The sequence below is a fragment of the Floridaenema fluviatile BLCC-F154 genome (assembly GCF_041929135.1).
Lineage (GTDB): Bacteria > Cyanobacteriota > Cyanobacteriia > Cyanobacteriales > Aerosakkonemataceae > Floridanema > Floridanema fluviatile.
In genome coordinates this window covers 1-111,796 of record NZ_JBHFNS010000091.1, presented here as the reverse complement: position 1 = coordinate 111,796, position 111,796 = coordinate 1, and the positions used below count along the sequence as shown (strand labels likewise).

The following is a 111,796-nucleotide window of genomic DNA, read 5'->3' as shown; positions in this document are numbered from 1 at the left end:
GTAATTCCAAACGAATCGACAGCAACCAAAATTTTGTGCTAAAGCTGTTTGTTGCTCTTTGTTTGGATATAATCTTACCTTTAAACCTATCAACATTTCTCTGTTAATCCGGGAATTAGTAACAGTATAACCTGGGAAAATAAATGTCAAGGTCAAATTATATCGATTCGCTATGCTCAATCTGAGGTTTTGGTCACAATTCATCTCCCGGTAAGCTGCGCTGTACCGGGAGTCTTCTTGCGACATTGAGATAAATCAAGTAATTGCACCATAAAGCTAAGAAGTAAAAATACTTAATCAATCTCGATATTTAACTCAATAAAACCCACCCTCGTCGAGTGCTACACTGAAACTGTTAATGCCCACCAGACTTGAAAACCAACAGCAGAGGAAACTGGAAAGCCAGTCATTTAGCTTAACCCAGATCCCCAGTCCCCTAACTAAAAAACCCGTTTTCAAGGGCGGAGTTTTGTAGGTGGAAAATCAATCAACCCCTTTCCTAGCTGGAATAGAATCTAGCTTGAACAAGCAAGAATCTACAGCAATAATCTTACCCAAGGCAAACGAACAGCCTGAGTGAATATGACCCCATTCCCACCCCAGGAACCAAAAGTTACGATCCGTCCCCTACAACGCCGGGACTTAGAAGCGATCGGCACAATTGCACAAGCTAACGCCAATGAAAAAACGCTCCTGCAATCGGTAGAGGCAAATCACCTCTACAACAGCTTGAATGAGACAAAACAACACCTGGAACGACTCAACCAACGCTACGGACTATGGAAGTTTTTGAGCCTGTTTCCTAACCCGTTCCGGTACGAACTGTGTGCTTATGTTGCTCAGGAAGAACAACAAGTTAGGGGCATGATTCAAGTTAAACCATTTAATCGTACCCGGAGCACATGGCGAGTAGAAAGGGTATTCGTCGATCGCCAAACCCGCAGCCTAGCAGTTGGTTCCCTCCTACTCCGCCACTGCTTTGAAACCATCTGGGAAGCACGCACCTGGTTGTTAGAAGTCAACATTAACGACAAAAACAGTCTCGCCCTGTATCGGCAAAATGGATTTCAACCCTTAGCTCAGTTAACCGCTTGGGAAATCTCACCATCATTATTAGCCGAACTCCAAGAAAGAGAACCAGATTTACCTAACTTGCTTCCAGTAAGTAACGCCGACGCGCAACTGCTCTATCAATTAGATACAGCAGCAATGCCACCATTAGTGCGGCAAGTGTTCGATCGCCACGTCCAAGACTTTAAAACAGGTTTTTTCAGCGCCCTAATCGAAGGAATACGCCAATGGTTCAGCCAAACCGAAGTAGTCAGCGGTTACGTATTTGAACCACAGCGGAAAGCAGCGATCGGTTACTTCCAACTGCAACTCAGTCGCACCGGAAAAGAACCCCACAAAGCCGAAATGACAGTACACCCAGCTTACACCTGGCTGTATCCCGAACTGCTCTCCCAAATGGCACGCATCGCCCAAGACTTCCCCGCCCAACCCCTACAAGTAACCTCAGCTGACTACCAACCAGAACGCGAAGAATTTTTAGAACAAATCGGCGCACAAAGAATCGCCCATACTTTATTAATGTCTCGTTCCGTTTGGCACAAACTCCGCGAATCCAAATTTGCCCTGGAAGGACTGCAACTCTCAGAAATGTTGCAAGGCTTACAACGCTCTCGCCAACCAGTACCCGGAAGAATGTCTTGGTTAAAATCTCATCGCCAACTAGCTACCCCAGAATCAAGCCCTTCCCACTCCTCAGCCGGAGAAATGGCTACTAACTACGACAACACCGAAGGAGAGCAGGGAAGCAGGGGAGCAGGGGAACAGGGGAGTAGAGGAGATGGGGAAATGGGGAGATAGGGAGATGGGGAGATGGGGAAGTTCTTTAACTTAAAACTCAAAACTTTCTTCTGCCTTCTGCCTTCTGCTTTCTGCCTTGGAGCCTTGAAAAAGCCTTCTGTTCTCATTTAAAACTATGACCGAAAACCAAAACCTCCCCCCAGCCCCCCAGCCCCCCAGCCCACCTGCCCCCCTGCCGCAAATTTCTGCACTGGGGCTGGATATTGGGCGCAAGCGGGTTGGGGTGGCAGGGTGCGATCGCACAGGTTTAATCGCCACCGGATTAACTACCATTGAGCGCAAATCCTTTACCAACGACTTGGCACAACTTCAAGAACTAATAGCAGAACGAGAAGTCGAAATCTTAGTTGTTGGATTACCTTACTCAATGGACGGCACATTGGGCTACCAAGCCAAACAAGTGCAAAAAATCGCCCGTAGTTATGCTAAAGCCTTAAATTTGCCATTAGAGTACGTAGACGAGCGATTAACCTCATTTCAAGCCGAAGAACTGCTGAAAGCCGAGAATCGATCGCCCTCCAGAAATAAAAATTTAATAGATCGCAAAGCAGCAGCAATAATTCTGCAACAATGGTTGGACGAACGTCGAAAACGACAACAACACGCCCCTGCTTTGGAGCCTAACCATGTCTGAAAATAGAGAAAACGGATATTCTCAAGAAGAAGATATCGTCAGCTTGATCGATCAAGAAGGACGGGAACTAGCTTGCTACGTAGAGGAATATATTGAGCTAGATGAGGAAGAATATCTGGTGTTGCTACCAGTGGATGCCTCAGTCGATATTTTTATCGGCGATCCAGAATCGGAGGAATTATCAGTAGTTCAAGATGAAACAACTGTTGAAAAAATTTTCCCGATCGCTCAAGCTGTCCTAGCAGAGAAAAATCTCAAGCTCAAACGCACCCCCTTTGTCCTTACCGTAGAAGGCGAACTACCCCCCGTTGACGAAGAAAACCTTCTCACATTGGAAATTCAAGACGAAGACGCTAACCCAATGCAACCTCCTGTAGAACCAGAGGAACTGCAATTACTAGCTAGCTTCTACGATGAAGAACAAGAATACAGCATCTACACTCCTTTAGCTCCTTTAGTTTTCTTTGGTCGTTTTAACGAAGATGGCAAAGTAGAGTTACTCGCTGATGAAGAATTTGAGCGAGTTCAACCTCTGCTAGAAGACCAATTGTTTAACCAAATGGAATAAAACTTTAGGTGATTAGTCAATAAGTCATTTATGATTTGGTTCGTATCCTCACAGGGGCTTGCCCCCGAAATTAGTAAATAAGTGGCTAAATACTAATCACCAATGTTGTTTTTCAAATTGGATACTAATCCCAGATGAGCACTGTGCAACGCTTCTCTAAAACTTTCTTCTATCTGGCACTATTCCCCGCTGTGCTGGTGTTCTGTGCTTGGCAAGGTTGGTCTTGGTGGAGTTGGGCAACATCACCACCTGTACCTCAGTTATCTCCTAGTGAAGCACTAGACACGGACAAAACACTGCAAATTCGCATTCCTCCAGGTTCTACTAGCAAACAAATAGGTAGTTATTTAGAATCAGCAGGGTTAATTCGTTCTAGTAATGCTTGGGATCTTTGGGCACGTTGGTTAAATAGCCAAAATCAAGGTGTGTTTAAAGCCGGGACTTATCAGCTTTCTCCCACTCAGTCTTTAAAAGAAATTGCCGCACAAATTAGTCAGGGTAGTGTGGTACAAATTAGCTTTACGATCCCGGAAGGTCGAAATCTCAAGCAAATGGCTGCTTACTTTGAATCTCAAGGCTTTTTCACTGCTCAAGAATTTCTCGCCGCTAGTAAACAAATTCCTCGCGATCGATTTCCTTGGCTACCCAGCAATTTACCTCATCTGGAAGGCTTTTTGTACCCGGACACTTACCAAATAGCCAGCGGGGGTATCACTCCCCAAGCAATTATCAAAATTATGCTCCAACGCTTTGAGGAAGTAGCCCTGCCAATTTACCAACAAAATCCCCAACAAACTCAGCTGAATCTTCTCCAATGGGTGACTCTTGCCAGTATCGTAGAAAAAGAGGCGGTAATTCCGGCAGAACGTCGCCGCATTGCAGGTGTGTTTACTCAACGCTTGCAAAAAGGTATGCGGCTGGAAGCCGATCCGACGGTAGAGTATGGATTAAATATCCAACAAACCGCCGATCAACCTCTGACTTTTAAGCAAGTTAGAACACCTTCTCCTTATAATACTTATTTGAATCGTGGTTTACCGCCAACCCCGATCGCTAGTCCAGGCAAAGCTAGTTTACAAGCTACCCTGAATCCAGAAAAAACTGATTATCTGTTTTTTGTGGCTCGTTACGATGGTACTCATGTCTTCAGTCGCACCTTAGCCGAACATCAAGCAGCTGTGGCAGCGATTCGCAAACAACGAGTACAACAAAATCAAGGGGCAACTACTAAACCAAATTAGTTGTTAATTTGGTAGTAGGAAAGTGAGGCTGATGAGTTTTGGCTCATGCTAAACTCATGACTCAACACTCTAGGATTAGCCCTCTACTGATGACCAATTACCAAATAAATTCTTATGTCTTGGGGCGCACTGTTACAGCCAGACTTAATTCTAGAAGCAACTATTCTTCGTCTCACACCAGAAATTCTTGAGCATTACCAAATTAAGGGTTTGGTGTTAGATGTAGATGAAACTTTAGTACCTGTAAAAGCTGCTCATGCTTCTGAGGAATTACTACATTGGGTCGCAGAAATTCGTCAAGTAGCGCAACTTTGGTTAGTGAGTAACAACTTAAGTGAATCCAGAATTGCTAGAATTGCTCAAGCTTTAAATTTGCCCTACATTTTTGGCGCTAGCAAGCCTTCTCGCCGCAAACTCCGTAGGGCTGTTAGTCAAATGAATTTGCCGATCGAACAAGTGGCAATGGTGGGCGATCGCTTATTTACCGATGTCCTCGCAGGTAATCGTTTGGGAATGTTCACTATTTTAGTCGAACCGATCGTCCCTACCGGAGAAGCAATTCAATCTTACCCAATTCACACTCTCGAAGTCTGGCTGTCCCAAATTCTCGGCGCAACTATCCCAGCTAGAAAACGGCATATTAAATGAGGCAGAGGGGCAGAGGGGCAGAGGGGCAGAGGGGCAGAGGGGCAGAGGGGCAGAGGGGCAGAGGGGCAGAGGGGCAGAGGGGCAGAGGGGAAAAAATATGTTTATTCACTAATAGCCTAAAATCTAAAATCTAAAATTGCTTGATTTTATGAATCAAACTATAGTTGTTAAAATTGGCACTTCTAGCTTAACTAATCCCACTACTGGTAACTTAGCTCTCTCTACAATTGCTGGTTTAGTTGAAGTTCTTAGCCGTCTCCGGGCTGCGGGAAATAATGTAGTTTTAGTATCATCAGGGGCAGTAGGTGTGGGTTGTGCTCGCTTGGGGTTACAGGAACGCCCGCGAAATATAGCGGTGAAACAAGCTGTAGCCGCTGTAGGACAAGGTAGATTAATGCGAGTTTATGACGATCTATTTACTTCTCTGCAACAGCCGATCGCTCAAGTATTACTCACTCGCAGCGATCTAGTCCAACGCAGTCGCTATGTCAATGCTCACAACACTTTTCAAGCTTTATTAAAACTGGGTGTAATCCCGATCGTCAATGAAAATGATACTGTCGCCATTGAAGAGTTAAAATTTGGCGATAATGACACTCTCTCCGCCAGAGTTGCTAGTTTATTAGAGGCAGATTGGCTATTTTTACTCACAGATGTCGATCGACTTTATTCCGCAGATCCTCGCAGTAACCCCGATGCCCAACCGATTACTTTAGTCACTCGCATCGATCAATTAGCAGAATTAGAAGTGCAAACAGGCGATCGTGGTTCTCAATGGGGTACTGGTGGCATGATCACGAAAATTGCCGCCGCCCGGATCGCTACTGCTGCTGGCGTTTGCACTGTAATTACAGAAGGCAGAAACCCTGGAAACATTGAAAAAATCTTAGCCGGAGAACCATTAGGCACTCGCTTTGAACCACAACCGCAACACAGCAACGCTCGGAAACGTTGGATTGCTCACGGTTTAGTTCCGGCTGGGAAAATTTACTTGGATCGGGGGGCGGTAAGTGCGATCGCCCAAGCCGGAAAATCTCTCTTAGCTGCCGGAATTACCCAAGTAGAAGGCGAATTTCACACCTCTGATGCCGTCCAACTGTGCGACGCTTCCGGTCAAGAAATAGCCAGAGGAATTGTCAACTATAGTAGTAGTGAACTCAAAAAAATTCAAGGCCGTCAATCAGCCGAAATCAAGATAATTTTAGGCTATGCAGGTGCAGAAACCGTAGTTCACCGAGATAACTTGGTACTCAGCAGATGAACTAAATTTCTGGAGTACCAAACAATTTTTAATTATAATGACGACCCTCAGATTCGCACTTTCTAGTCCAGCAGCGTTCTAATAATTCAATTCTGTATAAGTGCCAGAATTTATAAGGATTTAATACTAATTTAGTTTTAGAACTAAACAACGGCTGGTTGAGAAAACGCCAGACGGGAAATTTAATTTTAGGTGGATGGTTAGACATAGCAGTTAGAACCAAAGAATTCAAGTAGTGATAGCTTGCGGACACTCTAAATTTTTTGCGTCACTTCTGAGCTTGTTATTATTACTGTCGCAAACATCTCAATCACTTGTCTTGGTGAAGATTGCTGAACATGAGGAAGAAATTTTGCATAAGTTATGTAATTTCCCGTAAATACTACTCTGTTAGTGTTACCTAATTTTCTCTATTACGGAATTCTGAACCTAGAGGGAGATTGTATCACAACCTGCAAATTACTGAAAGATTTTTGCAAATATAATTAATAGTTTCGCAATGAAAATTTAAATATTACCTGAAACATTTAAGTAAGCACTGATTTCCCGGTAACGAGGGAAAGGGAAAAGAAATTGTAAAATACTGGATGTATAAGCAATCCCAATCCCCAATCCCCAGTCCCCGATCGCCTGTGATTACTTCCGTTCGGGATGTTCCGACTCTGGAGAAGTAGGATTCATGCGATTAATAACCGCAATCATCTGATAAAGTCTTCCCAAATCCCGTTGATTAAAATACATTGCCAGACGAGGTAAATCAAAGGTTTCGTCGCCTGTCTCTTGGGGGAAAGCGGGAGTTTTTTCAATTCGTCCTTTTACCAGAATGTCTGAGAAATTCTCATTTAACCATTCCACATCCGAATTCTGGAGTTCGGACTTCAGGCGAATTACAAATTGTTCCCCAACGTAACGACTAGAATGATAAACCCGATAGAAACTGGTAATTGCTTCACAAGCTACATCTAAATCGTCGGTAATTGTGTAGACGCTGCGATCTTCTGGATTAACTAATCCACGTTTGACTAGATGCTTTTCCACATAAGCATCCCAGTCTGTCCAGTAATCACCACCTGGGCGATCGATCAAAACTAATGGCACCGGGCCATATCTCCCAGTTTGGCAAAGAGTCAGACACTCAAAAGCTTCATCTTGAGTGCCAAAACCGCCCGGAAAAACCCCGATCGCATCACTTTCACGTAACAAAAACAGCTTGCGCGTGAAAAAATACTTAAAGTGAATTAACTTGGGATCTCCATCGATAAACTGATTTGCTGACTGTTCAAAAGGCAGCTGAATATTTAAACCAAAGGAATTGTCTTTCCCAGCGCCTTCATTTCCCGCCTGCATAATTCCACCGCCGCCACCAGTCATGAGCATGAATCCTAACTCAGTGACCCGACGACCAAAGTCCACAGCCATTTGGTATTCTGGAGTATCTGATGCCAAACGAGCCGAACCAAAAAAGGTAACTTTGCGAATATGTCGGTAGGGATAAAAGGTTTGGAAGCCTCGCTCCATATCTAATAAAGAAGCAGTTAAGATCTTCCAATCCAGGCGATCGGTCTCACTAGCACCCATTCGTAATAAGGTAGCCAATGATTGCTCAATCCATTTCTTATACTTATGCGTGGGTAGTCGCTCGATTAACTCTGCCAACTCTTTTGGCAAAGATTCATTTGTATTGAACGAGGATGTAAAGGTCATAATTTATTCCGCTCTGGCGGGTACTATATTGTAGCGAGTTTCCCGTGCCGAAAGTAACTTTTGGTCACGAGAAATCTGCACAACTTCACCCCAGATAATGTTAAAAGCGTCTTAAATCTTAGCGATCGAAGACGCTAATCAAACCAGCGGGAAACGAAGCGGCTTTCCCAGTCTCCTAATTCAAGTACTATTCAGCTTATTTGGAGCTTTTTACACCTAACTAGTCCAACACAGCAGAAAAATATAAACCATTCAAGATCCTTGAACAGTTTATTCTCTAGACTTTCGGAAATTTCACCCAGAGAACTTAAAATCCTGCGGCAGATTGCTAGAGGTTTAGAGATATTTTTCCAAAGTATTGGCTAAAGTAGTCTTCGGAACCGCACCAACTACCATATCCACTCGCTCACCACCTTTAAAAATCATGAGCGTCGGAATACTACGAATCCCATACTTACTAGCAGTATTAGGATTCTCATCAGTATTCACCTTAACGACTTTCACTTGCCCCTCGAACTGCACGGCGATTTCATCAACCACGGGTGCGACCATACGGCAAGGTCCACACCAAGGAGCCCAAAAGTCAACTAAAACCGGAACATCACTATTAATTACTTCTGTTTCAAAAGAAGAGTCTGTAACTTGTAAGGCTGCTGACATGCCCTAAATTCCTTACCTAATATTGTCTGATTTCCTTCGGCATTCTACCACACCGAAAAGCTATAGTTCTCTCATCCACAGGTAGATAAACTCTGAGTGGCTAGGAAAATCAAAACTTCCTGAATGTAAAAAATTACTACTGCAAAAAAGGAACCGCCCGAACATTAGTCCGGGCGGAGTGTGGTGTGAGGAGTGAACGGAAACATGCGTCTCCGCTTTCTCTATTGTAGGTCACAGAATCAGTTTTAGGGTGGGTTAGCAAGGGAGACCGAAAAATTTCCTCACTTTAATTTTCCTGAGCAAAACTACTTACCCATCCCCAATTGTTGAGCTTTTTGATATACCTTACCCTCGGTTAACAAAGAGGGAGCAATTACCACCTCAACTTGCTGCATTTCTTTCATGTTTTTCGCTCCTAAAGTACCCATACTGGTCTGTAAGGCTCCTAATAGGTTGTGAGTCCCATCATCAAGAGCAGCTGGCCCACGCAGAATTTGTTTTAAAGTACCTGTAGAACCGACGCGAATTCGAGTCCCACGAGGTAAAACCGGGCTAGGAGTAGCCATACCCCAGTGATAACCACGTCCAGGAGCTTCTTTAGCCCTCGCAAAAGGAGAACCAATCATCACCCCATCCGCGCCGCAAGCAATACACTTACAAATATCACCGCCAGTAATTAAACCACCATCAGCAATCACTGGCACATAATTGCCCGTTTCCCGAAAATAATCATCTCTAGCAGCAGCACAGTCAGCTACAGCAGTTGCTTGGGGTACACCAACACCTAACACCCCTCTAGAAGTACAGGCAGCACCAGGGCCAATCCCTACTAATATTGCAGCTGCGCCCGCTGTCATTAAATTGTGGGCAACGTTGTAAGTGACGCAATTCCCTAAAATTACCGGAATTGGCATCTCTTGGCAGAACTGCGCTAAATCTAAAGGTGTGACTGACTCTGGGGATAGGTGAGCAGTTGAAACTACCGTAGCTTGAACAAAAAATAAATCTGCTCCCGCTTTGGCAACTACTGAACTATATTTGCTCGCTCCCGCAGGAGTGGCGCTAACTGCCGCAATACCACCTTTTTGTTTAATTTCTTGGATGCGTCGCTCAATTAGCTCTGGTTTAATTGGTGTGGCATAAAGTTCCTGCATCAGAGGGACAAACTCTTCTTTACCCACTGATGCAATTCGATCTAAAATTGGCTCTGGATTTTCATAGCGAGTTTGGATTCCCTCTAGGTTAAGAACACCCAAAGCTCCCAACTGCGATAATTCTACTGCCATGCGTACATCAACTACACCATCCATCGCACTGGCAATGATGGGAATTTCTCGTTCAATGCCGCCGATTTGCCAGCGAGTGTCTGCCAAACTGGGGTCTAAAGTTCTAGGCCCTGGCACTAGTGCGATTTCATCAATACCGTATGCTCGGCGAGCAGCTTTACCTCGCCCAATTTGAATGTCCACGCTCGTACTCGTTCCCAAGATGTTATTTAAGCTAGGTTATCAAATTTTTGGGCAGGGGGGCAGGGGAGCAGGGGGGGGCAGGGGGGCAGGGGGGCAGGGGGGCAGGGGGGCAGGGGAGCAGGGGGGCAGGGGGGCAGGGGGAATTTTACTTGGGACCTTCTGCTTTGTGCCTTTTTCCTTTCCAGTTTGAATACTAAAAAATAAGTGAAGAAAGATATAACGAATTCAATTATGGGAGATCATTTTGCCAAAATGACGAAAATATAGGAGTAAAAATCATGAGTAATGACAAAAAAAGATTGTTAATTGTGGGTGGGGTTGCTGGGGGGGCTTCTTGTGCTGCTAGGGCGCGTCGTCTTTCGGAGAGTGCAGAAATAATTATTTTTGAACGGGGGCCTTTTGTTTCTTTTGCTAATTGTGGATTGCCTTATTATGTGGGTGATGTGATTACTGATGAGAAAAAATTATTAATTGCTAATGCTGGCTTATTTCAAGAACGATTTAATATTGATGTGCGGTTGGAAAATGAAGTTTTATCGATTAACCGGGAAACTTCCCAAGTTGAGGTGAAAAATCGCCAAACTGGAGAGGTTTATCAAGAATATTATGATGCTTTAGTATTAGCTCCGGGTGCGTCACCTATTCGTCCTCATCTTCCGGGAATTGATTTGCCGGGAATTTTTGCGTTAAGAACTATTCCTGATAGTCGTCGGATTCGGGAATGGATTGATGAACATCAGGTTAAAAAAGCGGTGGTGGTTGGTGGTGGTTTTATTGGTTTGGAAATGACCGAAAATTTGGTACATCGGGGAATTTCTGTGACTTTGTTGGAGGCGCAATCTCAAGTGATGTTACCTTTTGATGCGGAAATGACGACTCCGATTAATAATTCTCTGGTTTCTCATGGGGTAATTTTGCGTTTGGGTGATAGTGTGGTTGGTTTTGAATCGCATTCTGAGGGGGGTATTGCGGTTAAAACTAAGTCTGGAGAGGTTCATCAAGCAGATTTAGTAATTTTGGGTATTGGGGTGCGTCCAGAGTCTACTTTGGCTAAGGATGCTGGGTTGGAATTGGGAAGTAAAGGTGGGATTAAAGTTGATGAAAAGATGCAGACTAGTGACCCAAAAATTTGGGCGGTGGGAGATGTGGTTGAAGTGCAAGATTTTGTGACTAAGGAATGGTTGTTAATTCCTTTGGCGGGGCCGGCAAATCGTCAGGGTAGAGTGGCTGCGGATGTGATTTTTGGGAGAGATAGTTCTTTTCGGGGGGTGCAAGGAACTTCGGTTTGTGGAATTTTTGGTTTGACGGTTGCTTGTACTGGGGTGAATGAAAAGAGTTTGCAAAGGTTGGGTTGGGAGTATGGCAAGGTTTATTTACATCCTGGTCATCATGTTGGTTATTATCCTAATGCGAAACCGATCGATATTAAACTACTTTTCTCTCCTGAAGATGGGCGAATTTTTGGGGCGCAAGCTGTGGGGGAAGTAGGTGTAGAAAAGCGGATTGATGTGATGGCAATGGCGTTACAAAATGGGGCGACGGTGTTTGATTTGGAAGAGGCGGAACTTTGTTATGCGCCACAGTTTGGGGCGGCGAAAGACCCGGTGAATATGGCGGGGATGATTGCGGCGAATGCGCTGCGAGGTGATGCGCCTTTGGCACATTGGCAAGAGTTAAATGAGTTGGATGGTTTGTTGTTAGATGTGCGTGAGGTGGGTGAGTTTGAGGCGGGTCATGTGGAGGGGGCGAAAAATATTCCTTTGTCTGTGTTGCGCGATCGCATGAGTGAAATTCCCTCTGACCAAACTATTTTGGTATATTGTCAGGTGGGACAACGTGGTTATTATGCGACTCGTGCTTTGCGTTTAAATGGGTTTGATGCGAGTAATCTTAGTGGGGGGTTTAAGACTTATCAGGCGGTGAAAAATTCTGGTGACTAAATAAATAAAGATCCCCGACTTTTTGAAGAAGTCGGGGATCTTTATTTATTAAAATTGTCGTCTAGAGAAGATTAGGGTGGCGATCGCTAATAGCACTACTATATAAACTAATCCATAAAGAAAGTTGAGAAATAAAGCTTGGCTATCAGGTAGTAAAGTTAAACCGTAAACTGCTTGATTTTTTAAATCTAACCGTGACAAATCAGGCAATACTAAATATATTCCCCTTGTAATTGTTTCTAGTGTTGGGTTTTTTGCTAATTGACCTAATTTAACGATGTCTGGGCTGAGATGTCCCATTAAATAAACGGCTAAAGTTAATAAAGTTGCTAGTAAAGAACTAGTAAATACGCCTAAAAGAATGGCTACCGCAGTGATTAAAGATAATTCTAACCACAGGAAAAAAATTGATGTCAGAATGCTTACGAAGGAAAAGTTGACTTTACTCACTAACAGCACTAGGAAATAAATTGCTGACATTAAAATCAACAATACAGCTAAAATTGCTGATAAACCGATATGTTTCCCAATAATAAATTCTGCCGAACTAACTGGTTTAGAAATTAATACTAGAACTGTGCGTTTTTCAATTTCTTTATTGACTAAACCTGTGCCGATAAAAATAGCTACAATTAAACCAATAATTCCGATTGCTGCTAAACCAAGATCTAAGAGAATTTTGTCTTGTGTGCCAGCAGCAACTTGGGGTAAAAATCCGGCACTTCCGATTATTAAAATTGCAAAGATTCCTACTAAGTAGAGTACGCGATCGCGAATTACTTCCCGGAATACATGAGAAGCAATTACCAAGATTCTACCAAGAGTCATATCGAATTTAGTTGGTTGGTGTTCTTCAATGTTCATAACCTTGGGGAACTTTTAACCCGATTTTGTCCGATAATTTGTTTACTTACAGATTGGCATTCAAGATTAGCAATTTTTACAGGTTTTGCTGTAACTTTTCTCTCTGGAGTTGTTGCTACCCTAGTATTATTACCTCTCCTGACTCGCCTCAAGTTAGTGTTAGCTGGGGTAGGTTGTCGAGTTTCTGAGTTAACTTGACAGACCTGTTTTAGCAAATAACCTTGAGGATCGTAACTAGGTCCTTGCCATTCTGCTATCATCACCAAATTATATCCTGTTTTTTGAGTATTAACTTCTGTACTAAATTTCCAAAACTTATTCTCTGGAATTCCAGAAATTTCTTTTTTTGCTTCCTTTAGCAGTTTTTCTATTTCATTAGTATTATTTAACCAAGTTTCTGCTACCTGCCAAGGTTTACCATCTATTTGACTTTTTAGTTGTCTTTCCATAAAATTTAAAACTTTCTCCCCTTCGGTAATAGGACGGGAAAAAGGTTGAATTTTCACAATGAAATCACTCTGGGTAAAATTATCAGCTAATAGACTAGGATATTGCTGTACCCAATCTTGAATAATCAAACTAAGATTTATCCAGCAACTAACAATTAAGTGGATAAAAACCCAAATTAATAGTTGAAAACGTTGCTGATTTTTGAGATTTTTAAGTTTCTTGTCTGCTGCTAAAAAACTGGGCCAAGCGGCGATAATTGCTGATAACGGGGGCATTAATAACCAAATCAAAGGAGCAATATTTTGCCATAAACTCGCGACGAATAAACAAATTAAACCTACCAACATCCAAGTGCTTAGAGAAACCCCTACAGTAATTAGGGGATTTTTCAATGTAAAAAAAGCAAAAATAGCTACTACTACAAAATATATCAAAATTGAGAATAGGTTGAATCTTAAATCTTCAGCGAGCAGCCCAATAGAAAAGGCAATTATCCAAAATAAAATCCCCAAGCCGATGATTATTTTCCAGCCTAATTTGCCAAAGGATTTAATAAAAATAATTAGGGCGGAAATTTTTTCAATAATTTGAATAATCTTATTCATTTGTCCGTAATTTGATGAGTTTAAGTTGCTGCTAAAATCAAAGCGGAAATGAGAATATTGCTGCTAAAGTTAGCCCAAAATGCAGCTTTAAACTTTACCTTATTTAAGGTACTTTCTCTGTCTTTTTGGTAACGACTCTTTTTATTTTCGGTTTCTTCGGTTTCTTTGCTACTTACTAAATGTTTAATTTCTGCATCTTGTTCGACTAGGAAGTTGAGTAAGAAATCTAAGCCAATTAGTTCTACAGTTAAGTCAAGCGCCATGATAAAGATCCTAATTCCTAAAAAGTAAAAGCTGTTTTGTAAAAAGGAGAAGTTGTTTGGGGAGACGAAGCGATCGAAAAATATATAGCGAATTAGTTGAGTCTGTAAAAATCCGGGGGTAAGTGCTTCAATTACGAAAAAGCATAACCAACCGATAAATGTTGATAACAGATTTAGGATTGCTGAATATGCTGTGGCGGTTTTGCGACTAATATTTAAGAGTCTTTGCAAAACTACACTTTCTATCGCAATTGATATGAGCAGGAGTAAGGTTTGAAAAACTACTGCTCGTAAAGGCAAGACTACCCATAAATCTTCTATCATTATGATGATACTGAAAAAGATAATAGTTGATCGAAAAACTGATGACTCAGGACTATTAACGATATATTAAGTATTTGCGACAATTGCGATGAGAATCAACCACAATGACGAGAGTAGGAATCGGTATTCGCACAGCGCAGATGCGTGCGGAACGAATTACAGGACAAATTCATGTTTACGACGGTGCGGGAAAAGGCAAGTCTAGAGCAGCTTTAGGGGTAGTTTTGCGTTCTATTGGCTTAGGAATTAATTCTGGGGCGCAAAATCGGGTGTTGCTGCTGCGGTTTTTGAAAGGACCCGGACGGCAGTATGATGAAGACGGAGCTATAGCGGCTTTACAGCAAGGTTTTCCTCATTTGATCGATCAAGTGCGGACGGGGAGGGCGGAGTATTTTGCTAAAGAGGAGATTACTCGCTTTGACAAAATGGAAGCCCAACGGGGATGGGATGTTGCTAAGGGCGCGATCGCATCTGGTTTATATTCTGTCATTGTTTTGGATGAACTGAATCCAGTGCTTGATTTAGGTTTGCTTCCAGTAGAGGAAGTAATCAATACTTTAAAGAATAAACCAGAAGAAGTGGAAATTATTGCTACTGGGAGAGCGGCACCTGAAGCATTACTGGATATTGCTGACTTACATTCGGAAATGAAACCTCACGATCACCCGATTTCTCAGGAAAAAGGGATCGAGGGAATTGAAATTTATACAGGTGCGGGTAAGGGAAAATCTACTAGTGCGTTAGGTAAAGCATTACAAGCTATCGGGAGAGGTATTAGTCAAGATAAGTCTCACCGAGTATTAATTATGCAATGGCTTAAAGGTGGCAGCGGTTATACTGAGGATGCGGCGATCGCTGCTTTACAACAAAGTTATCCTTCTTTGGTAGATCATCATCGTTGTGGTGGCGATGCGATCGTCTGGCGAGGACAACAGCGGGAAATAGATTATGTGGAAGCAGAAAGAGGGTGGGAAATTGCCCGCAGTGCGATCGCATCAGGACTTTATAAAACGATCATTCTCGACGAACTTAATCCCACCGTTGATTTAGAATTATTGCCTCAAGAGCCGATCGTACAAGCATTACTCAGAAAACCCCGTGATACAGAAGTTATTATCACAGGTCGCTGCTTAAATCCTCCGGCATATTTCGATCTCGCTAGCGTTCACTCGGAAATGATTTGCCATAAACATTATGCCGATCGAGGCGTGGAACTCAAGCGAGGAGTAGACTTTTAGCGCAGGGGTGCAGGGGTGCAGGGGTGCAGGGGTGCAGGGGTGCAGGGGTGCAGGGGTGCAGGGGTGCAGTTTTGAGTTAAAGATTCCCCTTGTCCCCAGTCTCCAGTCCCTATCTTTCAATGTCTAACTTTTTCCTTTGACCCTTCAGTATCCAAGCAAAACTGCCCAAACCAAAAGCTAACAAACTGGTAGCTATACCTGGTTCAGGAATGGAAGCGACATCATCTTTTTTGGGTGTAATTGACTCCACTAAAACTACCAAATCTTGGAAATCGCTATCAGAATTACCAGAGCTACCTCGCAGTAAATCTTCAAAAGCAATAATAAATTCGTTACTTGTAAATCTTCCAGGCGATCTACCTGCAATTTGCAGTTCGGTTTGATTGTTGCCTTGGTAAACTACTGCTTGTTGAAAACCATTTGGATTGAGACTATTTTGAGTATAAAATGTGCCTTCTGGAGTATCTAAATAGAAACCGAAAATATTACCAAAACCTGTGTATTTTTTGATGATAGGATCTGGCTCATTTCCGGGAGCAAAACCAATGGTAGAAACAGTAACATCACCGTTACCCAAGAAGTTTACAGTCGTACCATCGGAAACATCATTAATTCCAGCAAATAATTCTGCTTTGATGCCGCTTGGATTGTAAATGCCAAACTTGTTAAGAGAAGCATTGCCAGCTATCTCAAACATGAAAGTAGCGACAGAACCGCTACTAGCAGTATTCGTAAACAGATTAAAACCTGTTTGATCGTTTACTGTATCAATTTTTGGGCCGCTTACTGTCAGTTCATCCAAAAGATTTTGTAAGGATAAACCATCAGAAGAAGTTCCAAAAGAAACTGCTGTTGCGACTTCACCAGAAGCGAATACTGCACCCAAGGCTAGTATTCCCACTGTAGTAGATGTGAAAAACCTGTTCATAAGTTCCTCTGCTTGTTTAAGCATGGTTTGTCAGCTGAAAACTTTGGATCTCTACCAAATTTCGGGGAGAGCAAATTGAACATATATAGATTCAAAAAACAACCGTCTTGTTTCGGATTTCCTAAACCGGGATTTTACTTAATTGTTGCCAGTCGCACATAATCTAAAGTCGGCTTGCTTCGGTGTATATACGTAGTTTTAGCACAGTCTTCCCAGTTTGGAGTTAAGCTATCCGTGTAATTAACAGCTTCCTAGTGGTGCAACTTTACGATTTCTTTAAAAAACTCTACTATTTTAATCCAGTTTTGTAAAGATTAGATAAAGTTAAGATATTTGTCTGGGAGTTTAATGTAACTTATCACACATAAGATTACTGGAGTAAATTTTTCACTATGGCGGAAGCAAAGCCAAAGCAGGAATCAAGTATTTTGTGGAGACGTTTGGTAGAACAAACTGAATATGCTCTCAAGTGCGGCGCGTTACAAAGTATTCCCACTAATTATGAGTTTGTGGAACAAGGGGGAGTTCGTTTTTTGGTACGAATTTTAACTAATTTGGTACGGAAAGATGCCGCTAAATCTTCTGAGAAAAAGGATAAAAATTTTAATCCTTTTTTACCTTACGAGGAAGATTTATTTGTGGCGGATATTTCCCAGACTCATGTATGTTTGCTGAATAAGTTTAATGTGGTGGAGCATCATTTATTAATAGTTACCCGTGATTTCGTGGAACAGGAAAGCTGGCTAGATTTGGCAGATTTTCAGGCGATGTGGTTAGTTTTAGCAGAAATTGATGGGTTGGCTTTTTATAATTCTGGAAGAGTTGCGGGAGCTAGTCAACGACACAAGCATTTGCAGTTAGTTGCTTTGCCTTTGGTTGATGATGAGATAGATTTTCCGATCGCACCTCTCCTAAAAACTGCTAAATTCGAGGCAGGTGTAGGAATCATCCCTGATTTACCTTTTGTTCATGCCATAGCTAAGTTCGATCCCTCTGGGATTAACTCGCCCGATCTGGCTGCGGAAATGACGCTAAAATGCTATTTGAATTTACAGAAAGCTGTAGGTTTATTAAATGATGTGGAAGAAATTTCCGATCGCCCAAACGGTGCGTACAATTTATTAGCAACTAGAGAATGGATGATGATTGTACCGCGATCGCAAGAGTTTTTTCAAGGTATTTCCATTAATTCTTTAGGCTTTGCTGGCGCTTTATTAGTGAAAAATCAAGAACAAAAACAACTGCTTGTAGAAACTGGCCCTTTAAACATTTTAACCGCAGTCGCTAAGCCAAGAAATTTCTGAAGGTAGAAGGGGGAGGTAGGGAGGTAGGAGGAGTTTTAGATACAGTTTTTCCTCAATCTCCCCATTTCCCCATTTCCCCATCGGTGATATTCGTTACGGAATTTAGTTAGGATGCGTTGCAATATTTAACTTGTTTAAACAATTATTCTCTGTTGTAACTTTAAAGCTTAGGAGTGCCATGTTTAAAGGTAAAATGTACTGCTTCCGAGCCGAGTGGAAGAGTTCCAAAAACTTCGATCGGCAAAACCTTCCTGCTTGGTTGTGTTTGGATGCTGACTGGCAAGGGTTTAAAATTTCTACAATTCCAGAAGTGGCAGATGTAGCAGAGATTTTGGGACTTTTGCAAGTCAATGATAGTGCAGATGAATGGATTTCTCACTTAGAAAGTTTGGGTTTAAAAGGTGTTACCCAAGTTTGCTGTGAGGAAATGTTTGAGGATAAAGGATATTATTAAATTTTATCTCCTGAATTGTCCTTTGCGATCGCACCCAAACGAAATATTAATGATCTTTTTATACTCTGCCACTCATTTGGTTTTCGCTCCATACTACGTAGGCGATCGCTAAACTCATTGGCCCAAAAATCATTAAAATGGTCAGCATGATTCACTCAACTTAATAATAGTTTTTTCCGTTGAAGTGGCTTAGTATAAGTTTAACTTCACTAGCCTTGACTAGCTGTATGCTAGGCAACATTTCACTTAAGTTTTGGGTGGAGATCGATTAGAAACTTTTAATCTGAATTGATCGAATCAAAAATGGATCTGAGCAGAGTCGAACTGCTGTCTAAATTGGTTATTTATACCAAATCCGGGTCAGCTATCCCCTTTATGATTGGGCGATTGAAATACGTGCTACGCACACGCTACGCGAACGCTACTACACAAACAAAGTCCGCCTACGCGGACTAAAGAATAGCGGGGGTATTTAAACCGGATTTGGTATTACTTACCGATCGTTCACAGGCTTAGCCAATCTCATCCTCTTGGCAGGAACCATCACTTATCCCAGGTGGTAGGATACACTGCTTTCGCCAATTTGTCGAAACCGTTGCAGACCCGATAATCATTGTGTATCTTATCAAAAAATTTGGCAGTGGGGAAGACCCTACTGAATTCGGTATGGTTTTTACACCAAGGTTTCTCAACATAGTAACTGGGGAAAATGTGGAGACTGCTACCATTATTTTTCGGTTCTCACCATAAACAAAAATTATTAGCTGAGGCATCATAAAAATGTGAATCAAAACGCTAAATAAACAAGCAACAGTTAAGTAAAAAAGGAGACGCAGTTATGGCTATTATTAGATGGAGTCCTTTTAGTGAAGTTGAAACTCTCCGCCGCCAATTAGATAGAATGTTTGACGACTTTGCTGGAATCACCACTACAGAAAACGCTATTTGGAAACCAGCAGTTGAGTTGCAAGATAACGGCGATAACTTAACACTAAAAGCTGAAATTCCCGGAGTAGAAGCCAAAGATTTAGACATCAGCGTTTTGCGCGATGCAGTCGTTCTTCGTGGTGAACATCGCTACGAAAATAAAACCGAAAACAAAGGTTTCTTCCGTTCTGAATTCCGCTATGGCAAATTTGAAAGAGTTGTTGGTTTGCCTGTAGCTGTCCAGAATGATCGAGTTGAAGCTCATTTCGCCAATGGTATTCTTACTCTGACTTTGCCAAAGGTAGAAGAAGCAAAAAACCGCGTGTTCAAAGTGAATTTGGGTGGCAACGAAGAGACAACCAATACTGAAACAAATACTACTGAAAGCAAGTAATAAGTTGTTTCCATTTGGTAAATTATTGACTCAATAAGTAATTAATAACATCTCTGTAATCCTCCGCGTCGGATTACAGAGGTTTTCTTTGTTATGTAGGGTGCGTATAGCCCTACTTCTGCATCAATTGTATGGTCACAACGCACAGGAATACCCACACCACCGCGAAGATTTACGGACTCTGCTATTTTGTCAATTGTTCCTGGTAAATTATCAGTTGTGGCTTGGTTTTTGGTACTGCGTCCGGTAAGATAAATAGTTTGTATGGTTAGTTGGTTTGCGATCGCTCTTTTTCCCTCCCCATTCTATTCTCACTAAAAAACTTTCCCAAAACCGATTAATCGATGAAATTTTCTGGCAAACTTAGATCTGGTTAACTTTATTCCTGGTTGGTAAAACCAAAAATCTGTTGATTATTTGAGGTTAAGAGGAAAACTTTGGGTATAGAACTACGCAGTTACGTATATTTAGATCGATTGCAACCACAACACGCCGCATATATTGGAACAGTGGCGCTAGGATTTTTACCATTACCAGGAGACGCATCACTTTGGATTGAAATTTCACCCGGAATTGAAATTAATCGGATTACTGATGTTGCTTTAAAATCCGCTTCAGTACGTCCGGGAGTACAAGTAGTAGAAAGACTTTATGGACTTTTAGAAATCCATTCTAGCAAACAAGGTGAAACCAAAGCAGCGGGAAGAGCGATTTTAGACATTTTAGGAGTAAAACGCGAAGAAGGTTTAAAACCGCGAGTAGTTTCCAGTCAAATTATCCGCAACATTGACGCACATCAAACCCAATTAATTAACCGGACTCGAAGAGGACAATTACTATTAGCAGGACAAACCCTTTATGTGTTAGAAGTTGAACCCGCAGCTTATGCAGCATTAGCAGCAAACGAAGCCGAAAAATCCGCTGCAATTAATATTTTAGAAATTAACGCAGTCGGTAGTTTTGGACGCTTATATTTAGGTGGAGCAGAACAGGATATTTTAGCCGCAGCTGATGGAGCATTAACAGCAATTGAAAATGTTAGAGGTCGAGAAAATCCTAGTGCGCGGAAAGAATAAAGGAGCATTTAAACATGGCAAATATAGAACATTTGAATTTAATTAAAGCCAACAAATTGAAATGGATTGAGTGGCGAAAAGACAACCCCCAAATTGAACCAGATCTCAGCGATGCTTTACTTTCTGGATTGAACTTATTAGATGCTGATTTACAATCAGTTAACCTTAATAAAGCAGACCTAAGTAATAGTTTACTGCCAGCAGTTAACCTCAGCAACGCTAATTTAAGCAGTGCTAATCTCCACTCAGCTTTACTAGTTAAAGCAAATTTGAATCAGGCAAATCTCAGTTTAGCAAATCTCAGTGCAGCTAACCTGAAAGAAGCAGATTTAATTGATGCTAATTTAATCGGTGCTAACTTGAGCAAAGCTAATTTTAAAAGTGCCGATTTAAGTAATACTAACTTAATTGGAGCAGATTTAAGTGAGGCAAATTTAAAAGCAGTTGATTTAAGCGGTGCAAAACTGATCAGAGCTAATCTCAGATATGCAAATTTGAGAACGGCTAATTTAATTAATTCTGACTTCAGCAAAGCTAGTCTTTATGAAGCAGAATTAATTGATGCTTACCTCTACAAAGCTAATTTTCAGGAAGCAAACTTAAATCAAGCTCACTTAATTGGTGCTTACCTTTTTCGCGCAAATATGAGTTTTTGTGAACTGAACAATGTTGATTTAAGATGGACTAATTTGAGCAAAGTTAACTTTACTGGTGCTAATTTGCGAGGCGCAAATTTAAGAGGTGCTAACCTTGAGAAAGCAATTCTAATTGGGGCTAATCTTGAAGGTGCAATTATGCCAGATGGTTCAGTTCATCAATAAGTTTTTTAAGATTTAAAACCACAGATGAAACACAGATAAACACAGATGGGTTTGTTAATCTTTTTGGACAATTAGATGAGTTGGTTTGTAGGTGCGAATAAAATTAGTGACTATTTCTCGTTCTTCAATTGTTGGAGTTCCTAAACATCCAGCGGTTCCAGTTTGAGAATTGTTTTTGAATGTTGAAGGATCGAAATGAACTCCAAAACCGCCTCTTTCAGTGGGAAAAGTAGGAGTAACTGGCGACCAAACTCCGCCGAATTCTCCAGATTTAGCCTCCACAATTCCGGGGTTATCAAAAGTATAAATCCCAAAAGGTATGGGAGTTTGAGATCCGGGGATTGGCGAAGGAGTTTGTTTGCCAATTCTCCCAGAAACAGTTCTTACTCTGTCAATTATTTTACCAGTATCATCAATCAATTCAGTTCGGTAAACTTTCAAACCTCCCGCAATTATCACATCAGTTTGAGTAGCAATAATTTTCGCTCCTCTGATTGAATAAAAGTTTTCATTACTATCAGTATCATCTTGAGGAATTTGCGAAAGATACTCAGAAGCTACCCAACGATTAACACCAATTGCTACCCAGTTTCTTCCCCCAGCGGCTACAGATTCGCCAGTAATTTCTACCTCTGTCCCATTGATGAGGCTGTCAATAATTTCTCCATTTGGAGTAGAGCGAACGTTTAAACGATCTCCTTGAGTTCTGACAACAGCATTGTAGTTCATGAATAATTACTCTCTGTCTTACAAACGATAACGACTTTTCTGATTTTTACAGATTTTTTTAATCTTTAACCGCAGATGAAAGTTACTTGGAACCTTTGTTGGCGATATCTAATGAATTTTTGCTCAATTTTCGGTAAACTTTCCAGTATAAAGAACTTATGAGCAGTTACTATGAGTAAAAAATCTCCTCGTTTTTACGCCTTAATTTCCATTGCAGCCGCTTTAGTTACCATTGCTTTAAAAGCTGGTGCATATTTCCTCACAGGCTCAATAGGATTGTTATCTGATGCAGCCGAATCATGTGTTAATTTGGTTGCCGCTTTAGTGGCTTTATGGGCAGTAAGTTATGCGGCTAAACCACCAGATGAAAAACACGCTTACGGGCATTTTAAAGCCGAATATTTTTCTAGTGGTGTGGAAGGTGCGTTAATTTTAGTTGCTGCAATTACGATCGCTGTAGCAGCATTGGATCGTCTTTTGCATCCCCAAGAATTAGAAGAAATAGGAATAGGATTAGCATTATCTTTGGTAGCATCTGTTATTAATGGAATAGTTGCTGTTGTATTATTACGTGCCGGAAAACGCTTGCGTTCGATTACTCTCAAAGCCGATGGACATCACTTATTAACTGATGTTTGGACTTCTGTCGGTGTTGTAATAGCTTTGATTGCTGTACCTTTAACAGGTTGGTTAATTCTCGATCCGCTAATTGCTTTGGTGGTAGCTATCAATATTGTCTGGGCGGGAATGAAGCTTTTACGCGAAACTGGATCTGGACTTTTAGATGCTGGTTTGCCTAAAGAGGAACAACAAATTATTCGGAATATTCTCACTAATTACAATAATCAAAATATTCAGTTTCATGCTTTGCGAACTAGAGTTGCTGGGGCACGTCGGTTTGTTTCTTTTCATGTTTTAGTTCCGGGAGAATGGACGGTAAAGCGAGGTCATGCTTTGTGTGAGGAAATTGAGTTAACTATCATTAATGCGCTTCCGGGAACTTATGTTTTTACTCATTTAGAACCTTTGGAAGATCCAAGTTCTTGGAACGACCAAAATTTAGATCGAACTGTAGGGAATTAGAGAAAATAACTAGTGTGGCTTTCCGAACAAAAGTTAATAGTTTTAGGTGTGAATTTACTCATTGTTGGTTGGGTAAGTTATCAGCATAAAATAGAAGAGAGGAATTACAATTTTTTGAACCGCAGAGGCGCAGAGAACGCAGAGAGAAGAAATGGAGGGGTTGATTAAGTCTTTAAGAAGTATCTAAATTAAATTTTATATAAGATTTGATAGTGAAGTGGGAAAATAAGGTATTTATATTACAAAGATTGATTGGTTTAGAAAACACTGAAATTTGGGTGTTAAAATGCAAACATTATTTACGCTTTTTAGTAAAGAACGTGGCGAACTGGAAACGGAGATTGATAAAGCAACCAGCATGAAACAAGTAGTTCAGCTGGTACAAACCAAAATTGATAATTTGGAAAAAAATTACATTGGCGAACTTAGCGTTTCTCAGGTGCGCTTGGTGAAGTTTTTTCTGGATACGTTGCGTCAGTCTATTGGTACTCTTTCAACTGCTGATGAGGCGACTTTGATTCAGCAAAATATTCAGCAAATTATCGATCGCACCAAAAAAACTTCTCCCAATAAGCTATTACTAAAAGTACTCCAAATACCGATCGGTGTCGGAATTTTCACTTCTCTATTTTCCTTAATTGATGATACTCCAGGTGTGTGGATGCCAATTTTGCTGGTAACAGTGCTTGCGGGGTTGGAAGTGGCGATACAATTTGATAAAAGCAGTAATCAAGATAATGTTGATTTAAGTCAATCTTTGGCAGCTTTACAACCAAGTATTCAGGTAGATAGTAAGTTTTTCTTGGATAATTTGGCGGATATTTTGAGTACGATCGATCGCGCCGTAGCCCAAGTTTCCATAACGAATCAACCCGTTGGTACTGGTGGTATCCAAGAAATGCCAGAAATGTTAGATTTCTTGCAAAAATTATGGGGTGCATCATTTTTAGGTAATCCTTATATGGCGTTAGAAATTAGCAAAATGGTGCCGCAAATTTTGATGGATCAAGGAATTTTAGTTCAGAATTATAAACTAAACGATCCGCAAAGTCCGCGAGAATATTTTGACTTTGAACCGAGTATCGATCGCAATTCCAAAGAATACGTCACCTTAACTCCCGCTTTGTTGAAAGGCGATAAATTACTCCGGCGAGGTAGAGTCATTGAACCAATAAACAAAGTAGCAGAAAACTAACTTTTACTCTAGGTTTTTACTCAAATGAATACACAAGTGACAGAAACAATTGGATTTGATTTAGGACATGGCGAAACAGCCTTAGCTAAGGCTAAAGTAGACAGCATCGAAACTCCAGATATGCTGGAAGTTAACAACAAAAAAATTCAAATAACCGCTATAGGTTGGCATCCAGAATTAGGCGTATTAGTGGGAGATCAGGCTTTAATTCAGGCTGGTGTCGATCGCTTACAAATTGGCTTCAAAGAAAAACCCAACAACTCGCCTAACTATCGCAAAACCATGCGTAGCTTTGTCGAAGCTTACTACACTTTGCTAAAAGAAAGCAAACAAATTGAAGGCGGAGTAAATAGCCAATTTTATGTCGGTTGTCCTTCAGGTTGGTCGCCAACTGAACGGCAAGAATACCAAAGTTTACTAAAAGAATCAGGCATACCTTTAATCTCAGTTGTGCCTGAATCTCGTGCAGCTTTCATGCAAGCAAAAGAAGGCGGAAAGTTAGGATTTAACGAACTAAAATCAACAGTTTTAATCGTTGATATTGGTTCCTCAACTACCGACTTTACCTTAGTTAAAAGCTTGTATGAAATGCCCTTAGATTTCGGACAAAATACTTTAGGCGCATCCTTAATCGACAGAGCAATTTTAGCCCGAACTTTAGCCGAACATCAAGAAGGAGAATTCTTAAAAGAAGTATTTGAAGAATATCCTCACCACAGATATCGCTGTGAAATTCAATGTCGTAAAGTCAAAGAAGATTACTTTTCCAACGAACAGCTATATGCTAGTTCTGGCGCATTTGCTAGAGGTTTTGAATTCATCACTCCGCAAATTCACTTTATCCCCCAAGTGAATAAAGAGATTATGGCGGAAATCATCAATCAACCTTTGCCAGAATTGAATAATAAAAGTTGGGCGCAAGCTTTTCGGGAATCGGTAATAGAAGCGAAACAAGAGTTAGCAAATCAGGGAATTATTCCGAAAGTTGTGTTAATGACTGGTGGCGCTTCACGGATGAAATTTACTCGCGATATTTGCGCGGAAATCTTCCCCGAACCTGACACAAATGTTCGCCCAGATCCTGAACCTGAAAGATGTATTGCGCTGGGTTTGTCTCGTGTGGGAAGATGGGATTTACGCGCCGCTGGATTTAAAGAAGAACTCAACCAATTATGTGAATCTCCAACACTTAAAGAGTTGATTTCTAAACATATTCCTGATTTAATTACTTTGTTAAATCAACCTTTGGCTGATGCTTTAATTGAAAATGCAGTTAAACCAGTTTTAAAAGAATGGCAAAGTAACAAAATTCGTACTTTGGCAGATTTACAAAAGGAAATGGAAAAACGGGCGGAACAATGGTTAAAAAGCGATCGCGCCCAGCAAATCATCAACACTCAATGTATCACTTGGTTTAATCGCAAAATTCAACCCGACTTAGCCACAGAAACCGATCCCATTTGTCAAAGATATCAAATCTCTAAAAGCAGCTTACGCTTTGAAGAAGGAATCGATCCAGCCATAGTTAATCCAAACCTTAACCTGGGCGACGATATCTTAGCAGTTGTAGTCAGCTTTATCATCAACTTAATTATTGCTGGAGGTACGATCGGCAGTCTGCTAACCTTAATATTAACCGGACACTTTATTTTACCCATTTTGTTAGTTTACGGTGCAGCAGTTTTAGGCGAAGGAGTGCGGTTAAATCGGGAAAGATTGGAAGAAATTCTCAGAACAAAATTAGATATTCCTGGTTGGATTCGTTTCTTTGCCGTTGGTGAGAAAAAGATTGACCAAATGTGTAAGGAAATGAAACCCGATTTATCGGAAAACTTGCGAAAGAAAATGTTGGAAAATCAAGGCGCTTTTGATGATTTGATTAACAAAGTTGTGCAACAGTTGAAAAAAGCTTTGTATGCCAAAGCAGAAGAAGCAGTGATTTTGATTCAATAGTTTTTCAAAAATGTAGTTTTCCCAAAAATGAATGTAGAGACGTTGTATGCAACGTCTCTACATTCATTTTTGGGAGAAGATTTATGGGGGGAGAGCGATCGAACTTTTTCTAGATTAAACTAAGAATAACAACATCAAAGGAGTTCATCCAATGCCCCCCGTAAATTATATAGAAATCCTCAAATTAGCAAGACAGCTTTCACCAGAAGAACAACTACAATTAGCAAACGACTTACTTTCAGTAGCACGTCATCGGGTAATGGCTAAACCGACACGCAATTTTATGGAATTAGAAGGGTTAGGGAAAGAAGTTTGGAATGGTATTGATGCACAAGAATATGTTAATAACGAACGCGATTCATGGAATGGTTAATCCAACTGCAAGGACAAGTAGTGGGATTGGATAGTGCGCCACTGATTTACTTTATCGAGCAAAATCCAAATTATGTGGAAATGATGCGGTTTTTCTTTAGAGCTTTAAATCGTGGTGAATTTAGAGTTATCACATCTGTAGTTACTTCAACAGAAGTGTTAGTTTATCCATTGCGACAAGGAAATGAAGCATTAGCTCAACAATACCGTGATTTCCTGTTTAATCAGCCAGGTATAACTACATTGGAAGTTTTTCCCGATATTGCTGAAATTGCGGCACAATTACGGGCAGATTATAACTTACGAATAGCTGATGCAATTCAAATGTCTACAGCTATTCGTGAGGGTGCTGCTTTTTTTCTCACAAATGATGCTCGTTTGCCATCTTTACCGGGGTTAACTGTTTTAGTTTTGGATCAGTTGAGAGGTTGAAGGGATTGAATTTTATTTTTATCTTTAAGCATCATATCGACGTTTACCCATCTCTTTTTGCTGGATTTGAATTTGCTCACGGTTTTTGTCTAAGTACTCCTTTAAGTCTTCTAACGCTACCTGGACAGTTTCTCCGTTTTTGAGATAAACAGTAAACATTTTGTATTCTCGCGTTGGATTGACTAGCATCAATTCATTCAATATCTCATGAGGTGTTGCCGTTTTTAGTTGATAGTGTTTATCTTCATATTGCTCAATTAGGGTTACTAGCAAATCAAACAATTCCGCTTGCTCATCTGTCAGTTCTTCACCTAAATCCATGAGCTTTTCTACTACTTTAACAAGGCGTTTATGCTCATCTTCTGTATGAATAACTCTTGGCAAGGTTTCAGCCAACAATTTAGCATACAGTTCTTTGTTAATTATGCTAGCCATCTATTTCCCTCTCAAATCTTTTACTAGTATCCACATCCCGCCTGGAAATCAATTTCCAGGCTAATAGCGAAACTCCTCTGAAGAGGACTAAATTTTCCCAGAATTTATATCTAAATTCCAGTCCATTTTAATGGACTTTAGCTATTAGCCCGGAAATTGATTTCCGGGCGGGTGAGTGGGGAAGAGTAAGATCTCTTTTATTGATCATTTTTACTACAGGTAAGTCAGTGTAGAGTAAATCCCTAAACAGAATTAAATGAAAGATAACAGAAGAGAAGTAAATAAGCCTTCAAAATTGCTAAAGATAACTGATGATAGAGAAATATATAAGATAATTTTATTGATTTTATTAGTTCTGCGCGTTAGAACTCTGTTTTGGACGGGCATACTTAGCTAGGAGAATTGAGTTTTACCAAAATTATGGCTGGTTTCCTTCACAAAGTAATCTTATCAACTGCTTTGACGCTAGCAGGTGGTATTTATATTATTAATCTATCTCCAGCAATAGCAAGAGATCCATCGCTGCAACAGTTTGTAGCTCAAGTTAGTGTAGTGGACGCAATCCGTTCTCTTGATGGCAAAGCATATATTAGGGCAGCTGATGGGCAAGGATTGGGTATTGTTTCTAGTGACCAGTACGCTGCTGAATCAATTTGCAACAAATACGGAAATTTCGGTAGTCCCTACTCTGGTACAAGTGTGCTGAATCGATATGCAGAATATGGTAGCCCTTATTCCAATATAAGTGCTTTTAATCCTCGTGCCCAAAAGCCTCCAGTTGTAATCTTTGAAGGAGGTGCAATCTTTTTAAGTAAAAATCCTAAACTCGCTAATCGAATAGATCCTGAGATTTTCTTTGGTGTTCTATGTAGATAACAACAAATTTGATTGCTGTTCTCTTCGAGAATTGCCACAAAAGTTTTAGCAATACCTTTTTTATCATTCTGTGCAGCGTATTGCTTGAGATATTCATTTAATTTTGGCACTCCGCAATCGAAAGCATCTTTATCGAAACTGCTATCTAGCGGACGAAAAATCCATTCCACTGCTTCTCACTTTTCGTATTTATCTTGATATTTCTGCATTGCCGATTTTAATCTTTCCGAAGGTTCAGGGGGATTTTCTAAAAGCGATAAAAAAAGATCTCTGTCTCGATCGGACAAAACCAGCGTTTCATGAGTAGCAATATCTTTATTAGCAGCTGCTAAGGACTGAGAAAGTACATAAGAACTTAAACTCATTCCCATCAAAGCAGCTGCTTTTTCCAGAGTCTTTTTTTGTTCTTGATTTAGTTTTAGATCGATTCTGCTTTCTTCGACATTTTGGTTGATAGACATAAGCGATTACTAATGCGCTATGAGACACTATGATTCTGAAATATTATCCAGTAAATGTCCACATAATTGGTAAGAAAAAGGGCGGGCAAGATGCCCACCCTACAAGAGATTTTATTCACTCACGCAAGAGGCAACAATTTGCGCTTGCTGCCACAATTTAAACAAAAAGAATTCAGTTCGATCGCTCATCGTGACGACAAAAACACCTTCATCACACTCAGAACTTGCCGAAACCCAGCTGCCGCGCAAACTAATTTCGACATAATCGACATCGCAAGCACTTACAGAGATAATTTCAGAATCTTCGCGTCTTGCCTCAATTTCCAGACGTTCAATCCCTGGCAAATCAGCAGGTAGCAAGAACGAAGCAGTGCTTGGTTCAACGCAAATATGCCAACCAGCGCGGAGGGACAGAATCACCCGTGTCGTCACCCAATCTTCTAGAGATTGTGCCAGACGCTCTAAATTAAAGCCATTTTCGGTGTAAGTGAGTTTCAGCATTATCGGGTTTCTCCCGCTTTTATTCCAGATTTTCTTGCTGTTCGCGCCAGAACTGTTCGGCAAAAGAGACTGCTGGGTGCATCGGCGCTTTCGGTTGACTTCGCAATAGCATTCCCGCTTGTAAAGGAGTGCGATCGCCCTTTCGAGAATTACACCTTTCGCACGCAGTAACTACGTTATCCCAGCTGTGTTTTCCGCCCTTCGATCGGGGAATCACATGATCCAGCGTCAGATTCTTCGTGCTACCGCAGTATTGGCAGCTATGATGATCTCGCCGCAAAACCTCACGCCGATTCACCGGAGGCACTTTCCACAATCGTTCATTGCTGGTAACAGTCAGACGAATCTGCTGTGGAACATGAAACACTTGGGAAGGCGATCGAATCTGCACAGTCTTACACTTAATCAGATCCAGCGGTTCCGCCTTACCAGTCACCAGCAAAACAACTGCACGCTTAATATTGACTCGACTCATCGGCAAGTAGTTCTGGGAAAAAACCACCACCGACTGTCCTAACACATCTATTGGATTGCGTATCTGCGGTTGCGAAGCTATCGTCACGATTCAACTCCTTATTTAAAAACCCCCGCCTCTTTTTAGTTAGAAGCGGGGGTCAGAAGGTTTCTTAGTTCTTCTTGTTTATGCAGGTACAGTTATTCTGTGCCTGTACCTCCCGCTTCGTTTCGGTAAATTTGCTTCTAGATTAAATAAATGACTGACGAAATTAATAAATTCGCCATCTTTTGACCAATCTCGTTCTCCAAAAATATAGATTCCCCGCAACAGATAATCCACCCCTATACCAATTCCAGCACACCACGAGGCTCGGTTGCCACCGTCGAAGCGTGGGGAAGAAGGCATTTGAGTGGATAGAGTGTGTTGGTAAATCACTGGAGTAGTTGTTGAAAGCTGTATCTTAGAAATCTTACTTTTTAAATACTACACTTGTATTATAGATTTGTCCACCCTTTTTTGGAGAAAAGATCATGCAAGCTGTAACTCGTACCTCTACCACCGATATGGACGTTACCAGCATCCGTTTAGAGAGAGAATTAAAGGATCGACTGAAAGACCTAGCTGGCAATCAGGGATATCAAGCACTGATTCGGGAAATTCTCTGGAATTACGTTCAACAAAAATCAGGTTCGTACAAACCCCAATTTTCCAAATTGGATATCAGGGCAAGTATACCCGCCACAGCGCAAAGAGAAGAACGCTGCGTACTTACAGGACAGTTTATTCAACCCCAAGAACCCATGTTATTAGGACTCACGCGCCAAGGCGAATTGGTGCCACTCAGCGTCGAAAGTTTGGCAGCAGGTTAAACACGCATCCCACCGGGGAACCAAATCCCCGGTTTACAAAAATAATTAAATTAATATAAGTGCCTAGTTATGAGTCTGTACATTTCGATCCCCCTAAATCCCCCTTAGTAAGGGGGACTTTGAAAGGAGTTTGAATCTGGTTCCCCCCTTAGTAAGGGGGACTTTGAAAGGAGTTTGAATCCTGGTTCCCCCCTTGGTAAGGGGGACTTTGAAAGGAGTTTGAATCTGGTTCCCCCCTTGGTAAGGGGGACTTTGAAAGGAGTTTGAATCTGGTTCCCCCCTTTGGTAATTTGAATCTGGTTCCCCCCTTGGTAAGGGGGGTTAGGGGGGATCTAATCTGCGTTACATTAAATTGGATTAAAAGTGCCTTTTCAGTCCTCTTCAGAGGACTTAAGCTATTAGCCAGGGACTTGAGTCCCTGGCGGGATGGAAGAGTTTCGACACAGGAAGAACCACGATGCAACTAATTAAGCGAACCACCCTTCATTATCAAGAAGGAACTTCCGACAAAGTTTATGAAGTCGATCTTTGTTTGGTTGGGAGCGATCGATACGTGGTAAACTTCCGCTACGGTCGTCGAGGCGCAAACCTCAAAGAAGGAGTTAAAACCGAGCAACCAGTAACTTTAGCCCAAGCTGAAAAAGTCTTTGATAAATTAGTCAGCGAAAAGACTAAAAAAGGCTATCAAGATGTTAGCAGCACACTAGTTACTGAAACTCCCGCACCAAAAACCCTGAATCCGCCAAATCCAGACACCCAAAAACAGGCAATTTTAACCCGACTTGCTGATAGAAACGGTAATAAATGGCCTTTAGAAAGAGTAATTTGGCGTGCTGGAGAATTAAAAATTACCGAAGCAGTTCCCGAACTTTTAAAACTGATTGGCACAGGGGAACCTTTAAGAGATTATTGCATAGCTTGGGCATTGGGAAGCTGTGACGACAAAACAGCTTTACCCACCCTGAAAAACTTATACCAAAATCCCCAAACTTCCGAATTCGTGCGGCGAATTTCTTGGGAAGCAGCTTTTAAACTTTCGGAGGAAATAGAAAAGGAGAATTTGCGATCGCAAAAAATAGCCGAACTACCAACGCCATTACAAGAATTAGCTAAAAACGGTTCAGCGATCGAATTCACCAACGCCTTAACCGAATATCTAAAAACTTGCGATTACCAAGGTTTCACTGTCCTCGACACAATCTACCAAATTAATAACGAAAATGTCCGTCCCGCACTCTTAGAAATTCTGCGAACTGCACCCTTTAAACCCAATTATTTCAAACAAATTCGTCATATTTTCAAAATAGCCGAATATCGCTTAGATGCAGAAGTTTTTGGAATTATAGCTTACCGTGTTGAAAAAGAGAAGGCAAATTTTCGTAGCGATCGTAATTTAATAAATCTTCCCGAAGGCGAGCAATTGGTAAGATATGGCTACAAATACAACTCTAACACAAGACGCTGGGATAAAGTCGATCGTGATGAAGTTCTAGAAGAATTAAAAAGCTCAAATTCAAGAATTGCTTACAGTAATTTCACCCGCCAATATCTGCAACAAAGGATCTGGCGAACTCTCCGGGAATTAGGAGAAAGAGGCGATAATAATTATGTGAAAATGGCGGCAAGCATTCTCTTACAATATTCCGACAAAGATGCACAACCAGCGAAACAAACAAATTTTTCACGATGGCAAAGGTTCAACAATAATTGGCAAACCGTTACTGTTAGTAAAAGCTGGGACATCTTCGCTGGATATCTCACATTTAATCACATTCTTTATGAGAATAGCCACCGTTATGAATACAGAGAAAATAACAAAGCGTGGTTATGTAAAGAAAACTATAAACCAGGAGATGAAGAACCAAATGTGCGGGAAGAAGCTTTCCCGAAACTTTGGGAACAACAACCTACAGAATTGTTGAATTTATTATTAGAAAGTAACTGCCAACCAGTACATCAATTCGCCATCAAAGCGTTGCGCGAATGTTCTCAGTTTTGCACAGAATTAGACACAGCAACGATCGTTAAATTACTGAATAAACCTTATGAAGTTACAGCGAGATTTGCCTTTGAATTAGCCCAAAGTCTTTACAACTCTGCTGCACCTAATTTAGAATTAGTGTTAGCCTTGGCAAGTTGCGTAATTCCTGAAGCAAGAACAACAGCTTTTCGCTGGATTGAAGAAACAAGAGAACCCTTTCTCGCTGATGCTAATTTGATTGCTTCTTTAGTCACAAACTCTTTTGCTGATACTCGTCAATTCGCCCGTCAACTCCTCAATTCTTCAATTCTCAATGAGAATACAGCAAAACTTTTAATCGTTAAAATCATCACTGAAATATTAGCATTACCCAACGACGCAGGAGAAAAAGCAAAAGACATCGCGGAAACTCTCTTAACTTGTTTTACTCCGCAGTTACGCACTTTGGGAATGTCAATTATCCAAGATTTGCTGAGATATCCTGTATTAGAAGTGCAAGAATTAGGTGCAAGAATCCTCGTAAATCATGAAACTTCAGCCGAAAATTTACCACCCGGATTAATTGATTCTTTAATAGTCTCAGAATACGAATCAATTCGCGGACTTGGAATTAGAATTTTCGGGCAACTTCCCGATTCTACTTTATTAAATCAGTATTCGTTACTGATGGCAATGGCAACTCATGAATTAGCAGATATTCGTAACGCCATTCGCCCAGTTATTCGCCGCCTCGCCACAGATAATTCTGAGTTCGCTGCTAGGTTAGCAACGGAAATTATTGACATTTTAATGATATCGAAAACAAAGGAAGAAGTTTCTCAGTATCTCGTTCGTTTCTTGAAGGAAGATTTGCCAGAATGGATGACAAATATTAGCAAAGATACTGCTTTGAGATTGCTAAAAGCGAAATCTTCTGCAACTCAGGAATTAGCAGGGTATGTAATCATTGCCAATGCCGATCGATGGGCAGAAGAATTTGAGACAATGGAAATAGTTAAGCTGGCGGATAATGAAATTTTGTCTGTGAGAGAAGCGGCGAGAGAAATATTTCTGAAAAACTTGCCTCGCTTCCGGGGAAATGAAGCAGAAATGTTGTCGGGAGTGCGAATAGTTGAAAGTAAATGGGAAGATACTCAAGAGTTTGGTTTTCGCTTATTCAATACTTTCTTCACTGCGGAAGATTTGACACCCAGCGTGTTAATTACTCTCTGCGATAGCATTAAAGAAGAAGTTCGCAGTTTTGGGCGAAACTTGGTAACTCGCTATTTTCAAGAAGCTGACAGACAAGAATATTTGCTGAAATTTAGCGAACACCCAGCAGCAGATATGCAGTTATTTGTAACGAACTATTTGGAAAGTTATGCTGTTAACGATCCAGAAAAATTGGAGGAATTAACACCTTATTTTATCACAGTTTTATCTTTGGTGAATCGCGGAAGTGTAGCTAAAAAACGCATTTTTGCTTTTTTGAATGGGGAGGCGCAAAAGAGTTTGGAAGCTGCTACCGTAGTAGCAGAAATAATGACCCGACAATCTGCAACAATGGTAATAGCTGATAAAGCAGCTGCGATCGAATGTATGGTAAACATCAAACGCACTTATCCAGATTTAGAATTACCAATTTTAGTCAAAGAATTTAAAACCGCAGAGGAACGCAGATAATAAATTTCAGTTAGTTATTCCTTTCATCTTCTCCCACTTCTCTCTTCTTCTTCTTCCTTCGTGTCCTTCGTGTCTTCGTGGTTAAAAAAAGATTTAGGAGGCAGAAAAATGAATTATCGTTACACTATAGTTATTCAATGGTCTGATGAAGATCAATGTTATATTGTCAGTCTTCCAGAATGGGGAGAGTATTGTCATACTCACGGAGATAGTTATGAAGAAGCACTCAAAAATGCTCAAGAAGTGTTAGAACTTTTAGTAGATACTTACACAGAAGATGGAAAACCTCTTCCCGAACCTATACAATTTGGTAAACCGCTTCAGTTAGTTTGAAATTATCTGATTTATAACAATTCAAGGATAACAATTACTATGGAAGTAAATTACGCTTACAAAGGAAGTACTGCTGTTGTCGATAAGGGCGATCGCACTCAGATGTCATTCTCCCCCGACACCAAGCGCGAACCTACATTTTTCATCGGAGAATTGCGCCAAAACATCGCTTTTCGAGAAGCAATTAGCGCCTTACATGACGTAGTTGTTTCCGACTTGCGTTTCAAACCAAAAGATAAAACCGCATATAAAGAATGGGCGGCAAAACAGTTAGAAATTGATTGGCAAAAAGTAGCGGTACAAAAGCAAGAAATTCTGAACCGGATGCAAGAATTGCGAACAGAATTGAACAATTTGTACGATAATCACTATCAACGCCTCAAACCATACTATGACGCAAGAGAAAAATTCCGTCAATACGTATTCCGCAAACAATTAGACATTTACTTCCTCTTCGATCCAGTAATTACAGTTCACCCAGACGAAATATTTTTTGAATGTTTCAGCGTCGATGAATCAAGTTATGGGCGACTCGGCGCAAGTTACGAAGTCTTTAAAAATATCGATGAATTTGCTTGCGGAACAACTAATATTGATTACTCTCACGATTTGTACAACGAATTTCAGAAAATCCGCAATTACAAGACAACAAAATTAGAAGTCGATCCTTCAGGTTTTGAAGTTAAAACTACTAACGAAGAATCATTTAAAGAAGTCAAAATTGATTTACCAGATAGCTGGGTAAGGGGTTTTTTACAAGTAAGTTCTGCCATGTCTTTACCCGCCACAAAATTCGATTTACACCCAATGGATGTTCACAACCTTTGTTTTGTTTTGCGGCGACATAAAGAAAAACAAGGGCCAAGAGGCATGAGGTATCATTTAACACCTGGACAACCTGTGCGGGTAGTTTTTGAACCTTGGAATATTGAGGTTGTCTGTTCCCGTTCTCCCTACTTGGGAAATGACGAACAAACCATTCGCGTTTGGGGTCGTCGTCGCTTGCACATCTTGGAACGCCTGATTTCCATTGCCAAAAAGTTTACCGTTCACCTACTCGGTACGGGGATGCCTTCCTTTTATGTTGCGGATTTGGGCGATTTGTCATTTACCTTGGGTTTGTCGGGATGGACGAGTAACGATTGGGCGCAAGCGGGGAACTTTGACTTGATGGCACCTCGCGCCGAAGTGGATAACCTGACAAAACAGCAAATTTTCAACGCTTTAAAACAAAATTGGGCAGAACCTCCCGATGTGCTTGCTCGTCGATTGAACTTAGACCGTTCTGTAGTTCTCGGTGCTTTAAGTAGTTACACGCAAGCTGGTAGTGCAATTTTTGACTTAAATAAGCAAGTATATCGGGTGCGGGAATTAAGTCGGGAACCGCTACCAATGGATAAGTTACGTTTTGCTAATGAAAGAGAGGAAAAAGCGACTCGTTTTTTAAGTCAAAATGCCGTCGAAGTTACTTCTTGTACTGGCGATGCTGCTTCTTCTTTGATTTTGCAAGGTGTCGTTAAAGATAAGGGAAATATATATCATCCATCTTTGACGATCGACTCAGATCAGCGTATAATTCAAGCAGATTGTACCTGCAATTGGCACTTACAAAATAAGTTGTTCAAAGGCCCATGCGAACACATTTTGGCTTTAAGAACACATCACGATCGTCAACGCAGGTAACTTTCAAATGCGCTATACCAGTAGGCAACAACAGCCTTGCATTCTGGACAGTGGATCGCTGTCCTTGCGCTTAGTCCGCCCACGCATCACTAGCCCGCTCTTGACTGTGCCTATACTCAGGTACTATCGCTATTACGGTTTGGTTTCTGTGAAACTAATGAGCGATAGTACCTGGTATAGGCTGGAGTTGAGCGATCTAGTCCTGAGATGTTTACGAAGGGGAAACCTACTGGTAATAGCGTTTTATTTTTTGATTACAATCAGCTTGGGATATGACTGAGCAACAACCGAGAACTCGCCAAGAATTATACGATCGCATCCGCCAAACTTCCAGAGAAGAAGTAATTTTAGAAGAAATGATTCGCTTGGGATTTTGGCCCGCAGAAGGGGAAATCCCAGCAGATCCAGCTGATGAAATTCGGCGACGTGGCGAAATAGAACGAGAACTTAATGAACTTTATCGCCTAAATCGTCAAATACATAATGAAACATATCTCAAAAAACAAGTTTATTTACAACGTTTAGAAGAATCAAAGCGAAAACGTCAGGAAAATAAAGAACGCCGGGAAAGAGAAAGACAAGAAAAGGCGGAAGCTTGGCGACAAAGAAAATCACAGGAAATTGTTTATTTAGGCGATAAAGTTTCTGCTGGATTAAATGATGCTGAATACAATCAAGAAAGATTAGAAAGTTACGGTTTACCTGCTTATAATACCGCCCAAGAAATCGCCGATGCAATGGGAATTAGTATTGGAGAATTGCGCTTTCTCGCCTTTTCTCGGAAAACATCGCTAATTACTCATTATGTGCGCTTCAAAATACCGAAGAAAACTACTGGCGATCGCCTTATTTCCGCCCCCATGCCGCGCCTGAAAAAAGCCCAGCATTGGATACTTCATAATATACTCGAAAAAGTTCCTCTACACAATGCCGCACATGGCTTTCGCCAAGATTATTCTATTGTCACTAACGCCCAACCTCATATCGGCGCAGAAGTTATTATTAACTTCGATTTAAAAGACTTTTTTCCCACAGTTTCTTATCGGCGAGTTAAAGGACTTTTTCAATCATTAGGTTACTCAGATATTGCGGCGACAATCTTTGGTTTAATTTGCACAGAACCAGAAGTTACTGAAGTAGAATTAGATGGCAAAACTTACTATGTAGCACTTAGCGAAAGACATTTACCTCAAGGTGCGCCCACTAGTCCAGCGATTAGTAATATAATGTGTCGGAGGCTCGATCGTCGCCTCGAACAAATGGCACAAAAATTAGGTTTTGTTTACACTCGCTACGCCGATGACTTAACCTTTTCCACTTCCGGCGAATTTAGCCGTCATATATGTAATATTTTAAGACGTACTGAATCAATTGTTGACCACGAAGGTTTTGTCATTAATGAAGAGAAAACTCGCATCATGCGAAATACTAATCAGCAAGATGTTACCGGAGTAGTAGTTAACTCTAAACTCAACGTTGATAAAAAAACCTTAAAACGTTTTCGCGCCACTTTGTATCAAATTGAAAAAGATGGTTTAGCGGGGAAACATTGGGGACATTCAGGTAATTTGCTGGCTTCAATTCAAGGTTTTGCTAACTATGTTTCGATGATTAATCCCGAAAAAGCGGCAGAATTTCAAGCGCAAATTGAACGGATTAAAGAGAAATATGTCAGAGGTAAAAAGTAAAGATTAAATTTGGAAATCAAAAGCTGTCAGTCCACTTGTAGGGGCGGGTTTAGAAAGTAGATTTTGTTTCTCACAGATAACCTCAAAACAAAACCCGCCCGTACTGTTGTTAGCCTGCGAATTGGTTCGTAGGCGGACTAAAACGACAGGTGCAATATTTGAGTAAAAGGAATAATCAACCCGTATTTAACTCAAGTTGCTAGTTACAAGTCTGGCTCTTTCTTAGCCCCCCTTAATAAGGGGGGTTGGGGGCAATACCGCTCGGTTAAGGGTAGGGGCGAAGCATTCGGGCAACAATTTATTGCTGAAACCCTAAATTTTCTGTCCGAATGCTTCGCCCCTACAAACCACAAATTTGCTTAACCGAGCAGTATTGGGGTTGGGGGGATCTAAACGTAGTAATCACAGCCTTAGATCCCCCCTAATACCAAATCCAGGTCAGCTATCCCCTTTATGATTGGGCGATTGAAATACGTGCTACGCACACGCTACGCGAACGCTACTACACAAACAAAGTCCGCGGCTCGACTGAGCTTCGCCGAACGTCCTACGCGGACTAAAGAATAGCGGGGGTAAGCTGTTACGCATTTAAATCACTTATTAACGAGTAGGGTGCGTCAGACGGTAAAGCCTATATAGAAAGGAAAATATCTAAATCTGACGCACCCTACAATATGACTTTTAAATGTGTAACAGCTTATTTAAACCGGATTTGGTATTAGCTGGAAAGAAAGGCACTGAAGCGCAACAATTTACTTAGAAAAAATTTGACAGCTTATTAATATTTATGCTAACGGGGAAAGATTGGGGATTAGGGATTGATGAGTTGATGTTGATTTCCTCATCTCCCTCTGTGTTCTAAGCTGTTACGCATTTAAATCACTTATTAAGGAGTAAGGTGCGTCAGACGGTAAAGCCTATATAGAAAGGAAAATATCTAAATCTGACGCACCCTACAATATGACTTTTAAATGCGTAACAGCTTACCTTTTTTACCACTTGGCATTATTGGGCGATCGGCACATTTTTAAATGCCCCAGTTTCCGGGACAAAAATATCTATTGCATAAACTCCTTTGGGGATTTTTAACCATACATAAGTATCTACCGAACTATTTTGGGGAATATCTTTCAAAGCTACTGGTAGAGGAATGTGTTCCAAAGAATTTACTGCTTTGTAAGTTTGTCCAGAAACGGAATTGCTAGCAGTTGTTTCACCTATTTTAATGACATTAGTTTCTAAAACTTTATCATCTAAACGACTAATTCGCATTTGTACGCTGACGATATCAGGATCGCCTGATTTTGGATCGGGAACTCGCTGCACGGAAATTAATTCTACTCTGGCTTTACTACCATAAGCTAATTGAGCAAATTGACCTGGTTTAAATCCTCCATTATTTTCTAAAACTATAGTATGATCTTGCAGATTTGGTACTGCTTTATTTGCTAGTGGAATATTAAGTGGTGGAGTAGTTTCTGGGCTTTTTGTTGAGGAATTTATGACAGTGGGAGGAGGGGGAAGATTAGGGGCTGAGGTTGCAGTTTTGGTTTCTTGATTGACGACATTTGCTGTGGGAGTATTAGTTTTTGGTTGATTTGCGGGTGTTTTAGAAGTAGTTGTTGGAGGTGATGCGGAATTTTGTCCAAGGGCAATTGCTAGGGCATTGGTAATGTCTTGAGTGGTGGGATTTTTGGGTACGGAAACTTCGGGCAAATTGGCATTTTGCATAGCTGATGGCAGAGGATAAGCTGTATTTCCGGGAAGGGGCGCTTTTGGTAATCCAGAAATGCCGCTAATGGGAGGAAGTGCAGAGTTATTGTTTGAGGTTGTAGTTACTGGTTCAGCAATGCCAATTAAGGCGTTTTTAAATTTGATAATGTTGTCGGTAATAATATCCAGTACGATCGCCTTTTGCGGTACTTTTAACACCACATAAGCATCAACAGATTTACCCACCGGAATAGTTGATAAATTGATTATTCCTGAAGATTGTTTTACCGGATCGACTGGTTGATAAGTTTCTCCAGAAATCGAATTTTTAGCAAATGTTGTACCCAAATTAACTGTATCAGTAGCAGTGACTTCTGCGGCATTCCGATAAATTCGCATTTGTACCTTTACTTCATCAGTTTTACCGGGAACTCGCTGCATGGAAACTAATTGTATTTTCCCTTTATTACTTAAAATTGGCTGTAAATAAGAATTTTGTTGAATTGTAGAATTATTTTCTAAAGCTAAATTAGGGGTAGTTACATTGGGAAGATTTGTCGAAGTCTTGGCGGAATCTAGTAAATTTTGTAAGTTTTTCTGGGGAATAGGTGATTCTTGACTAAAACTATCCCAAAATCCGACAGCAGTTAATCCTAAAATGCCAATTATAATACCGACTCCAGCGACAAAAGTCAGAGAACTGTTACCTCCTAGTTGGAATTTTTTGGGAACAGGACGTTGGTAAAAATTTCTATTTGGTGTTTTCATAATTTAAGCTATAAAAATCTAAAGTTTTTGGTGTTCTATGAAATTTAAAAGGCTAACAGCAATTGGGAGAGTGGTTGGTTTCTTAATTTTGTTTTCAGGTTTTCCCTGGAGTGTAAAAGCTGTCTCTGCTGATGCCCAATTACTTGGTTCTACACAGTATATAGTATCAGCTGAGCAGAATTCTGCAAGTAATATTTGTCCGGCTCAATTGCCAGAAGCGATCGATGCGATCGTCGATCGTCCCGAACATCGTCGCCAACATTGGGGCATCTTGATTGAAACTTTATCACCTTCGCGCCACCTTTACAGCCGGAATGCACAACAATATTTTATTCCCGCTTCTAACGTTAAATTATTCACCACCGCAGCTGCTTTGCTGCAATTAGGATCGGACTTTCGTATTCGCACTTCTGTTTATGGCAAAGATGGGATTTTACGCTTAGTCGGACGTGGCGATCCTAGTTTAACAGATGCACAATTGCGCGACTTAGCCCAACAATTACGCCGTCAAGGAATTCGCCAAATTCAACGGTTAATTGTTCAAGATGGTTATTTTCAAGGATTAACACTGCACCCGACTTGGGAATGGGAAGATGTTTATTCAGATTATGCCGCACCTGTCAATAGTTTAATTTTGAATCAAAATGTAGTGGAATTGCAGCTTTCACCCCAAAAATTAGGTCAACCTGTAAAAATTACCTGGAATGACCCTTTTGCCGCTTGGCAATGGCAAATTGAAAATCAAACATTGACAGCGGCGAGTGGAGTAAAAAATGATTTTGAAGTTAACGGAATTTTAGGGAAACCCAGCTTACAAATTCGCGGACAAATAGCTATTGACTCGCCACCCGAAGTATTATCTCTACCTGTAAGAGATCCGGGAGAACACTTTTTGCAGCATTTTAAATTAGCCTTACTTCAAGAAGGAATTACTGTGACACAATCTCAGGTAACAACTAGTACTGAGAAAGTGAATGAACCAGAATTAGCTTTTGTGGAATCACCACCATTATTTCAAATGATTGCTGATACTAATCAACCCAGTAATAATCTTTATGCTGAGGCTTTGTTAAGAACTTTAGGAGTAAATAATTCCTCTAGCACGAATCAGAATACGGCTACTTTGGGTTTAAATTCAATTAAAAACAGTTTGATAAATTTAGGAGTTGATGGTGAAAGTTTTGTTTTGGCAGATGGTTCTGGTTTATCGCGGCGTAATTTAGTAAGTCCTGCTTCTGTGGTGCAAACTTTGCAAGCAATTTCTCAGTCACCTCAAGCTGAAATTTATCGCAATTCTTTACCTGTAGCTGGAGTTAGCGGCACTTTACGCAATCGATTTAGAGAGACTCCAGCGATCGGAATTATTTATGCGAAAACGGGTACTCTAACAGGAGTAGTTACTTTATCTGGATATGTTGATGCGCCGAAGTATCAAAGACTGATTTTTAGCATTATGGTGAATCACTCAAATCAACCTGCACGCATTATTCGGCAATCAATTGATGAAATTGTACTTTTATTAACTCAGTTAAGTAGATGTGAGTAAATTTTTTTACTGTTATTATGGAATTGATTAAGAAACATCTTGCTTAGGGTAGTTGCGATCGCCAAATGGACGACAATTGTTATGAGATTGATTTTGTATTGGAGAAGTTTGATTTGAGATGCGTTATTTTTTACTTCACTGGTCGAATTATCTCTGTAAAACAGTTAGCTTGCGTTTGGTACTAGTAGTACCATTTGTGATCCAAACTGTAGGAGTAGTCAGTTTAGTGGGTTATTTGTCCTTTCAAAGCGGACAAAAGGCAGTGAAAAATTTAGCAAATCAAATGATGGCAGAAGTGGGAGAAAGAATTAGCGATCGCTTAACTCATTATCTGCATACTCCCCATCATGTTGTAGCGGCAAACAACTTAGCAATAAAAGAACAAACTTTAAATCCAAAAGACTTGAAGCAACTACAAAAACAATTATGGCAGCAAATGATTTTAAATCCATCTTTGGCGACTAATTATTTTTGGAGTGAAGGGGGAGAAGCGATCGGTTATGGACGCATTATCACCGAAGAATATCGCCGAAAAGTGGAGAAAATGACTGGAGAAAATTGGCAGATTGGAACACTATTTTTCATGGCAATCAACAAAACTAATTTGAATCAACGCCAGTTTTTTTTGGTTGATAGTCAAGGCAATCCACAAAAATTAGTTTATACCTTGTCTGATAATTTCCGCAAACTTCCCTGGTATACTTACGCAAAAAAAGTGGGAGAACAAACCTGGACACCGATTTTTCTTTATCATGCTGCACCTATTTTGGGAATGCAAGCATCTGCACCTATTTATAGTCCTAAAGAAAAATTTCAGGGAATTTTTACTTCCAGTTTTTCCCTAGCAGATATCAGTAACTTTCTACATCAGTTAAAGTTTTCCCCTACAGGGCAAACATTTATTATTGAACGTTCTGGAGAATTAGTCGCTTCATCAACATTAGAAATTCCTAAGATCAAACGAGATAAAGGACAACAAAGAAGATCGTCAGCACTTAATAGCCAAGATGCTAAAACGCGAGAGGTTGCTCAATATTTAAGAAAGAATTTTGGCAAGTACCATAACTGGAAAGTAGCTCAGAATTTTAGTTTTATTTATAAAAGAGAACGGCAGTTTATCCGAGTATTACCTTATCAGGATAAGTATGGTTTGGATTGGTTAGTAATAATTATTATCCCAGAATCAGATTTTATGACAGAAATTAACGCTAATACTCGGAACACAGTTCTCTTGAGTGTTGGCGCATTGGGAATAGCGATCGCACTAGGAATATTTACTGCTAACGAAATTACTAAAAGAATTTCTCAAATTAACCAAGCCAGTCAAGCAATGGCATCAGGTAATTTAAGCCAGCATTTAGCAACAGAAAGCCAGATCAAAGAATTGGGCGAACTGGCACAATCTTTTAATTTAATGGCAGAACAATTACGAGATTCATTTGAACAAATTAAAAATGCTTTCTTAGATTCTAAAGAAAAATTTACCACGATTTTTCGCACTAGCCCCGATCCGATCGCGATTCTCACTCTTGACAAAGGAAGTATTCTGGAAATCAACAAACGGTTCGTTGATTTATTCGGTTATTCCCGTGAAGAATGTATTGGTCATACCGTTTTAGAATTAGGACTGTGGACTAATTTAGCCGATCGAGAAAAGTTTAGAGAAATCCTCAAAAACAACCGAAATATTTACAATTTAGAAGTTGGTGCTACCCTGAAATCAAAAGAAAAGAAAACTGTCCTGCTCTCAGCTGAAATCTGCAATTTAGAAGGACAGGATTGCATAATTGTAGTGATTAAAGATATTAGCGATCGCAAAGAAGTAGAAGCAGCATTACGAGAGAGTAAAGCACAGCTAGAATTATTCTTTTCTCAATCTCTTGACGGCTTCTTTTTCATGATGCTAGATCGACCCGTACAATGGGATGAAACTGTTGATAAAGAACAAGTATTAGACTATGTATTTGCTCATCAAAGAGTTACCAAAATAAATAATGCCATGCTAGAGCAATATGGCGCTAGTCGAGAAGAATTTATCGGTTTAACACCTAATGGCTTTTTTGCTCATAATATTTCTCAAGGTAGAGAGATATGGCGGAAATTGTTTGATGCAGGTCAGTTACATATAGAAACAGATGAACGTCGATTTGACGGTTTGCAAATGTGGATTGAAGGTTACTATATTTGTTTATATGATGAGCAAGGAAAGATTACCGGACATTTTGGTGTTCAGCGAGATGTTAGCGATCGCAAACAAGCAGAAGCAGCATTACGAGAAAGCGAACAACGTTTTCGCAACTTATTTGATAACTCACCTGTCGCCTACCAATCTTTAAATGAACAAGGACAAATCATCGATGTTAATTCAGAACTGTGTGAACTTTTAGGTTATACCCGTGAAGAATTAATTGGTCAATCCTTCGGTAATCTTTGGTCAAGACAAACACAAGATTTATTCCCAAAACGGTTTGATTGCTTTAAATGTAACGCTACGATTCATTCCGAACTACAATTAGTGCGAAAGGATCGATCGCGAATTACTGTATTACTAGAAGGTCGTGTTCAGTCAGATAATCATGGTCAATTCCTCAAGACACATTGCATCCTTTACAACATTACTGAACGTAAGCAAATGGAAAAAGCATTGCGTTTAACTAAAGCAAAACTACAACAAGCAAATCGAAAATTAGAAAAACTAGTTAATATTGATTCTCTTACCAAAATTGCTAACCGTCGTCGCTTTGATGATTACTTAATCAAGGAATGGCAAAGAGCATTAAGAGAACAAAAGTTTTTATCTTTCATCCTGTTTGATGTGGATTATTTTAAACGTTATAACGATCGCTACGGACATCAAGAAGGAGATGAATGTTTAATTAAAATTGCTCAAACTGTTCAAAAACTATTATATCGTCCATCGGATTTAGTTGCTCGTTATGGTGGCGAGGAATTTGGCATCATTTTACCAAATACTAACCTAGAAGGAGCCACATTAGTTGCAGAACGAATTGGTAATGCAATTCGAGCTTTATCAATTCCCCATTCTGATTCAGAAGTGAGCGATCGAGTTACCATTAGTTTAGGCATTGCCAGTATAATTCCCTTAGCTCAAATGTATCCAGAAATGTTAGTAGAACAAGCAGATCAAGCACTTTATATTGCCAAACATCAGGGACGCGATCGCTTTGCTACTACCTTGATATCACTCGAATAAATATTAAACTACCGCCTTTAAATTTTGTGCCGCTTCATTTAATTGATGAGTACTAACTTTAGTTTGACTAATACCACTAGCGTTATCTCTAGCTGCTGTATTTAGCGTATTCATCGCCGTGACTACCTGTTGCACAGCCATAGCTTGTTGGTTAGCATTAATAGAGATTTGTTTTACACTAGCTGCAACATCATTAATTGCTTTTGTTACTTGATTAAAAACTTCTGCGGTTTGTTCAGTAATTTGAGTTCCTTGAAAAGTCGCTTTTGTACTTTCTTCTGTCACCATAATTGTGGAATTAAGTGCCGACTGAATAGCATTTACCAAGTGATTAATTTTCTCAGCTGATTTTTTACTTTGATCGGCAAGTTTGCGAATTTCCGACGCAACTACACCAAAACCTTTACCATGTTCTCCTGCTCTCACTGCTTCCACTGCTGCATTTAATGCCAACATATTAGTTTGATTTGCTAAGTCTGCAACTAATCCAGAAATACTACCAATTTGACTAGTTTGCTCATTTAAAAGAGAGATTTGTTCAGCTAAAATATTCACCCGATTAGTTAACATTAACATATTGTCTAAAGTACGATTTACTGCTTCGTTACCTTCACCAGTCAAGGACAAAACTTGTTGAGCGCCACTAGCCGCAGTTTCAGCTTGTTGAGCAGATTGTTGAGCAGATACACTCAACTGATCCATCGTAGTTGTAGTTTCATTAACCGAACTAGATTGCTGAATAGCAGTGCGTTCTTGTTGTTCCACTGTCACCGCAATTTCCCTAGAAGAAGTAGCAATATTGTTGGCAATTTCATTTACCTGTTTAGTAATTCGAGAAGCCAACCAAGAACCAATTACTACAGCCATAAGAATAGCAGCAATTGTCCCAAATATGGCGGTTAGGATTAGCGATCGCATTGCCTCTGTCGCCTCTTGATCTCTCCCCGCCTGTAGCTTATCTTCTGTAGTATTTACATTCCTAAATACCTCCGAAGCTTGCTCGACTAAAGGCAATATTGGCCCTTCGGAAAATAACTTAATCGCATCTTCAGAATTACCAGCCTTAACTAATCTAGCCATATCTAAGTTAGCTTGATAAATTTTTTTACCGAGAACTTTTAATTCTTCTAGTCTTTTTGCTTGCTCGGAAGTAGAAAATTGTACTGCTGTTTCTAAAGAACTAATGTACTGATTATATTCCGTAACACTTGTTTCATATTGATCCAAAAATCGTTGTTCACCTGTTAAGATATAAGCCCGAATCATTGACTGTCGTTTATATAAAGTTAAAGCTAAGCGATCGGTGTCTTGCACAAGCGACCAACCTCGCTCGCTTGCTGTTCCTTGTTGTTCTACTTTTTGAGCATTAAAGATTACTGCTGAAGTTGCTCCAAGTGTTAGCAATAAGGGAACTCCATACCCCAAAATAATTCTGCCTCTAAGCTTGAGATTGTTAAAATTAAACATTGATAATCGCTCCAAAACAGGGAAAAACACTAGTTTTATTAATCCCATGAGATCTTCTAAATTTACACATCTGGCGCAAATCGATAAAAAACTTTAAATTTGGCTTTTATTGAACCGCGTGTGCGTAGCGAGTAAGACGCGAAGAGCGCAAAGGAAGAGGGGAGAGAATGGCGATCGCAGCAGCATTAAACTTACTAGAAGAACAAAGTATAAATTACAAGCAGAGTTTAAAAGAAACTCGCGAAAAAGTAGAAATTGGACTGAAAGAACTAGAACTAGGTGAAAAATTCCCTCTTGAAGTAGCGTTTGAAAGATTAGAGCAAAAACTTACCAAATTATATGAAACATAACAATAAAGCTTTAACATCTGCGTTCAAAAAACAGACTTTTGCACCCCACCAAAAACCTACCCGCACATCTGTGTTCATCTGTGTTCATCTGTGGACATCTGTGGTTAAAAAAATCATTGGCGATGGTGCGTTACGCACCCTACAAAAATTACAATAAATTAAAAGCGGCGACTCCTTAAAGAAGCCACCGCTTTACCACCAACAACCCAAAACTTTAGTAGCGTTCTTCCTCTTCGTACTCCGGTGCTTTCTTCTTCTCAGGAATATTCACCTTGGGAGCTTTGTAAGGTTTAGGTGATTCATCATCCGCCCAAACGTCCTCGGTATCATAATCTTCGTCGTACTGATCTTCGTACTTCCGACTATCGTAACGTGGGAGTTCCGGTTCCGGGTAAGCTGCTTTTTGGGCGTAACTCCGTTGTGGTGGTTCGCTCCAATTTGCTTCTTCTAACTCTTCCTCGTATACTGGTTCTGCTTGCGCCATTTTGCGTAAAGGTTGCGGACGCTCAGCTTCCCAATTATCATCATCCCATTCTTGTTCTACAACAGGTCTGGTGGCGCGAACTGGTTGGGGGTTAGCTGCACGCAAAGGTTCGCCTTTTGGTAATTGATTTTCTGGTCTAATCGCTACAGGAGCAGCAAACTCGTCTTCTTCTCGTTCCCAAGGCGCTCTACCAATACCTAAGCGTTCCATTACGCCCACGGTTAATTGTACCAGTCTTTCTTCCGAACCTTCAAAGACGATTAACCGATTTGGGCCACTGCTGACAATTTCTTGAATCGGTAACTCATAAGTACTAATTGTCTCAAAACCTGCAACCCGATCGGGAATTTGTGGTAAACCTACCGAAGCAATAACTAAAGAAGTCAGTTTACCGTCTTCAATATCAAACTTAAACCCTCTTACCCTTCCCAAAGGTTCGCCTGTTTCTGTAATTACTTCGCAGTTGACTAGATTACTATATGCTTCTACATCTACATCATCTTCTAAGACGCTATCATCATCTACCAAAATAACGTCGCCTATTTGACGGATGCGTTCTAAAAGCATATTTCTGGGTACGCCGCCGATCCCAAGTATATTATCTCGTAAACTGAGCGCGACTATTTCTCGGCGATCGATATCTACCCAAAGCTGACTTACTACTCCCAGGCGCTTACCCGTGTCGCGAGTAATAACCTGTGTACCCAATATTTCTGAGCGGAGGCGGATCTGATCAGATGTCATTAACTTATCCCGAAACAAGAATGAAAAATCCTTTTATATTACCAATCTTAATGAAATAAAGTTTAGTTAGGTTTAGCCGCAGTTTGCAACTTAATTCCCAACACTTGTGTGTATGCTCCCCTTGCTTGAGTCACTCCAATTACTCTCTCTGCTGCTTTAATCATAGGGCCTTTATGACTAACCACGATAAACTGTGCGCGATCGGCCTGTTGTCTAATCATTCTAGCTAATCGTTCCACGTTTGCTCCATCTAAAAACATATCGACTTCATCAAATGAGTAAAATGGCGAGGGGCGATAGCGTTGTAAGGCGAAAATAAAGCTCAAGGCGGTTAAAGATTTTTCTCCTCCTGACATGGAAGCTAGTCGTTGCACTGGTTTTCCTTTTGGATGAGCAACTAAGTTCAGTCCCCCAGCAAAAGGATCTTCCGGGTTATCTAAAGTTAAGCTACCATCTCCTTCGGAAAGTTCAGCAAAAATTGTCTGAAAGTTCTCATTTACTGCATCGAATGCTTCTTTAAAAGCGCGAAATCTCAAGGTGGTAAAGTTTTCAATTCGCAGTAACAACTCGGTGCGTTCTGCTTCTAAAGTTGTGAGTTTTTCGGTTAGTTCATCTAAACGCGCTTGGGTGCGATCGTATTCTTCCAAAGCTAACATATTCACGGGTTCCATCGCTTGCAACCGCTTTTGAATCGCCCGGATTTCTTTCTGCAATTCTTCCAAATTAGTGTTTTCTGGTACAGTGGGTAAAGGTTCGGGTAATTCGGTTTCTTGGGTTTGTCTTTGCGTTTCCACGTTTGTTAATTCTTCCCGACGTGCAGCTTGAGTTTCTTGCAGTTTTTGCAATTCCCATTCAGTTTGTTGTTGGGATTTTTGCAGTTGACGCAATTTATTTTCCCTAGCATCTCTCGTCTTTTTCTCTTCTCCTAACTTCGCCTCTGCTTGCACCATCGCCGCTTGCGTTTCGCCAATCTTCGCATTAAGTTCTAAGTCTTGATTCGACACAGTATTTAACTGTTCTTGTTGCTGATTTCTCTGGGTTTCGTATTCCGTCACCCGTCGCTGAGATTCACCAATTCTTGATTGGAGAAGTTGACTTTGATTCTCTAAATCTTTTAACCTTTGTTCGTCGTTTCGCAGATTTTGCTCGCGTTGATTTAGTTCTGCTTCTTGAACTTTAATCGTTGCTTGCATTTGTTGCCATTCGCTGTGAATTTGCGACTGTTCCAACTCAGCTAAAGTTTGTCTTAGTTGGGCTAAGTTTGCTTCGTTGGCAGGTAATTCAGTTTCGAGAATTTGCAAGCGAGATTTGGCACTTGATAATTCTAAGGTATTTTTAGCAATTTGGGAGTTCAATTGCGATCGCTGTTCGTTCAACCCATTAATTTCTCTCTTCAATTGCTCAAAATGTAACTCTTGTTCCCGTCTTTCCTGTCTCGCTTCCGTTAACTCTTGAGTTAGCTGTTTCACTGAAAGCGAAAGTTTTCCAATACTCTCTTCGCATCTCTCCAAAACCAACTCAATATCATGCAATCTATTCTTCAAACTTACTACTTCTACCGATTCAGTAGAATGACCTGTACCAAAGTGCAACCCAGAACTATGACTCACACTTCCACCAGTCATCGCCCCACTAGCTTCTAACAATTCTCCTTCTAAAGTTACGATGCGATACTGACCTAAAAACTGTCTCGCATCGCTCAAAGTTTTAAATACAATAGTGCTCCCAAAAACGTAAGCAAAAATATCTCGATATCGTGGTTCGCATTCTATCAGATTAATTGCATAATCAATGAATCCGTTAGCATATCTTAAACTTACCACTGGGGTAAGTTTTGGCGCATAAATTTTGTTCAAAGGTAAGAAGGTAACTCTTCCCGCCTTCTTCTGTTTTAATAATTCAATTCCCGCCGCCGCAATTCCATCATCTTCGACCACTAAATGTCCCAAACGCGCACCCGCCGCAGTTTCCAGCGCCAATTGATATTCAGGAAAAGCTCTTCCCAACTGAGCAACTAAACCACAAATTCCCGGCATTCCAGACTGTAAAATTAACTTAGTCGCGTAAGTTCCTTGTGCTTCTTGTTGCGCTTGTTGTTGCGCTTCTAATTTATCGAGTTGGCGTTGCTTTTCTCGCTGTTCTTGAGATAGACGTTTTTGCGTATCTTGTTGCAGTTTTAACTCTTGTTCCGCGTAAGATAATCTTTCCGCTAACTGCTGCACTCTTTCGCCAGAATCTTGTAATTGATTTTCAAAATCCACCTCGCGAGATTGTTTACTTTCTAACTGAGGTGCAAGAGATTCTAAAAGTTGCGTTTGTTCTTCAATTAACCTTTCTAAGTTAGTTGAACGTTCCCTTAATTGTGCTTGTTCTGTGCGTTGAGGGTCGATGATTTCTAATAAACTTTCAACTTGGCGATTTAGGGAAGTTTGTTGTTGTACCCAAGCTTCTGAAGAAGATGCGATCGCACTTGCACTTTCCCGACTCTGATTCACCGCCAACTGTGCAGCATCCCGCAGCGCCACCAATCCCACCAACTCATTTCTCACAAATTCCTGTTCCTGAGAAATTCGCCCTAAACTTTGCTGATGTTGCTCAATTTCCTGGCGAGTTTCCCTCAACCGTTTTTCCGTTTCATTAAAACTCGTCGTTAACTCCGTTTGGCGTAATTGTAACTGACGTTTCTCCGCTTCTTGAGTTGCCAAAACCGCTTGTAATGCCAAAAGTTCCTCTTCACCCAGAGCCTTAACTTTAGCATTCAACTCTTCTAATTCTGCGCTAACTTGCCGAATTTGTTGATTGAGACTTTCCAATTGTTCAGTTAATTGGATAGAATTGCGATCGCCTAATGCAATTTGTTCCCTTAACTGCCATTCTTGTTTTCTGAGAGTTTGCCAAACTAAAACAACCTCCCACTTCTCCTTTTCCTGTAATTCGCCGCGGAGTTTCTGATACTTTTCCGCCTTAATTCTATCTTGAGAAAGGCGATCGCGCTGCGAAATCAACTCCCTTTCCACAATCCGACAACTATCTTCCCTTTCCTTAACCGATTCTAAAGTCTCCTTCGCCTGAGAAATCTTCCGGTCAAAAGCAGCAACACCCGCCAACTCATCAATAATTTCCCGACGTTCCTTAGCATTCATCGAAATAATGCTAGTCACATCCCCCTGCAACACCACATTGTAACCTTCCGGGTAAACCCGCAACCGATTCAACTGCTCGTGCAACTCCGTCAGCGTACAAGACTCCCCATTAATAAAGTAAGTCGAGCTATAACTCCCCTGCTTCGTCACCCGCAACTTTCGCGTCACACTCCATTCTTTCGGGGACTGGGGACTAGGGACTGGGGACTGGGAATTTTCTCCATCTCCATTTAATTCAACAGTATCAGCAGTAGACTCGCTCCCCTGCTCCTCTGCCCCTCTGCCCCTCTGCTCCTCTGCCCCTCTGCTCCCCTGCTCCTCAGCAGCAAAAAACCCAGGCTCATCAGACAAATCAAAAGTCACGGTAACGCTAGCTTCAGCAGTACCGCGATTAGTTTGGTGATTGTGGTTAATCAAATCAGGTAAGCGTTCCGCACGCATCCCCTTAGAACTAGCAAGACCAAGACAAAACAGCAGCGCGTCCAAAATATTCGACTTTCCCGAACCATTTGGCCCAGAAATAACCGTAAACCCCGGCAGCAGAGGGACTTGGGAAGTGCCGCCGAAGGACTTGAAGTGAGATAATTCCACGCGCTTTATATGAACCATTATGCGCTGGGCGAACCGAGATAAAAATACAACTGTATCAGCCAGTGTAGCGATTCTCAACAGGTTAGCATAGTTACCCTTGCGAAAGTCAATCTTGCTTGCCAAATAAATTCTGCTAATTTTCCTGTTTACTTCCACTTTCCTTGCTCTTTTGCTTGAATAAAGTACGTACAAGTTCGTAACAAAGAAAAAGTTTTTTCGCTTTAATACTGATATTTCGATTTTTCCTGGGAATGATAAATGTAGCCAGGATTCGTCATTTTACCAATTAATCAAAGCATGGCAGAGAAAAACCCAGAACCATACTGGTATCAATATTTATTTCGCTTTGTGTACATTTTCTACTTTTTGAAACTTAAGGAAAAACTACCATGACAGTTAATATTTACTCAAACCTTCCGGGAGACGGTTTGGAATCTGAAGAAACCAAGCTCTACAATCTAGTCAACGAATATCGCGCCCAAAATGGACTAGCGCCCATAGCAGCATCCAAAGCCCTGAGTACCGTTGCTAATCGCCATGTCCAAGATTTAGCAGAAAACATCGGGACTTTAACTCACTCTTGGAGTGATGCACCTTACGACCCTAACAACCCCAGTACTTACTCAGCAATGTGGGCAGCACCCCAAAGGTTAAATACCGGGTACTTTGGTAATGGTTACGAAAATGCCTTTGGCGGTACAGGTAGTTATATCGCCACAGCCACAGATGCGCTACAAGGTTGGAAAAACAGCCCCGCCCACAATGCTGTTATCTCAATGGAGCAAGAAGACTCCCGTTAAACTGCGTTGTAACGGGAGATGAATTGTGACCAACCAACTCAAATTGAGCGTAGCAAATCGACGTTTTTGTAGGATTGTACTACTATAAAGTTGGTGATTAGGTCGATTAACCATGATAGTCTACGAGTTCAAGCTAAAAGGAAAACTAAGGCAATATCAAGCAATTGATGACGCTATTCGCACCTCTCAATTTATCCGTAACAAGTGCTTAAGATACTGGATAGATAATAAAGGCGTGGGTGGCTACGATCTAAATAAATATACCGCTAGATTAGCCAAGGAATTTTCCTTTACAGCAGAACTCAACTCGACAGCTAGACAGGCATCAGCAGAAAGGTGTTGGGCTGGCATATCTCGCTTCTTTGATAATTGCAAAAAGAAGACTCCCGGAAAGAAAGGCTTTCCTAAGTTCAAAAAGAATCAACGTTCCGTTGAATATAAGAAATCAGGATGGAAGCTTTCTGATGACAAGAAAACCATCACCTTTACCGACAAGAAAGGAATGGGTACTTTCAAGTTAATCGGAACTTACGATTTGCACTTTTACCAAATAGAGCAAATTCAAAGAGTTAGATTAATCAAGAGAGCCGATGGATACTATTGCCAGTTCTGCATTAATGTTGATGTTAAGCAAACATTGGAGCCAACGGGTAGGAATATCGGATTAGATGTAGGATTGAATCATTTCTGCACCGATAGCGAAGGAAATAAAGTAGATAATCCACGCTACCTGAGAAAGTCAGAGAAAAGGTTAAAACGGTTACAGCGTCGAGTTTCCAAAAAGGTTAAGGGTTCAAATAACAGGAAAAGAGCGATTAACCGACTAGGTAGACAGCATTTAAAGGTATCAAGGCAGCGTAAAGACTTTGCGGTGAAGACGGCAAGGTGCGTAGTGATGTCTAGCGACATCGTAGCTTTTGAAGACCTAAAAGTGAAAAACATGGTGAGAAACCGTCACCTAGCCAAGTCGATCAATGATGCAGCTTGGTCACAATTTAGGGAATGGATACAATATTTCGCCCTTAAGTTTGGCAAAGTTGCTGTCGCAGTACCACCCCACCACACTTCGCAGAATTGTTCAAAATGTGGCGCAACAGTGAAAAAATCCCTGTCTGTTCGCACTCATGCTTGTAAGTGTGGAGTGATTTTAGACAGAGACGAAAACGCCGCGATTAATATCCTAATCAAGGCTCTGCAAATACTTGGTTACGTATCAAATACGCTAGGGCATAGCGAAATTAACGCTTGTGGAGAGACGACCCTCTACTTGAACTTGGAAACAACGCTCAAGCAAGGTCACTCGTTGAAGCAAGAATCTCCCGCCACAGCGTAGCTTGGCGGTGAGAGTGTCAATCAAGGTACTGGAACTGATGCTGCGAATACGCTAATTTCCAGCAATGGAAAACTTTTAGCTGTGTTACAGGGAGTTGATGCTAACACTCTTACTGAAGCAGATGTCTTGACTTTGTAAGGGAGAAGTTTAGGAGGCAGAAGGCAAGAAGGCAGGAGAAAAGGTAAAATTTTTCCCTTATCCCCTTGTTTTCTCTGCCTCTCTGCCTAGACTCAGCGACGACGAGAACGTTGATCTCGCTCTTGTCGTCTGCGATCGCGCCAATCTGCTAACGTTAAGTAAACAACGCCACCAGTGACAGTGAGTAACAGTACTAAAGCTGCTACGGCGAGAACATTGTAAATAGGTATTATTGTTTCCACTGTTTTAGAAACCGTTACGCGCCCAAACTACCATTGAAATCGAATAGGTAAAGAGAACTAACAAAGCAACCCAACCTAAAGAGAGGATATCCATAAGCTTTATTTACAACCAATCAGATCGAAAACGACTCCAAAGATTATCATACTTCGTTAGTGCTGGGATCTTAACTTTGGACGACTTAAACGCGGAACGGATAGAATCTCTGAAGGCTGGTATTTGTGGCGCTTTGTCGCTGTCGCTGGCATTTAGCGTCATGACGCTGTTGCATTGGTTTCTGACACAGCAGTTTCCCGCTGTTGCTATTTGGCAAACTTCAACTTTGATTAATCTGTTATTTAGTGGAGGAGTTGCTTTTTTTAGTGGTTTCCTCTTCGGTATCACTTACCGCTACATTATCCGCCAAGATGAAAATTCTCATCTCCAAGAAGGCGCGGTGTTATCTTTTGGGCTAGTCAGAGGTTTAGCTCAGGTGGATATCGGGTTAAAGTGGGAAAGTACCCTTTGGTCTTTGGGTATTCTCTGTATTGAAAGTCTTTTGCTCTTCGCTTTCGCTCGCTTTGCTCTCGATTTAGCAATTTACTGTCAGTGGGTAAAACCTGCAAGTTGACATCTCCCCTGGCTAGAAGCACAGGGGATTCTAAAAGGATGTTGCTACGTGGTCTGAAGACGCACTACGCAACGCCTTTTTACGATATGATTTGGATAACTTTGTAAACAAATCAATTCGTTGCGGCAGTGCCAAACTGCCTCTACCCACCTCGGCTGGGCTAATTCCACTGGATTGTCAGGTAGGGGAAAATCTTCTGGTAGTTTGGGCCAGGAAATTGATAATTGAGAGGCCGGAATTTGAGTAATCATAATCTAAAGTGAGAATTGGATTCGCACGATTTTAGATTCACAAATATCCTATTTAATCGTTAGGATTTACTTGTGTTTCTTGTGCTGGTGGGGTATTTTGGGGAATTAGCGATCGCCAAACTCCAAAACCAATTAAACCAAACACTACTAACACTCCTAAAGTTACCAACACTGTTAACCAACCACCCCGCCTTACAGTTTCCACATCAACAGTTTCGCCTGCTTCTGGTTGAGTAGCTTCTGAGTACAATAATGCTTTAGAAGCTTCGGTAAATTCCGATTCTAGAGGATAACTAGCGGTTGGTGTTTGTGCTTCTGATTCTGCTTCTACTTCTACTTTTCTTGGTTCAAATAGTACGGGTGGTTCGGGAGAAAGTAAACAGCGGGTGAGTACTACTGAAGTATTATCATGTCCATTTTTTTCATTAGCTAGGTTAATCCAAGATTGCACCGCATCTTCTAAACTAATCTTATTTTTTAGGACAGGTTTAGCAAATTCCTGCCAAGATTCTTCTACGGTATTTTTATCGCTCAGACCATCAGAACATAATAATAACATTCCCTCTTCTTCTAAGATGAATCGTTGAACTGTCGGACGCAAAATTTGCGCTTCTCTTGTTCCTAATGCTTGTGTTAAAGCACCGCCATCAACTCGCCGCAATGCTTCCCGGTAGAAACTTCGCCCTAAACGAACTTCCCTAGTTGCGACATCATCATCTATTGTTATTTGTTGACAATAATCAGCGGTTATCCAGTAAATTCGACTATCTCCAACACTGGCAATAAAAAGTTCGTGGGCATTTTCTAAAATAGTTCCATCTGGTTTATTAATCTTTTGTGGTATTTGCAATCCCATGACTAATGTTGTTCCCATTCTTTGACGCATTTCTCGCCCTTGGGAATCATTTTGTTTGGCAATTAAGTCATTGACAACCCGAATAATTGCGGTGATTTGTTCGCAGATAACATTTGGCGGGACAATTTCTGTTTGTTGAGCGATTTCAACTAATAATGCTCTCACTTGCAATTTTAGGGTTTGTAATGCCATTAAACTGGCAACTTCTCCGCCTTCATGTCCGCCAATTCCATCACAAACTAAGGTGAAGTTAGGAATTAACAAATCGTTAGGTGATTCGGTTTGTAAGAGAAAATCGGATTCAGTGGGATAGCAAGAATCTTCGTTGCTAGAACGCATTGGCCCTTGGTCTGTAGCGCCAGCTACTTGTAACCGGAGGGGAAGTTCGGCGGCTTTTTCTAACAATAACTGATTTAATTCTAAGGAAATTTCATCTAGCGTTTTTCGCCGATCGCCAATCTGTTGCCAAATTTGTTCTAAGCGGTCTAAAACTGAAGGATGCGATCCGGCGATCCATTCTAACCAGCAATCACAGAAGGCGGTTAAACTTGGTTCGGGATATGTGGAATTTGTGCGATCGATTTCTGGAGAATCACTAAACAGTTGCAACAGCCAAACTCGCCAACCTTGGACTCGAATATTTTCGGGAACTAGTAAACTTGATGCTACTCCTAATTCCGATAGCGGTGTCCACAATTGAAGAATTTGCCACAGCCAATAAACTTGTCTGACTGCTTTCGTATGATGCCATTGCTCTATGATAGCGGGGTAGAGATTGCCTTCAGAGTCGATCGGCACGTTTTCCAGCAAAATTACTTCTGCGTTGTCCGGTTCCTCGCCTAAAACAGCTATACCATAAACTTCTGGAATATGAAGCCGCTGGGGAAATAAGCGGAGGTAGGGAATGGTTTCTTCTGGTAATTCTTGAGGGACATAGGGTGGTACTTCTGGTTGCGTATCTAGCCAAATTTGCGGTGCAATTACTTGATATCTATCTTGTATTCGCACTCCTGGGGAAATTTGGGCTGAAGCAGGGTCAGATGCCCAAAGGTAGCGATTCATCGACGGTGCGGAACTGCTCATAGAGCTTCATTAATAAAATAGATTTAGTTATTAAATCAGAGTGTGTCTCAAAGAGTTACGTTTTCTTACAGAAAAGTAATAACTGAAGTGTTGCGATCAACAAATCTTTCGATTAATTTCCATTTTATCTGACTCTGAGAATAAATACTTCATGTTAACTATAGAAGTACTGGTAATGAATATCAATATGCTATTGGATGATTTATTAATGAGTTTAGTTGCCGCTAGCAACTACTCGCTACCAAGTACCGAGTTGGATTCGCTGATGGGATTAATGGCAACAGCAGCATTATCCTTTACCATCAGTCCTACCTTAGTTTGGCTATTGTTTGGCACAGCACTATGTTTGGTAGAATTCATTTTACCCACCGCTTACACTGCGGTGATTATGGGCGTAGCTGCGATGATCGTTGCCTTAGTTGCTCCCGTGATGCCGTCGCCTTTATTGCAGGTAATAGTTTGGTTGCTACTTTCCGGGGGGTTATTTTTGCTGTTCCGTCGTTTGACACCTAAACGGAAAAGCCCAGCAATTAGGGATGCGGTAGAAGCACAAACAATCAGCGAAATTTTGCCAGGACAAACGGGAAGAGTTTTATACGAAGGGAATTCTTGGCGGGCGCGTTGTAGTGATGAAACAAAAGCGATCGCACCTAATGAAAAAGTTTACGTGATCGGCAGGGAAGGCACCACTTTAATTGTCTTACCTGATAACTTGTAAATCAACCAATTCCCAGATAACAAAGAGGATAAAAAAATGGAAGGATTTTTGGCGGCAATCATAGCTTTAGTTTTAGGTGGTTCAGCTGTCTCTAGTGCAGTTAAAGTAATTAATCAAGGTAATGAAGCCTTGGTAGAAACTTGGGGCGAATATAAGGGAAGAAAACTCCAACCTGGTTTAAATGTCATTGTTCCCGTGGTCGATCGCATTGTTTATAAAGAAACCATTCGGGAAAAAGTTTTAGACATTCCTCCGCAACAATGTATTACCCGTGATAACGTATCAATAACTGCGGATGCGGTAGTTTATTGGCGGATTTTAGATTTGGAGAAAGCTTACTACAAAGTAGAAAATCTTCACTCAGCAATGGTCAATTTAGTGCTGACTCAAATTCGCTCGGAAATGGGCAAACTAGAATTAGATGAAACCTTTACCGCCCGTTCTCAAATTAATGAAATCCTCTTGCGAGATTTAGATGAAGCTACCGATCCTTGGGGCGTAAAAGTAACAAGGGTAGAACTGCGAGATATCGTTCCCTCTAAAGCAGTCCAAGATTCAATGGAATTACAAATGTCCGCGGAACGGAGAAAACGGGCGGCAATTCTCACATCGGAAGGGGAAAGAGAAGCTGCAATTAACTCTGCTAGAGGTAAGGCAGAAGCCCAAGTTTTAGATGCAGAAGCACGGCAAAAAGCGGTGATTTTAGATGCAGAGGCTCAACAAAAAACCATTGTTTTAAAAGCCCAAGCTGAACGCCAGCAACAAGTTCTAAAAGCCCAAGCTACAGCGGAAGCTTTGCAAATAATTAGTAAGATTTTGCAAGGCGATCCTCATGCTAAAGAAGCTTTGCAATATTTAGTTGCTCAAAATTATTTGGAAATGGGAACAAAAATTGGTAGCAGCGATAGCAGCAAGGTAATGTTTATGGACCCGCGTAGTATTCCCGCTTCTTTAGAGGGAATGAAAGCCATTGTCGGGGATAGTAATAATGGGGAATTAAAGCAAAATTAAAAATCAAAGACCAGGATTTATGGATTTAAGCGATCGTCAGTATTAATAAATAAATCTGGTAAATCTGTAAGTCCTAGTCAAATTTTCCTAGTCATCGGTATCCAACAAGAAGGTGAATTTTAAATGTTTGCTGTTGTGACACCAGAGAAAATTTATTTACCTCCAGGTGCAATTTTACGATTACCTGGGAGTTGGGAAGATTATCAGAAATTGGTTGAGTTATTGGGCGATCGATCTATTCCCCGCATTAAATATCGACCCGGAGAAATTCTGTTAATGTCACCTTTACCTATTCACGGACGTGAAGCGAATATAATCGCAGATGTAGTTAAAGTTTTGCTAGATCGTTTAGAAAGAGATTACGAGGCATTTACTCCGATTACAATGGATTTGCCGAAAATTAGGGGAATTGAGCCAGATTACTGTTTTTATATTGATAATTGGGCAGCTGTTGTTGGGAAGAATCGCATTAATTGGGGTGTCGATCCATCCCCTGATTTAGTAATAGAAATAGATGTTACTACTTACACTGATGTAAATGATTATTTACCCTACAAAGTACCGGAAGTTTGGATATATAAAAGGAAAGGTTTGGTAATTTATAACTATCAGGAAGAAGGCTACGAAGTTGTAGATAATAGCCGCTATTTTCCCACAATGAATGTATCGGAAATTTTGGTAGAGTGTTTTCGGGTGGCTGGCGATCGCAATACTAGCACAGCTATTCGCGAGTTACGGCGAAAATTAGCAGGCGGTAAATAATGGCAGCATAATCTCGAATTCGGTATTTATATTGGCAGAAAAGTCTTCTAATTTGTTACTTTGCGATCGCACATTCAACTTACCTTGATGATTTTCGGTCACAATTTGATGACTAATAGCTAATCCTAACCCAGTTCCTTTACCTACTGGTTTGGTAGTAAAAAAAGTTTCAAAAATTCGCCCCTGAATTTCCCCAGGAATACCAGGGCCATTATCTCCAATTCTAACCTTTGCCCATTTTTTACCCTCAGCTTCTACAATTTCTGTACTGACTCTAATCTGTGCTTTCCATGTTTTAGGTGCGACTAACACCTTTTCCATTAACGCATCAACAGCATTACCAATAATATTGACAAATACTTGACTCAACTGCCCAGAATAACAACTAACTGGTGGTAATTTACCGTAATCTTTGACCAATTCAATACTGTACTTAATTCGATTATGTAAAATCAGTAACGTGCTTTCTAAGCATTCATGTATATCTATTGGTTTCTGCTGTCCGTCGCCAATATGAGAAAAATTCCGCAAACTATTAACTATTTTTACTAACCTTTCTGTACCCAATCGCATACTACTAACAATTTGCTGCATATCATCTTTTAAAAAGTCGATTTCTATCTCTTCTCTTAAATTATTTACTGTTTCAGGTACATAATTTACTTCCGTTTCGTAAGCAGCAATTAAATCAATTAAATCTTGACTGTAATTAGCTAAATATTCTAAATTTCCGGCAATAAAATTAACCGGATTTAAAATTTCATGAGCTATTCCCGCTACCATCTGCCCCAAACTTGCCATTTTCTCTGTTTGCAACATTTGTGACTTAGTTTGTTCATTAATTACTTTAGTTGCTAGTTCATGAATTTGTGACTGAGCTACAAGCAATTGATGAATGTCTAACAAACGATAAACTTGCGGCTCAATTTCTACCACAATTGGTTCGTCAACTAATTCTGGGGGACGCTGCAAACATTTCTTCGCTGATTCAACGATTAGCATATTGCTAGGAAAAACTAAAGTATCTGTAAGGGCTAATGAATATAAAGATTTAATTGGTCTTTTCATAAATATCTCTAGCCCGTAAGGTCGGCTGATACATTCTAAAAATCTGCGTCGAGAAATCATCCCCAAAAGCTGACCTTTTTCTAACACAATAAATCCCGGTAACAACGGATTTGCTTCTAACGCTTTTGCTACTTCTTTTCCTAGTTGGCTACTTTCAATAGTTAAATCATAAAGCAATAGTTCTTGGAGAGTAGAATTTAAAGACAATTCTGCCATTGCTGCTGGTGACAAATATGGTTTGTTGTTGGCTAAATGTTGTAATGTAAACATGAGGAAATCTGCTAATTATGGATAGGGAAAATTTTAATAATATCCTGTATCCAATTTAGCACCATAATCTAACAAAAAGAAAATATACTTCTTAATTTTTTATATAATATTATTTTAAATTAAAGACAAACTTTTCTTAACCAATTATTAAAGGAATTATATATTATTCGTGTAAAAATATGTATTTAAATTTTCAGGAAAGCTCATCTATTATTGATGTGATTTCTGTTATTCTAATTCCGCGTGTAGAATATAGCGATCGCGCCCAGAAGACTTAGCCTTATAAAGTGCTGCATCCGCTAAAGCAATTAAATCAGATGGTTTCATTTCTAAATTAGGAATTACACTAGCTACACCTAAACTAATCGTTACGTAAGGAGAAACTGCCGATTTTTTATGAACAATTTTTAAATTTCTGACACTGTTCATTATTTGTTCTGCCAAATAAATTGCTCCATCGGCAGAAGTTGTAGGTAAAATTACTGCAAATTCTTCTCCACCATATCTTGCTACTAAATCAGTAGCACGTTGTACATTACTTTTAATCGCTTTGGCTACCTCTTGTAAACAGAAATCACCTGCTATATGTCCATAATTATCATTGTAAAATTTAAAGTAATCCACATCTATCAAAATTAGCGACAACCAATCTATCTGCCGTCGCATTTGTTGCCATTGCTGATATAAATACTCGTCAAATTGTCTGCGATTAGCCAAATTAGTTAAACTATCAACAGTTGCAAGTTTCTGTAATTTATGATTCGCTGTTTCTAGTTTGTAGTAAAGTTCCTGAATTAATAAATTCGCTAATTCATGGATATCTGATTGTGCTACCAGTAATTGATATACATCTAACAATCGATATTCTCTGGGTTTTAACTCTACCACAACTGGTTCATAAACTAATTCTGGCGATCGCCACAAACATTGCTTTGCAGCTATGACAATGCGTGTATCGCTAGAGAAAACTAAAGGTTCATTCTTAGATAACATACATAAATTACTAATGGGTCGGCGAGAAAATAATTCTAAACCATAAGGACGACTCATTCGTTCTAAAAATTCGCGACGAGAAATCATTTTCCATAATAATTTTTGTTGCGTAATGATAACTCCGGGTAATAAATGATTATCTGCAAAAACTTTATATACTGTATGACTTAAAGTGCTACTTTCGATTGTAAAATCATACAGAAATAAGTCTTGTAAAGTTGATTCTAAACTTAAAGCTTGCATCTCAGATCCTAAAAGATTACTTGATTAGTAAAAAAGGCTAAATTACTAGCTCTGTTGTTACTTTACCATTCGTTCTGAGGACGCAATCGCCAGAATTTTTGCGGAGAAACTAATACTTAAGTCATTGATTAACTAACAAGATTAATCACGTAAGCAGAAGCACCCTTTTAATGAACCAACACCCGTTTAAGCCATCCCCAAAAAGCAGAAATGTGACAAAGTAAACGGAGTACAAGAATGTAACTCTATTCTTGTAATGCCTCTTTGTTCTGATTGTAACCAAGTGGGGTGGAGTTTGCTCTCTGTAGCAGGTGATACAATAGGCGGAAAATCAGCTGGTTTACTGGTGCGATCGAGTAAAGTGCCGTTAATATCGTAAGTTGTGAGCACGATCGAACCACTACCACAAACTAAGGCGCGAACGGAAGTAACGGGATATTTAAAATTAGTTGCGATCAGCATTTTATGTCCCTGTGGCATCAGTACCACATCACCAGATTGGGGAAAAAACTCTGGGTTAGATGGTTTTAAAGCGATCGCCCCATGAAATTCTATCCCTAAGTCCTTATACTGTCCGATTACAGGCTCAAATAACTTTAATCGATCGAATCGGAGTTCAATCAGCCCGGAAGACCTAGAATTCAGTTCAGCTAATTGCGACATAATTATCCTGGATGTAACAATTTTTTCAGATAACTACACAAACTAAGGTAATAATTTACCGTGATTACCGTCAATGCACTTTTGTGACACCAATCACCTTGAAAAATACTATCTACCTTATGGCAGATAAATAGATCCCTCTTATGGGTGAAGAGTAACACTACTATGACCAACCAAAACCAGAAAACCGTCATGCCCATTTCCAGCTTAGAAACGCCCTTAACCAGTGCTGAGCAACTACTGTTCCCAACTATATGGCATTGTTAGCAGATATACCGTTTTGAGAACAAGGCGGGATTAGTTAAAATATCTTGACAATCTCCACTGGTAAACAACGCCCTCTACCAGGAACCAAATGAATCAATTGCACAATGGTTTTACCCTATTTCTCAGCTTGCTAGTAGAAGCCTTACCATTCCTGCTATTAGGAGTGTTGTTCTCTGGTTTGCTACTGCTATTTGTGGACGAACGCAAATTAGCAAATGCTTTACCTCGTAACGCCCTCCTGGGTGCTTTCGTTGGTAGTTTAATCGGTTTCCTGTTTCCAGTTTGTGAGTGTGGTAACGTCCCCGTAGCCAGAAGGCTGATTACTCAAGGAGTACCGACACCAGTAGCGATCGGCTTCCTTCTGGCAGCACCAACCGTTAACCCGATCGTAATTTGGGCAACTTGGACAGCTTTCCGCGATCAACCAGAAATAGTCGTCCTGCGCGTCATTTTTTCCCTGACGATCGCCACCATTATCGGCTGGGTATTTAGCGCCCAAGCAGACTTAAGACCCCTATTGCAAACATCTGTCGCCAACTCCATGCCTACCCCAACCACAAAACGCCGCAGTTCTTGGTTTCAGATGTACCAAGAAGAAGAACCAGCCCCAGCTTTATTGCAGTCAGGAAGTTTTTTACTTTCCGGTTCCGGTCAAGCTATTCGCATGGATGCCGCTTCTTTCCCGATGAATGCTGCTGTCGGTACTGGCAAATCTTTTAGATCTCTGAAATATCGGCTAGGTTTGTTTTTAGATAACAGCATCCAAGAATTACGCGAACTTGGGGCAATTTTAATTATAGGAAGTGCGATCGCCGCTGCCATTCAAGTCACAGCCCCCCGCGAACTGATCCTCAGCTTAGGACAAGGGCCAATTACATCGATCGTTGCCATGATGGTATTAGCCGCAGTCGTCTCGATCTGCTCCACAGTAGATGCTTTTTTCGCTCTTTCCTTTGCCTCAGTATTTACCCCCGCTTCTCTACTCGCATTTTTAGTTTTCGGCCCCATGATTGACTTAAAAGCTATAGGCTTAATGCTGACAATCTTTAAATCAAGAGCCGTAATTTATATCTTCGCTTTAGCCGCACAATTTACCTTTTTGTTTACCTTGATTTATCAAATGATTTACTAAAAACTCACGCTCACTAATCCTGTCCCACTCACACTTGACCTGTTCTCCGATGACTTTCACATTCAAGAAAAAACTGAAAATCAATCAATCCCTGATTCCCTGGCTAGATGTAATCGCTATTATTGCTTGGGGCATCTTACTATTAAGATATTGGCTTACAGATACCCTTGGCTTACTCATTCACCCTGATTACTTTTGGTTAGTAATTTTTGGTGGTTTTGGGTTATTGACGATCGGTAGTTGGAAAGCGTGGCTCATGCTTAAGCCCTATCTGAAAAAAAGACCCAACTCGCGGAAAAATTTTGTTACCCCACCCTCAGAACAGCATATTACTCTATTTGCTCCTGGTCTAAGCAGCATTATTTTAATTACAGCTGCTATCTTAGGCTTTGTAATTACTCCCCGCATATTCACTAGTCAAATCGCTTTAGAACGAGGAGTTACTGAAACTTTGTTAATGACTCGCGCTCAACCTAGAGAATTTAAAACCGCCAAACGTCCCGAAGAACGTACTTTAATCGATTGGGTGAGAACTTTAAATGTTTATCCAGAACCAGATGCTTATACCGGACAAAAAGTAAAAGTAGAAGGATTTGTGATTCATCCTCCTCAACTACCAGATAATTATTTCCTAATATCTCGGTTTATAATAACCTGTTGTGCCGCAGATGCCTATCCCGTGGGAATACCAGTTAAAGTTACCTCTTCTCGTAGCAATTTTTCTCCCGACATCTGGTTAAATGTTCAAGGTGAAATGATTACAGAAACTTTGTCAGGTAAACGTCAGTTAGTCATTAATGCTAACTCCCTAACTCCAATTCCCGAACCGAAAAATCCTTACGATTACTAGCCTATTAGACGATAAAATTAATTAACCTTCTTAACCTGCGAGCTTCTGCCTTTTACCTTTTAACTTCTGCCTTCTGGCATTGTCCTCCATCACCAATTACCAATGATCCATCGAACGATCAATCGCAAATCTATTCAATCTCTCGATCGCATCGCTATTACACTGATTGCGGGATTGACTATAGTAATTGCCATTCTCCTCTTTCAAGGCGATCACTCAGTACCTCGCGTGCGAAGTTTCACCTGGCAAGATAAACAAATTGGTGTAGAACATGACCGTTTTGTGATTACTTTTACTCGTCCAATGGATCGGACCAGTGTGGAAACAAACTTGCAAATTAATCCACCTTTACCAGGAAAATTTAGTTGGGCAGGACGCAGATTAGTTTACACTTTAATTTCTCCGGCTCCCTATGGGACAGAGTATCAACTAAGTTTACAAAAAGCAACTGATAAATATACCAGTTCCCAAAAGTCTGGGGCAATTTTGCAACCTTTTAATGCCAAGTTCCGCACTCGCGATCGCGCCTTCGCCTACATTGGCGTAGAAGGAGAAAATTCGGGACAATTAATGTTAGTTAATCTTAGTTCTCCCGAACCAAAACCAATTGTTTTAACTCCCCCAGATTTAGTAGTATCAGAATTTAAACCTTATCCTCAAGGCGATCGAATTTTATTTCTCGCCAACGATCGCAATTCTCAACGTCAAGGAACTCTCCAACAAAAACTTTATCAAGTAACAACTGGTATTCATACTAATCCACCAGATGAACAGTCTGTTTCTCAAGAACCAGCAGGTAAACTAAAGTTAGTTTTAGATAATAAAGATTATCAAATTCTCAAATTCGATCTATCTCCTGACGGCGAAACTATTGTTACCCAAAGGGTAAGTCGGCGCAATCCCGGCGATTTTGGGATTTGGACTTTACAACCTAATTCATCACCAAAACCTTTAGAAGGACAACCGGGAGGTGATTTCTTAATTACTCCAGATAGCCAAGCTTTAGCTATGACTCAAGGACAGGGATTAGCGATCGTTCCTTTAACAGGTTCTCAAGATCAACCATTAGATTTTCTGCCCAAATATGGCTCAATTTTAGCTTTTTCTAGAGATGGTTTAGCCGCTGCTACAGTAAAGTTTAATCAGGATTTTACGCGATCGCTATTTCTCGTCAATACTCAAGGAACCGAAAAAGAATTACAACGCATTACTGGTTCAATAGTCGATGCTGAATTTGACCCCACAGGCGAAATACTCTATTGTTTGATTACCAAACTTGTCACTAGCGAACAATATCAAGAACAACCATATATTGTCGCCATTAACCTGAAAACCGGAGAAACGAAAAAGCTTTTAGAATTTTCTCCCAATCAGCGACAAGTACAAATTGATTTGTCACCCGACGGAATCGCCCTATTATTCGATCAACCATTAATTACACCACAACCTGCTGCTGGAGTCTCTGATGCAGTGCGAACAGATGACAATGCAGCAATCATTACTAGCCGTTTATGGTTACTACCAATCTCTTCAATTAAGACCACTGAAGCATCCATCACTCCCCAACCAGAAGAACTCCCCATCGCCGGAGTTCGCCCTGTCTGGCTCCCCTGAACTCAAAAAGGTACGTTGGCGCTTCAGGTAACTGCTCCTAGATTTCTCCCTAAAATTGAAAATTGGCATCCCAATATTGAATTTCCCACAACCGTTAGCTTAACGGGGATTGCTTGTGGAAAAGTTTGAGTAAGTTTTTCGGAGCGGGTAATACCCTACATCAAAAAAACCAAAGAATACGGGTAGACTAAAGTTGACCTCCGGTATCAGAAAAGTTTTTGGTTTTGTCTCTTGAGTTTTCCGTGAGAATTCCCCTCTGGAAGCTAAATAAACAAGACTGAAAACTATTCTTTTTCAAGGGAAACAATGGAAATACAGGAATTTCTCAATCGCTATAAACAGGGAGAACGCGATTTTACTGATGTCGATTTAAGTGGAGCTATTCTTACAGGTATCAACTTACAAGACATCAACCTGACAGGGGCTAATTTGACAGGTGCTAATCTCAGTTGGTCATTTTTTAATCGCGCTCAATTAGCTAATGCTTGTCTTCGTCAAGCAGACCTCCGCCATGTTACTTTTACCAATGCTAATCTTAGTCAAGCAATTTTAAGCGGTGTAAAGCTAACTAAAGCAGATTTACGTTTTGCTAATTTGTCAAATTCCGATTTAAATTGGGCAGTATTAGAACAAGCAGATCTCACAAGTGCAAATCTCCAAGACGCGAAATTAGATCAAAGCAATTTGGAACAAGCAAAATTAGTTCAGACTCAATTAATGCGAGCGGAATTAATGGAAGCAAATTTGCGGCGATCGCAATTAATTAATGCTAACTTAAATGCCGCCAATTTGCGCGAAGCTCATTTAGAATTAGCCGACTTAAGAGATGCAAGTTTAATTGGAACTAATTTAACCGAAGCTAACTTAAATGGCGTTTGTTTGCGGAATGCAGATTTAAGCGAAGCCGATTTACATCGGGTAATTCTCACTGGTGCAGATTTGAGTGATGCTTGTTTGAATAGTGCGGATTTAAGTCGGGCAAATTTAGCTGGTTCTTATCTATTAAAAACCAGTTTCAGAAAAGCTTATTTATTAAGAGCAAATCTAGAAGATGTGTTAATGTTACGAGCAGATTTAAGTGAAGCAAATCTTCGCGGATCTAACTTAAAAAGAGCCGATCTTAGCGGCGCTTATTTGACTGATACAACTTTAACTGAAACTGATTTAACAGACGCTTTGTTATTAGAAAGTAGTTTGATTCGGGTAAATTTGGATCGATCGCAAATGACAGGCTGTTGTATTTATAATTGGCAATTAGAAGATGTAGACCTTTCTCAAATTGATTGTGAATATGTTTTTACTCAATTTAATTATTCAACTAAAAGCCCAACCGATCGCTATCCCATCGGGCGTAACTTAACCCCTGGAGAATTAGCACAGCAATATCGGGAAGAAAATTCTTACATTAAAATTAACTTCAAAGAACTACCGAATTGGGAAGCATTAATTTTTGCGATCGCCAAAATGGAACAAGATTTTCCCAATTTAAAACTGACAATTAAATCCTTTGAATCAGTTGCAGGTACTTATTTATTAAAGTTAACTTGTAATCGCCCCGTCAACAGCAAAAATTTGCGATCGCGTTTAGCAGAAATTTACAACGATATGCTTCAGCAACTCCAAGTTAAACGCTCAAAAATCCTCAGTTTACTGAATATAATTCAAGTCAAAATAGAACAACCTATACCCGCAGAAATCCCTGTAACACCAACACCAAAACCAGCCCCACTCAATGAAGAAAGCCTTAACTTATATCGGGAAGTAGTTCAGCAAATAGAAGTAATTATCATGTCCCAACCACCAGAAAAATTAATTGAAAGTATTCAAAGACTACTAAATTTTCTCAACGTTAAAGGCATTTCCACCGAAGCAATTCAAAAGCAAGTTATTAGTCAAGCGATCGTGCGTCGCGCCAAACAAGAGTCAACCTTTCAAAAACAACTCCTACAATGGGAAAAAACTGCTGCACCAGCAACTCGACTCTCTCCCGTTGGTGCAGCAATTAAATCAGCGATCGCTATTCTTTAACAAAAATCCCAACATTGGGTGCGTTAGTTTATGACTAACGCACCATCCCATTTGATTACAAAATCACAAAATCATCACCAGTAATACTATTAGCTTGAACACCAATTAAAGTTGCCAACAACTCATCAGTGTTAGTAACTTTAATCAAAGTATCATCTACATTACTACCTGTACCTTGGGAAATAGTTAACTCAGTGAAATTAAGATTACCAAGTAGACTTAAGCGATCGCTACCATCGACAAAATCAATAATCACATCCGCACCATTTCCACTACCCAACACAAACAAATCTGCACCACTACCACCAATCAAAGTATCGTTACCAGCACCCCCATTTAAAGTATCATCACCAACCAAACCATAAATAGTATCGTTAGCTGAAGTTCCCGTCAAACTATCAGCACCATCCGTACCATTAATTAAACTCACAGGCACAAACTCAATGTAATCTAATCGAGCAAATTCCGCTTGATTAAGAGTTCCAATGATTTCCACACTATCGCCTTGATTAATAAACAAACCATTAGCAATAGTTTGTGTTACCTTAGTCCGACTATCAATCCCACCCCAACCTAAGTTTTGATTCAAAACTCTTGAATCTATCTGACTACCAGCAATTTTAGTAGTAAGAGTCGATTCGCCATCATTCTCATCAAAAAAGCCCAGAATTACATCATAAGTCCCGCTAACACCACTAAAAGCACTACTCACCGAACCCGAAGCACTTTTATTCGCTAACAAACTCACCACTTTACCACCGGAAGCCGCAGATTGTGACTCCTCAGAATAACCAGTTTTTTGCATACTTTCCGCTTCCATACGGATAATAGTTCCCAGTTCCGGTTCCGGTTCTGGTTCAGGAACATTCACCTGAAAACTACCCAAATCACCCGATGGAATAGAGTTACCGTCTGTGTCTTCTACTTGACTACTAGCTAACGAAACCGTGTAACTACCATTATCTGCACTATCCCAACTTCCATCAGGCGCATCAATTCGATAAGTCGCCGTCCTTGGTGTACCATCACCACTAGAATCAACACTCACCAACTCAGCTAATTGACTAAAACCATTTGGTCCTGTTACCTGAATATCGGAACTATCAATGGTGGAAACATCAATTCCATCATCATCAGCATAAGTCACCGTAAAAGTATGAGTTGTCCCTTCACCTTGGGAAATATTATCTGCTGATAAAGTTGCGGTACTAAACTCATTTTTGGGAATAAATTCAATGTAGTCTATCCGGGCATATTCCGCAGCTTCAGCAATACCTTGAATTTTGATGAGATCGCCTTGATTGACATATAAATTAGTAGCAATGGTTTGTGTCACCATTGTCTGACTATCAATACCACCCCAACCTAAATTTTGATTCAAAACTCGCGAATCTATCTGAGTACCACCAATAGTAGTAATCAACTGCCCCTGTCCATCATTTTCATCAAAATAACGCAGAACTACATCATAAATGCCGCTAACGCCATTGAAAATCTTATCCAGAGTACCATTATTCAAGCCGTTCACTGGTAAACTCGCCAGTTTTCCACCAGAAGCTATTGAGTTTGACACCACAAAGTAATTACTAAATTGCATATCCTCAGCTTCAATGCGGATAGTAGTTCCTGGTTCCGGTTCCGGTTCTGGTTCAGGAACATTCACCTGAAAACTACCCAAATCACCCGATGGAATAGAGTTACCGTCTGTGTCTTCTACTTGACTACTAGCTAATGAAATCGTGTAACTACCATTATCTGCACTATCCCAACTTCCATCAGGCGCATTAATTCGATAAATCGCCGTCCTTGGTGTACCATCACCACTAGAATCAACACTCACCAATTGTGCTAATTGACTAAAACCATTTGGTCCTGTTACCTGAATATCGGAACTATCAATGGTGGAAACATCAATTCCATCATCATCAGCATAAGTCACCGTAAAAGTATGAGTTGTCCCTTCACCTTGGAAAATATTATCTGCTGATGAAGTTGCGGTACTAAACTCATCTTTGGGAATCAATTCAATATAATCAACCCGAGCAAATTCCCCGTTATTCAGCGTGCCGACAATTTCAATACTATCGCCTTGGTTGACATAGACACCAGTAGCAATAGTTTGTGTCACCATTGTTTGGCTACTAATCCCACTACTACCCAAATTTTGATTCAAAACTCTTGAATCGATTTGATTACCAGCAATTGTAGTTGTGAGAGTCGATTGTCCATCATTTTCATCAAACCAACGCAAAACGATGTCATAAACACCACTAGTACCATTGAAAGTCGTATTCACCTTACCAGAGGAGCTTCGAGTGGCAGCCAAACTTACCACTTCTCCACTAGAAGCTACAGAAACAGACTCCGTGGAAAAACCAGTTTTTTGCATATCCTCTGCTTCCAGGCGGATACCAATTACAGGTTCAGGAACATTCACCTGGAAAGTGCCCAAATCACCTGATGGAATAGAGTTATCGTCTGTGTCTTCTACTTGATTACTCCGCAACGAAACCGTGTAACTACCATTATCTTCATAATCCCAATTACCACCCGGAGCATTAATTCGATAAGTCGCCGTGCGTGGTGTACCATCATTACTAGAATCAACACTCACCAATTGTGCTAATTGACTAAAACCATTTGGCCCTGTTATGCGAATATCGGAACTATCAATGGTGGAAACATCAATTCCATCATTATCAGCATAAGTCACCGTAAAAGTATGAGTTGTCCCTTCATCTTGGGAAATATTATCTGCTGATAAAGTTGCAATGCTAAAGTTGCCTTTGGGAATCAATTCAATATAGTCAACCCGAGCAAATTCGTTCTGGTTAATTATTCCTTCAATTTCAATGGTTGTACCATTTTCGAGGGAGAAATTAGTAGCAACTGTTCGCCTTTGCAAAGTCTTGCTTTCAGCTATTGTACTACCTAGATTTTTGTTGAAAGTCCATTGGTCTAAGAGTTGACCTCCAGCTTTAAATGCTAAACTAGCTTGTCCATCATTTTCGTCATAAAAACCAACAACTATATCATAAGCTCCTGATGTTCCATTAAAGTTGAAACTCGCTTTACCTGTTGGATTATTACCAGAAAGACCGATTAGTTTTCTGCCTAAAGCACTGGTATTTTCAGTTTCAATTTTGTAATTTGTCAGGGTCATATCTTCAGCTTGAACCCGAATTTTTTGATCGAGTCCAAGAATCGGTACTAAAGCGTCATACCAGGCATTTCCCATTTTGACGTAGCCATCCAAACTGGGGTGAATGTCATCTGGTAAATCGCTCATCGTCAGTTTGTCAAACATATTGACAAAAGAAACTTTTTTGCCTTGGGAAGCTTTAGTATTGACAATGTTTGGAATAAATGAGTTATATGTTTTTACTTGCTGTAAATCTTGGGTTCTATTAATTGGTAGTATTGATGATACTAAAATTTGTGCATTTGGGGCTTTGCTGGTAATTTTGTCAATGATATCGCTGAGTCGATCGGGTGCAGTATTAAGTTGATAATCTTGCAAAACATCATTAGTGCCAATCTTTAATAACACTAAGTCTGGTGTATTAGCATTTAGCCAATCATCAATATCACCAACATCAGGTTCTGTGTCTCTTCCATAAAGAATTTGATCTGTTCTCCAACCCCGCATTCCCGCGTGATCTCTATCAATATTATTCGGCCCACTAGCTCTGGGACCGATGAAATCTACTGCTAAACCATCAGCGGCAAATAAATTCCATAATTCTGTACGGTAGCCGCCACTTTCCGTAAATGAACTATTACCAATAACTCCATGAGTAATGGAGTCACCGATATTCATAATTTTTAATGGGGTTGGCATTTTTTACTACTCCAAAAAGCTACTGTGTAAAAATTTCCGTGATAATACTTTCCAAGCTAAAAGCACTTGGATATAGGTAGACAAATACCCTGTTTTTGAGAAAGTAACTGGAAGTTGTTACGTAGTTACCGAATGTACTTTAACTGACATAGAAGTAACTGTGCTAGGTATAATCGCTATCTTCATTAACTCTTTGAAATTTGCCCTACTATTTCTACTTATTTATAAAGATTTAGTAAACTTTATTACTTTTTCAAATATGTGTATATTTTATGAGGAGGTTTAAAAATTTAATAAAGTTCGGGTATTTAGGAAAATAATAAATTTGTCTATCTACTTTTACTAAAAGGTAAGTAGTTAAGTTCTAACTATGGGCAAAGTATTTATTTGACTAAGAGAGAAATTCAGGAAGTGCCGGAAAGTTCTTGATCCTAAGAAAAGAAGCTGGTTCAAAGAAGAATATTTTCTTTACTACCTGCTACCTTTCCGACAAAACGTTCGGCTTTAGATCGATCGCTTTATATGAAAATATTTTGCAACTATTTGTAAAATGCGTTCTGCGGCATAACCATCGCCAAAAGGGTTAATGGCTGTTGCCATTGTTTGGTATTCTGCTTGGTTAGAGAGTAATGCGGTTGTGGTGTTGAGAATGCGATCGGGATCGGTGCCAATTAATTTGGCTGTACCAGCGGCGATCGCTTCTGGACGTTCTGTAGTTTCTCGCAAAACTAAAACTGGTTTTCCCAAACTCGGTGCTTCTTCCTGAAGTCCCCCAGAATCAGTTAATAATAAATAACAACCCTGAATTGCTGCTACTAATTCTCTATAATCCAACGGTTCTGTGAGAAAAACTCGCGGATGATTTCCCAAAATCTCCCTTAACGGTTCTCGCACTGTTGGATTACGATGTAGCGGTAATAATAAGGCTGTATCAGGAAATTTCTCTAAAACAAATAAGAAACCTTTAGCAATATCTTTTAATGGCTCGCCCCAATTTTCCCGCCGATGAACTGTTGCTAATAAGACGCGATATTTCTGCCAATCTAAGTTCGGAACATTACAAGTAGGATTTTCTTTAGCTACAGTTAATAACGCATCAATGACTGTATTCCCAGTTTGGTGAATTTCGCCTACTACTCCCGATCGTTGCAGATTTTCCACCGCTAAAGCAGTCGGCGCAAAATGTAACTGGGTAATTTGGGAAATTAACCTGCGATTCGCTTCTTCTGGATAAGGATTAAACAGGTCATCTGTTCGTAATCCCGCCTCCACATGACCGACCGGAATCTTTTGGTAAAATGCAGCTAACGCCGCTGCAAAAGCTGTGGTAGTGTCTCCCTGAACGATCGCTAAATCCGGCTGTACCTCTCTAAATAAACTTTCCAACCCTGACAAACTGCGACAAGTAATATCCGTCAGCGTTTGCTGATGTTGCATAATTTCTAAATCGCGATCGGCATTAATTTGAAACAAGTCCATTACTTGTTCCACCATTTCTCGATGCTGACCCGTTAACACTACTTGCGTCTCAAAATCAGGCGATCGTTTAAACTGTCGAATTACCGGAGCTAACTTAATCGCTTCTGGTCGCGTTCCTAAAATAATACAAACTTTATAGCGAGATTCAGACATAGAAAACTCAGCTTAATTACATCAGGTAAACTACCCAATCCTATATCCTATAACAACAGCTAAGCTGAATCTTAATATTGCTCCCTCCCCGCTACCTTCCACCTTCTAAGTTTCTGCTGTGCTTTATTCCCATGAAAAAACCCGGCTGCTACCGGGCCTTAGAACCGCTATAAAAACGGCTAGCTAGGGTCCTTAAATGGAAGACTCTATATCGCAAGTCAATGGACAAGCAGCATATACAGAACTATGACTTGGATTTTCGTCTCCACGTAGCCAACTTAACCAAGAAACTTCTTGGGGATTCACACCTTTAAAAGAAAGCATGGCTGCGCCAGCAATAATTGTTAACACATTTAATCCAATTAAACCGCCTGCAACCAGTAATACTGCACTAACTGGCATGATTGATTGTAGAGCGATCGACAACACAGATCCCACTAGCACCATTAACATCACGATCGGGAAACCCACCACCAGCAAGCAAACCGATAACGTAAACGTCCAAATCAAGAAGCTTTTAATGGTGCTAAATGAATAAGACTTGGTTGAGTTGAGGCTTTTTGCTAAAACCATACCCATCTCTCCTTGAGTAATCTCAAATTATTGGACTTGGCTAAAATCTCGTACTGTGCATCCCAGTTTCTTTACCGGGTGGTTTTAAGTATATATTAAAGTTTCCGTGAAGATGAGCGATCGTTCAACAAACTTTACATTCACCAGTTGCCATTTATGTTCTGACAAAGCTCTCATAAACTTTTAGCTCAAGTTGCTAATAAACCAACTAATTTAGAAGTCCCGCTTATCAGTAGCATCTGTCCACAGGTAGACCCTGCCTTAAACCTAGCTCCTGCCAAGCTAGTCACTCACCCAAGAATCATAGTCTTAACATTTCTTATAACTTGTGATAGTTGCTCTCATAATTTGGTAACTTTACCTAATCTTTAAAATTTAATGTTGCTCAACCGCAATTTTTGGGAAAACTTCATATAGAGAGATACGGGTCTGTCGGCTCTATCCTAAAGACCAAAGTTTCCTATTCTCGTAAATTCAAAAAACTTATGACAGAATCAAACCGCCCACCAATGCCTCCTCCACCCGGTTCTCGCCCCCAACCTCCCGGAGGAGTGCCGCCAGCCGCCAGGAGAGTGCCACCCGCACAAGCAACTCCCGGAGCAGCCCAGCGGTATAGCGATGAAACCATGCCCTTACCTCCCAGTGCCAGGACACCCGGAGTACCACCAACCAACCCAGGTGTACCTCCTCGCACTCCCGGCGCAGGGGCAACACATCAGCAAGTGGCGCGGATGCAGGGTGCAGGGGCAACACAACAAGCATCACGAATGCAAAGTGCAGGAGCAACCCAAGCAACTCAACAATTATCATCAGCACCAACACAAACAATCCCCCCTGCTGGACAGCCCAGAGTACAGCAAACTCCCCCGCCATCAATGGCACCACCATCAGCACCACCATCAGCGCCACCCGTTTCAGTTCGATCGCCAGAAACTTCTTACTCAGCGGGAGGGCAACTGACTCTGCTGGAAATCGTCAAAAAAGCCTTTGATGAGGGGATTTCTGACATTCACGTTGGCGTAGGCGAATCGCCCCGCTACCGGAAACGCGGCGACATCATCACCACAGATTGGCCCGTTACTGATGAAGCCACATTTATGAGTTGGCTACAAGAAGTCCTAACTGACGACGACATTCGCAAATTTGAAGAAACCTTAGACTTTGACGGAGTTACCCAATACGAATTCTCTCGCGCCCGGATTAACGTTTTCGGCTCAATGAGAGGGCCAGCAATGGTCATGCGCTTGATTCCCAACAACATCTTAACGATGGAGCAATTAAACTTGCCTCCAGTATTTAAAGATGTCTGCCACTACCACAAAGGCTTTATCTTAGTTACAGGGCCAACAGGTTCCGGTAAATCTACCACAATGGCGGCAATGGTGGATTACATGAACAAGAATATGGCAAGGCATATCATTAGTATTGAAGACCCAATTGAATTCGTACACACCAGTCGGAAAAGCTTAATTAAACACCGGGAAGTAGGAATACACACCAAGAAATTCGATAATGCTTTGAAAGCAGCTTTGCGGGAAGACCCAGATTTAATTATCGTTGGTGAAATGCGGGATAAAGAGACAGTAAACACCGCCCTCAAAGCCGCACAAACAGGTCACTTGGTTATGGGAACATTGCACACCAATAGTGCAGTAAAAACCATTGAACGGATACTTAACCTTTACAGTGCTGAAGAACAACAATCAATGAAAGTTGCTTTGGCAGAATCTTTAGTGTCTATTATCGCTCAGGGATTGTGCAAAACTACAGACGGCAAACGTGCTGCTTATCACGATATCCTGATCAATACCGAGGCGATTAAAGAATACATTGTCCAAGGTAAGTATGAAGAAATTACTGGGATAATGCTGAAGTCCAAATTCGACGGAATGCAAACGATGAACCAAGCACTCTTAGCTTTGTATCAAGAAGGTCGCATTACCGAAGAAGAAGCTTTGGAAAAATCACCCACTCCTAACGAAATGGCTCAGTTTCTCCGAGGTCGTGTTTAGCACTAAAATTAGAAAGACAAAAGAAATGATAAATTCTCTTCTTTTGTCTTTCTCCTTTTTCTGAATAGTTGCCTTGAACCCAAATCATTCTCAGTTACCGGAACTTTTTAAAGGTATTGCACTGTTTACCCCAGGTGGAGATCTCATTTATTGCATTGACCCTAATAAACAAGGTCGATGGCATTTAGATTTATGTGCTGGGTTACAGGAAATGCTGGGGCTATCAGAACCTCCGCATTTTTTAGTACCTTGCTACACGGCTACTATTGATAAATGGTTAGACCCCAGAAGCCAAGAATTAAAAGTTTCTGCGGAAGCTTATCCTTTAGTAATGCGACATCAAGCGTTACTAAATGTAGTTTTTGGCATTGATAATTTAGTTTGGCAAGTTGCACCTTGGCAAGAAGGTCTTTGTGATTCGATCGTTTTGGGTACTTACCGGGAAAATTTTCCTCAACTTTGGGAGGAAAATGATCTAGTGGTGCGTTTTGAAAGGAATGGTTTAATTAATTATTTTCAACCCAAAAACGATGAATCTCGGACTTTGCCTCCAGAATCTCAAGGTTATGTGTTGCGTTTGTTTGTGTCTAATTACAGTGCTGCTACAGAGAGGATTTTGCAAAATTTATATCAATTGTTAGAAGAGTCTCTTAATTGTCCTTATACTTTAAAGGTAATTGATGTTTTTAAACATCCAGAACAGGCAGAGGCAGATCAAGTGTCTGCTACTCCGACTTTAGTAAAAGTTTGGCCTCGACCAATTAAAAGAATTGTTGGTGAAATAGAAGATATGAATAAGATTTTACGGTTATTGTTGCCTCCAGATGCTTAGTTTTCGGAAGCTTGAAGGCAAGAAAGCAGAAAGTAAAATTGCTGATTTTTTTGCTGTTGGGTGTCAAATATAGAACTTACGCACTCAAGTCCCCCAACCCCCTTACCAAGGGGGCTTGAGAATCCCCCCCTTTGGTAAGTGGGGCTAGGGGGGATCGGGGTTTCAGGCTGAGAGTGCGTAAGTCCTAAAATATTTTCCACACTCGATCGAGATCTGCTAACTGTTTATTCATCTGAGAGTAAGGAGTCAGACCACGACTTACCAATTCCGACGGCATCAACTGCTGGAAATGGCAAACATTTGAAGTCGATCCGACAAACCTAAGTTGTTTTGGGGAGGCAAACATCAGGGGGACAGAGGTTAGGAAATTGCATTGTAGTTACCTTCAATTTATCCAGTTCTACCCGCCGAATTACATGATTGTTAGTATCAGCAATAAATAGGAAAAAACCTACGGCACTTAAACCACTTGGCTCAAAAAATCGCGTGTTTTTCCCTTGACCATCTTCATGTCCGGCAACTCCATCTCCTAACATAGTTTCACACTTACCTGTGTGAGGGTCTACTCGCTTAATTTTGTGATTGTAAGTATCAGCTATCCAAAGATAATCGGGGATATATTTTACTCCTAAACAATGTTGTAATCTGACTTCGGAACCTATACCGTCAACGTCACCAAATCCAAATAATTCTCCACTTCCACAAACTGTTCTGACTTCTTGTAAGTCAGCTAATCCAACTGCCCGAATTGAACTAATTTCGCTATCGGCGATGTATAATTCTCTGCGATCGCTAGTAATCCCGCTAGGCTGAGCAAAAGCTGCGTTAGTCAAGGAACCATCAACACAACCTTCTCCACCTGTACCCGCATAAGTGCGAATTACACCTGTTTCTAGTTGCATTTCCCAAATTTGATGGGGTCCTGCCATTGCAATATATAAGCTATTGTCGATTTTTTCTAAATCCCAAGGGGAATTAAGGGCGGTTTCTAAGGCTTGTCCACTGTGGGGACGAATATAATGTCCTTGTTCGCCTGTGCCTGCGATCGTAATTACTTGTTGATTTTTTAAGTTTACTTGACGTAATGTATGGTTTTCTGTATCAGCAACGTAGAGAATTTGTTGTTCTTCGTCTAATGCCATTCCTTGCGGGGCAAAAAATTGTGCTTCTGTAAAATTACCATCAGTTAAGCCAGATTTTCCATTACCAATTATGTGTAATAGTTCGCCTTCTAATGTGGTAACAACTATGCGATGATGTCCTGTATCAGCAATAAACAGGCGATTTTTTTCTCCATCGGCTAACACTTTTCCGGGAAAAGCTAATGGGGTGGTCAAGGGTTGTTTTTGTTTTTCTAAGTTAAATGATATTTCTGAAAAATCGATCGCTCCCTTTTTCTGATAATCTTGGATCGTTTGCGCGATTAAATTGTCTAAAGCTTCCCGGTTGCCTTCTCCAGATGCGCTACCTACATAATAACCTTCGGGATCGATCGCGACTAAAGTAGGCCAAGCACGCACGGCATATTGTTGCCAAATGTAAAAGTCTCTATCTACTATTACTGGATGTTCGATGTCATAACGGAGAATGGCTTGACGAATATTTTCTATTTCTTGTTCGTTATCGAATTTGGCGGAGTGAACGCCGATAACAGTGAGAATATCTTGGTATTTCTGCTCTAAATATTTTAAGTCGGGCAGGACGTGCAAGCAGTTAATACAGCAATAAGTCCAAAAATCTAAAATTATGATTCGCCCTTTTAGTTCCTTTAAGGATAAGGGGCGATCGGTATTTAGCCAAGCAAAATTTTCGGGTAACTCTGGTGCTCTGACGCGAGGTGCCATAGTTTCTCCTTTTGTAAGGGCGATCGCATCTCTACTTAGCCTATCACTCAATTTGACCAACACCGATAATTGCAAATAATACCCATCAAAAAAGGAGGTCACTCAACTCCTCTTTCGATGGAAAAATATTCCTGAAAGTAACTAACTATTCAACTGGAACATTTGATTGTACAATCTCTTCTTTATTCTCCCGCATTTGCAGGACTTCCTTCTGAAACAGGCGGTTGAGATTCTAGTTCCATCATTGGTTTTTCTACAGGAATAATTGGGAAACTAGGTTCAGATTTCTTTTTATTCCCCGGTAACTCGAAACGTTCCAACAGCTTTCTAAAATTAAACCTTTTTGATTTGTTAACAGGTTGTGTCTCAGTTACTTCGGCTGGACTTTTCTCTTCCCAAGTTGGCGTAGCTTCCACCTTGGTTTCCGCGACAGTTTCTTCTGAAGGTGCTGATACTTCCTGAATTATCGGTTCTGGAGTCGGAGTTTCCGTCGCTTCCGGTAAAGGTTCCGTTTCTACTTCCGCTTCAGTTTCTGGAACTGCTGTCACTTCCGGTTCTGGAGTTAAAATTTCCGTTGTTTCCGGTAAAGGTTCCGGTTCTACTTCCGCTTCAGTTTCTGGAACTGATGTAGTAACAGGAGTTTCTTCTACATTAGTAACTTCTGGTTCAGGAGTTGGTGAAGTTTCTGGTACTTCAACTACATAATTAGGATCGATGATGCCACGAACATCGGCAACTGAAAGTTCGCCTCTTACTAATTGGGAAAGGGTATCTTCGCCGTTAGGTTCGTAGTTCAACAGCCGCACGGTACTGTTATAAACATTTTTTAAGGGATTGCCTTGTTCGTTTAGTAATTCTAATTTGACCCAATTTTTTCCCGGTTTAAAGCCTTGGAGATAGATTGGTTGCCATTTATCAATGATGAAGCTTTTACCATTGACGGTGCAGCGAATTTGCCAATCGGCAATTTCGTCATCGGGACTTTTTTGGGCTATCAAATGTGAAGGCGCATTGGTGAGGTAGAAATCTAGCATGATAGGTTCTGCACCGTAGCTACCTTGAGGAAGGCTGTAAGTTAGCAAGGGTTGTGCCGGATTAGGGTTATTTTCGTTAGTTTTGGTAAAAATATGGAAAGTAGTTTGGCTGTAAGCACCTTCGTTTTTAAAGCTTTCATGCCAAGGGCGAGAGGCGAAAACCCTAATGGTGTGTGTACCTGGGGCTAAGTCGGAAAAAACTAAGGGTTCGTGAAGGTCATAAACTGCTTGGTAGGGTTGGTTGTCTAGAAAGACTTGCAGGTGTGGCCCTAATCCCAGTTGAGAATTTTTGAATATGGGTAAATTTTGAACCTGAAATTTTACTGTAACGCTGTTGTCCTCTAAAATTTCGTCTGGTTGGGGACTAAGTATGCTGAGTTGCGGTTGGTAACTTTCTAATCCTTGACGCAGTTCTTGAATAATTTCGGGAGGGGAAACTTCTGCAATGTTTTTTCCTATAGTTAACCCAGATTCAGATCTATATTTATCCTGTTCTTTGGTGAGGGATTGATTGGCGCAGCTTACTAAATTCAGCATTAGGGCTGCTGCCAATAAGAAACTTAATAGCTGTTTTGTCTTTAAGAGTCGCCAATTTTGCGTATACACCTTTTAATACTCCTAAACAACCAATAATAGACTTCTCAGCAAGCCATTCATTTGAGACTATAGCCCAAAACGGCTCAATAGCTTACGGTTTGACGGTTAATCACCGATTAACCTTATTGTTAAACATTACTAATTTTTGAGTTTTGTAAACTAAATCGACACACCCCTTGACTTTTTTCCCAAGAGTTATAGGGTAAAAGCTAGCAGGTGTCTATGCTCTAGGTTATTTGAATTATTGTTAACTAGTTTTAGAAAGAAGAGGAAGCTAGTCCTATAATTCATCAAAAGGAACTACTCCCTGCCAAACACAGGCAAGCCAAAAGCTAAAAGTACTGATTTGGTAATTCTTTCTGAGAAGAGGGGTAGCCTGGAGAAACCGAAAGTCTAGGTAATTTCCGAAAACTGAGGAAAATACTTTAGTCTAGAGGTGAAAAAACTGCGGTAGTGCAATCCGTGGTTAAAGCTCGTGGAGTCCGACGGTGCGCCGGGACAAAGAAGCGAGAAGCCCGAACAAACCTGAAAAGGTGAGAGAGGGAAGCACGACACCTAAAACCTCAAAATAGATTCAAACGGGGTAAACCTCGTGCCTTAGTTAAAGAGAGAGGAGAGTCTTCATGACGATAAGTCCTCCAGAGCGAGAGGCAAAGGTAAGGGTGGTAGTTGATAATGATCCAGTACCTACTTCGTTTGAGAAGTGGTCGCAGCCTGGACATTTCGATCGCACCTTATCCAAAGGGCCCAAAACCACAACCTGGATTTGGAACCTACACGCTAACGCCCACGACTTCGATAGTCATACCAGTGACCTAGAAGATGTATCTCGGAAGATCTTCAGCGCTCACTTCGGTCACTTGGCAGTAATTTTTGTCTGGTTAAGCGGCATGTATTTTCATGGCGCTAAATTCTCCAACTACGAAGCTTGGTTAGCCAACCCGACTGGGATTAAACCCAGTGCTCAGGTGGTTTGGCCGATCGTAGGTCAGGAAATTTTAAATGCCGATGTAGGCGGTGGATTCCACGGGATTCAGATTACCTCTGGGTTCTTCTATATCTGGCGGGCTGCTGGCTTTACCAATAGCTTCCAGCTATACTGCACTGCAATTGGTGGGCTAGTAATGGCAGCTTTGATGCTATTTGCTGGCTGGTTCCACTATCACAAACGCGCTCCAAAGCTGGAATGGTTCCAGAATGCGGAGTCGATGTTGAACCATCACCTAGCAGGGTTGTTGGGTTGTGGCTCTTTGGGTTGGGCTGGACACCAAATTCACGTTTCTCTGCCAATCAATAAACTCTTAGATGCTGGGGTAGCTCCAAAAGATATTCCTCTGCCTCATGAGTTCATCCTGAATAAGGATTTGATGACAGAGTTGTATCCTAGCTTTGCCCAAGGTTTAGCGCCATTCTTTACCTTGAACTGGGGAGTTTATTCCGACTTCCTCACCTTCAAAGGTGGATTGAACCCGGTAACAGGTGGCTTGTGGTTGTCTGATACAGCACATCACCACGTAGCGATCGCGGTTCTGTTCATCATCGCTGGACATATGTACCGGACAAACTGGGGCATCGGTCACAGCATGAAGGAAATCTATGAAGCGCACAAAGGTCCCTTTACTGGCGAAGGTCATAAAGGTATCTATGAAACCTTCACGACTTCTTGGCACATTGAGCTAGCCTGGAACTTAGCTTTGATGGGTTCTTTATCCATCATTGTCGCTCAACATATGTATTCGATGCCGCCTTATCCATACTTGGCGACCGACTATGCTACCCAGCTGTCGATCTTCACACACCATATGTGGATTGGTGGTTTCTTAATCGTAGGTGGAGCGGCTCACGCAGCCATTTTTATGGTGCGCGACTACGATCCGGCAATGCACCAAAACAATGTCCTGGATCGGTTCATTCGTCATCGGGACGCAATTATTTCCCACTTGAACTGGGTATGTATGTTCTTGGGCTTCCATAGCTTCGGCTTATACGTCCACAACGACACCATGCGTGCGTTTGGTCGTCCCCAAGATACTTTCTCTGATACTGGCATTCAATTACAACCAGTATTTGCTCAATGGGTGCAAAACCTGCACACATTGGCTCCAGGCGGTACCGCACCAAATGCGTTACAACCTGCTAGCTATGCCTTCGGCGGCGATGTAGTTGCCGTAGGTGGCAAAGTGGCAATGATGCCCATTGCCTTGGGTACGGCAGACTTCTTGGTACACCATATTCATGCGTTTACCATCCACGTCACCGTGCTGATCCTGCTCAAGGGCGTACTATTCGCTCGTAGCTCTCGTCTGATTCCAGACAAGGCAAACTTAGGCTTCCGTTTCCCCTGCGACGGTCCTGGTCGTGGCGGCACCTGCCAAGTATCTGGTTGGGACCACGTATTCTTGGGACTGTTCTGGATGTATAACTGCATCTCGGTTGTGATCTTCCACTTCAGCTGGAAAATGCAATCAGATGTTTGGGGTACTGTAGCTCCAGATGGCACAGTTTCTCACATCACAGGTGGTAACTTTGCTCAAAGCGCGATTACAATCAACGGTTGGTTGCGCGATTTCTTGTGGGCGCAAGCCTCTCAAGTGATTAACTCCTACGGTTCGGCTCTGTCAGCTTACGGCTTACTGTTCTTAGGCGCTCACTTTGTTTGGGCATTCAGCCTGATGTTCTTATTCAGTGGTCGTGGTTACTGGCAAGAGTTGATCGAATCGATTGTTTGGGCTCACAATAAACTGAAAGTGGCTCCTTCGATTCAGCCTCGCGCTCTGAGTATTATTCAGGGTCGTGCAGTAGGGGTGGCTCACTACCTCTTAGGAGGAATTGTCACCACATGGGCGTTCTTCCTAGCTCGCTCGCTGTCTTTAGGATAAGAGCACGGAAACAGCTTCTGGGTTTTGAGTTACCAAGTTTTGTCTTAACTCAAAATTGCAGAATTCAGAACCCAGAAGCTTAGTACGTCGTTGATGATTTAAGCAAGATCAAGCATTCATCAAGGCTTATGGCAACAAAATTCCCCAAATTTAGCCAAGACCTTGCTCAAGACCCGACTACTCGTCGGATTTGGTACGGGATTGCTACAGCCCACGACTTTGAAAGCCATGATGGCATGACGGAGGAAAATCTTTATCAAAAGATCTTCGCCTCCCACTTCGGTCACATCGCAATCATTTTCCTGTGGACCTCCGGTAACCTGTTCCACGTTGCTTGGCAAGGCAACTTTGAACAGTGGATCAAAGATCCGCTAAACGTCCGTCCCATTGCTCACGCGATTTGGGACCCCCAATTCGGTAAACCAGCGGTTGAAGCATTCACCCAAGCTGGTGCTAACTATCCAGTAGATATTTCCTACTCAGGTGTTTATCACTGGTGGTACACCATCGGGATGCGGACAAACGGCGACCTGTACCAAGGTGCGTTGTTCTTACTGCTGTTGGCAGCTGTATTCCTGTTCGCAGGTTGGTTGCACTTACAGCCGAAGTTCCGCCCCAGCTTGTCTTGGTTTAAGAATGCTGAATCTCGTCTGAACCACCACTTGGCTGGTCTGTTCGGTGTGAGCTCTCTAGCTTGGGCTGGTCACTTGATCCACGTTGCCATCCCCGAATCTCGCGGACAGCACGTAGGTTGGGATAACTTCCTGAGCACCATGCCTCACCCAGCTGGTCTAATGCCCTTTTTCACTGGAAATTGGGGAGTTTACGCAGCTTCTCCAGATACTGCTAATCATGTATTTGGTACAGCAACGGGTTCTGGTACGGCAATCTTGACTTTCTTGGGTGGTTTCCATCCTCAGACTCAATCCATGTGGTTAACAGATATTGCACATCACCATTTGGCGATCGCAGTTCTGTTTATCGTCGCTGGTCATATGTACCGGACGAACTTCGGGATTGGTCACAGCATCAAAGACATGATGAATGCCAAGGATTTCTTTGGCACCAAAGTTGAAGGGCCGTTCAATATGCCTCACCAAGGCATTTACGACACCTATAACAACTCTCTGCACTTCCAATTGGGTTGGCACCTGGCTTGCTTGGGTGTAATTACCTCTCTGGTGGCGCAACATATGTACTCGTTGCCTCCCTACGCTTTCATGGCGCAGGACTACACAACACAAGCAGCGTTGTACACTCACCACCAATATATTGCTGGTTTTCTCATGGTTGGTGCTTTCGCCCACGGAGCTATCTTCTGGGTGCGGGACTATGACCCCGAGCAAAACAAAGGCAACGTATTGGATCGCGTGTTGCAACACAAAGAAGCCATTATCTCTCACCTGAGTTGGGTTTCTCTGTTCCTGGGCTTCCACACCCTCGGTTTGTATGTACATAACGATGTAGTGGTTGCTTTCGGTACTCCTGAGAAGCAAATCCTGATTGAGCCTGTATTCGCTCAGTTCATTCAGGCGGCTCACGGTAAAGTGTTGTATGGCATGGACACTCTGTTGTCCAATCCAGATAGTATTGCTTCTACTGCTTGGCCCAATCACGGTAACGTTTGGCTACCTGGCTGGTTGGATGCAATTAACTCTGGCACCAACTCTCTGTTCTTAACTATTGGCCCTGGCGATTTCTTGGTACACCATGCGATCGCACTCGGCTTGCACACCACCACCTTAATCTTGGTTAAAGGTGCGTTGGATGCACGGGGATCTAAGCTGATGCCCGACAAGAAAGACTTCGGCTATGCCTTCCCTTGCGATGGCCCTGGTCGTGGTGGTACTTGCGACATCTCTGCTTGGGACTCTTTCTACCTCGCTATGTTCTGGATGCTGAATACCATTGGTTGGGTAACCTTCTACTGGCACTGGAAGCATCTGGGTATTTGGCAAGGCAACGTAGCTCAGTTCAATGAGTCTTCTACTTACCTCATGGGCTGGTTGCGTGATTACCTCTGGCTGTACTCTGCTCAGTTGATCAACGGGTACAACCCCTACGGCATGAACAACCTGGCAGTCTGGTCTTGGATGTTCCTCTTCGGACACTTAGTTTGGGCTACTGGCTTCATGTTCTTGATTAGCTGGCGCGGTTACTGGCAAGAGTTGATCGAAACCCTAGTTTGGGCGCACGAACGTACTCCTCTGGCGAACTTAGTTCGTTGGAAAGACAAGCCAGTTGCTTTGTCGATCGTTCAAGCTCGTTTGGTTGGTTTAGCTCACTTCGCTGTGGGTTATGTCCTCACCTACGCAGCCTTTGTAATTGCCTCTACTGCTGGTAAGTTCGGTTGATGGGAGTTAACTGAAAATCGCCTCGTAGTTAGGTAATTAAATAAATCCCCTGCCCTTTGGGTGGGGGATTTTTGATTAATAGAGTTTTGAGTAAAAACTAAAAATTTGGGATTTTACTCAGCTTTGTCAGTTCTCCATTAATATAGATGATAAGTAGTTGTATCAATTTATTAAGTAATTCGGGAACTGCACCATGACTAAAATACTTTCAGCAGCAATCTTTGGGATGGCAACAGCGCCAACTCAAGCTCCTGAACGCGCTAGTCAAGTTAACCGCAAGCTTTACCCCAATTACAAAATAATTGTGCTGAATGATGATTTAAATACTTTTCAGCACGTTCATGATTGTTTGGTGAAGTATATTCCTGGGATGTCGAGCGATCGCGCTTGGGAACTCACAAATCAGGTACACTATGAAGGTCAAGCTATTGTTTGGGTTGGCCCTCAAGAGCAAGCGGAACTCTATCATCAGCAATTGAGTCGTGCTGGATTAACAATGGCTCCTCTAGAAGCAGCATAAACATCAAAATATGAATAACTCCCCCGGCGGTAGGTTAGTTCTCACTCATTCCACCCACATTCCCGGTTTAATTGCCGTTTTGGAACGTCTCGCTAAGTATAGTGGCATTCAAACAATTACTCCCGCCGTAATCGGTAGAGCTAAAGGACATTCCCCTCGCTTGCAATTAAAAGTTTCGGTGCCAATCCGTGGTGGATTTAAATTAATTGCTCGCCAGGGTAAAACTTTTCAGGAAGTTTTTATTATTACTAGCTGTCAACAAGATGAATTAGAAGCAGCAATTTTTCAAGCTATGAAATGAGATGAAAAATTGCTGCTTATCAATTGATACTTTGCGATTTGATAATTAATCAGACTACCAACTATTACCGGGACAAATGTATTCGCTGTTGCTTGACTTCACTAAAATGTCCCGATCGATTATGGATAGCTATTAATAATTATTTTGCTACTTGCTGTAAAGAGAAGCGGTGTAAAGGGAGAATCATTACACAACAAACTGTCAAAAAGTAAGAGATAGCTGCGGTAATCTGCAAACTCATCAATAAAACATCCCAATCAGGTAATTGCAGCTTTTGAGAAAAATCAGCAAGGCAATAAACTATCCAGTAAGTGAAGATCATTAAAAAGAGCGATCGCTCCGTTTCTTCATTCTCATTTACTTGAGTTGGCTTGTTGCTATTAATTAGCCAAAGCCCAGCAATAGAGCCAATAAAAGAAGCTAAAAGTAAATAATCATGCCAGTGCAAATTTTCGATTTGCATATCTCTATTTATTCCCAAAATTTCAATGGAAATCAGTCTAAGGGATTACCGTTCCTCAAACAAAGCAATAGTTACAAAATTCAATAGCCCTTAACACTTTGTTTCTTTTCCCCTGACTTTTTCCTCAACAATATCTTAAAATAAAGGCAAAATTCACAGCAGTAACTTTCTCGCCGCCTGTGCATAGCACTAATCACACCATGACTCAAGCTAAACTGCGATTTCAAAGCTTTGAAGAATACCTCGCCTTCGATGATGGAACAGAAAACTTCTATGAGCTATTTAATGGAGAATTAATTGCCATGCCACCAGAGTCAGGATTTAATGTAGAAATTGCCAATTTTTTATTTTCTATACTATTATCAATTGTTGGTCATCGTAGGGTTAGGGGACATGGTTTAGAATTAGAAGTTAGAGGAGAACCGAAAAACCGCTATCCTGATTTGACTGTAATTCGAGAAGAACATATTCAACAATTAAAAAACCGGAATACAATCCGACTTGAAATGAATCCACCTTTGTTAGTAATAGAAGTAGTAAGTCCGGGAGAATTACAAAGAGATAGAGATTATATTGCCAAAAGAATACAATATCAAGATCGGGGAATTCCTGAATATTGGATTGTCGATCCACAATTAGAAACTGTATTAGTTTTAGAGCTAGTAAATAATGTTTATGTAGAAATTGGGACTTTTCGGGAGAGCGATCGCATCCCTTCCCCGATATTTACCGAATTAAACTTAACTGCTGCTCAAATTTTTGCTGCTAGTAGTTTAAGTTAATCAGGTTTAGTCAAAATTACTAAGGGTAAATTTATAAAAAGTTTACAGATAATATGTGTCGTAAGTAGTATATTAGAGTTTGAAAAAATATAGTTAGTTTGTTAGTAGTCCTAGAAAAAATGGTTGCTTTTACAGCTAAATTTTCTGAAATAGGACTGCTGAAAATGAACTGGCTAGTTTTCCAGTACCACAAACTTTAGAGGCAAAAATTGATGATCACTACCGAGCGTTTCAAAAAGTTTACGATTCTACACTCTAATGATATGCACGGAGACTTTCTCGCAGAAGCGAAGAGTGGAGAAGGTAATCTAATAGGTGGACTGTCGCTACTTTCTGGATATATTAATAAGGTACGTGAAGAAGAGAAAAACACGCTTTATGTGATTTCTGGAGATATGCTCCAGGGTTCGATGATTGATACGGAATTTAAGGGACTTTCAACTATAGAAATTATGAACTACCTAGCGCCAAATGTAGTGACGCTGGGTAATCATGAATTAGATTATGGATTTCCGCATTTATTGTTTCTGGAAAAGATGGCAAATTTTCCGATCGTCAATGCTAACTTGTATATCAAAAAGTACGGCAAACGATTGATGAATCCCTATCTAATCCTGAATGTTGATGGATTTGATATCATGTTCATTGGCATTGTGACTGAAGAAGTTCTGAAAGCTTTAAAACTAGACACAAGTATTAGTACTTTTGTTGGTTTGGAAGATGCTGCCGCAGAAGTTGGAAAAATTTGCAATACTTATAAAAACGAGGATATTGACCTCACAATTCTGCTCACTCACATTGGTTTTGAAGAAGATAAAAAACTAGCGGCGATGCTAGATCCAGCATGGGGTGTGGATATGATCATTGGCGGACATTCCCATACATTTTTAGAACAACCTGCACAGGTTAACAACATTTTGATCGCACAAGCTGCCGTAGGAACAGATCAAATTGGACGTTTCGATATTGTAGTAGATGATGATACTAACAGCATTGTGGAATGGAAGTGGCAGCTAGTTCCTATAAATAACACTGTAGCAGAGCCAGATGTTGTTTTGGAAAACTTTATTGCTACCTATAAAGAAGAAGTCGATCGCAAATATAATCGAATTGTTAGCCGATTAGCACGTCAACTAACTCATCCTAAGCGTGAAGAAGAAACTGCATTGGGCAATTTAATTACTGATATTTTTGCCCAAATAGATCTGCTGGATGTAGTCTTGATTGGAAGTGGTTCGATCCGGGGATCAGAATTAGGGCCATTGGTAACATTAGGGGATTTGAAAAAAGTTTACCCTTATGATGGGCCGCTTTATAAAGTGAAAATTACTGGGGCACAGCTGAAACACATTTTTAGCTACATTATGAGAACAGAGAACCGAATCCCTGGCGAAGGTAATTGTTTCCAATTGAATAAAGGAGTTCAGGCAGTTTACAATGATGCTGACAAGAAATTAGAATCTTTAAGCATTAATGGCAATCCTGTACAAGACGATGCACAATACGCGGTTTGTCTCCAAGAATATCATTACAAAAATTCAGGAATTAGTCTAAACATGACAGCTGAAGAACTCGGTACTCCCAGAGTAGTGACAACATCTGCACAACAAGTTCTGGAAGAATATCTCAGTTCTAATCAACTTCTAGATAGCGAAATTGAAGGAAGATTGGTGTACAAATAGGAGTGATTAGGGCGATCGCATTTTGGAGAAAGTGCGATCGCCATTTTCAAAGCACAGTAACTTACTTTGCACTTGTAGTTTTAATCAGAACATTCATAATTCACTTCCCTTTAAATATTATCTCTCTCCTCCCTCTTCCCTTCGCGTTCTACCCTTCGGGAAGGCTTCGCCTAATGCGTCTTCGCGGTTCAATTCAAAACTGCATTTAACAACAAATCAGCCCCAAAACGCACTACATCTGTACAAGGCAAACCTGTTTCTATCTTAACTTGCTCGATCGCACTTCCAGCCCTTTCCTCATCCAAATGTGCGGTATTCAGTGCGATCGCACTCACCCTAACCTCAGCAAAAGCACCCGCACAAAAAGCCACACTTTCATACAATTTCACCACCTCTTTTAAAGGCGGAATCACAACATGAGGAAGGTTGCGAATGTGTGTTTGTCCTGCCCGATGTACTAATATTAAATGTGTGGGTTGAGAACCGCGCAAAAGTGGTAAAGTTGCCGTCGAACCTGGATGTAAAAGCGAACCTTGTCCCTCTACAAACAGAATTTCATTTGCTTCGCCATGACGCATTACTAACTGTTCAACTGCGCCAGCAGCGAAGTCAACTCGCACCGCATCTAAAGGTATTCCCTCACCTGAAATCATAATTCCTGCTTGTCCAGTTCCCAGGAATTTTGATTTTAATCCTCGGTTTTGTGCGGTTTTATTTAACTCCAAAGTAGTTGACATTTTGCCAACTGCCATATCAGTTCCAACGGCTAAAATACGAAGGCAAGATAGCGATCGCGCCTTTGCACTACCAACACCTAAACCCGCAGGTTCTTGACGTATATCCCAAATCCATTGTTCGGGTTTTATTAACTTTTGAATCTCTGGATCTTTGCCTAATACAGTGTGTAACCCATTCATCACCGATAAACCAGCAGCTACCCCTTGTCTAATTTCTTGTAACCAAGGATCTGGTAAAATTCCCCCAGAAGGTGCAATGCCAATTGCTAATACATCGGGATGGTAAGAAAGCGCCTCTGCTACTGATGCTACAATTGGTATATTGTGAGGAATTCCTGTTAGTTTGGGGAGAGATTTTCCGGCTGATTCTTGGTCGATTACTGCTACAATTGGCGATCGACTATAGCGTAAAAGTGCTAATCCAGTTTTACCATTAGTACCCGTAATTCCTTCATGAAGTAAGATAGCTAATTTTTGGTTAGGTTGCAGCATAGTTAATCACTTTTATAATTGAATGAATTACTCGACCTTAGTCCGCGTAGGCGGACTTTGTTTGTGTAGACGCGGTTTTAACCGCCGAGTCTTATTTTTTCAAAACACTCCCAGAACATCTAACATAAGAAAATTTCGCATCTTCGGGATTATCAAATGTTAATCCTTCACTGGCGTTAGCGTTCCATTCTCCCTTCAAAGTTCTGCGGGTTAGTTCATGGATATCTACTACAGAACCTCCCATATTTGGGCCATCACCAATGATAATAGAATTGGGGTTTTGCGGAGATGTTACATAAATTCCTTGATAGGAAGTTTGCCAACGTCCATTCTTTTTCTGCATCCAAATGTATTGACCTTTGCGGGTATAAATATAACGACTTTGATTACATTTTCCCGGTGTACTCCATTCACCTATTAGCAAGTTTTGATTAATTTTCGTCATCGCTGCTAAGGTTCCTTGAGTGAAAGCGAAAAATAAGAAAAACAGATAAACAAAAGAAATTTTCAGAGTTTGACGGCGAGACTTAAATAAATGTTGTTGCATAGCTTTTTGCCTTGTGATTAAGAAATTTCTTTACCCTCTGTTGCTAAGCCGTTACGCATTTAAAAGTCATATTGTAGGGTGCGTCAGATTTAGATATTTTCCTTTCTATATCAGGCTTTACCGTTTGACGCACCCTACTCATTAATAAGTGATTTAAATGCGTAATAGCTTATCCCCAATCCTGGTAAGTCATTGGGTAATAAACGTCCTTCTTTAATTATTGCACCTTTGAAGGGATCGTCTAGTAAATTTAGGTGACTATCTAAATCTAAATAATCTGCTAATGGCGCAAGGTGGGAAAGGGCGGTATTTGCTAGGGAACTATCAGAATAACAACCAAACATTATTTTTAATCCGCAAGCTTTGGCTGTATTAATCATTCTCATTGCTTCAGTTAATCCGCCAGATTTCATCAATTTAATATTGATTCCATCTACTTTATCTGCTAAACTGGGAATGTCTTTGCTGGTAAAACAACTTTCATCGACAAAGATGGGAAGCGGGGATTTTTGCTTGAGTTCTAGTAGGTTTTTTTCCTCTCCTTTTTCTAAAGGTTGTTCAATGTATGTAACGCCATATTCGGCTAACCATTCACACATTTTTACCGCATCTTCCCAACTCCAACCGCCATTAGCATCGACGCTAAATTTTGCTTGGGGTACTTCTTGGTAAACTGCGGTAAACATGGATCGATCGGCTGCGATTCCTTGGGGATTTCCTAGTTTTATTTTAAATACTTTGGCATCGAGAAAGTTTATCCAATCTCGCACTCTTTGTACCGCAGCTTCGGGGGTGTTGATGCCAACTGTAACTGAGGTGGGAACGATGTTATTACAGTCTAAACCCCACAATTTCCACAGGGGTAAACCTGCTTTTTTTCCCATCCAATCATGTAATGCTACGTCTATTGCTGCACAGGCGGCTGAAGGTAATTTGGTTTCAATAAAAACTTGTTCTATTTGTTGTCTTTGGGAAGGGTGAAATTGTTCTAATTTAGGGGCGATTTGTTGGAGAGTTTCTTGGAGAAATGGGGTTTTTTGCGGGGAGTTGCCAATAGAAAAAGGTGAAGCTTCTCCCCATCCGGTGATTCCTTCGGCGGCGATTTCTACCCAAATGTTTGTGCTTTGGGATGTTGTTCCTCTACTGATGGTTAAGGGGAAGCGTTTGTTTACGGTGAAGGTTTTTATTTGGATTTTCATGCGTTGATTAGGTTTGATTAGAACGCAGATGAATGCAGATAAACGCAGATAAACGCAGATGTTTTTCTTGATCTGTGTCTATCTGCTAAGTTTTTATTCTTGAATTATGGGAACTTGGAGTAAGTCTTGAAAATAGAATTTTAGCTTTTGGCAAAATTCTGGTCTTTGGTCAAATTTTTCGGTGCGAACTGGGTGGCGATTTACGTCAAGTGTCCAACCATAATCGCTGCTGAAGCGTAATTTTCCTTGCCAGTCAGAGAGGGAAATAACTAATTGATTGGCGGGGGTGTTATCTATTCCTTGAATGCGAAATACATAGTTAAAGTTGTTTTGTTTTGCTGCTGCTACTGTGGAGGATTGACCGAATTTTTCTTTGAGGCGGTTTCCTACTGTTTCGGCTAAACCTGGTCGATCGATATCTTCTAAGGTTTTGACGGCTAAGGTGAGGGCAAAATAAAATTCTTCAACGGGTACGAAGTCTAATTGCATTGTTAGTTGGTTGGTCATTTTTGAGTTAGATTAAGAGGGAATATTTCCTAGTTGCCAATCGTCTGTTATCTTTCCCCATTTTTGTAAATCTTGCAATCCTGAACCGTAAGTTAAGTCATATTGCAATGGGGTGATGGTGATACAATTTTTGCGGATTGCTTCTACATCTGTGAGAATTTCTGGTGGTAAAAAAGGATGGGTTTGGGATTCGATTTCTTCCTGTACTTCTCCGGTTAACCAATAGTAAGTTTTACCGCGAGGATCGATGCGTTTTTCAAATACGTCAAAGTAGCGACGTATTCCTTGGCGAGTGATTGCTACTCCGCCAATTTCTTCCCATTTTACAGGCGGTACGTTAACATTTAACAACGTTAATTGTGGTAATGGTTTTTTTGCTAAACGATCTAATAAAAGTTTGGCAAAATTCGCCGCAGGTTGAAATTCTCGGTGGGTAAAACTAGTTAAACTAAAAGCGATTGCGGGTATTCCTTCAATTACTCCTTCCATTGCAGCGGAAACTGTTCCCGAATATAAAATATCTGTGCCTAAATTTGCACCGTGATTGATGCCGGAAAGTACATAGTCGGGAGGGCTATCTAATAATGCCCAAATGCCTAATTTCACACAATCGGAAGGTGTTCCCGAACTTGCCCAAGCTTTTACCGAGGGATGGAAAACTGATTCTACCACTTCGGCGCGAATGGGATCGTGTAGGGTTAAACCATGCCCGGTTGCCGATCGCTCGCGGTCAGGACATACTACACTAACATCATGGCCTGCCTCTGCCAAAGTATTGGCTAAGGTGCGGATGCCAAGTGCGAAAATACCATCATCGTTACTGATTAAGAGTTTCATATTTTGATTTTCAGAGATCGTGAGCTTCGGATCAACCGCAGTTCTAAAAAAAGAGCGAAAATCTCTTAAACTGGTAGCGATAGGTTGTGTTTACCCACACTTTTCCCCTTCTGTTTGACAATAGATTAGCATGACGAATCAGCCGAATGAATTAGAGGCAAAACTAACAGCGTTAAAAGTTGACGCGCAAAAAGCGATCGCCGCTGTTAATACTTTACCCCAACTCGAAGAATTGCGAGTTGCCTATTTAGGTAAAAAAGGTCAACTTTCCCAAATTTTAGGAGGTTTGGGTAAACTTTCCCCAGAAGAACGTCCGAAAATTGGCGCGTTAGCGAACGAAGTTAAAGAAGCTTTGCAAACTGCTTTAGAAAGTCAGAAATCATCTTTACAAGCAGCGGAAATTCAAGCGCGGTTGGAAGCAGAAACTATTGATGTTACAATGCCCGCTGTTTATCGCCCGCAAGGTCGAGTACATCCGATTAATAGTACTATTGATAGGGCGATCGATATTTTCGTCGGGATGGGCTACACTGTGGAAACTGGCCCAGAAATGGAAACCGATTACTATAATTTTGAAGCCTTAAATTTCCTCCCAGATCACCCCGCCCGTGATATGCAGGATACTCTCTATTTACCTGATGGAAATTTGTTGCGAACTCACACTTCCAACATTCAAATTCATTATATGGAAGAGAACGATCCACCAATCAGAATCATCGCGCCTGGGCGTTGTTATCGGCGGGATACTGTTGACGCTACCCACACCGCAGTTTTCCACCAAATTGAGTTTTTCGCTGTTGATGAAAACCTAACTTTCACCGATTTGAAAGGCACAATCAAAGAGTTTTTGCATCAAATGTTCGGTGAAGAAATGGAAATTCGTTTCCGCGCCAGTTATTTCCCATTTACTGAACCTTCCGCCGAAGTTGATATGCGATGGAAAGGTAAATGGTTGGAAATTATGGGTTGTGGAATGATCGATCCAAATGTGCTCAAATCTGTTGGTTACGATCCTGAAACTTACACAGGTTTTGCCGCAGGTTTTGGGGTAGAAAGAGTCGCTTTATTGTTGCACCAACTTGATGATATTCGCCGTTTATATAGTAGCGATTTGCGCTTTTTGCGGCAGTTTTGATGAGGGACTAGGGACTGGGGATTGGGGATTGGGGATTGGGAAAAAAGGAGAAATAAGTAACTTCAATTTATTCTATATTTCCAGTCTTTTTGGTCTGTTTTTAATCCTGAGATCCCCCCCAACCCCCCTTAAAAAGGGGGGAGTAAGAATTTAAAAATTTACCTTAAAAAGAGGAAGTAAAAAGTTCAAAGTCCCCCTTTTTTAAGGGGCAAAGTTCAAAGTCCCCCTTTTTTAAGGGGCAAAGTTCAAAGTCCCCCTTTTTAAGGGGGATTTAGGGGGATCTCAATCTAATGGATAACCTTGAAAAAACGCCCCAGTCCCTAGTCCCCAGTCCCCAGTCCCCTCTTCCGGCAGTTATCACAATGTCCACATTTCATCTTCTGTGCTTCTTGGGAAAAGCCAAAGGCGTTTAACAGAAATTGCCAGCGACATTGGCGAGTTTGCAAATATTTCTCCATCTGTTTCGCTGCGTCGAATTGATTAGAACTTTGGCTTTTTTCCCCTGGTTTAATGCTATAATTAAAAGGGTCAAGCCAGGATAATTTATTCATACTATGTAACAAGGATAAAGCTATTGCAGCTTCGGGGAATTTGCGGGAAATTTCATTAATATTGCCTTGTTTAGGTAGTTTGTTTAATAGTTGTTGGGCTTGTCGTTGTTGCGATCGCAATTTCCCCTCAAAAAACTCCCGTCTTTGCTTATCCCCAGAATCTAAAAATCCCGTCGGTTCACTCATTAATAATAACGCTTGGGAAACTTTCCCATCTCTCCCCGCCCGTCCAATTTCTTGCACATATTCCGAAAGTAATAATGGTGGTTGAAAATGAATTACCCACCTAACATCCGGTTTATTTATCCCCATTCCAAACGCGGAAGTACAAATAACAAAAGGTACTTTTCCCGAAATCCAATCTCTTTCCATTTCGCGCCGTTCTTGGGGATGTAAACCTGCGTGATAAGCTGCAGTTGTGCAACCTTTTTTTCGCAACCATTCGGCAAGTTCTTCGCTATCTTTGCGAGTTCGCACATATACTAAACCCGCTTGTTTTGGTCTGGCTTGAATAAATTTTAGCAGTCGATGTTTCCGTCCGCAAGGTGTCCAAGCGATTTGAACTTTTAAGTTGAGATTATCTCGATAAGGGTTGAGGCGGAAAATTTCTGGTTGTTGTAATTGTAATACGTTTTGAATAGTTTTTTGGGCGAAAGGATCTGCGGTTGCGGTGAAAGCTGCGATCGCCATTTTACTACCCAATGGTTTATCCTTAAGTAAAGCATCTCTTACCGTTCCCAACCTTCGATAAGCTGGGCGAAAAGTATCACCCCATTGCACCAAACAATGTGCTTCATCTAATATCAACCCATTAATTTTTAACTGTGGTTGCGCTAACCGTTCCCAAACAGGTTTACTCAGCAAAGTTTCAGGAGAAACATACAGTAATCTTAACTTTTGTTGTTCCAAAGCTGCTAAAATTCGCTTGCGTTCACCAGTCGATAACTCACTATGTAAAAGTGCTGCGGGTAACTTCCGCTGACGCAACTCTTGCACCTGATTTTCCATCAAAGCTACCAAAGGCGAAACTACTAAAGTTAACCCAGTTTGTAGCAAAGCCGGAAGCTGAAAACAAATCGACTTTCCCCCACCAGTGGGCATAATAATCATTGCATCTTTCCGTTCCAATAAGCAACGAATTACCTCGCCTTGTGGCGGACGAAAATCATCATAACCCCAAATCTTTTTGAAAGTTTCCCTAACCCTTTCCCAAGACATAGAATCAGAAAAATCATCTGCGTTCATTTGCGTTTATCTGCACTTATCTGCGTTCTAAAAAAAATATATAATGAAAATTACCATTCCCAGTTTTTCTTAAGCAAAAATGAATGAAGACTTAAAAAGCAATGCCAAGAGCTTTTTTCAAAGCCTCTTGTACTAAAATCTGAATATCTGTTGGTAATATCCCTAACTGTTTCTGAAATATTGATTCACTTACAGTTGCAATTTTATCTGCTCTAATTAAAGATTGCTTTTTCAGACCAGTTTGGGAAAATTCGGGATGATTTTCGTCAATTAAAACCCAAGTATCGCGTAATTGGTCAACAGGTACTTTTGAGAAAATACCCAAAATGATGAATTCTTCTCTATGAACTGCTAAAACAAGAGCAGGTCTGAGTTTTGTGGAAGTTAGATCGCTAAATGGAAACCGCACTAACCAAATTTCTGTAGGATTAGGTTTCGTCATTATAAATATCTTCCTCTGGATCGTTCCACTCGGCAAATCCTGTTTCTGCTAACTGCATCATTGTGAGATTTTCCACTCTTTCCTCAATATCTGCCATCAGTGCAATAAGTTGTTCGACAGGTAGCTGGAAAATCATTTCTTTGATTTCTTCTTTAGTTAAATTTGATGTCATAACGGTTATCCCTCTCCGCTAATAAATATGAAACTGAACCTCGATGCACATTACCTAAAGCATAATCTCGTTCCGACTCTGCCACTTCTTGCAATAGTTGTTCGCGACGCTGTTGTTTGAGTCGCTTATCGATGATATCGATCAGAATAGCTTGTTCGTCGGGAGATAATGCTTCTACTACTTCAATTGCTTTTTGTAAGGTGGATGTTTTTTCTGCCATATTGATCGGTGAAATTGGGCTAATTTTATTGTAAGCGATCGCGAAGTTCCTAGTATTGTTATTTAGTCGAAAAATTGCTAAATTAAAAAAATCAGGAGCTTGTAAAAAGTTGAATATAGTTGTATAATAGAATTCAATTAATCTGTACATTAACTAATGCTATCTTACAAAATAACATCTGCAAGTGATGCAAAAAATGATTTTTTAAATTTGTTAGACCAGGTAGTAGAAAATCGTCAGGTCTATATCATTAACCGTCGTGAAGGTGAAAATGTAGCATTGATCGCTGAGTCAGATTTGCTAAGTTTGGTTGAGACGGTTTACCTTTTGCGATCGCCTGCAAATGCCCGTCGGTTAATGGATGCGATCGAAGAGTCTAAAACAGGAAAAATTGAACCTCAAACTATCGCAGAACTTCAACAGGAGTTGGGGATTGACAAAGAAGAAAAAAAAAGAAAGCCGATCCCGATGAAGTTAAGCCAATTGTAGTTAATCGTACTCAGGGTTTTAGTTCTCAATTTATTGCTAAAATAAATAAATGGCTAAGTATTTAACTATTAGTGAAGCACAAGAAAAACTGCCAGAATTACCAGATGAGTTGACTGATGATTTGGCGATCGTCACCAATAACGGTCAACCTGTGATGGCAGTTATTAGCTATGAGCAGCTAACATCTATTTTAGAAACTCTTGATATTCTGTCTGATTCTGAGTTCGCCAATCGACTGAAAGAAAGTATAGTCCAAGCAGAACGAGGAGAAACAATTTCTTGGGAGGAAGCTAAAAGGAAATTAGGACTATGACAAGTCCAAACCAAAACAATTTAGAATACACAATTGAACTGACTCCCTTAGCATTAGAAATGCTAGCAGAAGTCAAAGATCGGCGGGAACAGCAAGCATTGAGCGATCGCATCAATAAACTGAAAACCGATCCAGAAAAACAAGGTAAACCTTTAGTAGATAAGCTTCAAAGTTATTTTAGCGTGCGGGCTGTCGGTCAGCGATACCGCATTATTTATCGAATTTTGCAAGAGCGAGTGGTAGTTTTAGTGGTAGCTATTGGCAGGCGCAAAGAGGGAAATAAAAAAGATATTTATGCAATTATGGAGCGATTGTTAGAGGAGTAAGCAATCAGACAGAAAATGTCTAAAATATTCTGATGATTTTCTAGCTGCGATCGCACCACTAAAAAATAATTTAAAACTATCTATTCCGATCGTATTTGACAACTATGCGATCGCCTTAACAATTAATATATAATGAAACTTCCCATTTCCACTTTTTCTTAAGCAAAAATGAATGAAGAGTTAAAAAATCGATTTTCCATCAGCACAGACAAAGGGAAATTGAACATAGAAACAATTCACAACTTCCTAAATAACTCCTATTGGGCGCAAAATATACCTTTATCAGTTGTGCAAAAATGTATTGACAACTCTTTCTGTTTTGGAGTTTATGAAGGTGATAAACAAGTAGGATTTGGTAGATTAATTACAGATTATGCGACTTTTGCCTATTTTTCTGATGTGTTTATTTTAGAAGAATATCGCGGTTTAGGTTTGGGTAAATGGTTAGTTGAAACAATGTTACAGCATCCCGAATTACAAGGTTTGCGCCGATGGTTGTTAGCGACAAAAGACGCACAGGAACTTTATCGACAATTTGGGTTTCAAGAGGTGAAAAATTCTGATTCCTTTGCGTTTATGGAGATTTTTAGAGGGAATGTTTATCAGCGGTAGATTCTAACAGTAGGGTGCGTCAGAAATTCAAACCTTGATACTGTTGAGTAGATTTATGGTCTGACGCACCCTACAACTTTGATATTCCTGACATTTTTAAACCTCTTCTTCATCGGGTAAAGTTTCAATTTCATCCCCAATTAAATCGGGTAAATCTTCTGTATGTACGTGCAAGTGAGAGACTGCGCCAGTTAGTTCAGCTAGAATATCGCCTTTTTGATCGTCTGTTAGATTAGGTAATTTTAGTTGTGTTAGTAGAAATAGTACTGTTTCGCATTCTTCTCCTAATTCGTTTAACAAAACTGAGAGAGTAGAATTAACTTTTGATAGGTTCCCAATTTTTGAAACCATAACCATGCCTCGGCAGCAACGTCAACTACTATCAGGATACTCCTATCACATCACCACTCGCTGCAACAACCGTGAGTTTCGCCTAACACGATTAGAATGTCGAGAAGTGTTTCTTTACGCCATTAAAAAAGCACAGGACAAATACCAATTTAAACTCTATGCTCTTTGTATAATGAGCAATCACGTTCATTATTTGCTACAACCAGCACAACCAGAAGATTTACCGAAAATTATGCACTGGTTGAATTGGTACACTGCGATGTGTTTTAATCGAATGCTGAATCGGACTGGGCATTTTTGGGAAAAACGCTATCACAGTACGGGTTTTCCTAATACCGATAAGCGCAGGGCTTTAAATACTTTACGCTACATTCACGCCAACCCGAAAGCAGAGGGAATCCAACAAGGGTTTTTTTACGACTTCAGCAATTATGGCATTCACGACAGATTAGGCGATGATGGCATTACGCAATGGCATCCTGCTTTTTTGTCTCTCGGTAAAACGCTGGATGAATGCGCCGCTAAATATCGGGGTTTCTGTAAAAAATACCGCCCTCAACCAAAATCAGACAAGAAAAATCATTGGGGTAGTCGTCTGTTAGCGGGAATGAAAATTAAATGCAAAGCCAAAAAATCCGCCCCTGGACAGATGTGCTTTCCTTGGGGCGAGTGGGAAGCAACTGACCCGGAAATTGCAGAGGTGGCAGAAAAGTTTGTTCAGGCTAATTCTTATTATCCGACCTCAGTGCCAGGTATCGGAAAGCCAGAATCCTCATAGCTTCGAGGAAATTCCCTCTGTTGCAATTCTTAAAAATTTTCCGAAAGCCTTATAGGTTACAATTTACAAGTCTCGACGCGAGAGAAGAGATGAGATCCGCCGAAGCCATGGTCTTGACAACACCAACCGGGCAGGGAGATGCCCCCCAGGGGCATTGAGGGAGAAGGTGAGGTCTTCGTATGATTTCCAGTTGTCTTTTTTCATCTCATACCAGCCTACGCGATCGGCAAACTTCTTGTAAATCTCCCAATCACTAACTCCAGGTTTTCCCCCAACACTTTCCCAAATGCGCTTTTGTACAGAAAAACCAAAGCGCCCATTGCTGTATTTTACCCAAAGTCGGTCAATGGTGCGAAGGTCAGTACAGGGAAAATTTTCGATATGTTCGACATCTAACCAACCTTCCTTTTCCCTTCCAGCAACTTTAAGCATTACTTTAGCAGTTTCTAAATCCGCCTCTCGCCAATTTCCCGCCTTGAGTAAATCCCGTAATCTCTGGTAATCTACCCCTTTATCCGAACTATCCGAACTTAAATCATCCGAATCAGACTCAAATAATCTCAACCATTCTGTTACCGACTGCGGACGTTTTTCCGCTTGTAACTTCATTCCCTCAAGAATACCGTTCCGCACCAAATCACTAACATTATTGGGTATCACCAAAGAATCTCTAACCACTCTGTTAGGCGAAGGAGGCGGAGTTTTTGCAGTCAACAAACAATAAAGCGTCGCAGCTAAAGCATAAACATCAGTAAACTCTCCCCGACGTTCTTGTTCATCATACTGCTCAAGCGGTGTAAAACCAGGAGTTCCCGCCCAAGTATGCGTTTGAGTAAGATTAGGAATAAACTCTCTAGCAATGCCAAAATCAATTAAAACTGCTTCTTCACCCCCCTTATTAAGGGGGGATTGGGGGGATCGCACCATAATATTTTGTGGTTTCAAATCTCGATGCAACAAACCTTTATCATGAACAACAGTTAACGCCTCTCCAATTTGCCGAATATAACGCAAAGCTTCCGCTTCCGACAGACAACCGCGATTTTTTACCCGTTTCCACAAATCCTCCCCCGCAACATATTCCATCGCAATGCAGGGAAGCGACTCGTCATTAAACGCATTGTCAATTTGAACAATGTGAGGATGTCTGCAAAGTGCAATTCGTAACGCCTCATCTCGGAAATTATGCTGATATTTTTCCCGAAAATCAGCAAAATCTGGGTTAGTCATCACCTCATCTTTCAAGGTTTTGATGACAACAAATTCGCCTTTTCGGTTTTTCGCCAGATAGGTGATGCCAAAACCGCCCTCGCCTAGCTTGCTTTCGATAATATAGCGGTTTCCGTGTAGATTTTTGCCTTTAGGCCAAATCATGACCGAATTTTAATAGGTTAATCAGTTAAATTGTGGCATAGATATTGGGCGAATGGAATTCGCGTCTACACAGACAAAACCTGCCTTCGCAGGTTATTAAGATGAATATATGGCGAATGGAATTCGCATCTACACAGACAAAACCTGCCTTCGCAGGTTTTAATTTTAGTCCGCGTAGGCGGACTTAGTTTGTGTCGCCCCAGGTTTTAACCTGCGGGTGCCTTGTTTTTCAACCTCCGGGTGTCTTATTCGGTGTCACCTGTACAGGTGGCGATGGTGTGGGGGGATTTTCTGTTGGTGGCGAATTTGATTTTAACCAAGCCAAAATTGTTACAATTGCGCCTAAAATTGTTGCTATTGCGGCTATTGCCCCCAACCATTCTAATGTATTCCAATTCGGCAATTTAGGTTTTGCAGACTTCAACCCCAATAAATTTAACCATTCCTGCATTGTTTGGGGTCTTTCTTCCGGCGCTAAAGCCATGCCTTTGCGAATTGCTTCATCTACTTTATCACTAATTTGCGAGTTTATCTGTTTTGGTGGAACTAATTTGGCTTTATTTCTGCTGCGTTTTTCCGCACTGGGCGGCACTTCTTTTGTCAATAGAAAATAAAGCGTCGCCGCCAATGAATAAATATCAGTATAAGCCCCTCGTTCTGCATTGACATCGTAAAGTTCCATCGGTGCAAAACCATCAACCGTTGTTGAATTAACCGTAGTCAAAGGGTTAAAAGGATCTAGTTTACATCAACATCTGCGTTTATCCGCGTTCATCTACATTCATCTGCGTACTAAAAAAGAACTCAGGCAAAAACAGATAACTTACAACTATCACTATAGTTCTGCTTTCCAGACTATATGCGATCGCCTTGCTAACAAACCCGCAAACCGTTCTGCTTCTACTAAGTTATCTTCTCGATGTAATAGACCAATTATATTTGCATGGTTTGCGGAATCCTGTTCTACATCCAAACCAATTTCTCTAATTTTTCCAACTTCAAGGCTGGCAATCCCGTAACATTTGCGAAATAACAAAGCACATTGTTCTGGAGAACAAACACTTGCTAAATTGACAGAAAGCCCGGATTCATTAGGTCGCAAAAAATAAGCATCTGACTTAACCTTTCCGGTGTCTTCATCAATCCATTGTTTTCGCAGTATTGCTCGATAAACGATCGCATCTTCCGACAATGGCTCAAAGTTTCTCACACTTGATTTAGCCATTCTAACCACTGAACTAAAATAGGAGTTGTCACACTTTTTTCAACAGCGTAATTTTCCCCAAATTCATGATACAAATACGCTTGTTGATTAGCATCGGCAGGGCAGATTAATCGGACTTCACATTCAGGTTCTAATTTGCTCCATGTTAACCGAATACTACCTTGCTCATCCGTCGAAGCCGAAGCTCTGGGAAAACTATCCCCCATTATTTCATAAGCTTCTACAACCAAACGCATCGCCAATTTAAAAGCTGATTGACTTGGCTGTAAAATTCCATACTCATCTGTTTCATCCTCTTCTAGGAGAGCAATAAGTCGTTTCAATGTCACTGCAATATCACTACTAGAAGGTTTTGCTGATTGAGCAACGGTCATATAACTTACTCAATTTAAGTTAATTTTCTTCTTTATTCTAACATTATTAAATACATTCAATCATTTACCATCTGTGTTCATCTGTGGACATCTGTGGTTAAAAAAAGCACGAAAGGAAACCTCCCTTCGTGCCAAAAATTAACCTTTCAAAACCTAAACAGAAGCAGCAGCAGAAGTATTTCCCTCAGCTTTATCAGCTTCCTCCTGCTTTTTCAACGCCGCATAAAGACGATTCAAAGCATTAACATAAGCTTGAGCAGAAGCGACAATAATATCAGTATTTGCCGAATGACCAGAGAAAATCCGATCGCCATACTTCAACCGAATAGTAACTTCCCCGATCGCATCAATACCCGCAGTCACCGACTGAACAGAAAACTCAATTAACTGATTCGGCACATTTACCACTCGGTTAATTGCCTTATAAACCGCATCAACAGGGCCAGTACCGATCGCCGCATCAGTCAACTCTTCCCCTTCAGGAGTTCGCAAAGTTACTGTTGCCGTTGGACAAGCATTACTACCACAAGAAACCTGTACTAATTCTACCCTAAAAAGGTCAGGTGCTTGTTGAATTTCATCATTAACAATTGCTTCCAAATCCCAATCAGAAATCTCTTTCTTCTTGTCAGCAACTTCCTTAAACTTAATGAAAGCTTTGTTTAATTCGCTTTCTGCAAGTTCAAAACCCAACTCTTTCAACCGCGCCCCAAAAGCATGACGACCGGAATGTTTACCCAAGACAATTTGATTGTTATTTAAACCAATCAATTGGGCATCCATAATTTCATAAGTGAGTTTATTTTTCAACACTCCATCTTGGTGAATGCCAGATTCATGGGCAAAAGCATTCGCCCCTACGATCGCCTTATTCGGTTGTACCAACATCCCAGTTAAATTAGAAACTAACCGCGATGTTTTGTAAATTTGCTGAGTGTCAATATTAGTTAATGATTCTTCCGAATCAACTGGACGACCCAAGTAAGGATTGTAATATTGTCGCCTTACATGAAGCGCCATTACTAACTCTTCCAAAGCAGCATTTCCCGCCCGTTCGCCAATACCATTAATGGTACATTCTAATTGTCTGGCACCATTTTTTACTGCTTCCAAAAAGTTAGCAACTGCTAAACCTAAATCGTTGTGTCCGTGAACCGAAATAATCGCTTTGTCGATGTTGGGAACGTTTTCTTTAATCCCCTTAATTATCCCCCCAAATTCAGCGGGTGTGGTGTAACCAACAGTATCAGGAATGTTAACTGTAGTTGCGCCAGCTGCGATCGCCCTTTCCAACACCTGATACAAAAATTCTGGATCGCTTCGTCCTGCATCTTCTGGGGAGAATTCCACATCATCCACAAAGGATTTCGCATAAGCAACCATTTCTTCGGTAATTGCTAAAACTTCCGATCGCGTCTTTTTCAACTTGTATTGCAAGTGAATATCAGAAGTAGCAATAAAGGTGTGAATGCGAGGTTTTGCCGCAGGTTTTAAAGCTTCCGCAGCGGTTTGAATATCCTTTTTCACCGCCCTTGCCAAACTACAAATAGTTGGCCCATCTGCTGTTCCAACTGTTTGGGCAATTCGATTTACCGCCTCAAAATCTCCCGGACTCGCTACCGCAAATCCCGCTTCAATAATATCAACTCCCAAACGTGCTAATTGCTTGGCAATCAACAATTTTTCATCTACATTTAAAGTCGCGCCGGGGCACTGTTCCCCATCGCGCAAAGTGGTATCAAAGATAATAATCCGGTCTGGTTGGGTGTTCATTTTTTTCAGCCTCCTGTAACTGAAAAGCATTGAAACTTAACAATTTTTCATCACTTAATCATTTGGGAATAAGTAATAGGTAACTGACTTTTGGCAAGCAACTACCATCCACCAATTACCTATTACTTTTTTAACCATTCATGCTTGACCTAGAGGTAACATCTATTACTAATTAGCGTGACAACATTAATAATCTATTTTCTCAATGTGTTCGCGAATATCATTTAGGTCGATGTATCTATCTGTGGCATTACGTAATTCTCTTGCTATCATTCCTTCAGTAGAAACTACTGTGATATGAGTATTTTTTGACCGGAGAAGTTCGATCGCCCTTTCAAAATCTCCATCTCCGCTAAATAAAACCACTTGATCGTATTGATCGACAGTATTGAACATATCCACAACGATTTCTATATCTAAATTTGCCTTTTGTGAATATCTTCCAGAACTATCATCGTAATACTCCTTAAGAATCTTCGTCCGAACTGTGTAACCCAAACTAATTAACGCATCCCTGAATCCTCTTTGATCTTGCGGATCTTTTAATCCTGTATACCAAAAAGCATTGATTAGATTTATATCTGGATCGTTAGTGAAATACTGCAAAACACGACGGGGATCGAAAAACCAACCATTTTTTTGTTGGGCGTAGAACATATTGTTCCCGTCTACAAAAATAGAAAGACGGTTCTTGGAATTAGCCATAGAAACTTACTGCTAAAATTTGTAGAAAAGTATTTAAGTGGAATACTCAATTATAGCAACTCTGCCTCACCAAAGTTAATAAGAAGTCTTTTAGTAAATAACCAAACTTTTATTTATACTTCTTCCAGCTTAGAAATTGTCTATATAATCGAGTTTCCTAGAGGGGATTGACTTTCATAGAGTGGACTTGGGACTGCCGATCCTAATTTTCACTCTACCTTACTAAATTTATTCCGTTGATTGGTTGTTAGCCGTAATCTTAGTCCATATTTTCCTCCTCGAGTAAATTTACTGAATTTTTATCTATCTCTAGCCTAGCTCTGTGAGAACCTATCCACTGGTATCACCTGTTTCAGGGTTCTGAGTCAGCTAAGTTTATTTTACTAACTAAGCTACTTGACAAAAAGAAATTTTTACCTACTTGTTTAACAATCAGAGAAATTCTTAGTAGAGTGGGCTAAGTTAGTCGTTTTCCATCAGTTACTTCCTCTTAACATTTCTAAGTAATACTAGCCTAGCTATGTTTGAACACAACTACAGGCTTCTGTTTTCTGCTTTCCTTGCTTAGACAGTAAACTTACGTCTGAGTTACAAGGTAACTTAACCAATGGTAAGTCCTAACTGTAAACTATCGGAAAGTAGATTTACATCGGCGCTAGACAAGCATAAATTAACAATGTAGTCAGGTTAGGACAGAAAGTGTACCAAGGTCAAGAAGCCAAACTATTCATTTCAAAGTAGGTGAGGAGGGATATCAGCTAACTTTCCGCTGCCATTGGCTTTGCTGAGTATCCGATCTAAATCTAAAACTATGTAACTATTTAAATAACTTTTTGGGCAATTTCAGTAAAGCTTCACTTTATTAAGTAACTGCTGACACTAGCAAATTAGCTATCCTGCTATTCTAATTTTGAGCTATCATTAACATTTGCTATTGGTAGTTGGTTAAATTTACCACTTATTGTATGTAATGTATCAATAAATTTAAGTTTTATATTTCGATAGTAAAACTAATAGTAGAGTCAGTGAGTAAAGAAGAAATCTCCTGTATTGTAATGAGATAAATTCCCAATTGCGATCGTCCATAATAACACTTGTATAAAAAAATACGAGTTTCTTAGCAAAGGACGCGGTGGATAATCTGCCGATCGCAGTTATACTAAGCAGAGAGTTAAATTGTTAAATAGCGCCCAGAGAATCCACAATAGACCTGTTGGTAATTAATTGCCAGCAAGTCAGACTATTGATAATAAACTAAAAATATATCTTTAGTAATAAAGAAGTTTCCCGAATAGTAGCTATTCTAAGGAATGGATAAACAACAAAACATTAAAAACTACAAATAATAAATTATCAAGTGAATGTTAAGAGGTGAAAAAATATGTCTTTAGACCCAGCCCTACTATCCAGTAACTTAGATGAAACTACTACAGAACTACCTCCAGTAAAAAGCAAATTAACTAGCTCGAAGCCAACAGTCAAGACTTCGCCTCGTAAACGTTTCAATCGTTGGGGTCATGTTTTTGCAGGACTGTGTGCTGCCGCCGCCGCGATCGCTACCGGAATGAACGGAAAATTAGTACAAAATTTTGAATATGAAATCCAAAATCTATTTTTTCAACTCCGAGGGCCAGTAGCTCCACCTGATAACATTGTTATTTTAGCGATCGACAACGACACATTATCAATTCCCCAGCAATTATATCAAATCAATCCTCAAGAAAACAGTAACTTAGAGCCATTACAAGGCTTTCCATTTAAAAGAACAGCTTATGCAGAAGTAATAAACAAACTGATGGCAGCGGGGGCAAAATCTGTCTCTGTAAACGTGGAATTTGTCGATCCTAGCAGTTACGGAACCGCAGACGATCGCCGCTTAAAACAAACCTTACAGCGATATGCAGGTCGAATCACATTACCAGTAGCTTACGACGAATCAAACACACCTACTGGGCCCAGAGTGCAGCTAATAGAACCGTTATCATTATTACAAACAAATCCGATTTCTCTGGGTTCAATTAACTATTTATTAGAGCCGAACGGAAAAATTCACCGCCTTAGTAGTGCCTATCGTCAGAAATTAGCAGAGAATTATAAACACCAACTGCAAGCCACCGACAACCTGAAACTGAGAAAACCAGGATTTGATTTTGCTGAAGCAACATTGCAAGCAGCTAGAATAGCTCATCCTCCAACCAAAGGCGACCTAATAAATTTCTCTGGCCCCAAAGGAACATTCAATAAAATTTCCTTTTGGCAAGTACTATCGCCAAAAGAATGGCAAAATATCAGTCATGAATTTAAAGACAAAATTGTATTAATCGGAGCCACAGATACCAGCTTAAAAGATTTTTATCCCACGCCATTTTCTCCTGATATGCCAGGAGTAGAAATTCATGCCAATGCGATCGCCACCCTACAGCAAGGAACAGCACTCGCCAAAGCAATTCCTAACTCATTTGTAGAAGCTGTATTAGTGCTAATAGGTGTTAGTGGAGCCGCGATAATACTCAACAAACAAAAAAGTAACTTCAAGAGACTAAGTTACACCACAGGCATCATAATTGCCTGGGGAAGCATCAGTTATATCGCCTTTATTCATGGGTACAAAATCTTACCTACAGCTATGCCAATAATGGCGATCGCCCTCACCGGAATTAGCTATTCCACAACCGAAGCAGCCCAACAAAAAGTCAAAAAACTCTTACTCCACCAAACCTTAAAGCGATATGCAACCTCACCAATAGTTAAACAAATTATTAGCCAACAAGACGATCTAGCCGACTTACTTCCCATTCAAGACCTCGAATCATCCAGCAAAACAGTTGGTGGTCGCTACGAAATAATTAAAATTTTAGGTGCCGGAGGATTTGGCGAAACCTACATCGCCCAAGATACCCAGCGACCAGGAAATCCATTATGCGTCGTCAAACAACTGAAACCAGACATTCATAACCCCAAACATTTAGATCTCGCCAGACGATTATTTCCGCGAGAAGCAGAAGCATTAGAAAGACTAGGTAAACACGACCAAATTCCCCAACTTTTAGCCTACTTTGAAGAAAACGAAGAATTTTACCTAGTCCAAGAATTCATTGATGGACATTCCTTAGAAGACGAATTACCACAAGGTAAACAACTTTCCGAAGCTGAAGTCATCAATATGTTAAAAGAACTCCTCCCAGTTTTAGAATTTGTTCATAACAATGGAGTTATCCATCGAGATATTAAGCCCAACAACATTATTAGACGACACTGCGATCGGAAATTAGTCCTGATTGATTTCGGCGCAGTCAAACAAATTAGTACTCAAGTACTCAACAGTGACGGCTCAACTCGCTTCACAGTCGCAATTGGTACACAAGGTTACGCACCATCAGAACAATGTAGCGGTAGACCAAGACCAAACAGCGACATTTACGCATTAGGAATTACAGCAATTAAAGCCCTCACAGGAGTTTCTCCTACGCAATTAATTCAAGACACAAAAACCGGAGAAATTTTGTGGACGCATAAAGTACAAGTAAGCCCAGAACTAGCAGCTATTGTTAGCAAAATGGTGTATTACGACTTCAATCAAAGGTATCAGACCGCAACCGAAGTAATAGAAGATCTTTTAAACTTAGCCAATTCTCCTAATTATCTTTCTCCGGCAATAGAAAACATATCAGAAAGAACAGATCCCATAGAATTAAATAGTCCTACGAGAAACTGGACAGAATATTCCCTAGAAATCACAGAAGCTTCAGAACAGGAAATTGATACCAAAAACTGGACAAATGATTCCTTAGAAATGACAGATTCTTCCGCAACTGAGAGTCCGACAAAAAACTGGTCTGTTGAATCTCAAACCTTTTTACTTCCACCTAAAAACTAATAAAAACTAAATTATCACCAATCAGAAAAGCTATTCATTAATTAAAACTTTTACAGCAAGTTGAGTCTGTGAATGAAGAATCCTCGTTTCTTTAGACCGAGGAGTATCAAGACTCCTGATTTGCGACAGTTCTGAGGGACAGTTCTGAGTGCAGAGTCTAGGCTCGAAGAAACCCCCGTCACGAAGCTGTGACGGAGGAGTTTTTAACTAAGCTCTACCACTGTTAAGCCTCTAGTGGCGGCGGTGGCGGTGCTGGTGGTTGTATGGGTGGCGCTGGTGGTGGCGCTGGTGGTGGCGCTGGTGGTGGCGCTGGTGGTGGCGCTGGTGGTGGCGCTGGTGGTGGCGCTGGTGGTGGCGCTGGTGGTGGCGCTGGTGGTGGCGCGGGTTCTGGCGGTGGCGCTGGTGGTGGCGCGGGTTCTGGCGCTGGCGGTTGTATGGGTGGTGGCGCTGGTGGCGGTGGTGCGGGTTCTGGCGGGGGTGGCGGCGCTGGCGGCGCTGGTGGTGCGGGTTCTGGCGGCGCTGGCGGGGGTGGCGGCGCTGGTGGTGCGGGTTCTGGCGGCGCTGGCGGCGCTGGCGGCGCTGGTGGCGCTGGTGGTGCGGGTTCTGGCGGCGCTGGCGGCGCTGGCGGCGGTGGTGGTGGCGGCGGTGGTGCTACCACTGGCGGCGGTGGTGGTGGCGGCGGTGGTGCTACCACTGGCGGTGGCGGTGGTGGTGGCGGCGGTGGTGCTACCACTGGCGGTGGCGGTGGGGGTGGCGGTGGTGCTACCACGGGCGGCGGTGGTGGTGGCGGCGGTGGTGCTACCACTGGCGGCGGTGGTGGTGGTGGCGGCGGTGGTGCTACCACTGGCGGCGGTGGTGGGGGTGGCG

Annotated in this window: 99 protein-coding genes; 54 read left to right on the top strand and 45 right to left on the bottom strand. The window is 40.9% G+C overall.

Annotated features, from left to right (window positions below; genetic code table 11):
- Positions 1 to 246 (bottom strand): helix-turn-helix domain-containing protein (locus ACE1B6_RS25710; protein ID WP_413260134.1); only part of this gene is annotated, 246 nt, incomplete at its 3' end.
- A gap of 336 nt (positions 247 to 582) precedes the next feature.
- On the opposite strand from ACE1B6_RS25710, the gene ACE1B6_RS25705 reads away from it, so the two are divergent.
- From ACE1B6_RS25705 to proB, 6 genes are all read left to right on the top strand, one after another.
- Entirely contained in the window at positions 583 to 1,869 is a 1,287-nt protein-coding gene (locus tag ACE1B6_RS25705; protein ID WP_413260133.1) for a GNAT family N-acetyltransferase, read from the top strand.
- Positions 1,870 to 1,984: 115 nt separating this feature from the next.
- Positions 1,985 to 2,503 carry a Holliday junction resolvase RuvX gene (gene ruvX, locus ACE1B6_RS25700; RefSeq protein WP_413260132.1) on the top strand — a complete coding sequence of 173 codons (519 nt, stop codon included), beginning with the start codon at positions 1,985 to 1,987 and terminating at the stop codon, positions 2,501 to 2,503.
- A complete protein-coding gene (locus ACE1B6_RS25695; RefSeq protein WP_413260131.1) occupies positions 2,496 to 3,071 on the top strand; it encodes a DUF3727 domain-containing protein in 576 nt (191 codons plus the stop codon). The genes ruvX and ACE1B6_RS25695 overlap by 8 nt, the downstream gene beginning before the upstream one ends.
- Positions 3,072 to 3,205: 134 nt before the next feature.
- Positions 3,206 to 4,312 carry an endolytic transglycosylase MltG gene (gene mltG, locus ACE1B6_RS25690; protein ID WP_413260130.1) on the top strand — a complete coding sequence of 369 codons (1,107 nt, stop codon included), beginning with the start codon at positions 3,206 to 3,208 and terminating at the stop codon, positions 4,310 to 4,312.
- A 114-nt stretch (positions 4,313 to 4,426) separates the two neighbouring features.
- On the top strand, positions 4,427 to 4,960 hold the full coding sequence (locus ACE1B6_RS25685) for a YqeG family HAD IIIA-type phosphatase (RefSeq protein ID WP_413260129.1): 534 nt from the start codon (positions 4,427 to 4,429) through the stop codon (positions 4,958 to 4,960).
- A gap of 148 nt (positions 4,961 to 5,108) precedes the next feature.
- Complete coding sequence (proB, locus tag ACE1B6_RS25680; RefSeq protein WP_413260128.1) at positions 5,109 to 6,221, top strand: glutamate 5-kinase; 1,113 nt, start codon at positions 5,109 to 5,111, stop codon at positions 6,219 to 6,221.
- Between the two features lie 636 nt (positions 6,222 to 6,857).
- Here the strand turns inward: proB and ACE1B6_RS25675 are convergent.
- The 3 genes from ACE1B6_RS25675 to ACE1B6_RS25665 all read right to left on the bottom strand — a co-directional run bounded on the left by ACE1B6_RS25675 (position 6,858) and on the right by ACE1B6_RS25665 (position 10,054).
- A complete protein-coding gene (locus ACE1B6_RS25675) occupies positions 6,858 to 7,925 on the bottom strand; it encodes an LOG family protein (RefSeq protein ID WP_413260127.1) in 1,068 nt (355 codons plus the stop codon).
- Between the two features lie 336 nt (positions 7,926 to 8,261).
- A complete protein-coding gene (gene trxA / locus ACE1B6_RS25670) occupies positions 8,262 to 8,585 on the bottom strand; it encodes a thioredoxin (RefSeq protein ID WP_413260126.1) in 324 nt (107 codons plus the stop codon).
- 305 nt (positions 8,586 to 8,890) lie between these two features.
- Complete coding sequence (locus tag ACE1B6_RS25665; protein WP_413260125.1) at positions 8,891 to 10,054, bottom strand: GuaB3 family IMP dehydrogenase-related protein; 1,164 nt, start codon at positions 10,052 to 10,054, stop codon at positions 8,891 to 8,893.
- A 278-nt stretch (positions 10,055 to 10,332) separates the two neighbouring features.
- Here ACE1B6_RS25665 and ACE1B6_RS25660 point away from each other — a divergent pair, with 278 nt between their 5' ends.
- Positions 10,333 to 11,994: an FAD-dependent oxidoreductase gene (locus tag ACE1B6_RS25660; protein ID WP_413260124.1), complete on the top strand. Its 1,662-nt coding sequence runs from the start codon at positions 10,333 to 10,335 to the stop codon at positions 11,992 to 11,994.
- Between the two features lie 48 nt (positions 11,995 to 12,042).
- On the opposite strand, the gene ACE1B6_RS25655 is transcribed toward ACE1B6_RS25660, so the two are convergent.
- Genes ACE1B6_RS25655 through fraC form a run of 3 tightly spaced genes read right to left on the bottom strand, consistent with a single transcriptional unit; the run spans position 12,043 to position 14,500 of the window.
- On the bottom strand, positions 12,043 to 12,822 hold the full coding sequence (locus ACE1B6_RS25655) for an ABC transporter permease (protein ID WP_413260140.1): 780 nt from the start codon (positions 12,820 to 12,822) through the stop codon (positions 12,043 to 12,045).
- Positions 12,823 to 12,854: 32 nt separating this feature from the next.
- Entirely contained in the window at positions 12,855 to 13,913 is a 1,059-nt protein-coding gene (locus tag ACE1B6_RS25650; RefSeq protein WP_413260123.1) for a DUF5357 family protein, read from the bottom strand.
- Between the two features lie 20 nt (positions 13,914 to 13,933).
- The gene (gene fraC / locus ACE1B6_RS25645; protein WP_413260122.1) at positions 13,934 to 14,500 is read right to left on the bottom strand and encodes a filament integrity protein FraC; all 567 of its coding nucleotides are present in this window, start codon (positions 14,498 to 14,500) and stop codon (positions 13,934 to 13,936) included.
- Positions 14,501 to 14,604: 104 nt separating this feature from the next.
- On the opposite strand from fraC, the gene ACE1B6_RS25640 reads away from it, so the two are divergent.
- Positions 14,605 to 15,738 carry a cob(I)yrinic acid a,c-diamide adenosyltransferase gene (locus ACE1B6_RS25640; protein WP_413260121.1) on the top strand — a complete coding sequence of 378 codons (1,134 nt, stop codon included), beginning with the start codon at positions 14,605 to 14,607 and terminating at the stop codon, positions 15,736 to 15,738.
- 109 nt (positions 15,739 to 15,847) lie between these two features.
- Here the strand turns inward: ACE1B6_RS25640 and ACE1B6_RS25635 are convergent, their stop codons facing one another.
- The gene (locus ACE1B6_RS25635; protein WP_413260120.1) at positions 15,848 to 16,666 is read right to left on the bottom strand and encodes a DUF4114 domain-containing protein; all 819 of its coding nucleotides are present in this window, start codon (positions 16,664 to 16,666) and stop codon (positions 15,848 to 15,850) included.
- Positions 16,667 to 17,058: 392 nt separating this feature from the next.
- On the opposite strand from ACE1B6_RS25635, the gene ACE1B6_RS25630 reads away from it, so the two are divergent.
- The 5 genes from ACE1B6_RS25630 to ACE1B6_RS25610 all read left to right on the top strand — a co-directional run bounded on the left by ACE1B6_RS25630 (position 17,059) and on the right by ACE1B6_RS25610 (position 21,642).
- The gene (locus ACE1B6_RS25630; protein WP_413260119.1) at positions 17,059 to 17,970 is read left to right on the top strand and encodes an ATP adenylyltransferase family protein; all 912 of its coding nucleotides are present in this window, start codon (positions 17,059 to 17,061) and stop codon (positions 17,968 to 17,970) included.
- Positions 17,971 to 18,148: 178 nt separating this feature from the next.
- Entirely contained in the window at positions 18,149 to 18,424 is a 276-nt protein-coding gene (locus ACE1B6_RS25625) for a hypothetical protein (protein ID WP_413260118.1), read from the top strand.
- An 838-nt stretch (positions 18,425 to 19,262) separates the two neighbouring features.
- Positions 19,263 to 19,745, top strand: coding sequence for an Hsp20/alpha crystallin family protein (locus ACE1B6_RS25620; RefSeq protein WP_413260117.1), 483 nt, complete (start codon positions 19,263 to 19,265; stop codon positions 19,743 to 19,745).
- Between the two features lie 437 nt (positions 19,746 to 20,182).
- Positions 20,183 to 20,821, top strand: coding sequence for a hypothetical protein (locus ACE1B6_RS25615; protein ID WP_413260116.1), 639 nt, complete (start codon positions 20,183 to 20,185; stop codon positions 20,819 to 20,821).
- A 14-nt stretch (positions 20,822 to 20,835) separates the two neighbouring features.
- The gene (locus ACE1B6_RS25610; protein ID WP_413260115.1) at positions 20,836 to 21,642 is read left to right on the top strand and encodes a pentapeptide repeat-containing protein; all 807 of its coding nucleotides are present in this window, start codon (positions 20,836 to 20,838) and stop codon (positions 21,640 to 21,642) included.
- Positions 21,643 to 21,696: 54 nt separating this feature from the next.
- Here the strand turns inward: ACE1B6_RS25610 and ACE1B6_RS25605 are convergent, their stop codons facing one another.
- Complete coding sequence (locus ACE1B6_RS25605) at positions 21,697 to 22,371, bottom strand: SH3 domain-containing protein (protein ID WP_413260114.1); 675 nt, start codon at positions 22,369 to 22,371, stop codon at positions 21,697 to 21,699.
- 171 nt (positions 22,372 to 22,542) lie between these two features.
- Between ACE1B6_RS25605 and ACE1B6_RS25600 the strand changes: the two genes are divergently transcribed.
- The 5 genes from ACE1B6_RS25600 (at position 22,543) to ACE1B6_RS25580 (ending at position 27,406) form a co-directional block, all read left to right on the top strand.
- Entirely contained in the window at positions 22,543 to 23,454 is a 912-nt protein-coding gene (locus tag ACE1B6_RS25600; RefSeq protein WP_413260113.1) for a cation diffusion facilitator family transporter, read from the top strand.
- Positions 23,455 to 23,740: 286 nt separating this feature from the next.
- Positions 23,741 to 24,649 (top strand): hypothetical protein, encoded by a 909-nt coding sequence (locus ACE1B6_RS25595; RefSeq protein WP_413260112.1) that lies wholly within the window; start codon positions 23,741 to 23,743, stop codon positions 24,647 to 24,649.
- 24 nt (positions 24,650 to 24,673) lie between these two features.
- Entirely contained in the window at positions 24,674 to 26,602 is a 1,929-nt protein-coding gene (locus ACE1B6_RS25590; protein WP_413260111.1) for an Hsp70 family protein, read from the top strand.
- Between the two features lie 151 nt (positions 26,603 to 26,753).
- Entirely contained in the window at positions 26,754 to 26,975 is a 222-nt protein-coding gene (locus ACE1B6_RS25585; RefSeq protein WP_413260110.1) for a hypothetical protein, read from the top strand.
- Positions 26,963 to 27,406: a type II toxin-antitoxin system VapC family toxin gene (locus tag ACE1B6_RS25580; protein WP_413260109.1), complete on the top strand. Its 444-nt coding sequence runs from the start codon at positions 26,963 to 26,965 to the stop codon at positions 27,404 to 27,406. The genes ACE1B6_RS25585 and ACE1B6_RS25580 overlap by 13 nt, the downstream gene beginning before the upstream one ends.
- Positions 27,407 to 27,430: 24 nt before the next feature.
- On the opposite strand, the gene ACE1B6_RS25575 is transcribed toward ACE1B6_RS25580, so the two are convergent.
- On the bottom strand, positions 27,431 to 27,841 hold the full coding sequence (locus tag ACE1B6_RS25575) for a helix-turn-helix domain-containing protein (RefSeq protein ID WP_413260108.1): 411 nt from the start codon (positions 27,839 to 27,841) through the stop codon (positions 27,431 to 27,433).
- A gap of 420 nt (positions 27,842 to 28,261) precedes the next feature.
- Between ACE1B6_RS25575 and ACE1B6_RS25570 the strand changes: the two genes are divergently transcribed.
- Positions 28,262 to 28,717: a hypothetical protein gene (locus ACE1B6_RS25570; RefSeq protein ID WP_413260107.1), complete on the top strand. Its 456-nt coding sequence runs from the start codon at positions 28,262 to 28,264 to the stop codon at positions 28,715 to 28,717.
- A 176-nt stretch (positions 28,718 to 28,893) separates the two neighbouring features.
- Here ACE1B6_RS25570 and ACE1B6_RS25565 read toward each other — a convergent pair whose 3' ends face one another.
- The 3 genes from ACE1B6_RS25565 to ACE1B6_RS25555 form a co-directional block, all read right to left on the bottom strand.
- Positions 28,894 to 29,178: a type II toxin-antitoxin system TacA family antitoxin gene (locus ACE1B6_RS25565; RefSeq protein WP_413260106.1), complete on the bottom strand. Its 285-nt coding sequence runs from the start codon at positions 29,176 to 29,178 to the stop codon at positions 28,894 to 28,896.
- 111 nt (positions 29,179 to 29,289) lie between these two features.
- Positions 29,290 to 29,679 carry an alr0857 family protein gene (locus ACE1B6_RS25560; RefSeq protein WP_413260105.1) on the bottom strand — a complete coding sequence of 130 codons (390 nt, stop codon included), beginning with the start codon at positions 29,677 to 29,679 and terminating at the stop codon, positions 29,290 to 29,292.
- 19 nt (positions 29,680 to 29,698) lie between these two features.
- The gene (locus ACE1B6_RS25555; RefSeq protein ID WP_459563099.1) at positions 29,699 to 30,241 is read right to left on the bottom strand and encodes an HNH endonuclease; all 543 of its coding nucleotides are present in this window, start codon (positions 30,239 to 30,241) and stop codon (positions 29,699 to 29,701) included.
- Positions 30,242 to 30,666: 425 nt separating this feature from the next.
- Between ACE1B6_RS25555 and ACE1B6_RS25550 the strand changes: the two genes are divergently transcribed.
- From ACE1B6_RS25550 to ACE1B6_RS25530, 5 genes are all read left to right on the top strand, one after another.
- Entirely contained in the window at positions 30,667 to 31,005 is a 339-nt protein-coding gene (locus ACE1B6_RS25550; protein WP_413260104.1) for a hypothetical protein, read from the top strand.
- Between the two features lie 457 nt (positions 31,006 to 31,462).
- A complete protein-coding gene (locus ACE1B6_RS25545) occupies positions 31,463 to 34,648 on the top strand; it encodes a WGR domain-containing protein (RefSeq protein ID WP_413260103.1) in 3,186 nt (1,061 codons plus the stop codon).
- Between the two features lie 108 nt (positions 34,649 to 34,756).
- Positions 34,757 to 34,981 (top strand): type II toxin-antitoxin system HicB family antitoxin, encoded by a 225-nt coding sequence (locus ACE1B6_RS25540; protein ID WP_413260102.1) that lies wholly within the window; start codon positions 34,757 to 34,759, stop codon positions 34,979 to 34,981.
- A gap of 39 nt (positions 34,982 to 35,020) precedes the next feature.
- A complete protein-coding gene (locus ACE1B6_RS25535; protein ID WP_413260101.1) occupies positions 35,021 to 36,664 on the top strand; it encodes an SWIM zinc finger family protein in 1,644 nt (547 codons plus the stop codon).
- Positions 36,665 to 36,936: 272 nt separating this feature from the next.
- Entirely contained in the window at positions 36,937 to 38,352 is a 1,416-nt protein-coding gene (locus tag ACE1B6_RS25530; RefSeq protein ID WP_413260100.1) for a reverse transcriptase family protein, read from the top strand.
- 1,005 nt (positions 38,353 to 39,357) lie between these two features.
- On the opposite strand, the gene ACE1B6_RS25525 is transcribed toward ACE1B6_RS25530, so the two are convergent.
- Positions 39,358 to 40,833: a hypothetical protein gene (locus ACE1B6_RS25525; protein WP_413260099.1), complete on the bottom strand. Its 1,476-nt coding sequence runs from the start codon at positions 40,831 to 40,833 to the stop codon at positions 39,358 to 39,360.
- A gap of 37 nt (positions 40,834 to 40,870) precedes the next feature.
- Between ACE1B6_RS25525 and dacB the strand changes: the two genes are divergently transcribed.
- Positions 40,871 to 42,379 carry a D-alanyl-D-alanine carboxypeptidase/D-alanyl-D-alanine endopeptidase gene (gene dacB, locus ACE1B6_RS25520; RefSeq protein ID WP_413260098.1) on the top strand — a complete coding sequence of 503 codons (1,509 nt, stop codon included), beginning with the start codon at positions 40,871 to 40,873 and terminating at the stop codon, positions 42,377 to 42,379.
- A gap of 118 nt (positions 42,380 to 42,497) precedes the next feature.
- Entirely contained in the window at positions 42,498 to 45,593 is a 3,096-nt protein-coding gene (locus ACE1B6_RS25515) for a diguanylate cyclase domain-containing protein (protein WP_413260097.1), read from the top strand.
- A 3-nt stretch (positions 45,594 to 45,596) separates the two neighbouring features.
- Here the strand turns inward: ACE1B6_RS25515 and ACE1B6_RS25510 are convergent, their stop codons facing one another.
- On the bottom strand, positions 45,597 to 47,060 hold the full coding sequence (locus tag ACE1B6_RS25510; RefSeq protein ID WP_413260096.1) for a methyl-accepting chemotaxis protein: 1,464 nt from the start codon (positions 47,058 to 47,060) through the stop codon (positions 45,597 to 45,599).
- 167 nt (positions 47,061 to 47,227) lie between these two features.
- Between ACE1B6_RS25510 and ACE1B6_RS25505 the strand changes: the two genes are divergently transcribed.
- Positions 47,228 to 47,410, top strand: a complete 183-nt coding sequence (locus ACE1B6_RS25505) for a hypothetical protein (RefSeq protein WP_413260095.1) — start codon at positions 47,228 to 47,230, stop codon at positions 47,408 to 47,410.
- Positions 47,400 to 47,567 carry a hypothetical protein gene (locus ACE1B6_RS25500; protein ID WP_413260094.1) on the top strand — a complete coding sequence of 56 codons (168 nt, stop codon included), beginning with the start codon at positions 47,400 to 47,402 and terminating at the stop codon, positions 47,565 to 47,567. Before ACE1B6_RS25505 ends, ACE1B6_RS25500 begins: the two co-directional genes overlap by 11 nt.
- A gap of 57 nt (positions 47,568 to 47,624) precedes the next feature.
- Here ACE1B6_RS25500 and ACE1B6_RS25495 read toward each other — a convergent pair whose 3' ends face one another.
- Together ACE1B6_RS25495 and smc are read right to left on the bottom strand one after the other, a co-directional pair.
- Positions 47,625 to 48,638, bottom strand: coding sequence for a PRC-barrel domain-containing protein (locus ACE1B6_RS25495; protein WP_413260093.1), 1,014 nt, complete (start codon positions 48,636 to 48,638; stop codon positions 47,625 to 47,627).
- Between the two features lie 62 nt (positions 48,639 to 48,700).
- Entirely contained in the window at positions 48,701 to 52,390 is a 3,690-nt protein-coding gene (gene smc / locus ACE1B6_RS25490) for a chromosome segregation protein SMC (RefSeq protein WP_413260138.1), read from the bottom strand.
- 371 nt (positions 52,391 to 52,761) lie between these two features.
- On the opposite strand from smc, the gene ACE1B6_RS25485 reads away from it, so the two are divergent.
- Positions 52,762 to 53,172 carry a CAP domain-containing protein gene (locus ACE1B6_RS25485; protein ID WP_413260092.1) on the top strand — a complete coding sequence of 137 codons (411 nt, stop codon included), beginning with the start codon at positions 52,762 to 52,764 and terminating at the stop codon, positions 53,170 to 53,172.
- 112 nt (positions 53,173 to 53,284) lie between these two features.
- Positions 53,285 to 54,505, top strand: coding sequence for an RNA-guided endonuclease InsQ/TnpB family protein (locus ACE1B6_RS25480; protein WP_413260091.1), 1,221 nt, complete (start codon positions 53,285 to 53,287; stop codon positions 54,503 to 54,505).
- 230 nt (positions 54,506 to 54,735) lie between these two features.
- Here the strand turns inward: ACE1B6_RS25480 and ACE1B6_RS25475 are convergent, their stop codons facing one another.
- Together ACE1B6_RS25475 and petN are read right to left on the bottom strand one after the other, a co-directional pair.
- On the bottom strand, positions 54,736 to 54,885 hold the full coding sequence (locus ACE1B6_RS25475) for a hypothetical protein (protein WP_413260090.1): 150 nt from the start codon (positions 54,883 to 54,885) through the stop codon (positions 54,736 to 54,738).
- A gap of 4 nt (positions 54,886 to 54,889) precedes the next feature.
- Positions 54,890 to 54,979, bottom strand: a complete 90-nt coding sequence (gene petN, locus ACE1B6_RS25470; RefSeq protein ID WP_073597243.1) for a cytochrome b6-f complex subunit PetN — start codon at positions 54,977 to 54,979, stop codon at positions 54,890 to 54,892.
- A 76-nt stretch (positions 54,980 to 55,055) separates the two neighbouring features.
- Between petN and ACE1B6_RS25465 the strand changes: the two genes are divergently transcribed.
- Complete coding sequence (locus ACE1B6_RS25465) at positions 55,056 to 55,493, top strand: hypothetical protein (protein WP_413260089.1); 438 nt, start codon at positions 55,056 to 55,058, stop codon at positions 55,491 to 55,493.
- A gap of 303 nt (positions 55,494 to 55,796) precedes the next feature.
- Here ACE1B6_RS25465 and ACE1B6_RS25460 read toward each other — a convergent pair whose 3' ends face one another.
- A complete protein-coding gene (locus ACE1B6_RS25460) occupies positions 55,797 to 57,683 on the bottom strand; it encodes a protein phosphatase 2C domain-containing protein (RefSeq protein ID WP_413260088.1) in 1,887 nt (628 codons plus the stop codon).
- Positions 57,684 to 57,834: 151 nt separating this feature from the next.
- On the opposite strand from ACE1B6_RS25460, the gene ACE1B6_RS25455 reads away from it, so the two are divergent.
- The 3 genes from ACE1B6_RS25455 to ACE1B6_RS25445 all read left to right on the top strand — a co-directional run bounded on the left by ACE1B6_RS25455 (position 57,835) and on the right by ACE1B6_RS25445 (position 60,174).
- Positions 57,835 to 58,401 (top strand): NfeD family protein, encoded by a 567-nt coding sequence (locus ACE1B6_RS25455; RefSeq protein WP_413260087.1) that lies wholly within the window; start codon positions 57,835 to 57,837, stop codon positions 58,399 to 58,401.
- Between the two features lie 36 nt (positions 58,402 to 58,437).
- A complete protein-coding gene (locus tag ACE1B6_RS25450; RefSeq protein WP_413260086.1) occupies positions 58,438 to 59,412 on the top strand; it encodes an SPFH domain-containing protein in 975 nt (324 codons plus the stop codon).
- Positions 59,413 to 59,535: 123 nt separating this feature from the next.
- The gene (locus ACE1B6_RS25445; protein ID WP_413260085.1) at positions 59,536 to 60,174 is read left to right on the top strand and encodes a Uma2 family endonuclease; all 639 of its coding nucleotides are present in this window, start codon (positions 59,536 to 59,538) and stop codon (positions 60,172 to 60,174) included.
- On the opposite strand, the gene ACE1B6_RS25440 is transcribed toward ACE1B6_RS25445, so the two are convergent.
- From ACE1B6_RS25440 to ACE1B6_RS25430, 3 genes are all read right to left on the bottom strand, one after another.
- Positions 60,157 to 61,512 carry a sensor histidine kinase gene (locus ACE1B6_RS25440; RefSeq protein WP_413260084.1) on the bottom strand — a complete coding sequence of 452 codons (1,356 nt, stop codon included), beginning with the start codon at positions 61,510 to 61,512 and terminating at the stop codon, positions 60,157 to 60,159. The two genes, ACE1B6_RS25445 and ACE1B6_RS25440, sit on opposite strands and share 18 nt — an antisense overlap.
- Positions 61,513 to 61,740: 228 nt before the next feature.
- A complete protein-coding gene (locus tag ACE1B6_RS25435; protein WP_413260083.1) occupies positions 61,741 to 62,748 on the bottom strand; it encodes a diguanylate cyclase in 1,008 nt (335 codons plus the stop codon).
- Between the two features lie 186 nt (positions 62,749 to 62,934).
- Positions 62,935 to 63,411, bottom strand: a complete 477-nt coding sequence (locus tag ACE1B6_RS25430) for a hypothetical protein (RefSeq protein WP_413260082.1) — start codon at positions 63,409 to 63,411, stop codon at positions 62,935 to 62,937.
- Positions 63,412 to 63,766: 355 nt separating this feature from the next.
- On the opposite strand from ACE1B6_RS25430, the gene ACE1B6_RS25425 reads away from it, so the two are divergent.
- The 4 genes from ACE1B6_RS25425 to ACE1B6_RS25410 all read left to right on the top strand — a co-directional run bounded on the left by ACE1B6_RS25425 (position 63,767) and on the right by ACE1B6_RS25410 (position 69,302).
- Positions 63,767 to 64,810 carry a permease gene (locus ACE1B6_RS25425; protein WP_413260081.1) on the top strand — a complete coding sequence of 348 codons (1,044 nt, stop codon included), beginning with the start codon at positions 63,767 to 63,769 and terminating at the stop codon, positions 64,808 to 64,810.
- 49 nt (positions 64,811 to 64,859) lie between these two features.
- Complete coding sequence (locus ACE1B6_RS25420) at positions 64,860 to 65,660, top strand: TIGR03943 family putative permease subunit (protein WP_413260080.1); 801 nt, start codon at positions 64,860 to 64,862, stop codon at positions 65,658 to 65,660.
- Positions 65,661 to 65,762: 102 nt separating this feature from the next.
- Positions 65,763 to 67,274, top strand: a complete 1,512-nt coding sequence (locus ACE1B6_RS25415; RefSeq protein WP_413260079.1) for a hypothetical protein — start codon at positions 65,763 to 65,765, stop codon at positions 67,272 to 67,274.
- A gap of 306 nt (positions 67,275 to 67,580) precedes the next feature.
- Positions 67,581 to 69,302, top strand: a complete 1,722-nt coding sequence (locus ACE1B6_RS25410; RefSeq protein ID WP_413260078.1) for a pentapeptide repeat-containing protein — start codon at positions 67,581 to 67,583, stop codon at positions 69,300 to 69,302.
- 55 nt (positions 69,303 to 69,357) lie between these two features.
- Here ACE1B6_RS25410 and ACE1B6_RS25405 read toward each other — a convergent pair whose 3' ends face one another.
- The 3 genes from ACE1B6_RS25405 to ACE1B6_RS25395 form a co-directional block, all read right to left on the bottom strand.
- On the bottom strand, positions 69,358 to 73,143 hold the full coding sequence (locus ACE1B6_RS25405; RefSeq protein WP_413260077.1) for a GDSL-type esterase/lipase family protein: 3,786 nt from the start codon (positions 73,141 to 73,143) through the stop codon (positions 69,358 to 69,360).
- Positions 73,144 to 73,647: 504 nt separating this feature from the next.
- Positions 73,648 to 74,775, bottom strand: coding sequence for a non-hydrolyzing UDP-N-acetylglucosamine 2-epimerase (wecB, locus tag ACE1B6_RS25400; protein ID WP_413260076.1), 1,128 nt, complete (start codon positions 74,773 to 74,775; stop codon positions 73,648 to 73,650).
- 192 nt (positions 74,776 to 74,967) lie between these two features.
- Positions 74,968 to 75,348 carry a hypothetical protein gene (locus tag ACE1B6_RS25395; protein WP_413260075.1) on the bottom strand — a complete coding sequence of 127 codons (381 nt, stop codon included), beginning with the start codon at positions 75,346 to 75,348 and terminating at the stop codon, positions 74,968 to 74,970.
- A 485-nt stretch (positions 75,349 to 75,833) separates the two neighbouring features.
- Here ACE1B6_RS25395 and ACE1B6_RS25390 point away from each other — a divergent pair, with 485 nt between their 5' ends.
- Both ACE1B6_RS25390 and ACE1B6_RS25385 read left to right on the top strand, forming a co-directional pair.
- The gene (locus tag ACE1B6_RS25390) at positions 75,834 to 77,360 is read left to right on the top strand and encodes a type IV pilus twitching motility protein PilT (protein ID WP_459563098.1); all 1,527 of its coding nucleotides are present in this window, start codon (positions 75,834 to 75,836) and stop codon (positions 77,358 to 77,360) included.
- A gap of 64 nt (positions 77,361 to 77,424) precedes the next feature.
- Positions 77,425 to 78,192 carry a circadian clock KaiB family protein gene (locus ACE1B6_RS25385; protein ID WP_459563101.1) on the top strand — a complete coding sequence of 256 codons (768 nt, stop codon included), beginning with the start codon at positions 77,425 to 77,427 and terminating at the stop codon, positions 78,190 to 78,192.
- 320 nt (positions 78,193 to 78,512) lie between these two features.
- Here the strand turns inward: ACE1B6_RS25385 and ACE1B6_RS25380 are convergent, their stop codons facing one another.
- Complete coding sequence (locus ACE1B6_RS25380; protein WP_413260136.1) at positions 78,513 to 80,036, bottom strand: thioredoxin-like domain-containing protein; 1,524 nt, start codon at positions 80,034 to 80,036, stop codon at positions 78,513 to 78,515.
- Positions 80,037 to 80,218: 182 nt separating this feature from the next.
- Positions 80,219 to 81,676 carry a hypothetical protein gene (locus tag ACE1B6_RS25375; RefSeq protein WP_413260073.1) on the bottom strand — a complete coding sequence of 486 codons (1,458 nt, stop codon included), beginning with the start codon at positions 81,674 to 81,676 and terminating at the stop codon, positions 80,219 to 80,221.
- Positions 81,677 to 82,290: 614 nt separating this feature from the next.
- On the opposite strand from ACE1B6_RS25375, the gene psaA reads away from it, so the two are divergent.
- The 4 genes from psaA (at position 82,291) to ACE1B6_RS25355 (ending at position 87,721) form a co-directional block, all read left to right on the top strand.
- Positions 82,291 to 84,546 carry a photosystem I core protein PsaA gene (psaA, locus tag ACE1B6_RS25370; protein ID WP_413260072.1) on the top strand — a complete coding sequence of 752 codons (2,256 nt, stop codon included), beginning with the start codon at positions 82,291 to 82,293 and terminating at the stop codon, positions 84,544 to 84,546.
- A gap of 128 nt (positions 84,547 to 84,674) precedes the next feature.
- A complete protein-coding gene (gene psaB, locus ACE1B6_RS25365; protein ID WP_413260071.1) occupies positions 84,675 to 86,900 on the top strand; it encodes a photosystem I core protein PsaB in 2,226 nt (741 codons plus the stop codon).
- 193 nt (positions 86,901 to 87,093) lie between these two features.
- Complete coding sequence (gene clpS, locus ACE1B6_RS25360; protein WP_459563097.1) at positions 87,094 to 87,420, top strand: ATP-dependent Clp protease adapter ClpS; 327 nt, start codon at positions 87,094 to 87,096, stop codon at positions 87,418 to 87,420.
- Positions 87,421 to 87,430: 10 nt separating this feature from the next.
- Complete coding sequence (locus ACE1B6_RS25355) at positions 87,431 to 87,721, top strand: DUF2103 domain-containing protein (RefSeq protein WP_413260070.1); 291 nt, start codon at positions 87,431 to 87,433, stop codon at positions 87,719 to 87,721.
- 139 nt (positions 87,722 to 87,860) lie between these two features.
- On the opposite strand, the gene ACE1B6_RS25350 is transcribed toward ACE1B6_RS25355, so the two are convergent.
- Positions 87,861 to 88,184: a hypothetical protein gene (locus ACE1B6_RS25350; RefSeq protein WP_413260069.1), complete on the bottom strand. Its 324-nt coding sequence runs from the start codon at positions 88,182 to 88,184 to the stop codon at positions 87,861 to 87,863.
- Between the two features lie 200 nt (positions 88,185 to 88,384).
- On the opposite strand from ACE1B6_RS25350, the gene ACE1B6_RS25345 reads away from it, so the two are divergent.
- Together ACE1B6_RS25345 and ACE1B6_RS25340 are read left to right on the top strand one after the other, a co-directional pair.
- A complete protein-coding gene (locus ACE1B6_RS25345) occupies positions 88,385 to 88,966 on the top strand; it encodes a Uma2 family endonuclease (protein ID WP_413260068.1) in 582 nt (193 codons plus the stop codon).
- A gap of 212 nt (positions 88,967 to 89,178) precedes the next feature.
- Positions 89,179 to 90,648 carry a bifunctional metallophosphatase/5'-nucleotidase gene (locus tag ACE1B6_RS25340; RefSeq protein ID WP_413260067.1) on the top strand — a complete coding sequence of 490 codons (1,470 nt, stop codon included), beginning with the start codon at positions 89,179 to 89,181 and terminating at the stop codon, positions 90,646 to 90,648.
- 188 nt (positions 90,649 to 90,836) lie between these two features.
- On the opposite strand, the gene ACE1B6_RS25335 is transcribed toward ACE1B6_RS25340, so the two are convergent.
- From ACE1B6_RS25335 to surE, 5 genes are all read right to left on the bottom strand, one after another.
- Positions 90,837 to 91,877, bottom strand: a complete 1,041-nt coding sequence (locus tag ACE1B6_RS25335) for a DUF1611 domain-containing protein (protein ID WP_413260066.1) — start codon at positions 91,875 to 91,877, stop codon at positions 90,837 to 90,839.
- 91 nt (positions 91,878 to 91,968) lie between these two features.
- Positions 91,969 to 92,424 (bottom strand): hypothetical protein, encoded by a 456-nt coding sequence (locus tag ACE1B6_RS25330; RefSeq protein WP_413260065.1) that lies wholly within the window; start codon positions 92,422 to 92,424, stop codon positions 91,969 to 91,971.
- 134 nt (positions 92,425 to 92,558) lie between these two features.
- The gene (locus ACE1B6_RS25325) at positions 92,559 to 93,623 is read right to left on the bottom strand and encodes a dipeptide epimerase (RefSeq protein ID WP_413260064.1); all 1,065 of its coding nucleotides are present in this window, start codon (positions 93,621 to 93,623) and stop codon (positions 92,559 to 92,561) included.
- Positions 93,624 to 93,716: 93 nt separating this feature from the next.
- Positions 93,717 to 94,112, bottom strand: coding sequence for a hypothetical protein (locus ACE1B6_RS25320; RefSeq protein ID WP_459563100.1), 396 nt, complete (start codon positions 94,110 to 94,112; stop codon positions 93,717 to 93,719).
- Positions 94,113 to 94,142: 30 nt separating this feature from the next.
- The gene (gene surE, locus ACE1B6_RS25315) at positions 94,143 to 94,967 is read right to left on the bottom strand and encodes a 5'/3'-nucleotidase SurE (protein ID WP_413260062.1); all 825 of its coding nucleotides are present in this window, start codon (positions 94,965 to 94,967) and stop codon (positions 94,143 to 94,145) included.
- A 130-nt stretch (positions 94,968 to 95,097) separates the two neighbouring features.
- Between surE and pheS the strand changes: the two genes are divergently transcribed.
- The gene (gene pheS, locus ACE1B6_RS25310; RefSeq protein WP_413260061.1) at positions 95,098 to 96,102 is read left to right on the top strand and encodes a phenylalanine--tRNA ligase subunit alpha; all 1,005 of its coding nucleotides are present in this window, start codon (positions 95,098 to 95,100) and stop codon (positions 96,100 to 96,102) included.
- 320 nt (positions 96,103 to 96,422) lie between these two features.
- Here the strand turns inward: pheS and ACE1B6_RS25305 are convergent, their stop codons facing one another.
- The 4 genes from ACE1B6_RS25305 to ACE1B6_RS25290 all read right to left on the bottom strand — a co-directional run bounded on the left by ACE1B6_RS25305 (position 96,423) and on the right by ACE1B6_RS25290 (position 98,882).
- On the bottom strand, positions 96,423 to 97,898 hold the full coding sequence (locus ACE1B6_RS25305; RefSeq protein ID WP_413260060.1) for a RecQ family ATP-dependent DNA helicase: 1,476 nt from the start codon (positions 97,896 to 97,898) through the stop codon (positions 96,423 to 96,425).
- Between the two features lie 91 nt (positions 97,899 to 97,989).
- A complete protein-coding gene (locus tag ACE1B6_RS25300) occupies positions 97,990 to 98,340 on the bottom strand; it encodes a type II toxin-antitoxin system PemK/MazF family toxin (protein ID WP_413260059.1) in 351 nt (116 codons plus the stop codon).
- Positions 98,327 to 98,512, bottom strand: coding sequence for a hypothetical protein (locus ACE1B6_RS25295; protein ID WP_413260058.1), 186 nt, complete (start codon positions 98,510 to 98,512; stop codon positions 98,327 to 98,329). Before ACE1B6_RS25295 ends, ACE1B6_RS25300 begins: the two co-directional genes overlap by 14 nt.
- Complete coding sequence (locus ACE1B6_RS25290; RefSeq protein WP_413260057.1) at positions 98,493 to 98,882, bottom strand: hypothetical protein; 390 nt, start codon at positions 98,880 to 98,882, stop codon at positions 98,493 to 98,495. Before ACE1B6_RS25290 ends, ACE1B6_RS25295 begins: the two co-directional genes overlap by 20 nt.
- 6 nt (positions 98,883 to 98,888) lie before the next feature.
- Here ACE1B6_RS25290 and ACE1B6_RS25285 point away from each other — a divergent pair, with 6 nt between their 5' ends.
- The 4 genes from ACE1B6_RS25285 to ACE1B6_RS25270 all read left to right on the top strand — a co-directional run bounded on the left by ACE1B6_RS25285 (position 98,889) and on the right by ACE1B6_RS25270 (position 100,472).
- Positions 98,889 to 99,221 (top strand): type II toxin-antitoxin system Phd/YefM family antitoxin, encoded by a 333-nt coding sequence (locus tag ACE1B6_RS25285; RefSeq protein WP_413260056.1) that lies wholly within the window; start codon positions 98,889 to 98,891, stop codon positions 99,219 to 99,221.
- Between the two features lie 49 nt (positions 99,222 to 99,270).
- Positions 99,271 to 99,534, top strand: coding sequence for a type II toxin-antitoxin system Phd/YefM family antitoxin (locus ACE1B6_RS25280; protein ID WP_413260055.1), 264 nt, complete (start codon positions 99,271 to 99,273; stop codon positions 99,532 to 99,534).
- Positions 99,531 to 99,860 carry a type II toxin-antitoxin system RelE family toxin gene (locus ACE1B6_RS25275; RefSeq protein WP_413260054.1) on the top strand — a complete coding sequence of 110 codons (330 nt, stop codon included), beginning with the start codon at positions 99,531 to 99,533 and terminating at the stop codon, positions 99,858 to 99,860. Before ACE1B6_RS25280 ends, ACE1B6_RS25275 begins: the two co-directional genes overlap by 4 nt.
- A 168-nt stretch (positions 99,861 to 100,028) precedes the next feature.
- Entirely contained in the window at positions 100,029 to 100,472 is a 444-nt protein-coding gene (locus tag ACE1B6_RS25270) for a GNAT family N-acetyltransferase (protein ID WP_413260053.1), read from the top strand.
- A gap of 96 nt (positions 100,473 to 100,568) precedes the next feature.
- On the opposite strand, the gene ACE1B6_RS25265 is transcribed toward ACE1B6_RS25270, so the two are convergent.
- A complete protein-coding gene (locus ACE1B6_RS25265; RefSeq protein ID WP_413260052.1) occupies positions 100,569 to 100,823 on the bottom strand; it encodes a hypothetical protein in 255 nt (84 codons plus the stop codon).
- 4 nt (positions 100,824 to 100,827) lie between these two features.
- Between ACE1B6_RS25265 and ACE1B6_RS25260 the strand changes: the two genes are divergently transcribed.
- Entirely contained in the window at positions 100,828 to 101,601 is a 774-nt protein-coding gene (locus ACE1B6_RS25260) for a transposase (RefSeq protein WP_413260051.1), read from the top strand.
- Positions 101,602 to 101,664: 63 nt separating this feature from the next.
- Here ACE1B6_RS25260 and ACE1B6_RS25255 read toward each other — a convergent pair whose 3' ends face one another.
- The 6 genes from ACE1B6_RS25255 to labA form a co-directional block, all read right to left on the bottom strand.
- Positions 101,665 to 102,975 (bottom strand): GUN4 domain-containing protein, encoded by a 1,311-nt coding sequence (locus ACE1B6_RS25255; protein ID WP_413260050.1) that lies wholly within the window; start codon positions 102,973 to 102,975, stop codon positions 101,665 to 101,667.
- A gap of 229 nt (positions 102,976 to 103,204) precedes the next feature.
- Positions 103,205 to 103,699 carry a hypothetical protein gene (locus ACE1B6_RS25250; RefSeq protein ID WP_413260049.1) on the bottom strand — a complete coding sequence of 165 codons (495 nt, stop codon included), beginning with the start codon at positions 103,697 to 103,699 and terminating at the stop codon, positions 103,205 to 103,207.
- Between the two features lie 111 nt (positions 103,700 to 103,810).
- Complete coding sequence (locus ACE1B6_RS25245) at positions 103,811 to 104,200, bottom strand: hypothetical protein (protein ID WP_413260048.1); 390 nt, start codon at positions 104,198 to 104,200, stop codon at positions 103,811 to 103,813.
- Entirely contained in the window at positions 104,182 to 104,574 is a 393-nt protein-coding gene (locus ACE1B6_RS25240; protein WP_413260047.1) for a hypothetical protein, read from the bottom strand. The genes ACE1B6_RS25245 and ACE1B6_RS25240 overlap by 19 nt, the downstream gene beginning before the upstream one ends.
- 153 nt (positions 104,575 to 104,727) lie before the next feature.
- Entirely contained in the window at positions 104,728 to 106,347 is a 1,620-nt protein-coding gene (locus ACE1B6_RS25235; RefSeq protein ID WP_413260046.1) for a 2-isopropylmalate synthase, read from the bottom strand.
- Between the two features lie 186 nt (positions 106,348 to 106,533).
- Entirely contained in the window at positions 106,534 to 107,052 is a 519-nt protein-coding gene (gene labA, locus ACE1B6_RS25230; protein WP_073592306.1) for a low amplitude/bright protein LabA, read from the bottom strand.
- A 1,381-nt stretch (positions 107,053 to 108,433) separates the two neighbouring features.
- Here labA and ACE1B6_RS25225 point away from each other — a divergent pair.
- Both ACE1B6_RS25225 and ACE1B6_RS25220 read left to right on the top strand, forming a co-directional pair.
- Positions 108,434 to 110,929, top strand: a complete 2,496-nt coding sequence (locus tag ACE1B6_RS25225; protein WP_413260045.1) for a CHASE2 domain-containing protein — start codon at positions 108,434 to 108,436, stop codon at positions 110,927 to 110,929.
- A 263-nt stretch (positions 110,930 to 111,192) separates the two neighbouring features.
- On the top strand, positions 111,193 to 111,796 hold a 604-nt coding region (locus tag ACE1B6_RS25220; RefSeq protein WP_413260044.1), incomplete at its 3' end, for a hypothetical protein.

Excerpts from the sequence above, each read along its gene's own strand:
- ACE1B6_RS25705 (WP_413260133.1), top strand. The coding sequence starts at position 583 with ATGACCCCATTCCCACCCCAGGAACCAAAAGTTACGATCCGTCCCCTA.
- ruvX (WP_413260132.1), top strand. The coding sequence starts at position 1,985 with ATGACCGAAAACCAAAACCTCCCCCCAGCCCCCCAGCCCCCCAGCCCA.
- ACE1B6_RS25695 (WP_413260131.1), top strand. The coding sequence starts at position 2,496 with ATGTCTGAAAATAGAGAAAACGGATATTCTCAAGAAGAAGATATCGTC.
- mltG (WP_413260130.1), top strand. The coding sequence starts at position 3,206 with ATGAGCACTGTGCAACGCTTCTCTAAAACTTTCTTCTATCTGGCACTA.
- ACE1B6_RS25685 (WP_413260129.1), top strand. The coding sequence starts at position 4,427 with ATGTCTTGGGGCGCACTGTTACAGCCAGACTTAATTCTAGAAGCAACT.
- proB (WP_413260128.1), top strand. The coding sequence starts at position 5,109 with ATGAATCAAACTATAGTTGTTAAAATTGGCACTTCTAGCTTAACTAAT.
- ACE1B6_RS25675 (WP_413260127.1), bottom strand. The coding sequence starts at position 7,925 with ATGACCTTTACATCCTCGTTCAATACAAATGAATCTTTGCCAAAAGAG.
- trxA (WP_413260126.1), bottom strand. The coding sequence starts at position 8,585 with ATGTCAGCAGCCTTACAAGTTACAGACTCTTCTTTTGAAACAGAAGTA.
- ACE1B6_RS25660 (WP_413260124.1), top strand. The coding sequence starts at position 10,333 with ATGAGTAATGACAAAAAAAGATTGTTAATTGTGGGTGGGGTTGCTGGG.
- ACE1B6_RS25655 (WP_413260140.1), bottom strand. The coding sequence starts at position 12,822 with ATGACTCTTGGTAGAATCTTGGTAATTGCTTCTCATGTATTCCGGGAA.
- ACE1B6_RS25650 (WP_413260123.1), bottom strand. The coding sequence starts at position 13,913 with ATGAATAAGATTATTCAAATTATTGAAAAAATTTCCGCCCTAATTATT.
- fraC (WP_413260122.1), bottom strand. The coding sequence starts at position 14,500 with ATGATAGAAGATTTATGGGTAGTCTTGCCTTTACGAGCAGTAGTTTTT.
- ACE1B6_RS25640 (WP_413260121.1), top strand. The coding sequence starts at position 14,605 with ATGACGAGAGTAGGAATCGGTATTCGCACAGCGCAGATGCGTGCGGAA.
- ACE1B6_RS25635 (WP_413260120.1), bottom strand. The coding sequence starts at position 16,666 with ATGAACAGGTTTTTCACATCTACTACAGTGGGAATACTAGCCTTGGGT.
- ACE1B6_RS25630 (WP_413260119.1), top strand. The coding sequence starts at position 17,059 with ATGGCGGAAGCAAAGCCAAAGCAGGAATCAAGTATTTTGTGGAGACGT.
- ACE1B6_RS25625 (WP_413260118.1), top strand. The coding sequence starts at position 18,149 with ATGTTTAAAGGTAAAATGTACTGCTTCCGAGCCGAGTGGAAGAGTTCC.
- ACE1B6_RS25620 (WP_413260117.1), top strand. The coding sequence starts at position 19,263 with ATGGCTATTATTAGATGGAGTCCTTTTAGTGAAGTTGAAACTCTCCGC.
- ACE1B6_RS25610 (WP_413260115.1), top strand. The coding sequence starts at position 20,836 with ATGGCAAATATAGAACATTTGAATTTAATTAAAGCCAACAAATTGAAA.
- ACE1B6_RS25605 (WP_413260114.1), bottom strand. The coding sequence starts at position 22,371 with ATGAACTACAATGCTGTTGTCAGAACTCAAGGAGATCGTTTAAACGTT.
- ACE1B6_RS25600 (WP_413260113.1), top strand. The coding sequence starts at position 22,543 with ATGAGTAAAAAATCTCCTCGTTTTTACGCCTTAATTTCCATTGCAGCC.
- ACE1B6_RS25595 (WP_413260112.1), top strand. The coding sequence starts at position 23,741 with ATGCAAACATTATTTACGCTTTTTAGTAAAGAACGTGGCGAACTGGAA.
- ACE1B6_RS25590 (WP_413260111.1), top strand. The coding sequence starts at position 24,674 with ATGAATACACAAGTGACAGAAACAATTGGATTTGATTTAGGACATGGC.
- ACE1B6_RS25585 (WP_413260110.1), top strand. The coding sequence starts at position 26,754 with ATGCCCCCCGTAAATTATATAGAAATCCTCAAATTAGCAAGACAGCTT.
- ACE1B6_RS25580 (WP_413260109.1), top strand. The coding sequence starts at position 26,963 with ATGGAATGGTTAATCCAACTGCAAGGACAAGTAGTGGGATTGGATAGT.
- ACE1B6_RS25575 (WP_413260108.1), bottom strand. The coding sequence starts at position 27,841 with ATGGCTAGCATAATTAACAAAGAACTGTATGCTAAATTGTTGGCTGAA.
- ACE1B6_RS25570 (WP_413260107.1), top strand. The coding sequence starts at position 28,262 with ATGGCTGGTTTCCTTCACAAAGTAATCTTATCAACTGCTTTGACGCTA.
- ACE1B6_RS25565 (WP_413260106.1), bottom strand. The coding sequence starts at position 29,178 with ATGTCTATCAACCAAAATGTCGAAGAAAGCAGAATCGATCTAAAACTA.
- ACE1B6_RS25560 (WP_413260105.1), bottom strand. The coding sequence starts at position 29,679 with ATGCTGAAACTCACTTACACCGAAAATGGCTTTAATTTAGAGCGTCTG.
- ACE1B6_RS25550 (WP_413260104.1), top strand. The coding sequence starts at position 30,667 with ATGCAAGCTGTAACTCGTACCTCTACCACCGATATGGACGTTACCAGC.
- ACE1B6_RS25545 (WP_413260103.1), top strand. The coding sequence starts at position 31,463 with ATGCAACTAATTAAGCGAACCACCCTTCATTATCAAGAAGGAACTTCC.
- ACE1B6_RS25540 (WP_413260102.1), top strand. The coding sequence starts at position 34,757 with ATGAATTATCGTTACACTATAGTTATTCAATGGTCTGATGAAGATCAA.
- ACE1B6_RS25535 (WP_413260101.1), top strand. The coding sequence starts at position 35,021 with ATGGAAGTAAATTACGCTTACAAAGGAAGTACTGCTGTTGTCGATAAG.
- ACE1B6_RS25530 (WP_413260100.1), top strand. The coding sequence starts at position 36,937 with ATGACTGAGCAACAACCGAGAACTCGCCAAGAATTATACGATCGCATC.
- ACE1B6_RS25525 (WP_413260099.1), bottom strand. The coding sequence starts at position 40,833 with ATGAAAACACCAAATAGAAATTTTTACCAACGTCCTGTTCCCAAAAAA.
- dacB (WP_413260098.1), top strand. The coding sequence starts at position 40,871 with ATGAAATTTAAAAGGCTAACAGCAATTGGGAGAGTGGTTGGTTTCTTA.
- ACE1B6_RS25515 (WP_413260097.1), top strand. The coding sequence starts at position 42,498 with ATGCGTTATTTTTTACTTCACTGGTCGAATTATCTCTGTAAAACAGTT.
- ACE1B6_RS25510 (WP_413260096.1), bottom strand. The coding sequence starts at position 47,060 with ATGTTTAATTTTAACAATCTCAAGCTTAGAGGCAGAATTATTTTGGGG.
- ACE1B6_RS25505 (WP_413260095.1), top strand. The coding sequence starts at position 47,228 with ATGGCGATCGCAGCAGCATTAAACTTACTAGAAGAACAAAGTATAAAT.
- ACE1B6_RS25500 (WP_413260094.1), top strand. The coding sequence starts at position 47,400 with ATGAAACATAACAATAAAGCTTTAACATCTGCGTTCAAAAAACAGACT.
- ACE1B6_RS25495 (WP_413260093.1), bottom strand. The coding sequence starts at position 48,638 with ATGACATCTGATCAGATCCGCCTCCGCTCAGAAATATTGGGTACACAG.
- smc (WP_413260138.1), bottom strand. The coding sequence starts at position 52,390 with ATGGTTCATATAAAGCGCGTGGAATTATCTCACTTCAAGTCCTTCGGC.
- ACE1B6_RS25485 (WP_413260092.1), top strand. The coding sequence starts at position 52,762 with ATGACAGTTAATATTTACTCAAACCTTCCGGGAGACGGTTTGGAATCT.
- ACE1B6_RS25480 (WP_413260091.1), top strand. The coding sequence starts at position 53,285 with ATGATAGTCTACGAGTTCAAGCTAAAAGGAAAACTAAGGCAATATCAA.
- petN (WP_073597243.1), bottom strand. The coding sequence starts at position 54,979 with ATGGATATCCTCTCTTTAGGTTGGGTTGCTTTGTTAGTTCTCTTTACC.
- ACE1B6_RS25460 (WP_413260088.1), bottom strand. The coding sequence starts at position 57,683 with ATGAGCAGTTCCGCACCGTCGATGAATCGCTACCTTTGGGCATCTGAC.
- ACE1B6_RS25455 (WP_413260087.1), top strand. The coding sequence starts at position 57,835 with ATGTTAACTATAGAAGTACTGGTAATGAATATCAATATGCTATTGGAT.
- ACE1B6_RS25450 (WP_413260086.1), top strand. The coding sequence starts at position 58,438 with ATGGAAGGATTTTTGGCGGCAATCATAGCTTTAGTTTTAGGTGGTTCA.
- ACE1B6_RS25445 (WP_413260085.1), top strand. The coding sequence starts at position 59,536 with ATGTTTGCTGTTGTGACACCAGAGAAAATTTATTTACCTCCAGGTGCA.
- ACE1B6_RS25440 (WP_413260084.1), bottom strand. The coding sequence starts at position 61,512 with ATGTTTACATTACAACATTTAGCCAACAACAAACCATATTTGTCACCA.
- ACE1B6_RS25435 (WP_413260083.1), bottom strand. The coding sequence starts at position 62,748 with ATGCAAGCTTTAAGTTTAGAATCAACTTTACAAGACTTATTTCTGTAT.
- ACE1B6_RS25430 (WP_413260082.1), bottom strand. The coding sequence starts at position 63,411 with ATGTCGCAATTAGCTGAACTGAATTCTAGGTCTTCCGGGCTGATTGAA.
- ACE1B6_RS25425 (WP_413260081.1), top strand. The coding sequence starts at position 63,767 with ATGAATCAATTGCACAATGGTTTTACCCTATTTCTCAGCTTGCTAGTA.
- ACE1B6_RS25420 (WP_413260080.1), top strand. The coding sequence starts at position 64,860 with ATGACTTTCACATTCAAGAAAAAACTGAAAATCAATCAATCCCTGATT.
- ACE1B6_RS25415 (WP_413260079.1), top strand. The coding sequence starts at position 65,763 with ATGATCCATCGAACGATCAATCGCAAATCTATTCAATCTCTCGATCGC.
- ACE1B6_RS25410 (WP_413260078.1), top strand. The coding sequence starts at position 67,581 with ATGGAAATACAGGAATTTCTCAATCGCTATAAACAGGGAGAACGCGAT.
- ACE1B6_RS25405 (WP_413260077.1), bottom strand. The coding sequence starts at position 73,143 with ATGCCAACCCCATTAAAAATTATGAATATCGGTGACTCCATTACTCAT.
- wecB (WP_413260076.1), bottom strand. The coding sequence starts at position 74,775 with ATGTCTGAATCTCGCTATAAAGTTTGTATTATTTTAGGAACGCGACCA.
- ACE1B6_RS25395 (WP_413260075.1), bottom strand. The coding sequence starts at position 75,348 with ATGGTTTTAGCAAAAAGCCTCAACTCAACCAAGTCTTATTCATTTAGC.
- ACE1B6_RS25390 (WP_459563098.1), top strand. The coding sequence starts at position 75,834 with ATGACAGAATCAAACCGCCCACCAATGCCTCCTCCACCCGGTTCTCGC.
- ACE1B6_RS25380 (WP_413260136.1), bottom strand. The coding sequence starts at position 80,036 with ATGGCACCTCGCGTCAGAGCACCAGAGTTACCCGAAAATTTTGCTTGG.
- psaA (WP_413260072.1), top strand. The coding sequence starts at position 82,291 with ATGACGATAAGTCCTCCAGAGCGAGAGGCAAAGGTAAGGGTGGTAGTT.
- psaB (WP_413260071.1), top strand. The coding sequence starts at position 84,675 with ATGGCAACAAAATTCCCCAAATTTAGCCAAGACCTTGCTCAAGACCCG.
- clpS (WP_459563097.1), top strand. The coding sequence starts at position 87,094 with ATGACTAAAATACTTTCAGCAGCAATCTTTGGGATGGCAACAGCGCCA.
- ACE1B6_RS25355 (WP_413260070.1), top strand. The coding sequence starts at position 87,431 with ATGAATAACTCCCCCGGCGGTAGGTTAGTTCTCACTCATTCCACCCAC.
- ACE1B6_RS25350 (WP_413260069.1), bottom strand. The coding sequence starts at position 88,184 with ATGCAAATCGAAAATTTGCACTGGCATGATTATTTACTTTTAGCTTCT.
- ACE1B6_RS25345 (WP_413260068.1), top strand. The coding sequence starts at position 88,385 with ATGACTCAAGCTAAACTGCGATTTCAAAGCTTTGAAGAATACCTCGCC.
- ACE1B6_RS25340 (WP_413260067.1), top strand. The coding sequence starts at position 89,179 with ATGATCACTACCGAGCGTTTCAAAAAGTTTACGATTCTACACTCTAAT.
- ACE1B6_RS25335 (WP_413260066.1), bottom strand. The coding sequence starts at position 91,877 with ATGCTGCAACCTAACCAAAAATTAGCTATCTTACTTCATGAAGGAATT.
- ACE1B6_RS25330 (WP_413260065.1), bottom strand. The coding sequence starts at position 92,424 with ATGCAACAACATTTATTTAAGTCTCGCCGTCAAACTCTGAAAATTTCT.
- ACE1B6_RS25325 (WP_413260064.1), bottom strand. The coding sequence starts at position 93,623 with ATGAAAATCCAAATAAAAACCTTCACCGTAAACAAACGCTTCCCCTTA.
- ACE1B6_RS25320 (WP_459563100.1), bottom strand. The coding sequence starts at position 94,112 with ATGCAATTAGACTTCGTACCCGTTGAAGAATTTTATTTTGCCCTCACC.
- surE (WP_413260062.1), bottom strand. The coding sequence starts at position 94,967 with ATGAAACTCTTAATCAGTAACGATGATGGTATTTTCGCACTTGGCATC.
- pheS (WP_413260061.1), top strand. The coding sequence starts at position 95,098 with ATGACGAATCAGCCGAATGAATTAGAGGCAAAACTAACAGCGTTAAAA.
- ACE1B6_RS25305 (WP_413260060.1), bottom strand. The coding sequence starts at position 97,898 with ATGAACGCAGATGATTTTTCTGATTCTATGTCTTGGGAAAGGGTTAGG.
- ACE1B6_RS25300 (WP_413260059.1), bottom strand. The coding sequence starts at position 98,340 with ATGACGAAACCTAATCCTACAGAAATTTGGTTAGTGCGGTTTCCATTT.
- ACE1B6_RS25295 (WP_413260058.1), bottom strand. The coding sequence starts at position 98,512 with ATGACATCAAATTTAACTAAAGAAGAAATCAAAGAAATGATTTTCCAG.
- ACE1B6_RS25290 (WP_413260057.1), bottom strand. The coding sequence starts at position 98,882 with ATGTACAGATTAATTGAATTCTATTATACAACTATATTCAACTTTTTA.
- ACE1B6_RS25285 (WP_413260056.1), top strand. The coding sequence starts at position 98,889 with ATGCTATCTTACAAAATAACATCTGCAAGTGATGCAAAAAATGATTTT.
- ACE1B6_RS25280 (WP_413260055.1), top strand. The coding sequence starts at position 99,271 with ATGGCTAAGTATTTAACTATTAGTGAAGCACAAGAAAAACTGCCAGAA.
- ACE1B6_RS25275 (WP_413260054.1), top strand. The coding sequence starts at position 99,531 with ATGACAAGTCCAAACCAAAACAATTTAGAATACACAATTGAACTGACT.
- ACE1B6_RS25270 (WP_413260053.1), top strand. The coding sequence starts at position 100,029 with ATGAATGAAGAGTTAAAAAATCGATTTTCCATCAGCACAGACAAAGGG.
- ACE1B6_RS25265 (WP_413260052.1), bottom strand. The coding sequence starts at position 100,823 with ATGGTTTCAAAAATTGGGAACCTATCAAAAGTTAATTCTACTCTCTCA.
- ACE1B6_RS25260 (WP_413260051.1), top strand. The coding sequence starts at position 100,828 with ATGCCTCGGCAGCAACGTCAACTACTATCAGGATACTCCTATCACATC.
- ACE1B6_RS25255 (WP_413260050.1), bottom strand. The coding sequence starts at position 102,975 with ATGATTTGGCCTAAAGGCAAAAATCTACACGGAAACCGCTATATTATC.
- ACE1B6_RS25245 (WP_413260048.1), bottom strand. The coding sequence starts at position 104,200 with ATGGCTAAATCAAGTGTGAGAAACTTTGAGCCATTGTCGGAAGATGCG.
- ACE1B6_RS25240 (WP_413260047.1), bottom strand. The coding sequence starts at position 104,574 with ATGACCGTTGCTCAATCAGCAAAACCTTCTAGTAGTGATATTGCAGTG.
- ACE1B6_RS25235 (WP_413260046.1), bottom strand. The coding sequence starts at position 106,347 with ATGAACACCCAACCAGACCGGATTATTATCTTTGATACCACTTTGCGC.
- labA (WP_073592306.1), bottom strand. The coding sequence starts at position 107,052 with ATGGCTAATTCCAAGAACCGTCTTTCTATTTTTGTAGACGGGAACAAT.
- ACE1B6_RS25225 (WP_413260045.1), top strand. The coding sequence starts at position 108,434 with ATGTCTTTAGACCCAGCCCTACTATCCAGTAACTTAGATGAAACTACT.